General features: G+C 71.5%; 105 protein-coding genes and 2 pseudogenes (1 of these 107 only partly in view). 50 read left to right on the forward strand and 57 right to left on the reverse strand.

The genetic code is table 11. The features are described 5' to 3' along the window. Window positions 1-131: 131 nt before the first annotated feature. Window positions 132-938 carry a serine protease gene (locus tag AB0H62_RS37500; protein ID WP_360591414.1) on the reverse strand — a complete coding sequence of 269 codons (807 nt, stop codon included), beginning with the start codon at window positions 936-938 and terminating at the stop codon, window positions 132-134. A 141-nt stretch (window positions 939-1,079) separates the two neighbouring features. Continuing rightward, window positions 1,080-2,303 carry an amino acid permease gene (locus tag AB0H62_RS37505; RefSeq protein ID WP_220238300.1) on the reverse strand — a complete coding sequence of 408 codons (1,224 nt, stop codon included), beginning with the start codon at window positions 2,301-2,303 and terminating at the stop codon, window positions 1,080-1,082. 136 nt (window positions 2,304-2,439) lie between these two features. Between AB0H62_RS37505 and AB0H62_RS37510 the strand changes: the two genes are divergently transcribed. The 8 genes from AB0H62_RS37510 (at window position 2,440) to AB0H62_RS37545 (ending at window position 8,420) form a co-directional block, all read left to right on the forward strand. Further along, window positions 2,440-2,820, forward strand: coding sequence for a DoxX family protein (locus tag AB0H62_RS37510; RefSeq protein WP_220238301.1), 381 nt, complete (start codon window positions 2,440-2,442; stop codon window positions 2,818-2,820). Between the two features lie 94 nt (window positions 2,821-2,914). Next, on the forward strand, window positions 2,915-4,033 hold the full coding sequence (locus AB0H62_RS37515) for a TIGR03364 family FAD-dependent oxidoreductase (RefSeq protein ID WP_360591416.1): 1,119 nt from the start codon (window positions 2,915-2,917) through the stop codon (window positions 4,031-4,033). After that, the gene (locus tag AB0H62_RS37520) at window positions 4,030-4,698 is read left to right on the forward strand and encodes a phosphonatase-like hydrolase (protein ID WP_220238303.1); all 669 of its coding nucleotides are present in this window, start codon (window positions 4,030-4,032) and stop codon (window positions 4,696-4,698) included. The genes AB0H62_RS37515 and AB0H62_RS37520 overlap by 4 nt, the downstream gene beginning before the upstream one ends. Window positions 4,699-4,786: 88 nt before the next feature. Further along, a complete protein-coding gene (locus AB0H62_RS37525) occupies window positions 4,787-5,287 on the forward strand; it encodes a hypothetical protein (RefSeq protein ID WP_255637687.1) in 501 nt (166 codons plus the stop codon). Window positions 5,288-5,328: 41 nt separating this feature from the next. Next, window positions 5,329-5,835 carry a hypothetical protein gene (locus AB0H62_RS37530; RefSeq protein WP_255637688.1) on the forward strand — a complete coding sequence of 169 codons (507 nt, stop codon included), beginning with the start codon at window positions 5,329-5,331 and terminating at the stop codon, window positions 5,833-5,835. 178 nt (window positions 5,836-6,013) lie between these two features. Continuing rightward, on the forward strand, window positions 6,014-6,451 hold the full coding sequence (locus tag AB0H62_RS37535) for an SRPBCC family protein (RefSeq protein WP_220238305.1): 438 nt from the start codon (window positions 6,014-6,016) through the stop codon (window positions 6,449-6,451). Window positions 6,452-6,559: 108 nt separating this feature from the next. Further along, window positions 6,560-7,996, forward strand: coding sequence for an MFS transporter (locus AB0H62_RS37540; RefSeq protein ID WP_354873504.1), 1,437 nt, complete (start codon window positions 6,560-6,562; stop codon window positions 7,994-7,996). Window position 7,997: 1 nt separating this feature from the next. Further along, complete coding sequence (locus tag AB0H62_RS37545) at window positions 7,998-8,420, forward strand: MarR family transcriptional regulator (RefSeq protein ID WP_220238307.1); 423 nt, start codon at window positions 7,998-8,000, stop codon at window positions 8,418-8,420. A gap of 53 nt (window positions 8,421-8,473) precedes the next feature. Here AB0H62_RS37545 and AB0H62_RS37550 read toward each other — a convergent pair whose 3' ends face one another. The 4 genes from AB0H62_RS37550 to AB0H62_RS37565 all read right to left on the reverse strand — a co-directional run bounded on the left by AB0H62_RS37550 (window position 8,474) and on the right by AB0H62_RS37565 (window position 14,018). Next, complete coding sequence (locus tag AB0H62_RS37550; protein ID WP_360591420.1) at window positions 8,474-10,144, reverse strand: fumarate hydratase; 1,671 nt, start codon at window positions 10,142-10,144, stop codon at window positions 8,474-8,476. A 577-nt stretch (window positions 10,145-10,721) separates the two neighbouring features. Then, entirely contained in the window at window positions 10,722-11,753 is a 1,032-nt protein-coding gene (locus AB0H62_RS37555) for a sigma-70 family RNA polymerase sigma factor (RefSeq protein WP_354873500.1), read from the reverse strand. Between the two features lie 322 nt (window positions 11,754-12,075). Then, window positions 12,076-12,501, reverse strand: a complete 426-nt coding sequence (dtd, locus tag AB0H62_RS37560) for a D-aminoacyl-tRNA deacylase (protein ID WP_220238309.1) — start codon at window positions 12,499-12,501, stop codon at window positions 12,076-12,078. Beyond that, on the reverse strand, window positions 12,498-14,018 hold the full coding sequence (locus AB0H62_RS37565) for a class I SAM-dependent methyltransferase (RefSeq protein ID WP_360591422.1): 1,521 nt from the start codon (window positions 14,016-14,018) through the stop codon (window positions 12,498-12,500). The genes dtd and AB0H62_RS37565 overlap by 4 nt, the downstream gene beginning before the upstream one ends. Before the next feature lie 19 nt (window positions 14,019-14,037). Between AB0H62_RS37565 and AB0H62_RS37570 the strand changes: the two genes are divergently transcribed. Beyond that, complete coding sequence (locus AB0H62_RS37570; RefSeq protein WP_360591424.1) at window positions 14,038-15,321, forward strand: amidohydrolase; 1,284 nt, start codon at window positions 14,038-14,040, stop codon at window positions 15,319-15,321. A gap of 17 nt (window positions 15,322-15,338) precedes the next feature. Then, window positions 15,339-15,686 carry a DUF3099 domain-containing protein gene (locus AB0H62_RS37575; protein WP_220238312.1) on the forward strand — a complete coding sequence of 116 codons (348 nt, stop codon included), beginning with the start codon at window positions 15,339-15,341 and terminating at the stop codon, window positions 15,684-15,686. 52 nt (window positions 15,687-15,738) lie between these two features. Here AB0H62_RS37575 and AB0H62_RS37580 read toward each other — a convergent pair whose 3' ends face one another. Genes AB0H62_RS37580 through AB0H62_RS37595 form a run of 4 tightly spaced genes read right to left on the reverse strand, consistent with a single transcriptional unit; the run spans window position 15,739 to window position 18,673 of the window. Beyond that, complete coding sequence (locus AB0H62_RS37580; protein ID WP_360591426.1) at window positions 15,739-16,614, reverse strand: carbohydrate kinase family protein; 876 nt, start codon at window positions 16,612-16,614, stop codon at window positions 15,739-15,741. Continuing rightward, on the reverse strand, window positions 16,611-17,525 hold the full coding sequence (locus tag AB0H62_RS37585) for a pseudouridine-5'-phosphate glycosidase (protein WP_360591428.1): 915 nt from the start codon (window positions 17,523-17,525) through the stop codon (window positions 16,611-16,613). The genes AB0H62_RS37580 and AB0H62_RS37585 overlap by 4 nt, the downstream gene beginning before the upstream one ends. 9 nt (window positions 17,526-17,534) lie before the next feature. Continuing rightward, a complete protein-coding gene (locus AB0H62_RS37590) occupies window positions 17,535-18,182 on the reverse strand; it encodes a hypothetical protein (protein ID WP_220238315.1) in 648 nt (215 codons plus the stop codon). After that, complete coding sequence (locus tag AB0H62_RS37595; RefSeq protein ID WP_220238316.1) at window positions 18,179-18,673, reverse strand: pyridoxamine 5'-phosphate oxidase family protein; 495 nt, start codon at window positions 18,671-18,673, stop codon at window positions 18,179-18,181. Before AB0H62_RS37595 ends, AB0H62_RS37590 begins: the two co-directional genes overlap by 4 nt. A 103-nt stretch (window positions 18,674-18,776) precedes the next feature. Between AB0H62_RS37595 and AB0H62_RS37600 the strand changes: the two genes are divergently transcribed. Both AB0H62_RS37600 and AB0H62_RS37605 read left to right on the forward strand, forming a co-directional pair. Further along, complete coding sequence (locus tag AB0H62_RS37600; RefSeq protein WP_220238317.1) at window positions 18,777-19,019, forward strand: DUF3039 domain-containing protein; 243 nt, start codon at window positions 18,777-18,779, stop codon at window positions 19,017-19,019. Between the two features lie 159 nt (window positions 19,020-19,178). After that, window positions 19,179-20,018 (forward strand): hypothetical protein, encoded by an 840-nt coding sequence (locus AB0H62_RS37605; protein ID WP_360591431.1) that lies wholly within the window; start codon window positions 19,179-19,181, stop codon window positions 20,016-20,018. Window positions 20,019-20,060: 42 nt separating this feature from the next. On the opposite strand, the gene AB0H62_RS37610 is transcribed toward AB0H62_RS37605, so the two are convergent. Further along, window positions 20,061-21,194 carry a YihY/virulence factor BrkB family protein gene (locus tag AB0H62_RS37610; protein ID WP_255637690.1) on the reverse strand — a complete coding sequence of 378 codons (1,134 nt, stop codon included), beginning with the start codon at window positions 21,192-21,194 and terminating at the stop codon, window positions 20,061-20,063. 225 nt (window positions 21,195-21,419) lie between these two features. On the opposite strand from AB0H62_RS37610, the gene AB0H62_RS37615 reads away from it, so the two are divergent. From AB0H62_RS37615 to AB0H62_RS37635, 5 genes are all read left to right on the forward strand, one after another. Then, window positions 21,420-23,168, forward strand: coding sequence for a DEAD/DEAH box helicase (locus AB0H62_RS37615; protein WP_220238319.1), 1,749 nt, complete (start codon window positions 21,420-21,422; stop codon window positions 23,166-23,168). 440 nt (window positions 23,169-23,608) lie between these two features. Next, the gene (locus AB0H62_RS37620; protein ID WP_354873477.1) at window positions 23,609-24,748 is read left to right on the forward strand and encodes a substrate-binding domain-containing protein; all 1,140 of its coding nucleotides are present in this window, start codon (window positions 23,609-23,611) and stop codon (window positions 24,746-24,748) included. 96 nt (window positions 24,749-24,844) lie between these two features. Continuing rightward, window positions 24,845-25,618, forward strand: coding sequence for an ATP-binding cassette domain-containing protein (locus AB0H62_RS37625; RefSeq protein WP_220238321.1), 774 nt, complete (start codon window positions 24,845-24,847; stop codon window positions 25,616-25,618). A gap of 20 nt (window positions 25,619-25,638) precedes the next feature. Then, window positions 25,639-27,069 (forward strand): ABC transporter permease, encoded by a 1,431-nt coding sequence (locus tag AB0H62_RS37630; protein WP_220238322.1) that lies wholly within the window; start codon window positions 25,639-25,641, stop codon window positions 27,067-27,069. A 56-nt stretch (window positions 27,070-27,125) separates the two neighbouring features. After that, a complete protein-coding gene (locus tag AB0H62_RS37635) occupies window positions 27,126-28,262 on the forward strand; it encodes an ROK family transcriptional regulator (protein WP_220247504.1) in 1,137 nt (378 codons plus the stop codon). 318 nt (window positions 28,263-28,580) lie between these two features. Here the strand turns inward: AB0H62_RS37635 and AB0H62_RS37640 are convergent, their stop codons facing one another. Further along, window positions 28,581-28,760 carry a hypothetical protein gene (locus AB0H62_RS37640; RefSeq protein WP_220238323.1) on the reverse strand — a complete coding sequence of 60 codons (180 nt, stop codon included), beginning with the start codon at window positions 28,758-28,760 and terminating at the stop codon, window positions 28,581-28,583. A 340-nt stretch (window positions 28,761-29,100) separates the two neighbouring features. Between AB0H62_RS37640 and AB0H62_RS37645 the strand changes: the two genes are divergently transcribed. Genes AB0H62_RS37645 through AB0H62_RS37655 form a run of 3 tightly spaced genes read left to right on the forward strand, consistent with a single transcriptional unit; the run spans window position 29,101 to window position 32,056 of the window. Continuing rightward, window positions 29,101-29,910 (forward strand): EamA family transporter, encoded by an 810-nt coding sequence (locus AB0H62_RS37645; protein WP_220238324.1) that lies wholly within the window; start codon window positions 29,101-29,103, stop codon window positions 29,908-29,910. A gap of 21 nt (window positions 29,911-29,931) precedes the next feature. Continuing rightward, window positions 29,932-31,293, forward strand: coding sequence for a glutamine synthetase family protein (locus tag AB0H62_RS37650; RefSeq protein ID WP_220238325.1), 1,362 nt, complete (start codon window positions 29,932-29,934; stop codon window positions 31,291-31,293). A 4-nt stretch (window positions 31,294-31,297) separates the two neighbouring features. Next, window positions 31,298-32,056, forward strand: a complete 759-nt coding sequence (locus AB0H62_RS37655; protein ID WP_360591435.1) for a hypothetical protein — start codon at window positions 31,298-31,300, stop codon at window positions 32,054-32,056. Here AB0H62_RS37655 and AB0H62_RS37660 read toward each other — a convergent pair. The 3 genes and pseudogenes from AB0H62_RS37660 to AB0H62_RS37670 all read right to left on the reverse strand — a co-directional run. Continuing rightward, window positions 32,053-33,510 carry an amino acid permease gene (locus AB0H62_RS37660; RefSeq protein ID WP_220238327.1) on the reverse strand — a complete coding sequence of 486 codons (1,458 nt, stop codon included), beginning with the start codon at window positions 33,508-33,510 and terminating at the stop codon, window positions 32,053-32,055. The genes AB0H62_RS37655 and AB0H62_RS37660 overlap by 4 nt on opposite strands. Before the next feature lie 56 nt (window positions 33,511-33,566). Then, window positions 33,567-34,216, reverse strand: a pseudogene (locus AB0H62_RS37665) (response regulator transcription factor). 483 nt (window positions 34,217-34,699) lie between these two features. Then, window positions 34,700-35,080: pseudogene (locus tag AB0H62_RS37670) on the reverse strand (histidine kinase); the annotation flags it as partial. Between the two features lie 331 nt (window positions 35,081-35,411). Between AB0H62_RS37670 and AB0H62_RS37675 the strand changes: the two are divergent. Both AB0H62_RS37675 and AB0H62_RS37680 read left to right on the forward strand, forming a co-directional pair. After that, window positions 35,412-35,810: a hypothetical protein gene (locus AB0H62_RS37675; RefSeq protein WP_360591437.1), complete on the forward strand. Its 399-nt coding sequence runs from the start codon at window positions 35,412-35,414 to the stop codon at window positions 35,808-35,810. Window positions 35,811-35,867: 57 nt separating this feature from the next. After that, window positions 35,868-36,848, forward strand: a complete 981-nt coding sequence (locus AB0H62_RS37680; protein ID WP_220238329.1) for an aminoglycoside phosphotransferase family protein — start codon at window positions 35,868-35,870, stop codon at window positions 36,846-36,848. Here the strand turns inward: AB0H62_RS37680 and AB0H62_RS37685 are convergent. The 7 genes from AB0H62_RS37685 to ppgK form a co-directional block, all read right to left on the reverse strand. Next, the gene (locus tag AB0H62_RS37685) at window positions 36,840-37,778 is read right to left on the reverse strand and encodes a DUF3592 domain-containing protein (RefSeq protein WP_360591440.1); all 939 of its coding nucleotides are present in this window, start codon (window positions 37,776-37,778) and stop codon (window positions 36,840-36,842) included. The two genes, AB0H62_RS37680 and AB0H62_RS37685, sit on opposite strands and share 9 nt — an antisense overlap. A 78-nt stretch (window positions 37,779-37,856) precedes the next feature. Next, the gene (locus tag AB0H62_RS37690) at window positions 37,857-39,539 is read right to left on the reverse strand and encodes an ABC transporter family substrate-binding protein (RefSeq protein ID WP_360591442.1); all 1,683 of its coding nucleotides are present in this window, start codon (window positions 39,537-39,539) and stop codon (window positions 37,857-37,859) included. Window positions 39,540-39,592: 53 nt separating this feature from the next. Then, window positions 39,593-41,725 carry an ABC transporter ATP-binding protein gene (locus AB0H62_RS37695; RefSeq protein ID WP_360591444.1) on the reverse strand — a complete coding sequence of 711 codons (2,133 nt, stop codon included), beginning with the start codon at window positions 41,723-41,725 and terminating at the stop codon, window positions 39,593-39,595. Beyond that, a complete protein-coding gene (locus AB0H62_RS37700) occupies window positions 41,722-42,717 on the reverse strand; it encodes an ABC transporter permease (protein WP_220238332.1) in 996 nt (331 codons plus the stop codon). Before AB0H62_RS37700 ends, AB0H62_RS37695 begins: the two co-directional genes overlap by 4 nt. Then, a complete protein-coding gene (locus tag AB0H62_RS37705) occupies window positions 42,717-43,694 on the reverse strand; it encodes an ABC transporter permease (protein ID WP_220238333.1) in 978 nt (325 codons plus the stop codon). Before AB0H62_RS37705 ends, AB0H62_RS37700 begins: the two co-directional genes overlap by 1 nt. A gap of 630 nt (window positions 43,695-44,324) precedes the next feature. After that, window positions 44,325-45,719, reverse strand: coding sequence for an RNA polymerase sigma factor (locus tag AB0H62_RS37710; protein WP_220238334.1), 1,395 nt, complete (start codon window positions 45,717-45,719; stop codon window positions 44,325-44,327). A gap of 244 nt (window positions 45,720-45,963) precedes the next feature. After that, complete coding sequence (ppgK, locus tag AB0H62_RS37715) at window positions 45,964-46,725, reverse strand: polyphosphate--glucose phosphotransferase (RefSeq protein WP_220238335.1); 762 nt, start codon at window positions 46,723-46,725, stop codon at window positions 45,964-45,966. Window positions 46,726-46,789: 64 nt separating this feature from the next. Between ppgK and AB0H62_RS37720 the strand changes: the two genes are divergently transcribed. Then, window positions 46,790-47,611 carry an inositol monophosphatase family protein gene (locus AB0H62_RS37720; RefSeq protein ID WP_360591448.1) on the forward strand — a complete coding sequence of 274 codons (822 nt, stop codon included), beginning with the start codon at window positions 46,790-46,792 and terminating at the stop codon, window positions 47,609-47,611. 34 nt (window positions 47,612-47,645) lie between these two features. Here AB0H62_RS37720 and cei read toward each other — a convergent pair whose 3' ends face one another. Next, on the reverse strand, window positions 47,646-48,329 hold the full coding sequence (gene cei, locus AB0H62_RS37725; protein ID WP_220238337.1) for an envelope integrity protein Cei: 684 nt from the start codon (window positions 48,327-48,329) through the stop codon (window positions 47,646-47,648). 590 nt (window positions 48,330-48,919) lie between these two features. Between cei and AB0H62_RS37730 the strand changes: the two genes are divergently transcribed. Then, a complete protein-coding gene (locus tag AB0H62_RS37730; protein WP_204090248.1) occupies window positions 48,920-49,228 on the forward strand; it encodes a DUF4193 domain-containing protein in 309 nt (102 codons plus the stop codon). Between the two features lie 190 nt (window positions 49,229-49,418). On the opposite strand, the gene AB0H62_RS37735 is transcribed toward AB0H62_RS37730, so the two are convergent. After that, window positions 49,419-49,904 (reverse strand): DUF3093 domain-containing protein, encoded by a 486-nt coding sequence (locus AB0H62_RS37735; protein WP_360591451.1) that lies wholly within the window; start codon window positions 49,902-49,904, stop codon window positions 49,419-49,421. A 24-nt stretch (window positions 49,905-49,928) separates the two neighbouring features. Here AB0H62_RS37735 and dut point away from each other — a divergent pair, with 24 nt between their 5' ends. Together dut and AB0H62_RS37745 are read left to right on the forward strand one after the other, a co-directional pair. Next, complete coding sequence (dut, locus tag AB0H62_RS37740) at window positions 49,929-50,432, forward strand: dUTP diphosphatase (protein ID WP_220238339.1); 504 nt, start codon at window positions 49,929-49,931, stop codon at window positions 50,430-50,432. Next, window positions 50,432-51,103 (forward strand): DUF3710 domain-containing protein, encoded by a 672-nt coding sequence (locus tag AB0H62_RS37745; RefSeq protein ID WP_220238340.1) that lies wholly within the window; start codon window positions 50,432-50,434, stop codon window positions 51,101-51,103. The genes dut and AB0H62_RS37745 overlap by 1 nt, the downstream gene beginning before the upstream one ends. A gap of 76 nt (window positions 51,104-51,179) precedes the next feature. Here the strand turns inward: AB0H62_RS37745 and AB0H62_RS37750 are convergent, their stop codons facing one another. Next, the gene (locus tag AB0H62_RS37750; RefSeq protein ID WP_360591454.1) at window positions 51,180-51,911 is read right to left on the reverse strand and encodes an alpha/beta hydrolase; all 732 of its coding nucleotides are present in this window, start codon (window positions 51,909-51,911) and stop codon (window positions 51,180-51,182) included. A 102-nt stretch (window positions 51,912-52,013) separates the two neighbouring features. On the opposite strand from AB0H62_RS37750, the gene AB0H62_RS37755 reads away from it, so the two are divergent. After that, the gene (locus AB0H62_RS37755) at window positions 52,014-52,394 is read left to right on the forward strand and encodes an OB-fold nucleic acid binding domain-containing protein (RefSeq protein ID WP_220238342.1); all 381 of its coding nucleotides are present in this window, start codon (window positions 52,014-52,016) and stop codon (window positions 52,392-52,394) included. Window positions 52,395-52,511: 117 nt separating this feature from the next. After that, entirely contained in the window at window positions 52,512-53,171 is a 660-nt protein-coding gene (locus AB0H62_RS37760; RefSeq protein WP_360591604.1) for a DUF3159 domain-containing protein, read from the forward strand. A gap of 63 nt (window positions 53,172-53,234) precedes the next feature. Here AB0H62_RS37760 and AB0H62_RS37765 read toward each other — a convergent pair whose 3' ends face one another. Continuing rightward, entirely contained in the window at window positions 53,235-53,891 is a 657-nt protein-coding gene (locus AB0H62_RS37765; RefSeq protein ID WP_220238343.1) for a TrkA family potassium uptake protein, read from the reverse strand. After that, the gene (locus AB0H62_RS37770) at window positions 53,891-54,556 is read right to left on the reverse strand and encodes a TrkA family potassium uptake protein (RefSeq protein ID WP_360591456.1); all 666 of its coding nucleotides are present in this window, start codon (window positions 54,554-54,556) and stop codon (window positions 53,891-53,893) included. The genes AB0H62_RS37765 and AB0H62_RS37770 overlap by 1 nt, the downstream gene beginning before the upstream one ends. 96 nt (window positions 54,557-54,652) lie before the next feature. On the opposite strand from AB0H62_RS37770, the gene AB0H62_RS37775 reads away from it, so the two are divergent. From AB0H62_RS37775 to AB0H62_RS37785, 3 genes are all read left to right on the forward strand, one after another. Then, window positions 54,653-56,704, forward strand: coding sequence for an APC family permease (locus tag AB0H62_RS37775; RefSeq protein WP_360591458.1), 2,052 nt, complete (start codon window positions 54,653-54,655; stop codon window positions 56,702-56,704). Further along, entirely contained in the window at window positions 56,701-57,891 is a 1,191-nt protein-coding gene (locus tag AB0H62_RS37780; protein WP_360591460.1) for a class I SAM-dependent RNA methyltransferase, read from the forward strand. The genes AB0H62_RS37775 and AB0H62_RS37780 overlap by 4 nt, the downstream gene beginning before the upstream one ends. Before the next feature lie 153 nt (window positions 57,892-58,044). Next, a complete protein-coding gene (locus AB0H62_RS37785) occupies window positions 58,045-58,575 on the forward strand; it encodes a hypothetical protein (RefSeq protein WP_360591462.1) in 531 nt (176 codons plus the stop codon). A gap of 96 nt (window positions 58,576-58,671) precedes the next feature. Here the strand turns inward: AB0H62_RS37785 and AB0H62_RS37790 are convergent, their stop codons facing one another. The 5 genes from AB0H62_RS37790 to AB0H62_RS37810 all read right to left on the reverse strand — a co-directional run bounded on the left by AB0H62_RS37790 (window position 58,672) and on the right by AB0H62_RS37810 (window position 64,907). Continuing rightward, entirely contained in the window at window positions 58,672-59,676 is a 1,005-nt protein-coding gene (locus AB0H62_RS37790) for an iron-siderophore ABC transporter substrate-binding protein (RefSeq protein WP_360591464.1), read from the reverse strand. A 40-nt stretch (window positions 59,677-59,716) separates the two neighbouring features. Continuing rightward, window positions 59,717-60,142 carry a hypothetical protein gene (locus AB0H62_RS37795; protein ID WP_360591466.1) on the reverse strand — a complete coding sequence of 142 codons (426 nt, stop codon included), beginning with the start codon at window positions 60,140-60,142 and terminating at the stop codon, window positions 59,717-59,719. 132 nt (window positions 60,143-60,274) lie between these two features. After that, the gene (locus tag AB0H62_RS37800) at window positions 60,275-61,819 is read right to left on the reverse strand and encodes a GMC family oxidoreductase N-terminal domain-containing protein (protein ID WP_360591468.1); all 1,545 of its coding nucleotides are present in this window, start codon (window positions 61,817-61,819) and stop codon (window positions 60,275-60,277) included. Continuing rightward, window positions 61,816-63,369 (reverse strand): amino acid permease, encoded by a 1,554-nt coding sequence (locus AB0H62_RS37805; protein ID WP_220238349.1) that lies wholly within the window; start codon window positions 63,367-63,369, stop codon window positions 61,816-61,818. The genes AB0H62_RS37800 and AB0H62_RS37805 overlap by 4 nt, the downstream gene beginning before the upstream one ends. 68 nt (window positions 63,370-63,437) lie before the next feature. Beyond that, window positions 63,438-64,907, reverse strand: coding sequence for an aldehyde dehydrogenase family protein (locus AB0H62_RS37810; RefSeq protein ID WP_220238350.1), 1,470 nt, complete (start codon window positions 64,905-64,907; stop codon window positions 63,438-63,440). 209 nt (window positions 64,908-65,116) lie between these two features. Between AB0H62_RS37810 and dxs the strand changes: the two genes are divergently transcribed. Then, the gene (gene dxs, locus AB0H62_RS37815; protein ID WP_220238351.1) at window positions 65,117-67,036 is read left to right on the forward strand and encodes a 1-deoxy-D-xylulose-5-phosphate synthase; all 1,920 of its coding nucleotides are present in this window, start codon (window positions 65,117-65,119) and stop codon (window positions 67,034-67,036) included. Window positions 67,037-67,176: 140 nt separating this feature from the next. Here dxs and AB0H62_RS37820 read toward each other — a convergent pair whose 3' ends face one another. Genes AB0H62_RS37820 through AB0H62_RS37830 form a run of 3 tightly spaced genes read right to left on the reverse strand, consistent with a single transcriptional unit; the run spans window position 67,177 to window position 71,245 of the window. Further along, complete coding sequence (locus tag AB0H62_RS37820) at window positions 67,177-68,814, reverse strand: thiamine pyrophosphate-binding protein (protein ID WP_360591470.1); 1,638 nt, start codon at window positions 68,812-68,814, stop codon at window positions 67,177-67,179. Then, on the reverse strand, window positions 68,811-69,755 hold the full coding sequence (speB, locus tag AB0H62_RS37825; RefSeq protein WP_360591606.1) for an agmatinase: 945 nt from the start codon (window positions 69,753-69,755) through the stop codon (window positions 68,811-68,813). Before speB ends, AB0H62_RS37820 begins: the two co-directional genes overlap by 4 nt. Window positions 69,756-69,793: 38 nt before the next feature. After that, a complete protein-coding gene (locus AB0H62_RS37830) occupies window positions 69,794-71,245 on the reverse strand; it encodes a sodium:solute symporter (RefSeq protein WP_360591472.1) in 1,452 nt (483 codons plus the stop codon). 107 nt (window positions 71,246-71,352) lie between these two features. Here AB0H62_RS37830 and AB0H62_RS37835 point away from each other — a divergent pair, with 107 nt between their 5' ends. From AB0H62_RS37835 to AB0H62_RS37860, 6 genes are all read left to right on the forward strand, one after another. Further along, window positions 71,353-72,834 carry a PucR family transcriptional regulator gene (locus AB0H62_RS37835; protein WP_360591474.1) on the forward strand — a complete coding sequence of 494 codons (1,482 nt, stop codon included), beginning with the start codon at window positions 71,353-71,355 and terminating at the stop codon, window positions 72,832-72,834. A 97-nt stretch (window positions 72,835-72,931) separates the two neighbouring features. Next, window positions 72,932-73,606 (forward strand): response regulator transcription factor, encoded by a 675-nt coding sequence (locus AB0H62_RS37840; protein ID WP_220238356.1) that lies wholly within the window; start codon window positions 72,932-72,934, stop codon window positions 73,604-73,606. Then, window positions 73,606-74,751 (forward strand): HAMP domain-containing sensor histidine kinase, encoded by a 1,146-nt coding sequence (locus AB0H62_RS37845; RefSeq protein WP_220238357.1) that lies wholly within the window; start codon window positions 73,606-73,608, stop codon window positions 74,749-74,751. The genes AB0H62_RS37840 and AB0H62_RS37845 overlap by 1 nt, the downstream gene beginning before the upstream one ends. Window positions 74,752-74,781: 30 nt before the next feature. Beyond that, window positions 74,782-75,294, forward strand: coding sequence for a hypothetical protein (locus AB0H62_RS37850; protein WP_220238358.1), 513 nt, complete (start codon window positions 74,782-74,784; stop codon window positions 75,292-75,294). Window positions 75,295-75,332: 38 nt separating this feature from the next. Continuing rightward, window positions 75,333-75,863, forward strand: coding sequence for a permease-like cell division protein FtsX (locus tag AB0H62_RS37855; RefSeq protein ID WP_220238359.1), 531 nt, complete (start codon window positions 75,333-75,335; stop codon window positions 75,861-75,863). 21 nt (window positions 75,864-75,884) lie between these two features. After that, the gene (locus AB0H62_RS37860; RefSeq protein ID WP_360591477.1) at window positions 75,885-76,379 is read left to right on the forward strand and encodes a hypothetical protein; all 495 of its coding nucleotides are present in this window, start codon (window positions 75,885-75,887) and stop codon (window positions 76,377-76,379) included. 48 nt (window positions 76,380-76,427) lie between these two features. Here AB0H62_RS37860 and AB0H62_RS37865 read toward each other — a convergent pair whose 3' ends face one another. The 7 genes from AB0H62_RS37865 to AB0H62_RS37895 form a co-directional block, all read right to left on the reverse strand. Continuing rightward, entirely contained in the window at window positions 76,428-78,539 is a 2,112-nt protein-coding gene (locus AB0H62_RS37865; RefSeq protein WP_220238361.1) for a 3-hydroxyacyl-CoA dehydrogenase NAD-binding domain-containing protein, read from the reverse strand. Then, a complete protein-coding gene (locus AB0H62_RS37870; RefSeq protein WP_360591480.1) occupies window positions 78,540-79,775 on the reverse strand; it encodes a thiolase family protein in 1,236 nt (411 codons plus the stop codon). Between the two features lie 117 nt (window positions 79,776-79,892). Continuing rightward, the gene (locus AB0H62_RS37875) at window positions 79,893-81,482 is read right to left on the reverse strand and encodes an allophanate hydrolase (RefSeq protein WP_360591482.1); all 1,590 of its coding nucleotides are present in this window, start codon (window positions 81,480-81,482) and stop codon (window positions 79,893-79,895) included. Continuing rightward, window positions 81,479-85,042 carry an urea carboxylase gene (gene uca, locus AB0H62_RS37880; RefSeq protein WP_220238364.1) on the reverse strand — a complete coding sequence of 1,188 codons (3,564 nt, stop codon included), beginning with the start codon at window positions 85,040-85,042 and terminating at the stop codon, window positions 81,479-81,481. Before uca ends, AB0H62_RS37875 begins: the two co-directional genes overlap by 4 nt. Then, window positions 85,039-85,659, reverse strand: a complete 621-nt coding sequence (locus tag AB0H62_RS37885) for an urea amidolyase associated protein UAAP2 (RefSeq protein ID WP_220238365.1) — start codon at window positions 85,657-85,659, stop codon at window positions 85,039-85,041. The genes uca and AB0H62_RS37885 overlap by 4 nt, the downstream gene beginning before the upstream one ends. Continuing rightward, a complete protein-coding gene (locus tag AB0H62_RS37890) occupies window positions 85,656-86,486 on the reverse strand; it encodes an urea amidolyase associated protein UAAP1 (RefSeq protein ID WP_360591485.1) in 831 nt (276 codons plus the stop codon). Before AB0H62_RS37890 ends, AB0H62_RS37885 begins: the two co-directional genes overlap by 4 nt. Before the next feature lie 10 nt (window positions 86,487-86,496). After that, window positions 86,497-87,996, reverse strand: coding sequence for an amino acid permease (locus AB0H62_RS37895; protein ID WP_220238367.1), 1,500 nt, complete (start codon window positions 87,994-87,996; stop codon window positions 86,497-86,499). A gap of 159 nt (window positions 87,997-88,155) precedes the next feature. On the opposite strand from AB0H62_RS37895, the gene AB0H62_RS37900 reads away from it, so the two are divergent. Then, complete coding sequence (locus AB0H62_RS37900; protein WP_360591487.1) at window positions 88,156-88,821, forward strand: helix-turn-helix domain-containing protein; 666 nt, start codon at window positions 88,156-88,158, stop codon at window positions 88,819-88,821. 19 nt (window positions 88,822-88,840) lie between these two features. Further along, a complete protein-coding gene (locus AB0H62_RS37905) occupies window positions 88,841-89,797 on the forward strand; it encodes a hypothetical protein (protein ID WP_360591489.1) in 957 nt (318 codons plus the stop codon). A gap of 2 nt (window positions 89,798-89,799) precedes the next feature. Here AB0H62_RS37905 and AB0H62_RS37910 read toward each other — a convergent pair whose 3' ends face one another. The 4 genes from AB0H62_RS37910 to AB0H62_RS37925 form a co-directional block, all read right to left on the reverse strand. After that, entirely contained in the window at window positions 89,800-91,008 is a 1,209-nt protein-coding gene (locus tag AB0H62_RS37910) for a hypothetical protein (protein ID WP_360591491.1), read from the reverse strand. A 44-nt stretch (window positions 91,009-91,052) separates the two neighbouring features. Beyond that, complete coding sequence (locus AB0H62_RS37915; protein ID WP_220238371.1) at window positions 91,053-92,318, reverse strand: ribonuclease D; 1,266 nt, start codon at window positions 92,316-92,318, stop codon at window positions 91,053-91,055. Between the two features lie 71 nt (window positions 92,319-92,389). Continuing rightward, window positions 92,390-93,106, reverse strand: coding sequence for a response regulator transcription factor (locus tag AB0H62_RS37920; RefSeq protein ID WP_033261886.1), 717 nt, complete (start codon window positions 93,104-93,106; stop codon window positions 92,390-92,392). Between the two features lie 677 nt (window positions 93,107-93,783). Then, window positions 93,784-94,347: a DUF3000 domain-containing protein gene (locus AB0H62_RS37925; protein WP_220238372.1), complete on the reverse strand. Its 564-nt coding sequence runs from the start codon at window positions 94,345-94,347 to the stop codon at window positions 93,784-93,786. Window positions 94,348-95,186: 839 nt separating this feature from the next. On the opposite strand from AB0H62_RS37925, the gene hemE reads away from it, so the two are divergent. From hemE to AB0H62_RS37945, 4 genes are read left to right on the forward strand one after another with little or no spacing between them, the layout of a single operon-like run. Continuing rightward, window positions 95,187-96,284, forward strand: coding sequence for a uroporphyrinogen decarboxylase (gene hemE / locus AB0H62_RS37930; protein WP_360591493.1), 1,098 nt, complete (start codon window positions 95,187-95,189; stop codon window positions 96,282-96,284). Further along, the gene (gene hemG, locus AB0H62_RS37935) at window positions 96,281-97,690 is read left to right on the forward strand and encodes a protoporphyrinogen oxidase (protein WP_220238374.1); all 1,410 of its coding nucleotides are present in this window, start codon (window positions 96,281-96,283) and stop codon (window positions 97,688-97,690) included. Before hemE ends, hemG begins: the two co-directional genes overlap by 4 nt. Window positions 97,691-97,741: 51 nt before the next feature. After that, a complete protein-coding gene (gene hemQ / locus AB0H62_RS37940) occupies window positions 97,742-98,434 on the forward strand; it encodes a hydrogen peroxide-dependent heme synthase (protein ID WP_220238375.1) in 693 nt (230 codons plus the stop codon). Between the two features lie 5 nt (window positions 98,435-98,439). Next, on the forward strand, window positions 98,440-99,816 hold the full coding sequence (locus AB0H62_RS37945; RefSeq protein ID WP_220238376.1) for a CoA transferase: 1,377 nt from the start codon (window positions 98,440-98,442) through the stop codon (window positions 99,814-99,816). Here the strand turns inward: AB0H62_RS37945 and AB0H62_RS37950 are convergent. The 8 genes from AB0H62_RS37950 to AB0H62_RS37985 all read right to left on the reverse strand — a co-directional run bounded on the left by AB0H62_RS37950 (window position 99,806) and on the right by AB0H62_RS37985 (window position 106,122). Next, a complete protein-coding gene (locus AB0H62_RS37950) occupies window positions 99,806-100,126 on the reverse strand; it encodes a hypothetical protein (RefSeq protein ID WP_360591496.1) in 321 nt (106 codons plus the stop codon). The two genes, AB0H62_RS37945 and AB0H62_RS37950, sit on opposite strands and share 11 nt — an antisense overlap. Next, window positions 100,123-100,926 (reverse strand): DUF692 domain-containing protein, encoded by an 804-nt coding sequence (locus AB0H62_RS37955; RefSeq protein ID WP_360591498.1) that lies wholly within the window; start codon window positions 100,924-100,926, stop codon window positions 100,123-100,125. The genes AB0H62_RS37950 and AB0H62_RS37955 overlap by 4 nt, the downstream gene beginning before the upstream one ends. Beyond that, window positions 100,919-101,836: a TIGR04222 domain-containing membrane protein gene (locus AB0H62_RS37960; protein WP_360591500.1), complete on the reverse strand. Its 918-nt coding sequence runs from the start codon at window positions 101,834-101,836 to the stop codon at window positions 100,919-100,921. The genes AB0H62_RS37955 and AB0H62_RS37960 overlap by 8 nt, the downstream gene beginning before the upstream one ends. A gap of 452 nt (window positions 101,837-102,288) precedes the next feature. Then, window positions 102,289-102,714 (reverse strand): peptide-methionine (R)-S-oxide reductase MsrB, encoded by a 426-nt coding sequence (gene msrB, locus AB0H62_RS37965; RefSeq protein WP_220247509.1) that lies wholly within the window; start codon window positions 102,712-102,714, stop codon window positions 102,289-102,291. A 19-nt stretch (window positions 102,715-102,733) separates the two neighbouring features. Next, window positions 102,734-103,039 carry a hypothetical protein gene (locus tag AB0H62_RS37970; protein WP_220238380.1) on the reverse strand — a complete coding sequence of 102 codons (306 nt, stop codon included), beginning with the start codon at window positions 103,037-103,039 and terminating at the stop codon, window positions 102,734-102,736. Between the two features lie 122 nt (window positions 103,040-103,161). Beyond that, the gene (locus tag AB0H62_RS37975) at window positions 103,162-103,551 is read right to left on the reverse strand and encodes a hypothetical protein (RefSeq protein WP_360591502.1); all 390 of its coding nucleotides are present in this window, start codon (window positions 103,549-103,551) and stop codon (window positions 103,162-103,164) included. Between the two features lie 105 nt (window positions 103,552-103,656). Further along, window positions 103,657-105,330 (reverse strand): serine/threonine-protein kinase, encoded by a 1,674-nt coding sequence (locus AB0H62_RS37980; protein ID WP_220247510.1) that lies wholly within the window; start codon window positions 105,328-105,330, stop codon window positions 103,657-103,659. Window positions 105,331-105,447: 117 nt separating this feature from the next. Then, window positions 105,448-106,122: a TVP38/TMEM64 family protein gene (locus AB0H62_RS37985; RefSeq protein ID WP_220238382.1), complete on the reverse strand. Its 675-nt coding sequence runs from the start codon at window positions 106,120-106,122 to the stop codon at window positions 105,448-105,450. A gap of 65 nt (window positions 106,123-106,187) precedes the next feature. Between AB0H62_RS37985 and AB0H62_RS37990 the strand changes: the two genes are divergently transcribed. The 4 genes from AB0H62_RS37990 to AB0H62_RS38005 all read left to right on the forward strand — a co-directional run bounded on the left by AB0H62_RS37990 (window position 106,188) and on the right by AB0H62_RS38005 (window position 109,302). After that, complete coding sequence (locus AB0H62_RS37990) at window positions 106,188-107,210, forward strand: DNA polymerase domain-containing protein (protein WP_360591504.1); 1,023 nt, start codon at window positions 106,188-106,190, stop codon at window positions 107,208-107,210. A 223-nt stretch (window positions 107,211-107,433) separates the two neighbouring features. Then, the gene (locus AB0H62_RS37995; protein WP_220238384.1) at window positions 107,434-107,826 is read left to right on the forward strand and encodes a DUF6221 family protein; all 393 of its coding nucleotides are present in this window, start codon (window positions 107,434-107,436) and stop codon (window positions 107,824-107,826) included. A 48-nt stretch (window positions 107,827-107,874) separates the two neighbouring features. Beyond that, window positions 107,875-108,870 carry an LLM class flavin-dependent oxidoreductase gene (locus AB0H62_RS38000; RefSeq protein ID WP_360591506.1) on the forward strand — a complete coding sequence of 332 codons (996 nt, stop codon included), beginning with the start codon at window positions 107,875-107,877 and terminating at the stop codon, window positions 108,868-108,870. Window positions 108,871-109,050: 180 nt separating this feature from the next. Beyond that, window positions 109,051-109,302 (forward strand): S1 RNA-binding domain-containing protein, encoded by a 252-nt coding sequence (locus AB0H62_RS38005; protein ID WP_220238385.1) that lies wholly within the window; start codon window positions 109,051-109,053, stop codon window positions 109,300-109,302. A 52-nt stretch (window positions 109,303-109,354) separates the two neighbouring features. Here the strand turns inward: AB0H62_RS38005 and AB0H62_RS38010 are convergent, their stop codons facing one another. The 3 genes from AB0H62_RS38010 to AB0H62_RS38020 are packed head-to-tail and all read right to left on the reverse strand — an operon-like array spanning window position 109,355 to window position 112,113. Further along, window positions 109,355-109,858, reverse strand: coding sequence for an AAA family ATPase (locus AB0H62_RS38010; RefSeq protein WP_360591509.1), 504 nt, complete (start codon window positions 109,856-109,858; stop codon window positions 109,355-109,357). Next, the gene (locus AB0H62_RS38015) at window positions 109,855-110,475 is read right to left on the reverse strand and encodes a maleylpyruvate isomerase N-terminal domain-containing protein (RefSeq protein WP_360591511.1); all 621 of its coding nucleotides are present in this window, start codon (window positions 110,473-110,475) and stop codon (window positions 109,855-109,857) included. The genes AB0H62_RS38010 and AB0H62_RS38015 overlap by 4 nt, the downstream gene beginning before the upstream one ends. A 42-nt stretch (window positions 110,476-110,517) precedes the next feature. Beyond that, window positions 110,518-112,113, reverse strand: coding sequence for a helix-turn-helix domain-containing protein (locus tag AB0H62_RS38020; RefSeq protein WP_360591513.1), 1,596 nt, complete (start codon window positions 112,111-112,113; stop codon window positions 110,518-110,520). 156 nt (window positions 112,114-112,269) lie between these two features. Here AB0H62_RS38020 and pruA point away from each other — a divergent pair, with 156 nt between their 5' ends. Together pruA and AB0H62_RS38030 are read left to right on the forward strand one after the other, a co-directional pair. Next, on the forward strand, window positions 112,270-113,898 hold the full coding sequence (gene pruA, locus AB0H62_RS38025; RefSeq protein ID WP_220238388.1) for an L-glutamate gamma-semialdehyde dehydrogenase: 1,629 nt from the start codon (window positions 112,270-112,272) through the stop codon (window positions 113,896-113,898). Between the two features lie 13 nt (window positions 113,899-113,911). Continuing rightward, a protein-coding gene (locus AB0H62_RS38030) for a proline dehydrogenase family protein (protein WP_220238389.1) crosses the window boundary here: on the forward strand, window positions 113,912-114,381 show its 5' portion. 460 nt of this gene lie beyond the right edge of the window; 470 of the gene's 930 nt are visible here — the first part of the coding sequence; its start codon is at window positions 113,912-113,914; its stop codon lies off the right edge, out of view.

Here is a 114,381-nt window from a genome sequence, read left to right on the forward strand (position 1 = left end):
CCTCCGGGGTGGGCCCCCCGCCCCCCCCCCCCCGGGGGTCCCGCCCATTCCGGCCTGGGGGTTTAAGCGGCGCCCCCGGCCCGGGCGCGGGCCGCCCCCCCGGGCCCCCCCCGCTTCCGGTCCGCAGGAGGTCAGATCTTCGAAGCCGCCGAAGCGATCGCGCTCGCGAAGCTCGTCACCTCGGTGTACACGCCGGGCGCGTGGGCGCGGGCGCAGCCGGTGCCCCAGCTCGTGATGCCGACCTGCACCCACTCGCCGGCGGTGTCGCGGCGGAACATGGGGCCGCCGGAGTCGCCCTGGCATGTGTCGACGCCGCCGGCCGAGACGTTGCCCGCGCAGATCTCCGCGTTCGCGATGAGGCCGGAGTAGTCGCCGCCCTGCGCCTTGCACGTCGAGTCGCTGACGAACGGCACCTGCGCCTTCAACAGGTAACGCTGCTGCGCGCCGCCCTCGGTCGCGGCACCCCAGCCCGCGACGGTGAACGTGCCGGTGTTCAGGGAAGCGCTGGAGGCGAGCGGAAGCGTCGGGACGCCGCTGACGGGGCTCGCGAGCTTGATCAGCGCCCAGTCACCGCCGGTCGTGTCATACGTGGTGGACCGGTAGACGTAGCTGGAGCGCACCTTCTTCGCGCTGGCGCTCTGCAAATCGACCACGCCGAGCGTCGCCGTGATCGACGTGTTCGAGCCGGTGCGCGTGACGCAGTGGGCGGCGGTGAGCACGATCTGCGGCGTGTACAGCGCACCGCCGCAGCCCATGGAAAGCCTTACCATCCAAGGAAACTCACCTTGCGCTGCCCGGCTGCCGCCCACCACCTGGGTGCCGTTCGTCGACGGCGGCGGGCCGGCCACGGCGGGGGTCGCGAGCCCGACCGCGGCGGCCAGCGCCGTGACGCCGACGAGAGCTTTTCCGAGCAGGGTGAACCGTCTCTTGAAGGTCATGGGGGTTCCGTCCTTCCGGTGTCCACATGGGAACGGGGATACGGGGAGTGATGACTCGACTACATCAGACCCCGAGCAACCGGACAACCAACTTTCTTCGGATCTTTCGGGCGAACGGTCCTCTCGCGTCACAGAACCGGTTCAGTGCCGGCCGGTGGCCCGCCGCACGGCGTAGGCCAGCGCCCCGAGCGCCAGCGCCGCGCACCCCGCCACCACCGACGGCCACGGCAGGCTGAACGCCAGCACCGCACACCCGACGAGCCCCAGAATCGCGACGACCCGCGGCGCCGGGTTCTCGTCCGCCCGCAACCGCAACGCCGCCGCGTTGGCGATCGCGTAGTACGCCAGCACCGCGAACGACGAAAACCCGATCGCCCCACGGAGATCCACTGTCGTCGCGAGCACCGCCACCACCACGCCCACCGCCAGCTCCGCGCGCTGCGGCACCTCGAACCGCGGGTGCACCACGGCGAGTCCGCGCGGCAGGTGCCCGTCACGGGCCATCGCCAACGTCGTGCGCGAGACGCCGAGCACCAGCGCCAGCAACGAACCCAGCGACGCCAGCGTCGCGCCGGCCCGCACGACCGGCGAGAGCCACGGCGCCGCCGCTTCCGCGATCGGGTCCGCGCTCGCCGCCAGCCGCTGCGGCCCGAGCGTGAGCAGCAGGGCGACGGCGACCACGGCGTAGACCACCAGCGTCAGCCCGAGGGCCAGCGGGATCGCTCGCGGAATGGTCCGCGCGGGGTCTCGCACTTCCTCCCCGAGCGTCGCCAGCCGCGCGTACCCGGCGAACGCGAAGAACAGCAACCCCGCCGCCGTCAGAACGCCGCCGCCGTCAAACGGTGCGAACGGCTCGGCCACGAACCCACCTGAGGTCGCACTCACGACCGCCACCGCCAGCACCACCAGCGTGACCACCACGATCACCCGCGTCGCCAGCGCCGACCGATGCACCCCGAGGCAGTTGACCCCCGTCACGGCCGCCACGACACCGACGGCGATCACCGCGCGCCACGGCTGCCCCACGCCGGGCGCCGCGTAGGCCACGACCGTCAGTGTCATCGCCGCGCAGCTCGCCGTCTTGCCGGTGACGAACCCCCAGCCCGCGAGGTACCCCCAGAACTCGCCGAGCCGCGCCCGCCCGTACACGTAGGTGCCGCCCGATTCAGGGTGCCGCGCCGCCAGCCGCGCCGACGACGTCGCGTTGCAGAACGCCACCACCGCCGCGATCCCCAGCGCGGGCAACAGGCCGGCCCCCGCGGCGCCGGCCGCGGGCGCGAACGCCGCGAACACTCCCGCGCCGACCATCGACCCGAGTCCGAGGAACACGGCGTCGGTCAGCCCCAACCGGCGTGCGAGCGGCATCGTGGGTTCCTCTCACCGGTGACGGGCAGCGACAGCCAACCACAGCGGACGGCCGACAGAGGTCGACAAATCACCTCTGTCACACCTCGCGGCTCTCCCTCGTTCCCTCCGCGACCGCCCTTCGAAGGGAGACCCCATGAACGCCGCACTCTGGGCTGGGCAGATCGTCCTGGCCCTGCTCTTCGCCCTGTCCGGCTCGCTCAAGTCCACGATGTCGCGCGAGCGGATGCTCGAAACGGGCCAGACCGGCGCCGCCGCCTACCCGCTGCCAGTGGTCCGGTTCACCGCGATCTGCGAGCTCATCGCCGTGGCCGGCCTCATCCTGCCCCAGCTCACGGGTGTCGCGCCGAGTCTCACGGGCTGGGCCGCCGCCGGCCTCGTCGTGGTGATGATCGGCGCCATGGCCATGCACGCGCGCCTCGCGATCGTCCAGCACAAGGCCGCGGAGTGGCGCAACGTCACGGTCAACGCCCTGATCCTCGCCGTCGCGGTGTTCGTCGCCACCGGCCGCCTCTGACGGATACAACCCCGAGTCACTCCACCGCACGTCTTCACTCTCCGTTCCCCACCGCGAAACTCCCCATTCCCACCGCTGAACGACTGTGGCCCTCGTGCGAATCCTCATCGTCGGTGGCGGCGTCCTCGGCACGATGCACGCGTGGCAGGCGATCCACCGCGGCCACGACGTCGTCCACCTCGAACGCGAGCCCGAAGCCCGCGGCGCCTCCGTGCGCAACTTCGGCCTCGTCTGGGTCAGCGGCCGCGCGGCCGGTCCGGAGCTCGCCACGGCGTTGCGCGCTCGCGAGCTCTGGCAGACGATCGCCGAGCAGACGCCGGCGCTGGGGTTCCGGGCCAACGGCTCGCTCACGGTCCTGCGCACCGAAGCCGAGCGTGCCGTCGCCGAAGCCGCGACCACGAACGCCGACGCGGCCGAGCGCGGCTTCAAGCTCCTCACCCCGGCCGAGACCCGCCGGCTGAACCCGGCACTGCGCGGTGACTTCACGGCCGCCCTGTGGTGCGAGCGCGACGCGGCCGTCGAACCCCGCACCGCCCAGCCCGCCCTGCGCGCGGCGCTGCGAAAGACCGGCCGCTACACCTGGCTGCCCAGCCGCGAAGTCCGCACGCTGACCAACTCCGGCGTCACCGACGACCACGGCGACCACCACGAAGGCGACGTCACGATCTTCTGCACCGGCGCCTGGCTCGGCGGTCTCGTGCGCGAGCTCGCCGGCGAGGTCCCCGTCCGCCGTGTGCGGCTGCAGATGGCACAGACCGAACCCCTCGGCGAGACGCTGACCACGAGCGTCGCCGACGCCGACAGCTTCCGCTACTACCCGGCCTTCCGCGGCGACGCGCTCGCCGAGCTCGGCCGCACCCAGCCCCAGGGCGACGTCGCCGCCGCCCACAAGATGCAGCTGCTGATGGTCCAGCGCCTCGACGGTTCTCTCACCATCGGCGACACGCACGAGTACGACCAGCCCTTCGGCTTCGACGTGACCGAAGACCCGTACGAGCACCTCGCCGAAGTCGCCAGCGCTCTGCTGGGCCGGCCGTTGCCGCGCATCCGCCGCCGCTGGGCCGGCGTGTACGCCCAGGCCCTCGACCCGGCCGCGATCGTGCACCGGGAACGCTTGGCGGACAACGCTTTCCTCGTCACCGGGCCTGGCGGGCGCGGCATGACGTGCTCGCCGGCGATCGCCGACGACACCGCGCGGGAGCTGGGCCTGTGACGACCGAGCTCGTGGTGCTGGACCTCGCCGGCACCACCGTCGTCGACGACGGTCTCGTGGTACGCGCCTTCACGGCCGCGATCGCGAGCGCCGGAGTGTCCGAAGTAGACGAACGCTTCCCGGCGATGCTCGCCCACGTGAACGCCACCATGGGCCAGTCGAAGATCACCGTCTTCCGCGCCCTGCTGCCGACCGAGGACCTCGCGCAGCGCGCCAACGCCGAGTTCGAACGCGCCTACGCCAACCTCGTCGCGGCGGGGGAGTGCGAGCCCGTGCCCGGCGCGGAGGACGTGATCCGCGGGCTGCGCCACGGCGGCGTGAAGGTCGCGCTGACCACCGGCTTCGCGGCCGTTACGCAGCAAGCCATCCTCGAGGCGCTGGGCTGGCGCGACCTCGCGGACCTCGCGCTCGCCCCGGGCGAGGGCTTGCGTGGCCGCCCGTACCCCGACCTCGTGCTCACGGCCGTGCTGCGCCTGGGCGTCACAGACGTGCGTTGCGTCGCCGTCGCCGGGGACACGCCGTCGGACGTGCGCACCGGCTTGTCCGCGGGCGCGCGCGTGGTGGCCGGGGTGCTGACCGGCGCCGGAACGCGCGCCGAGCTCACCGGGGCCGGGGCGACGCACGTGCTGGACTCCGTGCGCGACCTGCCGGACGTGCTCGACTGAAGTTTCCGAAGTTTCCGGCCGGCCCGTGCAACCACCCCGGCCCGGATTCCGTCCGCACGGTATGCGGACAACGGTGAAAGTCCTGGGTGTGAGCGTTCTGCTGCTTTCGGCCGCGGCGTGCGGCGGCGGAGGGGCCGCGCCGGCGGGACCGGGCGCGGCGAGCTCGTCGCCTTCTCCGGCGACGTCGTCGGTGCCGTCGGTGCCGCCGTCAACCACGCTGCCCCCGCCGATGCCGCTGCCGTCCCCGTCCGGCCCGCCGCAGACCCATCCGACGCAGGGCCCGCCGCCCGGCGACACGGCACCGGCCGCCGGCCAGATCGACGCGTCGGCGCTGCCCGCCGGCTACCCCCACGACGTGACACTCGCGCAAGGCGGCAAGGTCGTCGTGATCCACGCCGACGAAGCCGGCTGCGACCACATCATGGCCGCCGCCGGCGGGGAGACCGCGCAGCAGGCCGTCGTGGTCGTCACCGTCACCAAGGCGCCTCACGGCCAGATGTGCCCCATGCACGTGCGCGAGGTGTCGCTGCCCGTGCCGCTGGCCGAGCCGCTCGGCGGCCGCCAGCTGGTGCTGCGCCCCGGTCCGTGAGCGGATGCAACCGGATACGGCCCCCGTTCCGTCCTTGGCTCATGAGGTACTTGACGAAGCTGGTCGGCACAGGCTTGATCCTCGCCACGGTGACAGCCTGCGGCGCCCAGGGGACCATGGCCACGAACCCCGCGTCCGGAGGCGACTCCGTGGCGCCGAGCGGCAGCATCTCGACCTCGCCGTCGCCGGTGCCGAAGCCCCTCCCCAACCCGCCCGGCAAACCGCGGCTCGAGGTGCCGGCCGGCAGCACGCCGGTGCCTGCGGACAAGGTCGATGCGAAGGCCCTGCCGCCGGGCTTCCCGCACGAGGTCTACACGGCCAACGGCGGCACGATCATCAACGTCCGCGCCGAAGAGGGCGGCTGCGGCCACGCCCTCGGCGAGGCGATCGAGCAGACCGCGCAACACGTGGTGCTGGATCTGAGCGAGACCAAGGCGCAGACCGGCCAGATGTGCACGATGGACCTGCGTTACCCCTACATCTCCGTCGCGCTCGCCGCGCCGCTCGGCGAGCGGACGGTGGTCCTGAAGCAGTCACCGCCTCGGTGACGGCTTCACGAAGGCCGGCGCTGCGCGGCTCGCTCGGGGGGTTACCGGCCCGAGCCGCCGGGCACCGGCCGGGCGATCACCCGGGTGCCACCTCCCACCGTGGCACCTGGGTGATCTCCCTCGCGGCGCCCGCCGGCCGAATCGTGGGCGCACCGGCGGAGCCCTAGTCTCACCGGGCATGGGTACCCGCCAGATCTCGCGCACCGCCGTTGTCGCCGCCTCTCCGAAGCAGCTCTTCGACCTGCTCGCCGATCCCGCCAACCACCCGCTGATCGACGGGTCCGGCACCGTTCGCGCCGGCCGTGACGGCGCTCCCTCGCGGCTTTCGCTCGGCGCGACGTTCGGGATGGACATGAAGATGGGCGCGCCGTACCGGATCAGCAACACCGTGGTGGAGTTCGAGGAGAACCGGCTCATCGCGTGGCGCCACTTCGGGGGCCACCGCTGGCGCTGGCTGCTGGAGCCCGCGGGCGACGGCCGGACCACCGTGACCGAGACGTTCGACTACTCCACCGCCCGGTCACCGCTGGCACTGAAGCTGATGGGCTACCCCAAGCGCAACGCCGACGGCATCGAGAAAACCCTCGCCCGGCTTACGAAGATGTTCCCCGGCTGACCGCAATGCGGAGTGAGCTGTACCGCGTTCGGCGGTAGGCGCGGACAGTTAGTTGTAGTGTGCTAAATGTTAGGATTCTACAACTACCTTCCGACTTTGAGGGGTGCCGTGCCGGAGCTCAGCCGTCGGCGGCGGCAGATCGTGCTGGCGGTCTGCTGCATGAGCCTGTTCATCGTCGGGCTCGACAACACGATCGTGAACCTGGCGCTGCCCTCCATCCAGCACGACCTGGGCGCGTCGGTGTCGAGCCTGCAGTGGACGATCGACGCCTACACGCTCGTGCTCGCGAGCCTGCTGATGCTGTCGGGGTCGACGGCCGACCGGCTCGGGCGGCGGCGGACGTTCCAGACGGGCCTCGTGCTGTTCGGCGTCGGCTCGCTGCTCTGCGGTGTCGCCCCCAGCGTGGGACTGCTCATCGCGTTCCGCGCGTTGCAGGCCATCGGCGGCTCGATGCTCAACCCGGTGGCGATGTCGATCGTCACCAACACCTTCACGGACCCGAAGGAGCGCGGGCGCGCGATCGGCATGTGGGGCGCCACGATGGGGCTGTCCATGGCCGTGGGCCCGGTGCTGGGCGGTGTCCTCGTGGGCGCGGCCGGCTGGCGGTCGATCTTCTGGATCAACGTGCCGGTGGTCATCGCGGCGGTCGTGCTCACTGCGGTGTTCGTGCCGGAGTCGCGCGCGCCGCGGCCGCGCCGGATCGACCCGGTGGGCCAGCTGCTGGTGATCGTGTTCCTCGCCGGGCTCACCTACGGCATCATCGAAGGCCGCGACCTCGGGTACGGCTCGCCGCGGATCCTCGTCGCGTTCGTGCTCGCGCTGGTCTCGCTGGCCGTGTTCGTGCCGTACGAACGAAGGCGGCGGGACCCGTTGCTGGAGCCCCGGTTCTTCCGCAGCGCGCCGTTCTCGGGCGCGACACTCACGGCGGTGTCCGGCATCGCGGCGATGGCCGGGTTCCTCTTCCTCAACTCCCTGTACCTGCAGGACACCCGCGGCTACAGCGCGCTGCACGCGGGCCTGTTGACCCTGCCGATGGCCATCATGTGCGCGATCTGCGCGCCCATCTCCGGCCGGCTCGTGGGCACCCGCGGCGCGCGGCTGCCGCTGGTGGGCGCGGGCATCGGCACCGTGATCGGCGCGCTGCTGATGCTCGACCTGTCTTCGACCACGCCGCTGTGGCGGTTGGTCATCGCCTACGTCGTGTTCGGCATCGGGTTCGGACTGGTCAACGCCCCGATCACCTACGCGGCGGTGTCCGGGATGCCGCGGGCGCAGGCCGGTGTGGCCGCGGCGATCGCGTCTACAAGCCGGCAGGTCGGCACGTCACTCGGTGTGGCGGTGATCGGCGCGGTCGTCACCGCCCGCGTCCACGGCTCGTTCGCCGAGGGCCTCGCGGCCGCCAGCCACGCCGGCTGGTGGATCATCGGCGGCTGCGGGCTGCTGGTGATCGTGCTCGGACTCGTCACCACCACGCCCTGGGCGTACGCCACGGCGCGGCGTGTGGGCGTCGAAGAGGAAGCCGACACGGGACTGGTGAAGGCCTGACATGAGCGCCGACGACCACGAGATCGCGACCCGTGTATGGGCCCGGCTGCGGGCGCTCGTCCTCGACCGGCACGAGCGCAAACGCGAGGTGTGCGAGGCGCTAGGCATGAGCTTCATCAAGATCAAGGCGCTGCGCCGGGTCGCGGCGCGTCCGCTCACCATGAGCGAGCTCACCGAGCAGCTGAACACCGACCGGCCCTACACCACGCACGTGGTCGACGAACTCGTCCGCCGCGGCCTCGTGCTGCGCGAGCCGCACCCGGAGGACCGGCGCAGCCGGGTCGTCACCGTCACGGCCCCGGGCGCCGTGGCCGCGGAACGGGCCGAGCGCATCCTGGGGGAGCCGCCGAAGTCGATGCTCGCGCTGTCGTCGGCGGAGCTGGCCGAGCTCGACCGCCTCACGGCGCAGATCACCGACGACTGACACAGCCGCGCCCCGCTCACCGGGCTCGGTGGGCGGGGCGCGGCTGTGTTCGGCTAGCGGAAGCTGATCTGCAGCACCGGTTCGCTGGTGGCGGCGAAGAAGTCGTTGCCCTTGTCGTCGATGACGATGAAGGCGGGGAAGTCCTCGACCTCGATCTTCCACACGGCTTCCATGCCGAGCTCGGGGTACTCGAGCACGTCGACCTTCTTGATGCAGTCCTTGGCCAGCCGCGCGGCCGGGCCGCCGATCGAGCCGAGGTAGAAGCCGCCGTGGTTCTGGCACGCGGCCGTGACCTGCTTGGAGCGGTTGCCCTTCGCGAGCATCACCATCGAGCCGCCCGCGGCCTGGAACTGCTCGACGTAGGAGTCCATGCGCCCGGCCGTGGTGGGGCCGAACGAACCGGACGCGTAACCGTCGGGCGTCTTCGCCGGGCCGGCGTAGTACACCGGGTGGTCCTTGAGGTACTGCGGCATCTCCTCGCCGGCTTCGAGCCGTTCGGCGATCTTCGCGTGCGCGATGTCGCGCGCGACGACCAGCGGCCCCGACAGCGACAGCCGCGTCTTCACCGGCAGCTGCGAGAGCTGCGCGCGGATCTCGTCCATGGGGCGGTTGAGGTCCACGCTCACGACCTCGTCGGACAGGTCGTCCTCGGTCACGTCCGGCAGGAAACGCGCGGGGTCGCGTTCGAGCTGCTCGATGAACACGCCGTCGGCGGTGATCTTGGCCTTGGCCTGGCGGTCGGCCGAGCACGAGACGGCGATACCGACCGGGCAGCTCGCGCCGTGGCGGGGCAGGCGGATCACGCGCACGTCGTGGCAGAAGTACTTGCCGCCGAACTGCGCGCCGATGCCGAACTGGCGCGTCATCTCCAGCACCTGCTGCTCGAGGTTCGGGTCGCGGAACGCGTGCCCCAGCTCGGAACCCTCGGTCGGCAGCGTGTCGAGGTAGCGCGCCGAAGCGAGCTTCGCGACCTTCAGGTTGAACTCCGCCGACATGCCGCCGACGACGATCGCCAGGTGGTACGGCGGGCAAGCCGCGGTGCCGAGGCTGCGCAGCTTCTCGTCCAGGAACCGCGCGAGCCGCTTGGGGTTCAGCACGGCCTTGGTCTCCTGGTACAGGAACGTCTTGTTCGCGCTCCCGCCGCCCTTGGCCATGAACAGGAAGTCGTAAGAAGGATCTGACGATTCCCCGGCTGTGTTGTCCTTGTGGTAGAGCTCGACCTGCGCCGGCAGGTTCGTTCCCGTGTTGCGCTCGTCCCAGAAGCTGGTCGGCGCCATCTGCGAGTAGCGCAGGTTCAGCTGCTGGTAGGCGTCGAAGATGCCCTTCGACAGGGCCCGCTCGTCGTCACCGCCGGTCAGCACGCCCTCCGAGCGCTTGCCGATGACGATGGCCGTGCCGGTGTCCTGGCACATCGGCAGCACGCCGCCGGCCGAGATGGCCGCGTTGCGCAGCAGGTCCATCGCGACGAAGCGGTCGTTGCCGCTCGCCTCGGGGTCGTCGACGATCGCCCGCAGCTGCTGCAGGTGTGACGTACGCAACAGGTGCTGGATGTCCGTGATGGCCGTGCGAGCGAGCGTGCTCAGCGCCGCGGGGTCGACCTTGAGGAACTTCCGGCCGGCCGCTTCGACGGTTTCGACGCCGTCGGCAGTGACCAGCCGGTACTCGGTGGTGGTGTCCTTGCCGAGCGGCAGGACTTCGGTGTGCTGAAACGTGGTGGACGGCACAGCCAGGCTCCTTTGCCCTGATCGGGATCCGACCACGGTACTCAGCGGCCCCCGGTTCCCCGCACACCCGCGCGGCGACTGTGTTGCAGGGCACTCGGCCCGGGTCGTTCGCGGCGGTTTCCCGGCCGTCCGCGCGGCCCCCGGAGTTTGGTTCGGGAGGCCGGGTCCACCCCGACGGACCCGACCTCCCGGGGAAAGCGGACGGATGCGTACACCCGTTCCGCGTGGCTCACCTGGCGTTCCGTTCGCCTAGCACGACAGTCTCGTGACGTAGGTCATAAGTCAACGCGGCCGAACGGGTGCTGCCCACACCTTGCTACCCAGTCACCAACCACCTCAAACGCCGGTGATCGTTTCCCGGTCCGCGTGGGGAACCGGGAAAACGCCGAAGGCCCCGCGGACCGGTGGTCCGCAGGGCCTTCACTTCGACACGTTCGCTTTACTCACCAAGGTGACCACCTTGGGGGTCCAGGGGGCTTGCCCCCTGGCGGGGGTCTGGGGGTTCGACCCCAGGGGACACACTGAAGCGGGTCTGGGCGAGCGTTCTCCGCGAGCACGGCTCGCCCTAACCCCCGCTTCAGCTGGCGTACGCGCGGAGCCGGTCGGCCCGCTCGCCCTGGCGGAGCTTCGCCATGACCTCACGCTCGATCTGACGCACGCGCTCGCGTGAGAGACCGAAGTGCTTGCCGATCTGGTCCAGCGTGCGGGGCTGGCCGTCGTCCAGGCCGTAGCGCAGGCGGATGACGTGCTGCTCGCGGTCGTCGAGCGTCGCGAGGACGCGGCGCAGGTCGTCCTGCAGGAGACCGGAGATGACGGCGCTCTCGGCGTCGGTCGCTTCGGAATCCTCGATGAAGTCGCCCAGCGGGGCGTCTTCCTCGGCGCCCACGGGCATGTCGAGGCTCACCGGGTCGCGGGACTGGTCGAGCAGGTTCGCGATCTTGTGGACCGGGATGCCCGACTCGGCGGCCAGCTCGTCGTGCGTCGCGTCACGGCCGAGCTGCTGGTGCAGGTCGCGGCGGATGCGGGCGAGCTTGTTGACCTGCTCCACGAGATGGACCGGCAGCCGGATGGTGCGACCCTGGTCGGCCATCCCCCTGGTGATGGCCTGGCGGATCCACCAGGTGGCGTAGGTCGAGAACTTGAACCCCTTGGAGTAGTCGAACTTCTCCACCGCGCGGATCAGACCCAGGTTCCCCTCCTGGATCAGGTCGAGCAGCGGCATCCCCCGGCCGGTGTAGCGCTTCGCGAGCGAGACCACGAGGCGGAGGTTGGCCTCCAGCAGGTGGTTCTTCGCCACGTGCCCGTCGCGCACCAGTGCGGTGAGCTCGGTGCGGCGTTTGGTCGTGAGGTCTTCGGCGGAGTCGAGCATGTGCTGCGCGAACACTCCCGCCTCGATGCGCTTGGCCAGCTCGACCTCGTCGGCCGCGGTAAGCAGCGCCGTCTTGCCGATGCCGTTCAGGTACACACGCACCAGATCGGCCGCCGGGCTTTGGGCATCGAGGTCGGCGTCCGTGAGCGTCCCCACACTCACGGGCTCCTCGTTCTGCTGTGCTGGAATCCCACGCTCGCGAATCCCGCGCGCTTCGCGTTCGAGAGTCTGGACTGACATTCTCTGCCTCCCCGGTCACGGGCTGAACGTGTCTCGCCGGTGCTGTGCCTTCGGTGTCGGGCCCTGTGGAAACCCTGGCCTCCGGCCCAGCCGGCTTAGCTGGACACTTGTGGTAACGCGCCGGGTTTCCAAAACGTTCCCGGCTTCTGAAGAAAGGACGGGCACACCCGTCGCCCGGTTGCTCCAGCAACACTGAGCTTTTGCTGAGAAGCGCGCCACAGCGGGAATAATCATGAGAATTCCATGAGAATCCGCGCACGGGGTGAACCATTCGGTGCCCGGTTACGTTCCCGGGCACCGAGAGTGGCAGCGTGACAGTGGTCTAGACCTCAATGAGAACGGTGAACGGACCGTCGTTCACGCTCTCCACGGCCATCATCGCGCCGAAGCGCCCGGTGGCCACGGATGCCCCACGGTCACGCAACTCCTGCACCACGGCGTCCACCAGGGGCTCGGCCACTTCCGGGCGCGCGGCGGCGACAAAGGACGGCCGGCGGCCCTTGCGTGTGTCGCCGTAGAGCGTGAACTGGGACACCACCAGCAACGGCGCGCCCGCACTCGCGCAGGACTGCTCGTCGCGCAGGATCCGCAGTTCGTGGAGCTTGCGGGCCATCGTCGCCGCTTTCACCCGATCGTCGTCGGCGTGAATTCCCAGCAGCACCAACAGTCCCGGTTCTTCGAGGGCGCCCGTCACCGCTCCGTCGACCGTCACACTCGCCCGGGTGACGCGCGCCGCGACGGCCCTCACTGTGACGTCAAAGTCGAAGCAGAAGCCGGCACCAGCATCCCGTGCCGAACGAGTTCGCGCACCACGGGCAGAGCGGCGGCGGCCAGCTCGGCCGGGTCGAGGCCCTGCGCGGCCGCCAGCAGCTCGACGAGGTCCTCCAGCGCCAGCACGCCCCGGCAGCCCGCCAGCAGCCGCGTGGCGAGCTCGTCGACCTCGTGCTGCCACCCGGGCCCGTCGGTGCGGTGCAGGCGCCGCACGGTGGTCTCCCAGCCCTCGTCGCCGGGGGAGTCGACGCGTTCCAGCAGCACGCTGTCGGGCACGCGGAAGGCGGTGCCCATGAGCTCGTCGCCGTGCGTGCGCAGCCAGTCGACGCGGTCGAGCCAGTTCGCCGCCTCCGGGCCCAGCGGGTCGTCGTAGGCCTGGCGCAGGTCTTCGCACACCACGGTCGGCGTCTTCCCGGCCGCGCGGCGCAGCGTGACGAAGCCGAAGCCGATGCCGTGCACGCGGTTCTCGGTGAACCAGTCGAGCCACGCGGCGGCCTTCACCCGGCCTTCGGGCGAGCGCGGGTCGATGCCCTCGTCGCGCAGCCAGGTGCCCACGTACAGCGCGGGGTCGGCGACATCGCGCTGCACGAACCACGCGTCCGTTTCCGCCGGCAGCCAGCGCGCCACCCGATCGGCCCAGTCCTCGCCACCCGTGTGGAGCCAGGAAGCCAGCAGCTGCCCGGTGCCGCCGTCGTTGAGGAACCCCGGCAGCTGGCGCACGACGAGCGCGCTGGCGTCGTCGCCGGCCAGGCCCGAATCGCGATAGGTGTAGTCCACGCGCGGTGGTCCGACCACGAACGGCGGGTTGCACACGATCTGGTCGAACCGGCGCCGCGCGACCGGCGCGAACCACTCGCCGCGCACCAGTTCCACGTCGAGCTCGTTGAGCCGGAACGTGCCGGCGGCCAGCGCGAGCGCCCGCGCGGAGACGTCCGTGGCCGTCACGCGCTGGGCGTGGCGCGTGGCGTGGAGGGCCTGCACGCCGTTGCCGGTGCCGACGTCGAGCAGCGTGCCGACCGGGCGCCGGCTGGTGGCGCGGATGAGGCTGAGTGACGCGTGGCCGACGCCGAGCACGTGGTCCTCGGGCACGACGTGGCCGAGCAGGTCGGCGTCGAGGTCGGCCACGACCCACCAGGAGCCCTCCTCGTCGCCGTGCGGGCGGATGTCGAGGGCGGCTTTGTACCCGTCGCCGTCGGCCGCGAGGATCCCCGCCGCGACGGCGGCTTCCGGTGTCAGCGGCGAAAAAGCGGACTCAACGGACTTTTCGGACTCGGTGAGCCCGAGCAGGAACAGCCGCACGAGCGTGCCGAGGTCGCCCGCGTCGAGGCTCGCGCGCCGGGCGGGCTCGGGCTCACCGCGGCCGAGTGCCGCGTGGGCCGCGCCGCCGAGGGCGTCGACCACCCCGTCGGCGTCGTAGTCGGCGCGCCGGAAGGCCTCGCGCAACCGCGCGCAGACGTCGTCGGACAGGTCGGGCAGAGGCGTGTTCGTGCTCACGGTGGGTAAGCCTGCCACGATGGGTTCTGTGACCTCCCATGCAGTCGAACGTGTCCTCGCCCCGCTCGCCACGGCCCTGCCCGGCCTGGAGGCGCTCTACGTCGACTTCCACCGCCACCCCGAGCTGGCGTTCGCCGAGACCCGCACCGCGGCCGAGCTGGCGCGCCGGCTCGAGGCCGACGGGTTCGAGGTCCACCCCGGCGTCGGCCGCACCGGCGTGGTCGGCGTGCTGCGCAACGGCGAAGGCCCCACGGTGATGCTGCGCGCCGACATCGACGCGCTGCCGGTCGAGGAGAAGACCGGCCTCGAGTACGCGAGCACCGCGCGCGGCGTCGACGAGTCGGGCAACGACGTGCCCGTGATGCACGCCTGCGGGCACGACATGCACGCCACCTGGCTGTCGGGCGCCGCGAGCCTGCTCGCCGCCGCGCGCGAGGACTGGTCGGGGACGTTGCTGGTCGTGTTCCAGCCCGCGGAAGAGGGAAACGGCGGCGCCTCCGAAATGATCGCCGACGGGCTGTTCGACCTCGCCGGTCGCCCCGACGTGGTCTTCGGCCAGCACCTCGTGCCCGGTCCGGCCGGCTGGGTCCTCACCAGGCCGGGTGTGCTCATGGCGGCCTCCGACACGCTGCGCATCACGCTGCACGGGCGCGGCGGCCACGGCTCGCGGCCCGAGACCACCGTCGACCCGGCCGTGATGGCGGCGTCGGTGGTGCTGAAGCTGCAGACGGTGGTCTCCCGTGAGGTCGCGGCCACCGAACCGGCGGTGGTCACCGTCGGCTCGCTGCACGTCGGCTCGGTCGGCAACGTCATCGCCGACGACGCCGTGCTCGAAGTCAACACCCGCGCGTTCGGCGACGGGGTGCTGCTGCGGCTGCGCGCGGCCATCGAGCGCATCGTGAACGCCGAGGCCGTGGGCGCGAACGCGCCGAAGCCGCCGACGATCGAGCTGCTCAACTCCTACCCGGCGACCTCGAACGACGAGACCGCTTCCGACGAGCTCACCGAGGTGTTCCGCGGGCACTTCGACGACGGCACCGTGCTGCCGGCGCCGCTCGTGACCGGTAGCGAGGACTTCGGCGAATTCGGCGCGGCGGCCGGGGTGCCGTCGGTGTTCTGGCTGGTCGGGGGCCTCGAACCACAGGAAGTGATCACGGCGATGACCGAGGGGCGGTTCGAGAGCGACATCCCGTCGAACCACTCGCCGCGCTTCGCGCCGATCCTGCACCCGACGCTGCGCGCGGGCGTCGAAACGCTCGTCGTGGCCGCGTTGTCACGGATGTCCCACCCGGGTGTCGGATGACGGCCCGGAGTGGGAGCATGAGCGGTGGAGGTGGTGCTGTGAACGAGCCCGCCCGAGGTTCCGATCCCCGCCCGGCTCCGGTGCTGATCACCGAGGCAGAACCGTCCTACGACGATCAGCTGGCCGCACGGAAGAAGAAGTACATCATCATGATGGTGTGCCGCATCCCGTGCCTGATCCTGGCCGGGCTGACCTACCACACGTGGTGGCTGGCGCTCACGTTCCTCGTGATCTCAGTGCCGCTGCCGTGGATCGCGGTGCTGATCGCCAACGACCGGCCGCCGCGCAAGACGCAGAACGTCAACCGCTACGAGCGGGAGGCGAAGCAGATCGAGAACCGCGAACACCGGGTGATCGACGGCTGAAGGCCGCTCGTGGGTGCTGCCGCCGGTTCTCGCCGGCAGCACCCACGGGTTTTCAGGCTGAGGGCTGGGGGCCGAGGCGGCTCACGGCCAGCGCGCCCAGCCGCGTCCCCGCGCGCAGGACGTCCACAGTGGACTGCCCGGCGAGCCAGGTGGTGAGCACACCCGCGTCGAACGCGTCGCCCGCGCCCGTGGAGTCCACGCACACGGCTTCGACCGCGGGCACGGTGGTCACGCCGTGGGCGTCGACCCAGGCGGCGCCGCCGAGGCCGGCCGTCACGACGACCGCGCCGACCGTGCCGAGCAGTTCCTTGGCCGACAGTGGATCGGTCGAACCCGTGAGCGCCACCAGTTCCTCGGTGTTGGGCATCAGCAGGTCGGTGCCGCGCACGTCGTCGAGGAACGCCGCCGGGTCGTGGATGTGCGCCGCCGCCTGCGGGTCGACCGACGTGGTGAGCCCGGCTTCCTTCGCCGCCGCCAGCGCCGCGAGGCCCGCGGGCCGCGACGACGGGTCGAGCAGCACGTAGCCCGACAGGTGCAGGTGACTCGCGCCGGCCAGCGCCTCGGGCGTCACGTCCTCGGGCCGGAACCGCTTGTTCGCGCCGCGGTCGGCGAGCATGCTGCGCTGTCCTTCGGCGTCCACCATCACGACGACGCAGCACGTGGCCGCCTCGGGGTCGACCGCGAACGCGCAGCGCACGCCCGTCGCCTCCAGTTCGGCCTTGATCAGCCGGCCGCCCGAGTCGTCGCCGATGCGGGCCACCAGCGTGGTGTCGGCGCCCAGGGAACGCAGCCACAGCGCGGTGTTCGCGCCCGCGCCGCCGCCGGTGAAGCGGATCTGCGCGCGGGCGTCGCCGCCGTGGGGGAGCGGTTCGTCGTGGCGGGCGACCACGTCGAGGCCGGCGTCGCCGACCACCACGATGCCGGTCACGCGCGCACCGCCAATGCGACGGCGACCTCGGTGGCGAGCTTGGCGTTGTTGAGCACCAGGGCTTCGTTGGCGTCGATGCTCACGCCGCCGCTTGCGGTGTGGAAGTGCTCCAGCAGCACGGGTGTCACGTCGGAGCCGTGCACGCCGCCTTCGCGCAGCTTCGCGAGCCCGTCGGCCAGCAGCCGGTCGTGCACCTCGCGGTCCATTTCGGACTCTCCCGGGATCGGGTTCGTCAGCAGCACACCGGAATTCGCGTACGCGCGGTGCGCGGCGATCACGGCGGCGGCTTCCTTCGCGTCGTCCACGCGCCAGCCGACCGGGTGGCCCGACGAGCGCAGGTAGAACGCGGGGAACTCGTCGGTGCGGTAGCCGAGCACCGGTACGGAGTTGGTCTCCAGCACTTCCAGCGTCGCCGCGATGTCGAGCACCGACTTCACGCCGGAGCACACCACGACCGTCGGCACCTTCGCGAGCACACCGAGGTCCGCCGACACGTCCCAGCTCTGCGCCGCGCCGAGGTGCACCCCGCCGAGGCCGCCGGTGGCGAAGACGCCGATCCCGGCCGCGGCGGCCAGCGCCGACGTGCCGGCCACGGTGGTCGCGCCCGAGCGGCCGAGGCCGACGGCCGGGCCGAGGTCGCGCAGCGAGAGCTTGTCCAGCCCGGCGCCGGGCGCGCACACGCGCTCCAGCTCGGCGGGCGACAGTCCGATCACCGGACGCCCGTCGAGCACGGCGATCGTGGCCGGCACGGCGCCGCCGTCGCGCACGACCTGCTCGAGGCGGTGGGCGACGTCGAGGTTGCGGGGGTGGGGCAGCCCGTGGGAAAGGATGGTGCTCTCGAGGGCGACGACGGGGTGGCCGTCACGCAACGCCGAGGCGACCTTCTCGTGGAGGAAGAGTTGTGTGGTCACGGACGGACATCATCGGTGATCGCCGGCGTGCTCCCGCCGGCGGGTCAGCTCGGCCGCCAGGTTGCGCCGCGCGGCCGTCTCCCAGCGTGCCCGCGCGGTTTCGCTGCGGTACAGCAGGGGCCGGGCCAGCAGGTTCGCCAGCACCGCGGCGCGCCCGGCGGCCCAGGCCGGGTCGTCGTACTTCGCGTACTCGCGGCGGACGGCGGCGGCGTACCCGGCGTAGACCGCGGGCGTGGCGCCGAGGATGGCGAGGTCGGCGTCGAGCACGGCGGTGGCCGCTTGGTCGTCTTCCGGTGCTTCGTGGGCCGCGGTGGCGAGCACGAGGGCCTCGGCGCGCGCGACGTGCTGCGCGCCGGCGCCCGCCCGGGTGAGCCAGTGGCACAGCCAGGCGGCGCTCGCGCGTTCGTCCTCGCCCGGCACGGCGTCGTAGACCACGTCGTGCGCCCACGCGGCCAGCGCGACGGCGGCGCACTCGTCGGGGCCGAGTCCGGCTTCGGCGGCCAGCTGCGCACCGTCGCGCGCGACGGCCGTGGCGTGGGCGAGGTCGTGGTAGTGGCGGTGTGGTTCGCCGTAGCGCGCTTCAAGCTCGCGCCAGGCTTCGCGGGCCACGTCCTCGTCGCCGCCCACGTGCGCGACCGCGGCGCCCCAGGCCGTCACGACGTGAACTCCCAGCGCGTCGGGGAAGTCGTGAAGTCCTTCTCCCGCAAGGCGAACACCGTCTCGGGCCGCACCCGCACAGACGCGTTCACGGCCGGGTCGAGGAAGTCGATCCCGTACGCCGTCTCGTACTTGGCGTTCATCGCGTCGAGGAATTCGCGGATCTCCTTCGCGTCGGCGACGAGCTCGGCCGGGCCACTGACCACCACCGGCTCTTCGGGGTCCTCCGTCGCGACGGACACGGCCGAGCCGGCCGCGACGTTGCGCGCCTTCACCGAGCGCAGCGACGAGGAGAACCACAGCACCTCGCCGGTCCACACGGCCCACACCGGCATGAGGTGGGGGAGGCCCGCGGGCGTGACGGTGGCGAGCCAGTAGTCGTGGGAGGTGCACAGCCGCTCGTCGGCCCAGCGCCACGGCAGCAGCCCGGCCGAAGCGGGTGCGATGCCGTAGCCCGGCATGTGCGGCCTGGTCGCGATCGGTCCGTCCATGACGCGGCTCCCGCCGTCCGGTGCCCTCGGCGCTCCTGGGGCACTGACGATAGTCCCGCGGCCGGTGATTCCGGCACCCGCGCGACTGAGGCATGATGGACGCGTGAGCACCGAGACGCTGACGAAGCCGGAGACCGACAGCACCGAGTCGACCGACGACGACTCCCCGAAGATGTTCCACTACGTGCGCAAGAACAAGATCGCCGAGAGCGCGGTCATGGGCACGCACGTGGTGGCGCTCTGCGGCGAGGTCTTCCCGGTCACGAAGTCGCCCAAGCCGGGTTCCCCGGTCTGCCCGGCCTGCAAGGAGATCTACGACGGCCTTCGCCCCGGCAAGGACAAGTAGGCACCACGAGCAGGTCCCGACGACCCGCCCCGGGCGTGGCCCCTCAGGCACGCCCGGGCGAACAAACGTGAAAATCATTCACCCGGTGGCTGTGGAGCCGGGAAAGAACTGGTAGATCTGCGATCCCGCCAGTTCCTTCCCGCAGCAGGAGACCTCCACATGCGCAGAACCGGGATCGTCCTCGCCCTCGTTGTGGTGCTCGCGGCCGCCGTGCCGTGCCTCGCCCAGGCCGTCACCGGGTGGACCGCCGTCGGGTCCGACCGCGCCCGCCCGCTCGACGAGAGCCAGGGCCTCGCCACGATCGTCCGCCCGTCGGGCACCACCATCCGCTACACCGGCGTCGCCACGGTCGACGTCGGGCTGGCCGTGCAGGGCTGGAACCACGTCGGCGACCCGGGTTCGGCGCAGGGCTGGTACGTGGAGCCCTACCAGCGCGACGACCGCGGCGCGAAGCTCTTCCGCGTGCAGGCGCCCGACGGCACGCAGACCGACTACAAGCACGCGCTGGAGCCGTGGGAGGGGAGCAACAACTCCTTCGCCGCCGTCTCGCCCGACGCGCGCTGGCTGGTGGCCGGCGAGTGGGGCACGATGGACCGCCTCCTCGTGCACCCCATGCCCGGCGTCGCCTTCACCGACCCGTCGCAGAACCTGCCCTACGCCTCCGCGATCCGCCTCGACCACCAGGTCCGCGACGTGCAGGGCTGCGACTTCGTCACGGCCACGCGCCTGATGTGCGCCTCCGACGACCCCGAGGGCAGCCTCTTCGGCACCACGAAACCGCTCCTGCAGGTCGACCTCGACGCGCCGCTGTCCAGCTCTGACGTGACCGGCCACGTGACGTCGCTGGGCCAACTGCCGCTGCAGAGCGGGTGCGGCGGCACCTTCGAGGTCGAGGGCATCGACTTCGACGAGCGCGACAGCACCCTGCGCGTGATCGTGATGTCGCCGAGCGTCTGCATCGCCGTGGACAGCAAGACCTGGCGGTTCCAGCGGCGGTGACCGAAGTCCGTGAGGGGCACCGCTACGGAGCCGGGGTGCCCTTCACGGCAGCTTGCGCACGGCGTCGTGACCGGACTGGTCGGGCAGCTCGCCCGCCGCGTCCTCGTCCGGAACCGCTTCCTCGTGCGGCTCTTCGGGTTCGGCGTCCGCGGCACGTTTGGGGCGCCGCAACGGGATCGTGGTGCGGTCCCAGAGCGTGCGCCCCTCCTCGGCCCGCATCCGCTCGTTGGCCCGCTCCATCTCGAGCCGGCGCCACTTGCGGCGCTGGCGCCGGGTCGCCTTGGCGGGCCACAGTTCCTGGATCGCGCTGTTGAAGTACGCGCCGCCGACCACGGCCAGGCCGATGAAGAACATCAGCAGCAGGAACGCGATCGGCGCGGCGAGCGCGCCGTAGGTGTAGCCGGTCTTGGTGATCCAGTTGAGGTAGATGCGCAACCCGATGCTGGAGACCAGGAACACGAGCATCGCGAGCACCGCGCCCGGCAGCCCGCGGTGCCAGGGCAGCCGCCGCGGCAGCGCCAGCTTGTACAGCGTGGTCAGCGCCAGCACGATCATCACGCCCAGCACGGGGTAGTAGAGCGTGCCGACCCACGCCGACACCGTGTCGCGCCAGGCGAGGGGGAAGAACTCCGGCAGCAGGTCCGGCCCGATCGCCAGCAGCGGCAGCCCGACGACGAGGATCACGAGCCCGCACAGGTACAGCAGCAGCGCGAAGATCCGTTGCCACACCTCGTTGCGCACGCCGTACTGGTCGTGGGCCACGGTGATGGCGTCGACGAACGACGACATCGCCGACGAGCCCGCCCACAGCGAGATGACGAAGCCCACCGACACGATCTCGCCCTTGCCGACCGTGAGGATGCTGTTCACCGTCGGCTCGATGATCTCCTGCACCGCGTTGGTGCTGAAGATGGTGCGGCTGAAGGTGATGATGCGGTCGTGCACGGCCGCGACCACGCCTTGGCCGAACCACTCGCCGACGAAGCCGAGGCTGCCCAGCAGCCCGAGCAGCAGGGGTGGGAGCGAGAGCGTCTGCCAGAACGCGGCTTCGGCGGCCTCGGAGAAGATGTTGCCGTCCCAGGCCTTGGCGAAGGTGCGCGTGATGAGGCGCCACGGCCCTTTGCGTGCCGTCTTCGTCGCCGTCGCCGCCTCGGCGTCCGGTCTCACCTCACCCATGGTGGGTCCCAGCATGGTCCATTCGCGGGAATTTGGCTCGTCGCGGGTCCCCTCCCCGGGCGTGTCGGGGGACATCACCCGTGGCGGTGCCGGGCGCCGCGGGGCCCGGAAGGTAAGCTGCCCGAAGTGCCCTCACCGCAGTCGCCGGCGTCGAAGCCGGTACCACAGTGGGGGTTTTCGCACGTCACGGCCGCGACTCGCGGCCTGGGGAGGGGGTGAGCGAGGTTGTCCGAGACGACGACGCAGGGGGTCCTCGGGGCACCACCCGCCGAGCAGGACACCACCGCGCGGCCGCTGCGCGCGTGGCAGCGCCGGGCGCTCACGAAGTACCTCTCGAGCAAGCCGAAGGACTTCCTCGCGGTCGCGACGCCCGGTGCCGGCAAGACCGTGTTCGGTCTCCGCATCGCCGCCGAGCTGCTGTCGGACCGCACCATCGAGGCCGTCACGATCGTCACGCCGACCGAGCACCTCAAGCACCAGTGGGCGGGTGCGGCCGCGGCGGCGGGCATCGACATCGACTCGAACTTCCGCAACACCACCGGCGTCACGTCGTCGGACTATCGCGGCGTCGCCGTGACCTACGCGCAGGTGGCCGCGCACCCGACGCTGCACCGCGTGCGCACGGAGAACCGCAAGACCCTGGTGATCCTCGACGAGGTGCACCACGCCGGCGACGCGAAGTCGTGGGGCGACGCGACGCGTGAGGCGTTCATGCCCGCCGTGCGGCGCCTCGCGCTCACCGGGACCCCGTTTCGTAGCGACGACTCGGCCATCCCGTTCGTCACCTACGAGCCCGACGAGGGCGGCTTCCAGCGCAGCAAGTCCGACCACAGCTACGGCTACGCCGACGCGCTCGCCGACGGCGTGGTCCGGCCCGTGGTCTTCCTCGCCTACTCCGGCGAGGCCTCCTGGCGCACGAGCGCGGGGGAGGAGTTCACGGCGCGCCTGGGCGAGCCGCTGACCGCGGAGCAGAACGCGCGGGCCTGGCGCACGGCGCTCGACCCGTCGGGCGAGTGGATCCCCTCGGTGCTGCAGGCCGCCGACACGCGGCTGTCGCAGGTGCGCCAGAGCGTGCCCGACGCGGGCGGGCTGGTCATCGCCACCGACCAGGAGTCGGCGCGCGCGTACGCGAAGATCCTGGAGCGCCTTTCGGGCCAGACGCCCACGCTCGTGCTCTCGGACGACCCGAAGGCCTCGGGCCGCATCAAGGAGTTCTCCGACTCCACCGACCGCTGGATCGTCGCGGTCCGCATGGTCTCCGAAGGCGTCGACGTGCCGCGCCTGGCGGTCGGCGTGTACGCCACCAGCGCCTCGACCCCGCTGTTCTTCGCCCAGGCCATCGGCCGCTACGTGCGGGCCCGCAAGAAGGGCGAAACGGCGAGCGTCTTCCTGCCCAGCGTGCCCGTGCTGCTGGAGCTCGCCAGCGAGCTGGAGGCGCAGCGCGACCACGTGCTCGGCAAGCCCCACCGCGAGAAGGACGGCTGGGACGACGAGCTGCTCGCCCAGGCCAACCGCACGGAGGACGAACCGGGCGAAGAGGAGAAGGCGTTCACCTCGCTCGGCGCGTCGGCCGAGCTCGATCAGGTGATTTACGACGGTAACTCGTTCGGGACCGCCGTCTTCTCCGGCTCGGACGAGGAGCAGGAGTACCTCGGCCTGCCCGGGCTGCTCGAACCGGACCAGGTCCGCGCCCTGCTGCGCAAGCGGCAGGAGGAGCAGCTCTCCGACGAGAAGCGCCGCAAGCCCGAGGCCGAGAAGGCCGCTCCGGCACCCGCGCGGCCCCAGTCGGTGAGCGAGCGCCTCGGCTCGCTGCGCAAGGAGCTCAACGCGCTGGTCGGCGTCTACCACCACCGCACGAAGAAGGCCCACGGCGCGATCCACAACGAGCTACGCAGGGTGTGCGGCGGCCCGCCGACCGCCATGGCGACCGTGGAGCAGCTCGAAGAGCGGATCGTCACGCTCCGTTCCTGGTGAGGCTTGCTCCGTTCGAGGGCGCCCGGGCGACCGTCCGGGGACCGGGAGCCGGGCCGACCCGCGGGATGGCTCGGCCGGTGCCCGAATCCTGCCCGCCTGACCGTGGCGCGTAGATCGGCAGCGTGTAACGGGATTTGCGCACCTAACGTGTCCGGGGGACTCCGCTGCGGCGCCGAGGGGCGCTCGGCTCACGAAGAGTCAGCGAAGTCGATCTCATCACGCTCGGTGCGCACTGGCGATCACTCCGTCAGTGGATTTACCCTTTCCGGGCTGTGGTCGGGCCGTGTTGCGAAACCGTGTCCAATTGGTGTCATTTAATCGATCCAGCTATCTTCCGCGAAGCTGCTCAGCGGCATATGTTGTCGGCCACAACATATGCGCGTCGGTGCGCCGGGTCTTCCGGATCACCGCCCCGCGAGCATGATCCGGAAGGAACGAGGATGCGCAGCAGAACCCTTACCCTCCTTGCCGCCACGGTGAGCGCCGGCCTGGTGCTGACCGCGTGCGGTGCCAACTCGAACTCCGGGGGCACGGGGGACAGCTCCGCCTCCGGCTCGGCCTCCGCCCCCGCCGGCGGCGGCGCGAACGGCAAGGTCGGCGTGATCCTGCCCGAGACCGCCACCTCCGCCCGGTGGGAGGCGTTCGACAAGCCGATGCTCCAGGCCGCTCTCCAGGCCCAGGGCTTCACGGCCGACATCCAGAACGCCCAGGGTGACAACCAGAAGTTCTCGACCCTGGCCGACGGCTTCATCAGCCAAGGCGTGAAGGTCCTGGTCATCGCCCCGTCCGACCCGGCCGTCGGTGCCGCGATCGAGGCCAAGGCGAAGACCGCGGGCATCCCGGTCATCGACTACGACCGCCCGAGCCTCGGCGGTTCGGCCGACTACTACGTCTCGTTCGACAACGAGAAGGTCGGCGAGATCCAGGCCCAGGGCATGGTCGACGCGCTGAAGAACAAGCCGGGTGCCTCGGTCGTCCAGATCGAGGGCGCTCCGACGGACAACAACGCCACGCTGTTCGGCGACGGCCACGACAAGGTCCTCAAGCCGCTGTACGCCTCGGGCGCGCTGAAGCTCGTCCGCAAGCAGGCCATCAACGACTGGGACCCGCAGCTCGGCGGCACGACCTTCGAGCAGATCTTCACCTCGGCCGGCGGCAAGGTCGACGGCGTCGTGGCGGCGAACGACGAGCTCGCCGGCGCGGTCATCACCGTGCTGCAGAAGAACGGCCTCAACGGCAAGGTCCCGGTCACCGGCCAGGACTCGACCGCGGCCGGCCTGCAGGCCATCCTGCGCGGCGACCAGACGCTGACGATCTTCAAGCCGATCAAGCAGGAGGCCGAGAACACCGCGAAGCTGGCCGCCGCTCTGGCCAAGAATGACAAGGCCGCCGCCGACGCGATCGCGACCGGCACGCTGCACGACCCGCAGAACAACCGCGACCTCAAGTCCGTTCTGCTCACGCCGGAGCTGATCACCGTCAACGACATCAAGACCGTGGTCCAGCAGGGCTACGTCAAGGCGTCGGACATCTGCACCGGCGACCTCGCCGCCAAGTGCACCCAGTACGGCATCTCCTGAGCTGACTGAGTAGCACACCCCAAAACAGCCGGGCCGGGATGCGTTCCCCGACAACGCATCCCGGCCCGGTACCCACGCGAGAGATATGCGAACCCCATGAGCGAGCCCATTCTCGACATCAAAGGTCTGAACAAGAGCTTCGGCCCGGTCCACGTCCTCCACGACGTGGACTTCGCTGTGCGAGCGGGTGAAGTGACCGCGCTCGTCGGCGACAACGGCGCCGGCAAGTCGACGATGGTCAAGTGCATCGCCGGCATCCACCCGTACGACACGGGAACCGTGCGGTTCAACGGCCAGGAAGTCCACATCCACAGCCCGAAGGACGCGGCCGATCTCGGCATCGAGGTCGTGTACCAGGACCTCGCGCTGGCCGACAACCTCGACATCGTCCAGAACATGTTCCTCGGCCGCGAGCGCGGCAGCCAGTGGCTGCTCGACGAGGCCAGCATGGAGAAGGCCGCGCGCGAAACGCTGGCCTCCCTGTCGGTGCGCACGGTGAAGTCCGTGCGCACGCCCGTCTCCGCGCTCTCCGGTGGTCAGCGCCAGACGGTCGCGATCGCCAAGTCGGTGCTGTGGAACAGCAAGGTCGTGATCCTCGACGAGCCGACCGCCGCCCTCGGTGTCGCACAGACCCGGCAGGTGCTGGACCTGGTCCGCCGGCTCGCGGAGCAGGGCCTCGGCGTGGTGCTGATCAGCCACAACATGGCCGACGTCTTCGAGGTCGCCGACCGCATCGACGTGCTGTACCTGGGCCGGCTCGTCGCCGAGGTCCAGACCAAGGATGTGACCACGAGCCAGGTGGTCGAACTCATCACCGCCGGCCGGTCGGGCGATCTCGGCTTGGCCCGCCCCGAAGCCGTCGTGCTGTGAGCAACGAGAAAGAATCGCAGATGACTGAGACCCCAGCCAAGGCCCCGCAGCCGGACCAGGCGAACGCGATCGCCGACTTCGGTATCGACACCACGTCGATGTCGACGGGCGAGGCGATCAAGGACTACTTCGCGCGGATGAAGGACGGCCAGCTCGGCTCGGTCCCGGCCGTGCTCGGCGTGATCGTCCTGGCGATCCTCTTCAGCGCCCTCTCGAGTGACTTCTTCACGCTTCGCAACATCGCGAACCTGCTCGCGCAGGGCGCGGGCCAGACCATCATCGCGATGGGCATCGTGTTCGTGCTGCTGCTCGGTGAGATCGACCTGTCGGCCGGTACGGCCTCCGGTGTGTGCGCCTCGCTGATGGCGCTGCACTACGTGCACAACGGGAACCTGCTGGGCACCATGGGCGGCGGCGTGTTCATCACGTTCATCGCCGTGCTCGCGCTCGCCGTGATCCTGGCCGTGCTGCAGCGGATCTGGGCCGGGGCGGTGGTGGCGGGGATCGGCATCGTGGTGATCCTCATCGGTGTCCCGGTGAACGCGTGGCTCGAGATGCTGATCGCGATCTGCACCGGCACGGCCATCGGCTGCATCACCGGTTTCCTCGTCTCGAAGATCGGCATGCCGTCGTTCGTCGTGACCCTGGCGCTGTTCATCGTGTGGCAGGGCGTGATCCTGCAGTTCATCGGTGAGGGCGGCACGCTGCCGATCAGCACGAGCCAGACGCTGAACGCGGTGGCCAACGGAAACCTGTCGGTGCTGGGCAGCTGGATCCTCTTCATCGTCGCGGCGGGTGGTTACGCGCTCGTGGCTCTGGGGCAGCACTTCTCGCGGCTCAAGCGCGGTCTCGTGGTGCAGCCGACGCCGATCGTGCTGTTCAAGGTCGGCCTGGTCGCGGTGATCGCGGGAGTCGCGACGTACCTGCTCACCGTCAACCGCTCGTCCAACAACCTCGTGGTGATCGAGGGCGTGCCCTACGTCGTCCCGATCGTGCTGGCGCTGCTCGTCGCGGGCACCTACGTGCTCAACCGGACGCGCTACGGCCGGCACCTCTACGCCGTCGGTGGCAACCAGGAAGCGGCCCGCCGCGCCGGTATCAACGTGCCGAAGCTGCGCACCAGCGTGTTCGTGATCAGCTCGACGTTCGCGGCGATCGGCGCGATCGTGTACTCGTCGAAGATCGGCTCGGTCAACCCGCAGTCCGGTGGCCTCAACACGCTGTTGTTCGCGGTAGGCGCGGCGGTCATCGGTGGTACGTCGCTGTTCGGCGGCAAGGGCCGGGTCATCGACGCGGTGATCGGTGGTGCCGTGCTGGCGATCGTGAACAACGGCCTGGGCCTGCTCCAGCAGACCGCCGCCGTGGTGAACATCGTCACCGGTCTCGTTCTGCTGCTCGCGGCCACGGTCGACGCGCTGTCGCGGCGCCGAGCGGCTGCGTCGGCACGCTGACGCCCGATGCCACGTTCAAGCCGGTGACGAGCTCGTCCGTCGCACGACCCGACGAGGTGCGCCGGCACAACCGCACGACCTTGCTCCGCTTGCTGCACGTCGGCGGGCCGAGCACCCGGGCGACCCTGGCCGCGGAGCTGGGGCTCAACCGGAGCACGATCAAGACCCTCGTCGACGGGCTCGCGGAAGCGGGCGTCGTCGAGGAGAAGGTGCCGAGGCCGGGACGAGGGGCGGGCCGCCCCTCGCTCCTGGTCCTGCCCCAGCCGCACGCGGCGGTCGTGCTCGCGGTCGACCTGCAGGTCGAGCACGTGGCGATCGCGCTCGTGGGGCTGGGCGGCCAGATCCTCGGCCGCAACAGCTGGAACCTGCGCGGCCGGATGCGCGAGGCCGACGAGGTGATCACGCACGTGATCGAGTCGGCCGCCGTGCTGGCCGGCGACCTCGGGGTAACGCCCGTGGCCGTCGGGGTGTCGGTGCCCGGGGTCGTGCGGCGCGCCGACGGCCACGTGCACGAGGCGCCGAACCTGCGCTGGACCGACGTCGCCCTCGGCGAGCGCCTGACCAGCGTGCTGCGCATCCCCGTGCTGGTCGGCAACGACGCCGAGCTCGGCGCGGTCGCCGAGCACCTGCGCGGCGCGGCCCGCGGGTCGTCCGACGCCGTGTTCGTGTCCGCCGACGTCGGAGTCGGCGGCGGCGTCATCGCCCAAGGTTCGTCGCTGCGGGGCGGTGCGGGCTACGTCGGGGAGATCGGCCACATGGTCGTCCGCCCGGGTGGACGCCCCTGCTACTGCGGCAGCAGCGGCTGCTGGGAGACCGAGATCGGCGAGGCGGCCCTGTGCCGGGCCCTGGGCCTGCCGGAGGACACCGCACGGGGCGCGATCCTGTTCGAGCTGCGTGAGCTGGCCCGCGACCCCGAGGCGGCGCTCTCCCGGCTCGAGGAGTTCTCGGAGTGGCTCACTCTCGGGCTCGTCAACGTGGTCAACCTGCTGGGCCCGCAGCTCGTCGTGCTGGGCGACCTGCTCACGGTGCTGCCGGACTCGGTGATCCGCGCGGTGGCCGCCGAGGTCCGCCGGCGCAGCCTGGTGAGCCGGGCCGTCGGCGGGACGCGGATCGTGAGCTCGGCGCTGGGCGCGGACGTGAAGCTGCTGGGCGCCGCCGAGGTGGCGTTCGAGGTCGTCCTCGACACGGTCTAGGCAGGTTCGTGAAGGGCACCTTGCCGGACTCCGAGTCCCGCAAGGTGCCCTTCCCGGACTTCCCGGCGATTGCCACGGGGAATTGCCGGGTGTGGCGTTTGCCACTGAAGTGCCTGGTATTCGGTTTCGGTGCGGTTTCGAACCGGACAGGAATTGTCAATTCAGCACCCGGTGCAAAACGTGAAGTTGCAAGTGGTGAAGTCGCCGGGGTCTCGGTTTCACCGCGAATGGGTCTCGATACGCCGAAGGCGGCAGGTGCATCGGGCACCCGCCGCCTTCGGGCCGAGTCGTTCGTCTCGGCGTGGTCTCTCGAGACCCCTACTTCTGGATCTCCGCGGCCAGTTCCTTGAGCTTGGCCTCGTGCTCACGGGCGTGGTGCCCGCAGAAGAGCAGCTCACCTCCGGAGCTGAGGACGGCGCGTACCTGAGCCGCAGCCCCGCACCGGTCGCATCGGTCGACGGCGGTCAATTCGGGGCGGGTGAGCGTGGGTGATGTCATGGGGGTCTCCCTCCGTCCCGGTACTGGTTGCCCAGTACCTAGATCCAGCTACGCCCACTTCGGAACTGACGCCCTCGGCGGGATCGCCTCCGGCTCCGCGGTGTTCGTGCTTCCACTGTTCCAGACGTTTCGCGGCCCGCAAGTGTTCCCGCGCCGGTGGGACCTGTGTCACGCCGATTTACCCCAGTTGTCGTAGTCCCATCCCGCTCCTTAGGACAAGGGTGCCTGTGCGTAGTCGTTTTCCGAGGTCAGGCACCATGCGCGAGTGGGTTCTGTGCTATCCGGAAAACGTGCGACGGCCATTCCGGCCCCGGTCTTGTTCGTTCTCAGCGGAATTTCGATGTATGCCGGGGCGGCCATCGCGGTCGGGCTTTTCGGGCACGCCTCCCCCTCGGGGGTGGCCTGGCTGCGCTGCCTGGGCGCCGCTGTGGTGCTGCTCGCGTGGCGCCGGCCCGCCCGCGCTGCGTGGCGGGGCCGGCGGTTCCTGCTCGCCGCCGCGTTCGGCGTGGTCACCGCCGTCATGAACGTGGCCTTCTACGAGGCCATCGCCCGCCTCCCGCTCGGCACGGTCGTGGCGCTGGAGTTCGCCGGGCCCGTGGTCGTGGCGGCCGTGGGGTCGCGCACGCGCCGCGACCTCGGTGCACTGGCGCTGGTGGCCGTCGGCGTCGTCGCGATCGCCGACGTGCGGCTGGAGGGCAGCGCGCTGGGCGTCGTGTTCGCCCTGGCCGCGGCGGCCGCGTGGGCCGGGTACATCGTGCTCGGCAAGCGCGTCGCGGTGGCCGGCGACGGCGTGGACAGCCTCGCGGTGGGCTTCGCCGTGGCCACGGTCGTGCTCTCGCCCCTGGCGCTCGGCACGGGTGAGGTGTGGTCTTCGCCACGTATGCTGCTGCTCGGCATCGGCGTGGGCGTGCTGTCGACGGTGGTGCCCTACGTGCTCGACCAGTTCGTGCTGCGGCGCGTGGGCCGGGCCGGCTTCGCGGTGCTGCTGGCGCTGCTCCCGGTCACGGCCGGAGTCACGGGGTACGCGCTGCTCGCGCAGGTGCCGAGCCTGCCGGAGGCGCTGGGCACCCTCGCGGTGGTCGCCGGGGTCGCGCTGCGCCGCAGGGACGAGCCCACGTTCGACGATGTCTCGCCTGAGCCGCGATACTGACCCGAACCCCCGGAGGTGGCGATGACCAAGGCGGCGTCGGCGGTCGCGAAGGACCTGGCCTTGTCCGGGGTGGGCGGAGTGCACCTGTCCTGGGCCGACAACAACGGCATCCCGCGCTCGCGCATCGTGCCCATCCACGGCCTCGCGGGCGCCGCCGCCCGCGGCGTGGGCGCGACCTCGCTGTTCGCCGTGTTCGACAGCCACGACGCCATCACCTACGGCCACGCGGGCCTGGCGACGCCGTCCGGCGACATCCGGCTGGTGCCGGTGCTGGAACGCCTGCGGCGTCTCGCCGGCCAGCGCGCGCTCGCCTGGGCGCCCGCGCGGCAGGTCGCCGCCGACGGCTCGCCCTGGCCCTACTGCCAGCGCTCGGTGCTGGAACGCCAGGTAGCCGAGGCCGGCCGCCGGGGGCTGGAGTTCCTGGCCGGCTACGAGCTCGAGTTCGCCGTGACGCCCGCCGGCAGCACCGACGTCGTCGCGGCACCCGGGCACCCCGGCCCCGCCTACAGCCCGCACGCGCTCGTCCGCCTCGACGGGTTCGTCGCCGCGCTGCTGCACGACTTCGCCGCCAACGGCCTGGAGATCGGCCAGCTGCACGCCGAATACGGCCCGGCCCAGCTGGAGCTGTCGCTGGCGGCCACCGACCCCGTGTCGGCCGCGGACGACCAGCTCCTGGCCCGCCAGACCATCCACGCCGCCGCGCACGCCCACGGCCTCGCCGTGAGCTTCGCGCCGCTGGTCAGCCTCGCGGCCGCCGGCAACGGCTGGCACCTGCACACGTCCGTGCGGCGCCGCGGCCGCAACCTGCTCGCGGGGGAGGGCCGGCCCGGCGATCTCGCGGGCGAGGGTGCCGCCTACCTCGGCGGCCTGCTGCGCGACCTGCCCGCCCTGACGGCCGTCACGGCCCCGAGCGTGCCCTCCACGCTGCGGCTGCGCCCGGGCTACTTCGCCGGCGCGTACGCGTTCTGGGGCGTGGAGAACCGCGAAGCGCCCCTGCGGTACGTGCCGGACTCGGCCCTGCTCGGCCCGGACCACGCGAACGTCGAGCTCAAGGCTTCCGACGCGTCGGCCAACCCGTACCTCGCGCTGGCGGTCGTGCTGGCCGCCGGGATGGCCGGCATCGAGGACGGCGCCCCGCTGCCCGAACCGATCGCCGAGGACCCGGGCGGCTGGACGGCGGGCGAACGCGAGACCCGCGGCGTCCTGCCGCTGCCCGCGAACCCCGCCGACCAGGCCGCGGCGCTGCTCGCGTCGCCCCGCGTCTCGGGCGCCCTCGGCGACGAGCTGCTGGGCGCGTTCCGCGCGGTCCGCGCGTCGGACGCGGCGTGGGCCGCGGACCGCACGCCGGAGGAGATCGTCGCGGCCCACGCTTGGCGGTACTGACCGCGTGGCCGCGGCCGAGCTCTCCGCCGTGCACTGGCTGCCCGGCGCCGCGCGGCTCATCGCCGAAGCGCGCGCCGAGCTGCCGCAGAAGGACGGGCTCTCGGCCGCCTTCGCGGCGCTGGCCGTGCTGCGGGCGGCCGGCTGCGCCGTGGCGGACCAAGACGAGGTCGCCGTGGCGGCCGGCACCGTGCGCGCGCCGGGCGAACCGCCGGCCGGGGCGAAGAACCGGGACGACTTCCGGCTGCCCGTCCCGTGCGACGCCGCGACGGCGGGTACTGAGCCACAAGCGCTGGCCGCCGCCGTGGAAGCGTTGTCGGGCAGGCGGTTGCGGGTCGTTCCGGCGACGGGGGAGTGGTCCCCGCAAGCCTTGGTCGACCTGCTCGTGGCGCTGTGGGACCTGCCGCGCGTGGCGGTGCTCGCGCGGCTGGACCCGGCCGAGCTGGGCTCGCCCGACACCCCGGAACGCGCGCTGCTCGACTACCTCCACACGGGCGTCCCTCCCTTGTGGACGAACCGGTGGCGCCCGCCGGGCCACCACCACGTCCTGGTGGCCGGCGTGCGGATCGGCGCCGAAGGCACGCTGCTGTCCGTTGTGGACACCTATGCCGTGCTGGGGGACAACGGGATCCACGACCAGCCGGCGGAATGGGTCACGGCCGCGCTGGCCGCCTCGGGAGTGCTGCTGCTCGTCGCGGACGCGGCCCACGCCGGCGAGCTCGCCGAAGCGGTCGCCGGCGCGGGCCTGCGGCCCGGCTTCGCCTAGGTGGGCGACCCGGCCCGGTTGCCCGGCGCGAGGCGGGAGTGCTTGCGGCCGTAGAAGAAGTAGATCAGCAGGCCCAGCACGAGCCACGCGGCGAAGCGGATCCAGGTGAGCACGTCGAGGTTCAGCATGAGGTAGAAGCACGCCACCGCGGCGATGATCGGCACCACGGGGGAGAACGGCACGCTGAACGGCCGCTTCAGGTCAGGGCGGCGCTTGCGCAGCACCGGCACGGCCAGCGCGACGATGATCATCGCCGAGAGGGCGCCGATGCTGACCATGTCCGACAGCGCGGAGATCGGCACGAACGCCGCGAGCGCCGCGATCAGGATGGCGCCCAGGATGGTCATGCGGTGCGGGGTGCCCCAGCGCGGATGGGTGGTGCCGATGGCCTTGGGCAGCAGGCCGTCGCGGCCCATCGCGAAGCCGATGCGGCCGATGGTCACCAGCTCGACCATCATCACCGACGTCAGGCCGGTCACCGCGCCGAGCGAGATCAACGCGCCGACCCAGTGCTGGCCGACGCTGTCGAACGCGGCCGCGAGCGGGGCGCCGGTGTCGATGTCGGTGAACGGGATCATGCCCGTGAGCACGATCGAGACGGCGATGTAGAGCACGGCGCACACGGCCAGCGCGCCGAGGATGCCCACGCGCAGGTCCTTGCGCGGGTTGATGGTCTCCTCCCCGAGGTTCGCCAGCGCCTCGAAACCGGTGTAGGCGAAGAACACCACGGCCGCGGCGGTCACGACACCCGCGATGCCGTACACGGACTGCTCGAGGCCGAGCGCGGCCTGCACCACCGGCTGTTCCAGCACGCCCGAGCCACCCGAGGGCGGCTGCGCCGGCGGGATGAACGGCGTGAGGTTGGCGCCCTTGATGAAGAACACCCCGACCACGATGATCAGGATGCACACGGCGACCTTCACGCACACCAGCACGTTGGTGAGCCACGCGGATTCCTTGATCCCCAGCACTGCCACCACCGTCAGCACGGCGATGATGATCACCGCGCCGATGTTGACCTTCGCGTCCTCGCCGAACCACGTGGGCGAGAGGCCCAGCAGGTTCGCGAGGTACCCGGACCACCCGCGCGACACCACGGCTGCGCCGAGCGCGAACTCCAGCAGCAGGTCCCAGCCGATGATCCACGCGAACACCTCGCCGAGCGTGGCGAACGCGTAGGTGTAGGCGCTGCCGGCCGTCGGCACGCTGGAGGCCAGTTCGGCGTAGCAGAGCGCCGCGAGTCCCGCGACGACCGCGCCGATCACGAACGACAGCGTGACCGCCGGGCCCGCGTGGGTCTTGGCCTCGACGCCGGCGAGCGTGAAGATCCCGGTCCCGATGATGATCCCGACGCCGAACCCCACCAGGTCGCGTCCCCTGAGCCGCCGCTTCAGCTCGCCCGAGTCCTGGCGCTTCAGGACCTCGTCCACGTCCAACGTTCTCCGCACACCCATGGAAGAACGTTAGAAGCTCACGGGCCGGCCTGCAGATCGGCTGCTCGACGCGGACTTCAGTTCAGCGCGAGCCCGGCTTCCTGCGCGAGGATCGCGACCTGCACCCGCGAGCGGAGGTCGAGTTTCGTGAGCACGCGCGACACGTGCGTCTTCACCGTGGTCTCGCCGATGTGCAGGCGGGTGCCGATCTCGGCGTTGGACAGGCCGGCGCCCAGGCAGCCCAGCACCTCGCGTTCGCGGTCGGTGAGGTCGTCCAGACCAGAGGGCGCGGTGACGGGTTTCCCGGCCGACTGCGCGAAGGCCGTGATGAGCTTGCGCGTCACCTGCGGCGCCAGCACCCCCTCGCCCGCGGCGACGAGCTTCACGGCCTCGATCAGCCGCGGCGCTTCGACGGACTTGAGCAGGAAACCCGCGGCACCGGCGCGCAGGGCGGCGTGCACGTACTCGTCGAGGTCGAACGTCGTGAGCACGAGGGCCTGCGCCAGCCCTTCGGCGACGAGCTCGCGGGTGGCGGTGATGCCGTCGGTGCCGGGCATGCGCACGTCCATCAGCACGACGTCGGGCCGCAGCGCCCGCGCCTGCCGGACCGCGGCGGCCCCGTCGGCGGCCTCGCCGACCACCTCGATGCCTTCGGCGTTGCCGAGGATCAGCACGAGGCCCGCCCGGATCGCCCGTGGTCGTCGGCCACCAGCACCTTGACCGTCACGCGTGTCCGACCACCAGTGGCAGCTCGGCGCGGACCACCCAGTCCGAGCCCGACGGGCCCGCGCTCAGCGTTCCGCCCACGGCACTCGCGCGTTCGCGCATGCTCAGCAGCCCGTGGCCCGTGCCACCGGTGCGCGCGGCCGCCGAACGCAGCTCGTTGCCGATCTCGACGGTGAGTATGCCGCCGTCGCAGCGCAGGTCCACCACCACCCGCCCGCCCGGCGCGCGCTTCACCGCGTGGTGAGCGCTTCCTGCGCGATCCGGTACGCGGTGAGGTCGACCGCGGCGGGCAGGCCGGCAGAGGAGTCCACTGTGGATTCGACGACGACCTCCATCCCCGTGGCGCGCGCGGATTCCACGAGCCGCGACAGCTCGGCGAGCCGCGCGGGGCGGTGGTCTCGTATTCGTCGTCGCCCGTCTCCGACGCGGCGCGCAGCAGGCCGATCATCGTGCGCATCTCGTCGAGCGCGCTCACGCTGTTCTCCCGCACGGCCTCGAGCACCGCGCGGGACATCTTCGGGTCTTCGGCCATCGACAGCGCCGCCTCCGACTGGATCGCGATGGCCGAGAGGTGGCCCGCGATCACGTCGTGCAGGTCGCGCGCCATCCGCGCCCGCTCGGCGGCCACGGCGGCGCGCTGGTCGAGCTCGGCGATCTTCGCCAGCTGGTCGGCGTTGGCGCGTTCGGTGGTGGCGATGTCGCGCTGCTGGCGCACGTTCGCCGCCCACCACACCGGCACCAGTAGGAACGGCAGGATCCCCAGCGCGCCGATCACGGCCACGCGCCACTGCGCGGACACGGCCAGCGCGGCGACCAGCACGCCCAGCGCGGCTGTGGCCGCCACGCCGATCATCACCCGGCTCATGCGGCGCGACCCGTAGAGCGTCGCTGCGTAGAGGAAGTCGGTGTACACGGCCACGACCGGCAGCGACGGGCCCAGCACCAGGTCGACCGCGAGCACACCCGTGACCAGCAGCAGGCCGCCCGGCACCCAGCGGCGCAGGAACGACAGGCCGCACAGCACCGCGAGCTCCACGAGCCGCACCCACAGCCCGAAGTGGTCGGGGCCGGGGATCAGGCGGTGCTGCACATCGCGGAGAGCGCCGTGCTGCTCGCGGTGGGCGCGGCCGTGCTGTTCGCCGGACAGGCTCGCAAACGCCGGCGCGATCACCTGTGACGCGGCTTACACTGGACGCGTGGCCGACGCGACCGGCAGCGTGGCCGGGCCTCTCGTCCTCTTCGCCGTGGTCAGCTTCGCTCCCTCGGCCCTTTTCTGGTGCGCGCTGCGCGTGCCCACCCTCTACCGCTGGCTGCGCGACCGCCGCCGCGAGCAGCTCCAGCCGGCGGGCCCGCCCGTCGAACGTCTCTCCGCGGACCTTCGACGCGTGCACCGCGTGCTCGCGTCGTACCCGCCCGGCACTCCGGCGGCCCGGCGCATCGGCACCCGCCAGGCTTACGACGAGCTGCTGCAGACGGCCTGCCGCGCGGTCGGCGTCGAGCACCGGCTCGAGTCGCTGCCCGAGGGCATCGACCGCGATCTCGAACGGCTGCGCATCGAGGAGTCGTTGAGGCGCGAGGGTCTGGCGGTGCCCTGAGCGGCCGGGGTGCGGAGTGTGATCGAGTGCCGCTGACGGGCCTGCCAGGATGAGCCCATGGACTTTCGCCCCCTCGACCGCCCGATCGGGGCGTTCCAGCAGCAGCTCGGACCCGAACAGATCCAAGCGGTGTGCGAGCGCGTGTTCGGGCCCGCCACCGTGGTCCGCGCCGCGATCGAGCTGGGCTGGGGCGGCTACAACACGACCTACCGCGTGGAGCTCGCCGACGGGCCGGTGATCCTGCGCGTGGCCCCGGCGCCCGCGCGCCAGGCGCGGACCGAGTGGCAGTTCATGCGCAACGAGTACGTCGCGGCGCCCTACTTCGCGCCCATCGCGCACCTGCTGCCGCGCACGATCGCGGCCGACTTCACCCACGAGGTGCTCCCGCGCGACTACGTGGTGCAGGCCGTGCTCACCGGCCGCGCCGGGCCCGACGTCCTCCCGACGTACCCGCCGGCCGAGCGCGGGCCGTTCTACCGCGAGCTGGGCCGCCTGACGCGCCTGGTGCACGACGTGCGCGGGCCCGGCTTCGGCCCGGTCGCGGGGCCGCACTTCGCCACGTGGAGCGAAGCGCTGGTCGCCTTCTTCGCCGACAACGCGCTCGACCTGGAGGACCGCGGCCTCGACGCCGCCGACGTGCGGGAGATCGGCAAGCTCGCCGCCCGCGACTCGGCGCTGCTCGACGAGGTCACCGAACCGCGCCTGCTGCACGGCGATCTGTGGACGATCAACGTGATGCTCGCCGACGATCTCCGCGTCACCGGCGTCTACGACCACGACCGCAGCTGGTGGGGTGACCCGGCGGCCGACTGGCCGATCCGCATGGCGCTGGCCAAACCCGGTACGGAGCGGGACACGTTCTGGGAGGCCTACGGCCCGCTCGACACCTCGCCCGGGGCCCGGCGGCGCATGCTCTACTACCGCGCCCGGCACCTCGGCGCGCTGCGGCTGGAGCGCCACCGCCTCGACCAGGCGGAGAAGCTCGCGGACTCCTACGACGAGCTGGCCGCCGTCCTCGGGGAGCTGGGCTCAGACTGACGGGTCGGAGCCGCGCAGCGCGGCCCACCAGAACCCGAACGCGGCGACGAGCACGGTGACCACGAGCCACCCGCTGAAGCCGCTGCCGTCGACGAAGGCCCAGAACACGCCGACCACGGGGGCGACGGCCAGCACCGGCAGGTCGGCGCGGAACTGGCGCGCCAGCGCCACCGGGCGCGCCGCGGCGAGCGCGCGTTCCTCGTCCGGCTCGGCGGGGTTGTCGGTACGGCGGCCGCGCGGCTCGGTGGCCCGCACCGAACCGGCCGAATACAGCAGTTCGTCGCCCACCTCGACGGCGACGAACCGGTCGCGGCGCACGTCGCCGCGGACCACGACCTTCGTCGGCGCGGGCAGGCCGATCAGCGTGGGGGAGAAGTACACGGGGATCCACCGTGGCGACGCCGTCTCGGTTTCGAGCCAGGACCGCGTGAGCAGACCGCGTTGCACCTTCACCCGCCGCACCGGGATCGGTGACGTCGACGCCGCGGCTCGCGCGGGCCGGACGAAGCGCGTGAAGAACAGGAAGAGGTCGACGGCCAGCACCGCCGCGGCCGCGACCACGGTCACCGTGGCGTAGGTCGTCGCGCGGTCGGCGGTCACGATCGGGGTGGCATCGCGGATCAGCGCGCGGGACGGCTGCGCGGGGTCGTACAGCACGGGCACGCTCGTGCCGGTCTTCGGCGCCGAGCTGTCGAGCGCGACATCCGCCGTCGCGACAGACCCGCCGGCCACCGGGAAGCGCACGGTCGCCGAGCCTTCGCCGCCGCGCACCACCGTGCCCGTGGCCTGCGCCGTGATGCCCCGGACGTCGGCCTGCGCGTGGGAGAACTCCAGCAGCTGCAACACGAACACGGCCGCGCACGCGAGCAGCACCACGCCGCTCGTCACAAGGATGTGGCGCACCGGGCGCAACCGCAGGAAACTCCGCATGAGTGCCACCTTAGGTGTCTACAAAGGAAAGAGCGGCGCGGGCCGGGGCCCGCGCCGCTCTCCCCGGGGGGTACAGCGTTACTTCACGAAGCCGATCTTGGTGTAGTCGTACGGGGTGTTCGCGTAGCCGGGCGAACCGAAGTTGCCCAGGGTCTTGCGCACGGCGAAGGCACCCGGCGACTGGAAGATCGGGAGCTGGTGGCCCAGGGCCCAGATCTCCTTGTCGGCGGCGTTGATGTCCGCGGCCCGCTTGGTGTCGTCCAGTTCCTGGGCGGCGGTGTCGAGCAGCTGGTTCAGCTTGTCGTCACCGATGCGACCGTAGTTCTGGTTGATGTTCTTCGGGTCGAGGTAGTAGATGCCCTTGCTGCCGCCGATCGGGAACGAGTTCGACAGCCAGCGGAACAGCGTCAGGTCGAAGTTGCCGACGTTGACGTAGTTCTTGAAGAACTCGGTGCTCGGCACGGCCTGGATGTCCAGCCCGACACCGATCGCCTTCAGCTCCGACTGCATGATCTGGCCGGTCTGCTGGCTGATCGGCGTCGCCGAGGGGATCACCAGGCGCAGCTTGAGCTGCTTGCCGTCCTTGGCGCGCAGGTCACCGGACTGCTTCCAGCCCAGCTTGTCGAGCTCGGCCTTCGCGGCGGTCGCGTCGAACTTGTACGGCGCCGAGTTGTCCTCGTAGGTCTTGGAGCCCTTGAGGTACAGGTGGTTGCCGATCGGCGTGGTGTCCTTCTGCATCTGGCCGAGGATCGCCTTGCTGATCGAGACCGTGTCGATGCCCTTCATGATCGCCACGCGCAGATCCTTGTCGGCCAGGATCGAGCCCGCCGCGCCGTTGAAGGTCACGTGCGTGTAGTCCGGGTTGTTGGACTGGCGGACGACCGCGTTGGGGTCGGCCTGTGCGCGCTTGAAGGCGTTGATGTCGTTGTTCAGGTTGTAGAAGTCGATCTGGCCGTTGGCGAAGGCGTCCGGCAGCGCGGCGCGCTCCACGACCTTGTAGGTCACGGTGTCCAGCTTCGGCTTCGGGCCCCACCAGTTCGGGTCCTTCTCGAAGACCACGGTCTTGCCGGTCGCGTCGATGCTCTTGACCTTGAACGGCCCGGCGGTGATCAGCGGCTTGGCGGCCCAGGCCTTGTTGAACGTGTCCGGGTCGGCGTTCAGCTCCTTGGGGTAGAGCGGGCTGAACAGCGACTTCCACTCCGCGAACTTCTTCGCGAAGGTGATCTTCACGTCCTGGTCGTCAGTGCCCTTTTCGACCTTGGCGATGTCCTCGTAACCCGTGGTGCCCGACACCTGGTAGGCCGGGTCCTTACCGTTGAGGACCTTGGCCTGCGCGGCGTAGTCCTCCCACGAGAACTGCCGGCCGTTGCTCCACTTGGCCTTCGGGTTGATCTTCAGCTCGACGACCTGAGGGTCGGTGCTGATGACCTCGGCCGAGGTGAGGTAGCTCGGGTCGACGCCCACCGACGCGTCCGCGTTCTGCGGGAACGGGTAGGGGATGATGGCGCCGTCCATGTAGGCGCCGTCGGCGACCGTGCCGTCGACCTCGTTGTAGTTCCAGTTGTCCGGCAGCTGGTCGACCGGCCACTTGAAGTCGCCGCCGTCTTTGATCTTGTCGAGCGGCATCGCGTTGATGTCCGCGGTCTTGACCTGCTGGGTGCCGGCGTCCTGTAGTCCGCTGTTACCACTGCTGGAGGAGCCGCCGCCGCAAGCGGCGAGCAGGAGCCCCAGAGCGGCAACGGGAGCCACGAGTGCGGCCATTCTCCGTCGCATCATATTTGCCTTTCTTTCCCTGTGTGCCAACGGATGCGTGGCTACACGACTTCGCGGGTCTTGGCGTAGTGGCAGGCGACGTCGTGGTCGTCCGCGCGGGACTCGCGCGGCGGCTCGACGTCGATGCACTTCTGCTTGTCCTGTTCGGACAGTTGCGAGAACACGAAACAGCGCGTGCGGAACCGGCAGCCCGACGGCGGGTTCGCCGGGCTGGGCAGGTCGCCGGTGAGGATGATCCGGGTCCGCTCGCGTTCCTTGATCGGGTCCGGGATCGGGATCGCGGACAGCAGCGCCTGCGTGTACGGGTGCTGCGGCGCGTCGAAGACCGTCTCCACGTCGCCGATCTCGACGATCTTGCCGAGGTACATCACGGCCACGCGGTCGGCGATGTGCCGGATCACCGAGAGGTCGTGGGCCACGAACAGGTACGACAGGCCGAGCTTCGCCTTCAGCTCGTCGAGCAGGTTGATCACGCCGGCCTGGATCGACACGTCCAGCGCGGACACCGGTTCGTCGAGCACGATCAGCTTCGGCTCGAGCGCGAGCGCCCGGGCGATGCCGATGCGCTGGCGCTGCCCGCCGGAGAACTCCGCCGGGTACCGGTCGGCGTGCTCCGCGCGCAGCCCCACGAGCCCGAGCAGCTCAGGCACGCGTTTGGCGATGTGCGCCTTGCCGTAGCCGTGGGTCACCATCGGCTCGGCGATGATGTCGCCGATCGGCAGCCGCGGGTCGAGCGCGGCCATCGGGTCCTGGAACACCACCTGCAGGTCGCGCCGGATCTCCTTGCGCCCCTTGCCGTTCAGCTTCGCGACGTCCCGGCCGAGCACCGCCACCGACCCGTTCTGTGGGGCGGCCAGCTCGAGGATCTCCATCAGCGTGGTCGACTTGCCACAGCCGGACTCGCCGACCAGGCCCAGTGTCTCGCCCTCGACGATGTCGAAGCTGACGCCGTCGACCGCCTTGACCACACCGGCCTTGCGCTTGAGCACCGCGCCCTTGGTGATCTGGTAGTGCTTCCGCAGGTCCTGCACGTCGAGCACGGTGGTGCGCTGCGCGCGCGGCAGCTTCGCGACCGCCGCCTCCTCGATCACCTCGGCGCCGTAGACCTCGGCCGCGTCGGCCTTGGGGCCGGCCAGCTCCTCGGTGCGGATGCAGGCGGCTCGGTGCGTGGTGTCGACCGGAGCGTTCGGGTTGCCCGGCGTGATCGTGAACAGCTCGGGCTCGGCCTGGTGGCACGCGTCGATCGCCAGCGGGCAGCGCGGCGCGAACGGGCAGCCCGAGGGCAGGTTCACCAGCGAGGGCGGCTGGCCCTCGATCGGCACCAGCGGCTGCTTCTCGTGCGCGTCGACGCGGGGGATCGAGCCCAGCAGGCCCAGCGTGTACGGCATCCGCGGCTGGGCGTAGATGGTCTCGACCGGGCCCTGCTCCACGGCGCGCCCGGCGTACATGACCATCAAGCGGTCGGCGAACCCGGCGACCACGCCGAGGTCGTGGGTGATGATCACGATGCCGGCGCCGGTCACCTCCTGCGCGGTCTTCAGCACTTCCAGCACCTGGGCCTGCACGGTCACGTCGAGCGCGGTGGTCGGCTCGTCGGCGATGATCAGGTCCGGGTCGTTGGCGATCGCGATGGCGATCACCGCGCGCTGGCGCATGCCGCCGGAGAACTCGTGCGGGAACGCCTTGGCGCGCGCGGCGGCGTTCGGGATGCCGACGAGGTCGAGCAGCTCCACGGCCCGGTTGTTCGCCTGCTGCTTGGTCATCGAGCCCTTGGCGTGCACCAGCAGCGCCTCGGCGATCTGCGCGCCCACGGTGTACACGGGCGTCAGCGCCGAGAGCGGGTCCTGGAAGACCATCGAGATCTTCTTGCCGCGCAGCTTGGACAGCTCGGTGTCGGACTTGCCGATGAGCTCGCTGCCCTGGAACCGGATGGAGCCGGAGATGCGCGCCTGCGGCGGGAGCAGGCCCATGACCGCGAGCGACGACACCGACTTGCCGGAACCGGACTCGCCGACGATGCCCAGCACCTCGCCGGCCGCGACCTGGTAGGAGAGCCCGCGGACCGCGTGCACGCGGCCGGACTCGGACGGGAACGAAACGTCGAGGTCGGAGACTTCCAGGACCGTGCCGGTGGGCTTCTCGGTCTCCGCGCCCAGGGTGAGTGCGGCGGTCATGCTGTGACTCCTGTGGTGCTGGGGGACTTCGTCTTCTCTTCGATGCGCTTGCGTTCCTTGCGCCGCGAACGCGACGACGACGGGTCGAGCGCGTCGCGCAGGCCGTCACCCGCGTAGTTCACCGCGAGCACGGTGACCACGAGGAAGCCCGCCGGGATGTAGAACAGCCAGGGGAAGGTGCGCACCGCGTCGGTGCCGCTCGCGATCAGCGTGCCGAGCGAGACGTCGGGCGACTGCACGCCGAACCCGAAGAACGACAGCGAGGTCTCGGTGATGATCGCGACGCCGACGTTGATCGTCGCGTCGATGATCAGCAGCGAGGCCATGTTCGGCACGATGTGCTTGGCGATGATCCGCCACGACGGCTGGCCCATGAACTTCGCGGCCTTCACGAACTCGCGTTCGCGCAACGTCAGCGTCATGCCGCGCACGATGCGGGCGGTGATCATCCACTGGAACAGTGCGATCAGGCCGACCAGGATCAGCCACGTCTTGCCGCGGAAGGCGGGCGAGAGGATCGAGATGATCAGGAACGGCGGCAGGATCAGCAGCAGGTCCACGACCCACATGGCGATGCGGTCGGTCCAGCCGCCGAAGTAGCCGGCGGCCGCACCGACGATCGAGGCGACGCCGGTGGAGAACAGCGCGGCCAGCAGGCCGATCGTGAGCGACTTCTGCAGCCCGCGCATGGTCTGCGCGAACATGTCGCCGCCGATCTGGTTCGTGCCGAACCAGTGGTTCCCGTCCGGCGGCAGCAGGTTCGACAGCGGGTCGAGCTCGTCATACGACCACGGCGAGTACCAGGTGTAGGTGAAGGCCAGCACGTAGAACAGCACGATCACGGCCAGCGAGATGACCGCGAGCTTGTTGCGCAGGAAGCGGCGCAGCACGAGCTTTCCGCGGCTGGAGGACTTGCTTTCGGCCTCACTGCGCGGGTCGACCGCCAGCACGGCGGAATCGGCGATGTCGGCCTCGTTCACGGGAGCGGCCATCAGATCCTCACCCTCGGGTCGAGCGCGGCGTAGAGCACGTCGGCCAGCCACCCGGCCAGCAGCACGCAGATCGCGATGAACAGCGTCACGGTCGCGACGATGTTGGTGTCCTGCTTCTGGATCCCGGTCACCAGCCAGTCGCCCATGCCGTACCAGCCGAAGATCCGCTCGGTGAAGATGCCGCCCGTGATGAGCAGGCCGAAGCCGAACGCGAACAGCGTCGCCATCGGGATCAGCGCCGTGCGCAGGCCGTGCTTGAACAGCGCGCGCCGGCGGGTGAGGCCCTTCGCCTGAGCGGTGCGCAGGAAGTCGGAGCCGAGCACGTCGAGCATCGCCGAACGCTGGTAGCGGCTGTAGTACGCGACCTGCGTCAGCACGATCGCCAGTGTCGGCACGATGATGTGCTGCAACCGGTCGAGCAGCACGTCGCCGAAACTGCCGTCGATCCCGCTCGTCTCGCCCTGCACGATGAAGAACTGATACCCGCCGAGCAGGTTGTCGTTCACCGACTGGGCGCCCGCCTTGAGGATCGTGGCGATCACGAAGACCGGGGTGGACAGCACGACGAACGAGAACGTGGTGGCCACGTAGTCGCTCACCTTGTACTGCCGGATCGCGCTCACCACACCGACGAGCACGCCGATGATGATGCCGATCGTGATGCCCAGCAAGAACAGCCGAAGGCTCACGCCGGCACGGCGGAAGAGCTCGTCGGTGATCGGCTGGTCGGCGACCGTGCGGCCGAAGTTCCCCTGCAGCACTCCGCCGAGCCAAGTGAAGAAGCGCTCGGGGATGGGCTGGTTCAGGTAGAGCTCGGCCGCCTTGGCGTCGATAGTGGACTGCGGAGCCGGTGGGTTCCGCAGCTTCAGAGCGTCGAGCGGGCTGAAAGCCAGCGACGCCAAGGAAAAGGCCGCGAAGGTGGCGACCAGGCACAATGCCACGTAGTTGACGAGGCGGCGGAGGAGGAAGCCGATCACGGTTTCCTCGATTCACCGGGAACGGAGGTTCCACTCCGTGCCGACGGCCACGCCTGACTCTCGCCCCATTGAGTTTTCGTCGAAAACACTAGCCGGTGCTGCCTTCCGAATGCTGCTGACGCTCGTTGTCGGCGCAGCATAATCCGGAGAAGGCCCTCCGATCTTCGTTCCCAGGCAACCAAATAATCACGATTTCCGCCGCAGGCACGTGAAGGACCGACTTTCGGCTGTTGCGGTGGACGGGGGCCGCGAGGTATTCACTACGTGCGGTTCGTCGCGGTGGGTGTGTGGGCGAATACCGCGGATCACGTTCCGGAAATGTTTCCGGGGGCGGACGGAAATGTTGAAGACGGCCGCGGAACACTGGAAACGGACATACCGGTCATGGTTTGGACCTTTGCGCCTGCCGGTGACCCGCAGGCAGAGGTCCAGTCCTGTGCGCCGGCCCCTCTTCGTCCACAGTGGCCGGTCGAGCCGGTGCTTGATCGAAGCGTGCCGAGCGGAGCGTGCCCGATCGATCAGTGCCGATCGATCAGCGCCCGATCGATCAGTGCCCAGTGGATCTTCGCGCACAGCAAAGAACCCCGTCACCGGATTCCGGTGACGGGGTTCCTCGTCGAGACCGAGCGATCAGTCCAGGTAGTCCCGGAGGACCTGGGATCGCGACGGGTGCCGCAGCTTCGACATCGTCTTCGACTCGATCTGGCGGATGCGCTCACGCGTGACGCCGTAGACCTGGCCGATCTCGTCGAGCGTGCGGGGCTGTCCGTCGGTGAGGCCGAAGCGCAGCCGGACCACGCCCGCCTCGCGCTCGGACAGCGTCTGCAGCACCGACTGGAGCTGGTCCTGCAGCAGCGTGAACGACACCGCGTCGACCGCGACGACCGCTTCGGAGTCTTCGATGAAGTCACCGAGCTGCGAGTCGCCCTCGTCGCCGATGGTCTGGTCCAGCGAGATCGGCTCACGCGCGTACTGCTGGATCTCCAGGACCTTCTCCGGCGAGATGTCCATCTCCTTGGCGAGCTCCTCGGGCGTCGGCTCGCGGCCGAGGTCCTGAAGGAGTTCGCGCTGTATACGGCCGAGCTTGTTGATGACCTCCACCATGTGCACCGGGATGCGGATGGTGCGGGCCTGGTCGGCCATCGCGCGCGTGATCGCCTGGCGGATCCACCACGTGGCGTACGTCGAGAACTTGTAGCCCTTGGTGTAGTCGAACTTCTCCACCGCGCGGATCAGGCCGAGGTTGCCCTCCTGGATGAGGTCCAGGAACGCCATGCCGCGGCCGGTGTAGCGCTTCGCCAGCGACACCACGAGCCGGAGGTTCGCCTCCAGCAGGTGGTTCTTGGCGCGCTCGCCGTCGCGCACGATCCACTTGAGATCGCGGCGCATCTGGGTGACGAGCTTCTCGCCCTCATCCTCGGCGGTGCGCACGCGCTCGGCGGAGTAGAGACCCGCCTCGATGCGCTTGGCGAGCTCCACCTCCTCCTCGGCGTTGAGCAGCGCGACCTTGCCGATCTGCTTGAGGTAGGCGCGCACCGAGTCGGCCGAAGCGGTGAGCTCGGCGTCCTTGCGCGCCTGGCGCAGCGCCTCGGACTCCTCCTCGTCCCAGACGAAGTCGGGGTTGTCCGAGGCGGACTTCGGCCCCTTCTCGGCGGCTGCGTTGCTACGGCGGCGCGCGGCGGGCGTCTCCGTCCCCTCGGCTTCTTCTTCCGAGTCGTCGGAGTCTTCTTCGGCGGCCTCGTCGTTGACCGTCTCGTCGACGACGTCGACCTCGACCTCTTCCAGGTCGGACAGGTCCGGGCTGTCGAGTTCGGCCTCGTCGAGGTCGACCGGGCCGTCCGGGTCGCCGTCTTCGGTCTTGGACGCCTTGGTGGTGGCCTTCTTGGCCGGCGCCTTTTTGGCCGGAGCCTTCTTCGCGCCGGCGGTCTTGGGTTTCGCCGCGCCGGTGGCTGCCTCGTCGGCCGGCTCGCCGGCTGCGGTCGCTGTCTTCGTCCCGCTTCGGGTTGCGGTTCTTGCGGCTGCCACTTACGCCCTTTCGCAGCGGTCGATCATGACGAGCCGAGGTATCGCCACCTCGGCTGCCTCACATTCGGGGAACACGCCTCGGCCTGCGGTTTTCACTCCCGCAGCCGTGGGCCGCGTTCCATTGTAACGACGGCCGGGCAGTGCGTCGCGAAGCGATCACCCTCCGGCCTGCCGCACGGTACCTGCACGTGACCTTCCCGTGACCCGCGCGTAGGTTTCGCGGCCGTTCACGGGCGGGTCCGGGTCAGTGCGCGATGCCCTCGACCGCCGCCGCGGCGGCGCCGACGATGCCCGCGTTGTTCTGCAACGAAGCCACGATCACCGGGGTCCGGACGTCCAGCAGCGGCACCCACTTCTCCGCCTTCTTGCTCACGCCACCGCCGACGATGAACAGATCCGGCCAGATCAGGTTCTCCAGCACGGTCAGATAACGGTGTACCCGCTTGGCCCACTGGTGGTAGCTCAGGCCCTCGTTGTCCTTCACCGACGCCGCGGCGCGCTTCTCCGCGTCGTGGCCGTCGACCTCGAGGTGGCCGAACTCGGTGTTGGGCACGAGCTTGCCGTCGTGGAACACGGCGCTGCCGATACCGGTGCCGAAGGTCAGCAGCGCGGTGACGCCGGTGCGCGCGGCCTCGTCGCCGAAGCGGATCTCGGCGATGCCGGCCGCGTCGGCGTCGTTGAGCATCGCCACGTCCGCGACGCTCTTGCCGAGCCGCTTGGCGAACAGCGCGTCGGCGTCCGTGCCGATCCAGGCATGGTCGATGTTGGCCGCGGTGTGCGCGACCCCCTTCTTGACCACCGACGGCAACGTCACGCCGACCGGTCCGTCCCACTCCGCGATGTGCACGATCTCGGCCACCACGTCCGCGACGGCTTCGGGCGTCGACGGCTGCGGCGTCTCGATCCGGTGTCGCTCGCCGATGAGCTGTCCCGTTTCCAAATCGACCAGCGCGCCCTTGATCCCGCTGCCGCCGATGTCGATTCCGAAACCTCGGGTCGCCGTCACTGACGTGGTCCCTTCTCGCACGATTCAGATGTCTGCTCCGGAGACTTTAACCGGATGTGGTGACATGTCCGACGTGGGAGCTGACGAGTCGTTGCTGAAAAGCGTTGCGGAGCAGGTGGCGGTCGAGGCGGCCGGGCTGGTGCGGGCGGCCTGGACCGCCATGCAGGCGGGCGGCGTGGTCCGCGTGGACACCAAGTCGGCGGACACCGACGTGGTCACCGCGATCGACAAGGAGTCCGAGGAGCTGGTGCGCGAGCGGCTGGCCGAGCTGCGCCCGGGCGAACCGGTGCTGGGAGAGGAGGGCGGCGGCGCCGCGGCCGGGTCCGGCGTGACGTGGGTGGTGGACCCGATCGACGGGACCGTGAACTTCCTCTACGGGCTGCCGGCGTTCGCGGTGTCGCTGGCCGCGCAGGTCGACGGGGTGTCGGTGGCCGGCGCGGTCGTGGAACCCGTCAGCGGCCGCCGCTGGACGGCCGCGCGGGGCCAGGGTGCCTGGCTCGACGGCCGGCGTCTCTCGGCGTCCTCGCCGACGCGCCTGGACCTGTCACTGGTGGGCACCGGGTTCGCCTACGCGCGCGATCGTCGCGTGCGCCAGGGCTCGCTCGCGGGCGAGCTGCTCGGGCACGTGCGGGACATCCGCCGCGGCGGAGCGGCGTCGCTGGAGCTGTGCGCGGTCGGCGCGGGCTGGCTCGACGCGTACTTCGAGCACGGCCTGCACCGCTGGGACTGGGCCGCCGGGGCGCTCGTCGCGGCCGAGGCCGGCGCGACGATCCTCCTGCCGGGCTCGGCACCCGATCTGGGCGAGGACGTGACCTTCGCGGCGGCGCCCGGCATCGCGGAGCCGCTGCGGCAGGTGCTGGCCTCGCTGGACGCCAAGAGCGTCTGACGCCCGCCCTGGACCCCCGCCCGGGGGTCCAGGGTCAGCAGGCGACGTCGCGGGCCGCGGCGAGCAGCGTCTGGTCGATCACGGGCGCGCCGGGGCCCGAGGACTGCTCGTTGCCGCCCCCGCCCTGGTGGGACTTGGACCAGTCGGCGAGCTTCTGGAGGATCTGGCGCGCCTCCGGGCGCGGGCGGACGTCGTCGAAGAGCGTGCCGGTGACGAGGTCGACGCTGGCGTCCTTGCGGTTGTCGCGCACGAGTTCGGCGCACGGCACCACGAGGCTCACCGTGCGGGCGGCCGCGGCGCCGTTCTCGCCGTAGCGGATCTGGCCGCGGCACCTGGCGTCGCCCTTGGGGTAGGCCGGGTCGTTGGCCGGGTCGCCGATGGCGGTGAAGCCGAGCTCGCGCAGGGCCGTGGTCGTGATGCCGCCCTGGCCGCGCGTGGTGCTGGCGTTGAGGACCTTCAGCGCCACCTTGTCGGGCGGCACGGGGGAGCGGTCGTCGAGGCCGTTGTGCGCCACGGTCGTGTAAGTGGTGCCCGGAGGCGGAGTGGGGGCCGGCGTGCAGAGCACGGCCTCGTCGACGTCTCCTCGATCGACCACGGCGTTCACCCACACGAACACCGCGCCGAGGGCGAGCACCCCGATCACGATGAGCGCGGGCAGCGGCCGGTGCTTGCGATAAGGCCGCGCACCACGGTCCCCCGAGCCGTTCCCCGACGCCACCTGCCCCGTCCCTTCCCGAACGCGGAAACCCCGTCCGCGGACCCCGCCCGCGGGACCCCACAACCCCGTGGCGCCGCGCGCCCGGTCGATGTCGTCCCCCGGTGTCGTCCCCGGTGTACCAGGCGACGCTGTGAGGGCCGCCGTGGCCGCCCAGCCTAGGCGTTCCGCGCCGCACCCGGTGGCGCGGGTCACCCTGTGCCCGCCCCGTCCCCGCCGAGGCCGGGCCGCGAATCGCCGGTCCGCCGATCGCACCACGGAGACCTCCGCGGGAGCAAGCGGACAACGCTGCCGGGTGATCTTCGCGACCCGTGGGCAACCTCAACGGACGCCAGCCGTCTCACCTGCGGATTCCCCCTGTCGGGTGACGAAATTCAAGCAATGCGCGACTCGGTGCGGAGCTCGGCGAACGGTGAGCTACCCTTCCCGGGCTCCGGCCGCAGGAAGAGGGGCACCTGGCTGAGACCTCGGTCACTGCGGGCGCCGGGCACAAACAGGGGCCCTGGAACGTTGACCAGCGGCACGACCGGCTCACGGGTACGTCCGGGGGACCGGAAGAACAAGACAAGCTGATTCGCAGGGGTGAGGGACACATGGCTACCGACTACGACGCTCCGCGCCGCAGCGAAGCCGACGAGCTGGCCGAAGACTCGTTGGAGGAGCTGAAGGCCCGGCGGAACGAGAACCAGTCCGGCGTCGTCGACGTCGACGAGGACGCGAACGCCGAGAACTTCGAGCTTCCTGGTGCCGACCTTTCCGGGCTTTCCGGTGAGGACATGACCGTGAAGGTCGTGCCGAAACAGGCTGACGAGTTCACCTGCTCGGTCTGCTTCCTGGTGCACCACCGCAGCAGGCTCGCCGAAGACAACGGCGGCCGGCTGATCTGTCGCGACTGCGCCTGAGCACAGCCTGCGCCTGACGGCGTACGGGGATCTCGTACAGGACTTCAGGGAAACACAGGTTTTTCAGGGGAAACACAGTCGCGGCGGTCCGGGGAAGCTCGCTCGCGAGCTGGGTAAAGGGGGTCGGCCCACCAGGCCGGCCCCCTTCCGCGTCCGCGGGACCGGTTCCGCGAACGAGAGGCGCGCTCGCTCAGGAACGGGCGCGCAGCAGTTCGGCGACGCGCTTCGGCTTGCGCGTGCTGAACAGCCAGTACGGCGTGGGGTCGGCCGGATCCGTGAGCTGCACGCGGACCGCCGGGCCCACCCAGCCGCGGTGCAGGACGAACGCGGCCGGGTCGCCGTCGCGCCCGAGGGCGCGGCGCTTGTCGTCCTTCTCGAGGATCTCGACCACGCCGGCGAAGCGCAGCGGCAGGTGCGCGTCGCCGACCCACAGCTCCGGCTCGTCACCGCCCGTCACGCGCACGCGGGAGCGGCCGAGCGACAGCACCAGCGCGGCCATCACCACGATGGCGATGGGCAGCGGGATCCACACCGGGATCGAGGGATAGCCGAGGTGGATCTCCACGCCGAGCAGGATCGCGCCGAGCATCGGCAGCGGCCAGCCCCACCACGGCACGTACAGCCGTTCGGAGTGCGCCAGTCCGCGCTTCACGGCGGTGTTCACGGTGTCAGCCACGCGACAAGGGTAGTCTCGCCGCCCGTGTCCAGCGTTCAGGTACTCCTCACCCGGCTCGACCCCGGCGTCCCGTTGCCCGCGTACGCGCGGCCCGGCGACGCGGGCGCCGACCTCGTCACCACCTCGGATATCGTGCTCGGGCCCGGCGAACGCGGGGTGGTGGGAACCGGTGTCGCGATCGCGCTGCCGCCGGGGTTCGCGGGGTTCGTCCACCCGCGCTCGGGACTCGCGGCCCGCGTGGGGCTTTCGGTGGTGAACACCCCCGGCACGATCGACACGGGGTACCGCGGTGAGATCCGGATCTGCCTCATCAACCATGATCTCCAAGAGCCGGTGGTGCTCGCGCGCGGCGACCGGATCGCGCAGCTGGTGATCCAGCGGGTCGAGCAGGCCGTGTTCGTGGAGGTCGCCGAGCTCGGCGACACCGAACGTGGCGCCGGTGGTTACGGCTCGACGGGCGGGCACGCCACACTGGTCCCGGACGTGCCCGGCGCGGACGCGGGCACTGGGGAAGGAACGGAGAAGTAGTGGGGATCTTCGGACGCAAGCGCAAGTCCGACAGCGGGGTCGACGGGGCGACCGAGTCCGCCGACGGCGCCGCGGGCGACACCGGGGCGGACGCCGACGACGCGATCGAACCCGAGAACCAGCTGTCGGAGACCGAGCAGGGGCCCTTCGACGTCGCCGACGCCGAAGAGGACGGCATCCCGCGCATCGACCTCGGTTCGGTGCGGGTCCCGGTCCCGGACGGCTCGCAGGTGCAGGTCGAGATGGACCCGGAGGCCGGCGGTGTCCGCGCGGTCCACGTGGTGACCGAGCAGGGCCAGATCACGGTCAGCGCCTACGCGGCGCCGCGTTCCGGCGGTCTGTGGCGCGAGGTCGGCACCGAGCTGGCCGACCAGCTGCGGGCCGACGGCGCGAAGGTGACGGTCGGTCGCGGCGAGTGGGGCCTGGAGCTGTCCGCCATCGTCGGCGACGTCGCGCTGCGCTTCGTCGGCGTGGACGGCCCGCGCTGGATGCTGCGCGGCGTGATCGCCGGCCCGCAGTCGCAGTCCGCGCAGGCTCCCGATGTGCTGCGCATGATCGTGCGCCACACCATCGTCGACCGTGGCGACTCCCCGATGCCGGTGCGCACCCCGCTCCCGATCACGCTCCCGGAAGCCGTCGCGCAGCACATCGCCGAGCAGCAAGAAGGCTGACAGCCAAGCGAAGGACGGCCCCGGCACTCACCCGTGCCGGGGCCTTCCTTCATTCATTTCTTTTCACCACCTGGTTTCATCGCAGGTCTCCGGCGGACCCGAACCAGCCCTTCAGGAACCCGATCAGGCTCGCGCGCCCCAGCACCTCGCGGTCCCGCCCGAAGGCGGCCAGCTCGACCACGCCCAGCTCGCCCCTCGGCAGCACCCCGGCCCACTCGCGGGCCACCGTCACGGGGTGCACCAGGTCCCCGGCGCACCCGCCGATCCCGGCCGGCACGGCGACCGTCGCGAGCTCCGTCAACGACGGCGCCCGCCGTCCCACCGCGACCCGCAGCCCCGCCACCAGCTCGTCGCCGTGCCGTCGCCAGGCCCGCGACAGCTCGTCGACCAGCCACCCCGGACTCCCGGCGGCCACCGCGGCCAGCGCGCCGTCCACCCCCTGGGAGGCCACCAGATCCGCTGAGGCCCGCGCGGCGACGGCCGCGGCCGCTGATCCGGGTTCGCCGTTCCAGGCCGGGAGCGCGCACACCAGCCCCTCGCAACGGCCCGGGTTCGCCGCCGCCCACTCCGCGGCCAGGTGCGCGCCGAACGAGACGCCCCCGACGACCAGCGATCCGTGGACGCGCGCGAGCCGGTCGAGCTCTTCGAGGTACCCGTCGGCGAGCGCGGCGCCGGGTGGCGGGGGCGGCGCGATCAGCCGGGCGCCCACCAAGGCCAACGGGCCGGTGAACACCGACTGAATGAACACCTCGTCGGACCCCGTACCGGGCAGCAGGACCACGGGGAGGTTCCGGATTGCGGACGTCACGTTGCGATCTTGGCGCAAACCCGTTTCGCTGATGTGAACCACAGCTACGCTGGATTACGCACGGGCCGCGAAGTCGGAGGCCCCGGAGCACAGGAGCACACCATGTCCGCCAAGGACGGCGGCTACTTCAGCCGGTTGGTTCGCAAGCTGACCAGCGACGTCGAGGACCTCGACGCCGACGAGATGTCCGAGAGGTCCGGGGCCGAGGGTGCTCGCCGCGCCTGTGACTGCCGGTCCGGCGAAGAGGCGACAGTGCTCGGCAGGCTTCGCAGCGTCGAGCTGTGCCCGAGCGAGGGAACTCCGACGCTCCAGGCCGAGCTGTTCGACGGGACACAGGGCGTGACGCTAATCTGGCTGGGCCGACGCCGGATCCCCGGTATCGAGCCGGGTCGGACCATCAAGGTCCGCGGCCGGATGGCAGAGCGTGACGGCCAGAAGGTGCTGTACAACCCGTACTACGAACTCCAGAGCCCGGTAGGTTGATCGACTCCCGTGACTGAACCCGCTCCCCGCGACGAGACGCACGTGCCCGAAGGCGGGGACGAAAAGCACGACACGGACAACGACACCGAGAAGCCCGAACCCACGTTGCTGGAACAGATGGGCGGCGTGTCGGGCCTGTTCTACTCGTCGGTACCGGTGATCGTCTTCGTGCTGGTGAACGCCTTCTTCGGGCTCACCGCGGCCATCTGGGGCTCGGTCGGCAGCGCCGTGGCGATCACGGTGCTGCGGGTCGTGCGCAAGGAGCCGCTGCAGCCGGCGATCTCGGGCTTCTTCGGGGTCGCGATCGCGGCGTTCATCGCGTTCCGCACGGGTTCGGCCAAGGGTTTCTTCCTCTTCGGCATCTGGGCGAGCCTCGCCTACTGCGGCGTGTTCGTGCTGTCGATCCTCGTGCGCTGGCCGATCGCCGGCGTGGTGTGGAGCGCGCTCAACGGCGCCGGCCAGGCCTGGCGCAAGGACAAGCCCTCGCGCTACGGCTACGACGTCGCCACGCTCGCGCTGGCCGTGATCTTCGCCGCCCGGTTCGTGGTGCAGCGCTGGCTCTACAACAGCGACTACACCGGCTGGCTCGCGTTCGCGAAGATCGCCATGGGTTACCCGCTCTACGCGCTGGGCCTGCTCGTGGTCGTCTGGGCGGTCCGCCGCTCCGACAAGCGGCTCAAGGCGCTGGCCGAGACGGAACCGAAGCCGGAGACCGACGCGGAGGTCGAGGCCCGGCTGCGCGAGAAGTACGCGCAGACGCCGACTCCGGAGGCTTAACGGCCTGCCCCAAGACACAGGAAAGGCCCCTCACTCGCTCGTGAGGGGCCTTTCCTGTGTGCCTCAGTATCCCAGGGCCGTGCGGATCTCCGGCTCGACGTCCGACGTCGCCACGAACAGCAGCTCGTCACCGGCTTCCAGCGGGTCCTCCGGCTGCGGCACGATCACGCGGTCGCCGCGCAGGATCGTGACGAGCGCGGAGTCGCGGGGCAGCGCGATGTCGCTCACGGGCTTGCCGGCCAACGGGGTCTCCTCGGGCAGCGTGAGCTCCACGAGGTTCGCCTGGCTCTGGCGGAAGGTCATCAGCCGAACGAGGTCGCCGACGCTCACGGCCTCCTCGACCATCGCGGCGAGCATGCGCGGGGTCGACACGGCCACGTCGACGCCCCAGGCGTCGGTGAAGAGCCATTCGTTGGCGGGGTTGTTCACGCGGGCCACTACGCGGCGCACAGCGAACTCCGTCTTCGCGAGCAGCGACACCACGAGGTTGGACTTGTCGTCGCCGGTCGCGGCGATCACCACGTCGCAGCGCTCGATGCCGGACTCCTCGAGGTTCGAGAGCTCGCACGCGTCGCCGAGCACCCAGTCGGCCTGCGGCACGCTGTCGGGCTCGAACTGGTCCGCCTCACGCTCGATCAGCATCACTTGGTGCCGCCCGTCGATCAGCTCGACGGCGATGGAGCGCCCGACGGCGCCGGCACCCGCGATCGCGACCCGCATCAGTTCTCCTCCTCCGGAGCGCGAGCGGCCACGCTCGTCACGTCGCTGACGGTGCCGGAGCGGGCCGCGGCGTACACGACGTCGTCGGCCTGCACCATGGTCTTGTTGTCCGGCAGCACGCCGTTGCCGAACCGCATGATGAACGCGACGCGCGCGCCCGTGGCGTCCTGGAGCTCGCGCACGCTGCGCCCGACCCAGCCCTCGTTCAGCGGCAGCTGCAGCAGCGCGACGTTGCCCGACGGATCGCGCCACACCGACGCGACGCCGTCCGGCAGCAGGGTCCGCAGGAAGCGGTCGGTGGTCCACGGCACCGTCGCGACGGTGGGGATGCCCAGCCGCTCGTACACCGCGGCGCGCTTGTGGTCGTAGATCCGCGCGACCACGTGCTCGATGCCGAAGTTCTCGCGCGCGACCCGCGCGGAGATGATGTTGGAGTTGTCCCCGCTGGACACGGCCGCGAACGCGCCGGCCTCTTCGATGCCGGCTTCGATCAGCACCTGCCGGTCGAAACCGACGCCGACGATCTGCTGGCCGTGGAAGTCGTGTCCCAGCCGGCGGAACGCCTGGGGGTTCTTGTCGATGACGGCCACCTCGTGGCCGAGACGCTCCAGCGCCGCGGCCAGAGATGCGCCGACCCGGCCGCACCCCATGATCACCACGTGCACGCCTTGCCTCCTCGTAGGTGGGGGTAAACCCGTCCGTAGGTACCCTCGCGCACCAGCGCCGAACCTACCCTGCGGGGTGGCAGTTACGCTTCCGTGGTGTCGAAGTTCCCGACCGTGTTGAAGCGCCTGGTTCTCGGACGTCCGTTCCGCAGTGACAGGCTCGGCCACACGCTCTTGCCCAAGCGCATCGCGCTGCCGATCTTCGCCTCGGACGCGCTTTCCAGCGTCGCGTACGCGCCGGAGGAGATCTTCCTGACCCTGAGCTTCGCCGGGCTGTCGGCGTACGCGTTCGCGCCGTGGATCGGGGTGGCCGTGGCGCTGGTCATGCTGACGGTCGTGGCGTCGTACCGGCAGAACGTGCACGCCTATCCGAGCGGTGGCGGTGACTACGAGGTCGCCGGCACCAACCTGGGGAGCAAGTTCGGCCTCACGGTGGCGAGCGCCCTGCTCGTGGACTACGTGATGACCGTCGCGGTGTCCACTTCGTCCGGTGTCGCCAACATCGGCTCGGCGATCCCGTGGGTCGCCGAGCACAAGGTGATCACCTCCGTGGTGATCGTCGCGGTGCTGACCGCGCTGAACCTGCGCGGAGTGCGCGAATCGGGCAAAGCCTTCGCAATCCCCGTCTACGGGTTCATCATCGGCATCCTGGTCATGGTCGTATGGGGGCTGATCGAGGCCGCGACGGGCACGACGATGCGGGCGGAGAGCGCCGGGTTCACGCTGCACTCCGAGGGCACGTGGACCGGGTTCGCGTTCGTCTTCCTGATCCTGCGGTCGTTCTCCTCGGGCGCGGCGGCGCTGACCGGGGTCGAGGCGATCAGCAACGGCGTGCCGGCGTTCAGGAAGCCGAAGTCGAAGAACGCGGCCACCACGCTGCTGCTCATGGGCGTGCTCGCGGTGACGATGCTCATTGGCATCATCACGCTCGCCGTGATCACCAAGGTGAACTTCGCCGACAATCCGGCCGAGCAGCTGCAGGGCGCGCCGCAGGGGTACCAGCAGAAGACGATCGTGACGCAGATCGCCCAGGCCGTGTTCGCCGGCTTCCCGCCGGCGTTCTACTACATCTCCTTCGCCACCGGCATCATCCTGCTGCTGGCGGCCAACACGGCGTTCAACGGTTTCCCGGTGCTCGGCTCGATCCTGGCGCAGGACCGCTACCTGCCGCGGCAGCTGCACACGCGCGGCGACCGGCTGGCGTTCTCCAACGGCATCCTGTTCCTCTCGGTCTTCGCGCTGGTGCTGATCATCGCGTTCGACGCGGAGGTCACGCGGCTCATCCAGCTCTACATCGTGGGTGTGTTCGTGTCGTTCACGATCAGCCAGACCGGCATGGTTCGGCACTGGAACCGCTTGCTGGCCAAGGAAACCGACGGCGCGGTGCGGCGGCGGATGCGGCGCTCGCAGACGGTCAACGCGATCGGTCTCACGATGACCGGCACCGTGCTGATCATCGTGCTGATCACCAAGTTCCTGCTCGGCGCGTGGATCGCGATCGCGGCGATGGTGGCGATCTACGCCTTGATGACGGCGATCCGGAAGCACTACGACCGTGTTTCCGAAGAGCTGAAGGAGCTCGGCGACACCCCGACCGTGCTGCCTTCGCGCAACCACGCGATCGTGCTGGTGTCCAAATTGCACCGCCCGACGCTGCGTGCACTCGCCTACGCCAAGGCGATGCGGCCCGACGTGCTCGAGGCCGTGACCGTGAACGTCGACGACGCCGACACCCGCCGGCTCACCGCCGAGTGGGAGGCGCACAAGTTCAAGGTGCCGCTGAAGGTCGTCGAGTCGCCCTACCGCGAAATCACGAAGCCGGTGCTGGACTATGTGAAGCGCGTGCGCGGCGACAATCCGCGCAACGTGGTCACCGTGTTCATCCCGGAGTACGTGGTGGGCCACTGGTGGGAGCAGGTGCTGCACAACCAGAGTGCGTTGCGGCTCAAGGGAAGGCTGCTGTTCCAGCCGGGCGTCATCGTCGCGAGCGTGCCGTGGCAGCTCGAGTCGTCGGCGAAGGCGGCCGAGCGCGGTCGCCGGGCCCGGCCCGCGGCCGGTGACGTGCGGCGCGGGTTCGCGGCGAGCGGCGGCGCAGCGGCCGCGAAGCGTGTGGAAACCCCGAAACAAGCCAAGGAACCTGCTGAATGACGGAAAACTGGCTCGGCCGCGTGCTCGAGCTCGAGATCGGCCCGGTCGCCCACGGCGGCCACTGCGTGTCGCGTGTGGACGGACGGGTGGTGTTCGTGCGCCACGGGTTGCCGGGCGAGCGCGTGCGCGCCGAGGTGACCGAGGACAAGGGCGGTTCGTTCTGCCGGGCGGACGCGGTGGAGGTGCTCGACGCTTCGGAGCACCGCGTCACGCCGCCCTGCCCGCTGGCCGCGCCGGGTGGCTGCGGTGGCTGCGACTGGCAGCACGCCGACCCGGAGTACCAGCGCGCCCTGAAGGCGGCCGTGGTCGCCGAGCAGCTGGAACGCCTGGCGGGCATCACGCGCGACGTCGTGGTCGAGCCGCTCGAGGGCGGCCCGCTCGGCTGGCGCAGCCGCGTGCGGCTCGTGGTCGGCCGCGACGGACGCGCCGGGCTGCGCGCGCACCACAGCCACCGCGTCGTCGCGCTCGACGACTGCCCGATCGCGGTGCCGGGCACGCTCGAAGTGGCGCTGGCCAAGCGCTGGCGCCCGGGCACCGAGCTCGAGACGACCACCGACGGCGACGGGCACACGCACCTGCGCGAGCTCTCCACCGTCCACGGCCGCAACAAGTCGCGCCAGCTGTCCGGCGGTCTCGCCGTGCAGCACGCGGCAGACCGCGACTGGCGTCTCGACGCCCACGGCTTCTGGCAGGTGCACCCCTTCGCGGCGGACACGTTCGCGCAGCTCGTGCGCGAGTGGGCCGAGGCCCCGCGCGGCGGGGTCGCGTGGGACCTCTACGCCGGCATCGGGTTGTTCGCCTCGGTGCTGGCCGAGCAGGTCGGGCCGGACGGCCACGTGCTCGCCGTGGAGTCCGGCCGCCAGGCGGTGACGGACGGCGAGCGCAACCTCGCGGACCTGCCGCAGGTGTCGTGGCGCGAGGGCCGGGTCGAACACGCCCTGGCGGATGCGCCGAAGCCCGTCGACGTGGTCGTGCTCGACCCGCCGCGCAAGGGCGCCGGGCGCGCGGTGGTGGACGCGATCGCGGCGGGTTCGCCCGACCGGATCGTGTACGTCGCCTGCGATCCCGCGGCGCTCGCCCGGGACCTGGCGACCTTCGCCGACCACGGGTACTCGCTCACGGACCTGAGGGCGTTCGACGCGTTCCCGATGACCCATCACGTGGAGTGCGTGGCGCTTCTCCAGTAACCCCCTTCCGCACCCACGGCGCGAGATCGCGCCGGCTTGTGGATCGAGTGGTGCGATCGGCCGCCAGGCCGATCCGACCGCTCGATCCACAAGCCGGCTCAAAGGCGATCTCGCACGCCCCGCCGGAGGCGGGGCCAAATCACAGTGCGCGCGGTGGTCAACCACCTCGCGCACGGCAACGCGCGCGTCGCGGAATGGGCCGGCGCGGGCCCGGCCGCGCCACCCGGCGACTACCTCGGCGCCGACCCACCCGGCGCGTTCACGGCCTCCGTGGCGCGGGCGCGCGAGGTGCTCGCCGAGCCCGGCCTGGCCACGCGCCTGGTGACGACGCCGCTCGGCGACGTGCCGGGCTCACTGCTGGTCCACATGCGGCTCAACGAGTACCTCGCGCACGGCTGGGACGTCGCCGACGCCACGGGCCAGCCCACGGACTTCGTGCCCGACCTCGCGGAGCAGGCACTCGAGTCCTGGCGGACGCGGTTCGGCGACCAGGCCGGCCCCTGGGCGGTCCGTTCGCGCCGGAGCAGCCGGCGCCCCCGGACGCGGCGGCGGCCGACCGGCTGGCGGCGTTCCTCGGGAGGACGCCGGTGCGCGCGTGAGCACTCAGGTCTTGATCGCACCCGGCGATCTTCGGCACGGCCTCCTGCGGCCTGTGCGGCAGGGGAACGCCGAGGGGAACGCTAATGCGTGGCGCTACTGCAGCAACTCTGTTCCGTAACCACGGAGCGAGATCGCGGGCTCAAAGGCGATCTCGCGCACCCCGCCGGAGGCGGGGCCAAATCACAGCGCACCGGCGATCTTCGGCACGACCTCCTTCAGGCCGTAAGGCACCGATAGCGCCGACGGGAATGCCAGCGCGATCGCCGTGGTCAGGTCGAGTGCGACGTACGAGCCGCGGCGCACGGCGGGGAGCTGCTGGAACAGCGGCAGTGCCTCGGTCTGCGCGCGGCTGCCCGGTGTGGTGTAGGTGAGCACGAGGACGTCGGCGTCGATGAGGTCCAGGCGTTCCGGGCTGATCTGCGAGCGGCCCGGGATCGAGGTCTGGGGCAGCGACGTCACCTTCGGCGAGAGCACCAGGCCCAGCTGCGCGAAGAACAGGGCGGACGCGTCCTGGGCGCTGCTGATCGTGGTGATCGTGCCGTCGCCGGTGACCGGGCCGATGGTGAACGTGCGCCCGGCGAAGCTCGGGTTGGCGTCCTTGGCGGCCTTGATCTGGGCCTCGACGTCGGTCACGAGCTTCTCGGCCGCGTCAACCCGGCCCAGCGCCGTGGCGACGCGGCGCGTGGTGACCTGCCAGGTGTCCTTGTTGTACCCGGAGACGGACGACAGCGTCGGGGCGATCGCGCTGAGGGTCTTGTAGTCCTGGGCCAGCGTGGACCGGTCGGTGCCGAGGATCAGGTCGGGCTTGAGCGCGGCGATGCGCTCGAAGGGCAGCTGCGTGTCGGCGAACAGCTCCGGCGGGTGGGCGCCCGCCTTTGCCTTCAGCCACGGAGACATGCCGCCCGGCAGGAACTTGCCCAGGTCAGGGGTGATGAGCGGCACGACACCCAGCGCCACGGCCGCGTCGGAGTCGCGGTACTGGCCCACCGACACCACGCGCTGCGGCGGCCCCGGGATCGTGGTGGTGCCCTCGACGCCCTTCACGTCGACCGGGAAACCCGGCGCGGACGGGCCGCTCGGCGAAGCCGCCTCTCCGGTGCTCGAACAGGCCGCCAGTGCCAGTCCCGCCGACACCCCCACTGCGGCTTTGAGCACCCCACGCCGCCCCACCAGGCCAGAAGTCATGCGGGGATATTAGGTAAGCATTGCCTACTCTTGCAATGCGTCAGCGGCGCTTCGCGGCGAATCCGGCTGCGAGCCCCATCACGGTCAGCAGCACGCCCACGCCGAGCAGCAGCCACGCGCCCAGCGCCGGCCGGACTTCGGCGGAGGGGAACACCTCGGCCGCCGCCGGCAGCGTCCGCACGAGGTAGCGCACGGCGATGCCGCACACGATGAGCCCCGGCAGCGTCGCGAACGCCAGCGGCTCGTCGCTGTGCCGCCGCAGCGTGACCCACGCCAGCGCGAACGCCGCGGCCATCGCCACCGCGCACACGAGCCGCAGCGCCAGGTCGAGCTCCGGGCCGGGGGCGATGTCGGTCAGCCGGTCGGACAGGGCGTGGGCTGTCGGCATCACGAGGGCCACCACGCCCGCCACCGCGGTGGCGGCCACGACGACCACCCGCGTCCTGCGCAGCGACCCACCGCTCACGACACCTCCACCAGGCCCGGGGACCCGAGTCTACGGGCGTCGGCACCGGTTCCACTGCCTCCGGACGGACGCTTGTGGACGGTGCCGCTCACCGGAAACCCGGCCCGGCCCGTCCGGTCAGGTCAGGTCAGGTCAGCGGCCGGCCTTCACGAGGTCCGCGCACTTCTCGCCGATGGCCATCGTGGTGATGCATGGGTTCACCGCCACCAGGAACGGCATCACCGAAGCATCCGCCACCCGCAGGCCCTCGACGCCGCGCACGCGCAGGCGGGCGTCCAGCACGGCCCCGGGGTCGCCGTCCGGGCCCATCCGCGCGGTGCAGGCGGGGTGGTAGACGGTGTTGTGGGTCTTGCGCAGGTAGTCGGCGATCTCGTCGTCGCTCACGCAGTCGCGGCCCGGTGAGAGCTCGATGCCGGCCCACTCGTCCAGCGCCGGCTGCGCGGCGATCTCACGGGCCAGCTTCACACCGCGGGTCATCACGCGCATGTCGTGCTCGTCGGTGAAGTAGCGCGGGTCCACGCGGGGCTTGTCGCGGAAGTCGCGCGTGCGCAGGCGGACGGTGCCGCGCGAACGGCTGCGCGTGACGTTCGGCGTCAGGCAGAAGCCGTTCTCCGTGGTCGGGTAGCCGTGGCGCAGCGTGTTCATGTCGAAGGGCACCGAGCCGTAGTGGAACATCAGGTCCGGCCGGTCCAGACCTTCCTCGGTGCACGTGAAGATGCCGATCTCCCACCACTGCGTGGATTCGGTGACCATCGGCTGCAGCGCGTCCCACTGGACCAGGCCCTCGGGGTGGTCCTCCAGGTTCGAGCCGACGCCGGGGGAGTCCACGAGCACGTCCACGCCCACCTCGCGCAGGTGCCCGGCGGGCCCGATGCCCGAGAGCATCAGCAGCTTCGGCGTGTCGATCGCGCCGGAGCTCACGATCACCTCGCGCCGCGCCGTCACGGTCGTGCGGTGGATCAGGTCGGGGTGCTGCAGCTCGACGCCGGTGCAGCGGCGGCCGTCGAACAGCAGCCGCTTGGCCCGCGCGCCGGTGCGCACCTCGAGGTTCTCGCGGGTGCCCAGGATCGGGTGCAGGTATGACACCGAAGCCGAAGATCGCACGCCGTCCTCGCGCGCGTTGATCTGGAACCAGTTCGCGCCGTGGGTCACCGTCTTGCCGGAGTTGAACTCCGTGGTCGGGATGCCTGCCTGCGCGCACGCGGCGAGCATCGCGACACCCGCCGGGTCATGCGGCGGCACGGACCGGATCGTGACGGGTCCGGTGCGGCCGTGGTGCTCGCCGGGGCCGTCGTTGGTCTCGAGTCGTTGGTACAGCGGGAAGATGTCGGCGGCCGACCAGCCCGGCAGGCCCAGCGCGGCCCACTCGTCGAGGTCCTCGGCCGGCGCCCAGAACGCGATGCACGAGTTGTGCGAAGAGCACCCGCCGAGCACCCGGGCGCGGGCCTGGCGGAGGTAGGAGTTGCCGGCTTCCTGCGGCTCCACCAGGTAGTCCCAGTCGTAGCCGGATTCCAGCAGCGCCATCCAGTTCGTCAGCTCGAGCACGGCGGCGTCGTCCACATCGGACGGTCCGGCTTCCAGCAGGCAGACGGTGACGTCCGGGTCCTCCGAAAGTCTCGCCGCCACCACCGAACCCGCCGTGCCGCCGCCGACCACCACGTAGTCGAACTCGTTCACCGGGACTCCTCCTTCTGAGACGACGGCACCGAGGCGTGGCCGGCCAGCACCCCGATGCGGTGGCGCTGCACGAACCAGTAGTAGGCGAACCCGCCGGCCGCGAACACGCCGACGAAGAGCACCGAGCTCCAGCGCAGGTACCAGTGGAACGGCGGGGCCGCGTTGTAGATCTCCGTGCGCGGCCACGCGAGGTTCACGGTCATCCCGATGCCCCACAGCACCGCGAGCACGTTCACCGGCAGGCCCCAGCGCCCGAGCGAGAACCGCCCCGGCGGGCAGTCCTTGCGCGGCCAGCCGCCGCGCAGGCGCTTGATCAGCATCGGGACCGTCACCAGCAGGTAGGCCAGGTAGATCAGGATGATCGCGAGGCTCGTGACCGCCGAGAAGATCTGCGACGAGTTGATGTTCACCAGCAGCAGCGCGATCGCGATCACGCCGATCACGATCGCGGGCAGCACCGGCGTGCCGGTCTTCTTGCTCACCCGCGCGAGCCGCGAGCCGCCGGGCAGCGCGTTGTCGCGCGCCATCGCGAACGCGATGCGGATCGCCGCCGTGTGCACGGCCAGCACGCACACGGTGATCGCGATGAACACCACGAACAGGAAAATCCGCCCGATCGCCGGACCGAGCGCGTCGGTGAGCACGAACTGCAGGCCGACCGTGCCGAGCTCCGGCGCGTGGATGTTGCCGACGGCCATGAGCGCGAACAGGATGATCAGCCCGCCGAGCAGAAAGGACGCCACGAGCGCCCGCATGATCGCCTTCGGCGCGTTGCGGTGCGGGTCCACCGACTCTTCACCGAGCGAGGCCGCCGTGTCGAACCCGTACATCACGTAGGACGACGCGATGGCCGCGATGAGGAACGCGCCGAGGTAGCCGCCCGCGTGCCCGGCGCCGGTGCCGTTCGTCTCCGTGACCACACCGGGGCCGCGCACGAAGTGGAACGCCAGGAACACCACCAGCAGCACCGCGAACAGCAGCTCGATGAACACGCCCGCACTGTTGATCCGCGCCATCAGCTTCACGCCGAACGCGTTGACCAGCGTGGTGAACACGATCAGGAAGGTGGCCAGCAGCACGCCGTTGGCCGCGTCGCTGGAGCCCGAGCCGTCGCCGATGAACTGGAAGAACGAGGTGATCTGCGGCAGCGTGCGCTGGTACGCCAGCGCCGTTGCGGAGATGGACACGATCGAGGCCAGCAGCATCATCCAGCCCGCCAGCCACGCCACGTGCCCGTTGCCGAGCTTCTTCGCCCAGTTGTAGACCGACCCGGCCACCGGGTACTGCGCGGCCAGCTCCGCGAAGCTCAGCGCCACCATGAGCTGGCCGGCGAACACCATCGGCCACGACCACCAGTACGCCGGGCCGCCTTGCGAGATGCCCAGGTAGGAGAGCTGGAAGACGCCCGTGAGCACCGAGATGTAGCTGATGCCGGCGGCGAAGGTGTGGAAGCTGCCCAGCGTTCTCTTGAGCTGGTTGGTGTAGCCGAACTCGCCGAGTTCCTGATCGCTGGTGTCCGCGTTGCCACGGCCGCCGGTGTCGGTACTCACGGGCACTGGTCCTTTCGGTGGTTCTCGATCGGACTAGGGCTTGAAAGCGCTTCTTCAGCGCGCGGGTGTCAGCCGGCGAACCACTTCTGCGGGCCGGGACGGAGGTTCTGGTAGATGTGCTTGGCCTCCGTGTACTCGGCCAGGCCGGTCGGGCCCAGCTCGCGGCCGAAGCCGGACTGCTTGTAGCCGCCCCACTCGGCCTGCGGCAGGTACGGGTGGTAGTCGTTGATCCAGACCGTGCCGTGGCGCAAGCGGTTCGCCACGCGCTGTGCCTTGGCCGCGTCGTTGGTGAACACGCCGCCGGCCAGCCCGTAGTGGGTGTCGTTGGCGATGCGCACGGCGTCGTCCTCGTCGGTGAAGGTCTCGACCGTGAGCACCGGTCCGAACGACTCCTCGACCACGGCGTGGCTGCCCTGTGCGACGTTGTCGAGGATCGTCGGCAGGTAGTAGAAACCGTTCTGCAGCTCGGGGTCGTCGGGCCGCTTGCCGCCGGTCCGCAGCACCGCGCCCTCTGCCAGGGCCGTGGCGACGTAGCGCTCGACCTTTTCACGGTGGGCGGCCGAGATCAGCGGTCCGGTCTCGGCGTGGTCGTCGAACGGCCCGCCGAGGCGGATCCGCTCGGCGCGGCGCACCAGCTCGTCGACGAACTCGTCGTGCCACTCGCGCTGCACGATCAGGCGCGCGCCCGCGGAGCAGACCTGGCCGGAGTGCAGGAACACGGCGGTGAGGGCGTAGTCCACGGCGGTCTCGAAGTCGGCGTCGGCGAACACCACGTTGGGGTTCTTGCCGCCGAGCTCCAGGGCCACCTTTTTCACCGTCGCGGCGGCGTTGGCGGCGATCACGCGGCCGGTGGCCAGGCCACCGGTGAACGAGACCAGGTCCACGTCCGGATGCTCCGAAAGCGGCGCGCCGGCTTCCGGGCCCGCGCCGAGCACCAGGTTGGCGACTCCGCCGGGCAGGCCTGCCTCGGTGAGCAGCTTCATGAGCAGGATCGACGTGTGCGGCGTCAGCTCGCTCGGCTTGAGCACGAACGTGTTGCCCGCGGCCAGCGCGGGCGCGACCTTCCAGGTGGTCTGGAGCAGCGGGTAGTTCCACGGCGTGATGAGCCCGCACACACCCACCGGTTCGTGCACGATCCGGCTGAACGCGTCGGCGCTGCCGGTGTCGACCACGCGGCCCGCGTCGTTGGCCGCGAGCTTGCCGAAGTACCGCAGGCAGGCGGCGATGTCGGCCATGTCGTAGCGGCTCTCCACCAGGCGTTTGCCGGTGTCGAGCGATTCGGCGCGGGCGAAGGTCTCGGCGTCGCGGTCGAGCAGGTCGGCTGTGCGCAGCAGCAGGTCACCGCGCTGAGCGGCGGGCGTCGAGGGCCACGGGCCGGTGTCGAACGCGCGCCGGGCGGCGGCGATCGCGGCCTCGGTGTCCTCGCGCGTGGCCTCGGCCACCTCGGCGACCGGCGACCCGTCGGCCGGGCACCGGATTTCGCGCCGGCCACCTGCCTTCGCGTTCACCCATTCGCCGCCGATGTACAGGTCCGCCATGAGGTCCTCTCGATCTTGGTCCGGTTCGGATTATCGGGGCCACTCGCGGTAGCCGCGACTTGGCCGAAGACTCCATGTTCACACCCGACCGTGGAGTTGCGCGGGGCCTCGGCGTGTGATCCGGGACGCGGGCGGCGCGGCGGTGGTGGCGCGGATCCGTAGACTGGCCCGAACTGGCGGGAGCGAAGGGAACCAGGCGAGGTGGAGCTGTGACGATGCTGGACTCCGTGCACGGACCGGCGGACCTGAAGCGCATGAGCGTCGAGGACCTCGACGAGCTGGCCGCCGAGATCAGGGATTTCCTCGTCGAGAAGGTGCGGCGGTCCGGGGGTCACCTGGGCCCGAACCTGGGTGTCGTGGAGCTCACGCTCGCGCTGCACCGGGTGTTCGACTCGCCACGCGACGCGATCGTGTGGGACGTCGGTCACCAGGCGTACGTGCACAAGATCGTGACGGGCCGGCACACCGAGTTCGACAAGCTGCGCCAGCTCGGCGGGCCGACCGGGTACCCGTCGCGCGCCGAGAGCGAGCACGACCTGGTGGAGAACAGCCACGCGTCCACCGCGCTGTCCTATGTGGACGGCCTGGCGAAGGCGTTCGAGCTGTCCGGCGGTGCCCCGCGCCACGCCGTGGCGGTCGTCGGCGACGGCGCGCTGACCGGCGGCATGTGCTGGGAGGCCCTGAACAACATCGCGGCGAACCGGGACCGCCCGGTCGTGATCGTGATCAACGACAACGGCCGCTCCTACTCGCCGACCATCGGCGGGCTCGCCGACCACCTCGCGGCGCTGCGCCTGCAGCCCGGCTACGAGCGCCTGCTCGACGGCGGGCGCGAGATCCTGCGCAACACCCCCGTGGTGGGCAAGCCGATCTACGCCGCGCTGCACGCCGCGAAGGCCGGCATCAAAGACGCGCTGAGCCCGCAGGTGATGTTCTCCGACCTGGGCCTGAAGTACCTCGGCCCGGTCGACGGCCACGACCTGGTGGCGCTGGAGAAGGCGTTGCAGAGCGCCCGCGCGTTCGGCGGCGCCGTGATCGTGCACGTGGTCACCGAGAAGGGCCACGGCTACGCGCCCGCGGTGAACCACCAGGCCGACCAGATGCACCAGACCGACCCGATCGACCCGGAGACCGGCCTGCCGCCGGTGAAGGGCCCCAGCTGGACCGGCGTGTTCGGCGACGAGCTGGCGAAGATCGGCGCCGAGCGCGAGGACGTGGTGGCGATCACCGCCGCGATGCTGCGCTCCACCGGCCTGGAGAAGTTCTCCGAGAAGTTCCCGGACCGCTGGTTCGACGTCGGCATCGCCGAGCAGCACGCCGTGACGTCGGCGGCGGGCCTCGCGATGGGCGGCTACCACCCGGTGGTGGCGGTCTACTCCACGTTCCTCAACCGCGCGTTCGACCAGGTCCTGATGGACGTGGCGCTGCACCGCCAGCCGGTGACGTTCGTGCTCGACCGCGCCGGCATCACCGGTCCCGACGGCCCCAGCCACCACGGCATGTGGGACCTCTCGCTGCTCGGCATGGTGCCCGGCATGCGCGTGGCCGCGCCGCGCGACCCGGGCACGCTGCGCGAGGAGCTGCGCGAGGCCGTCGCCGTACAGGACGGCCCGACCGCGTTGCGCTTCTCCAAGGGCACCGTCGGCGCCGACCTGCCCGCCGTGGAACGCCTCGGCACGGTCGACGTGCTGCGCCGCCCGCGCGAGTCCTGCACCCCCGACGTGCTGCTCGTCGCCGTCGGCTCGTTCGGCAAACTGGGCCTCGCGGCCGCCGACCGCCTGGCCGACCAGGGCATCGGCGTCACGGTGGTCGACCCGCGCTGGGTCGTCCCGGTGCCGGCCGAACTGGTCGCCCTCGCGGAACAGCACAAGCTCGTGGTGACGGTCGAGGACAGCGGCCGCCACGGCGGCTTCGGCTCCGCCCTGGCCGCCGTCCTGCGCGACGCCGACTGCGACGTCCCGCTGCGCGACCTGGCCGTGCCGCAGAGCTTCCACGACCACGGTTCGCGGGACGAGGTGCTGGACCGGGTCGGATTGACCGCCCAGGACGTGGCTCGCCGGATCACGGAGTGGGCGTCGGGTCGGTTGGGCGTGGCGCAGGATGTACCGGCGGAGAATCCGCGGGGCTGAGTTTTTTCGCTTTCGGCGGCGGGTCCTTTCTTGAAGGGGCCCGCCGTTCGGCGTTCAGACCACCGCGGGCGTCCGGCGGTCATCGCCTTGTCGACTTCGGACTGTCCGGAGAGGTCGACCGTGCCGAATGCCCCCCGGGGTCACCGCCGCTCCAGGTGGGTCGGGGCGAACATCTTCAGCACGGCGGGCAGCACGACCACCGACGGTCCGGGCGTGCGCAGGGCCTTCGCCAGGTCGGCGCCGACGGAGTCCGGTGTGGACAGCACGGCCGGAACCCCGAACGACTTCGCCAGCGCCACGAAGTCGGGCCGCGCCAGCTCGGTCGCGGACGTCTCGCCGAACGCGCCGGTGAGGTACTCGCGCAGGATGCCGTAACCGCCGTCGTCGATCACGAGCCACGTGACGTCGAGGCCGTGCTGCTTCGCGGTGGCGAGTTCGGCCAGGCCGTACATCGCGCCGCCGTCGCCGGAGACGGCCAGTGTGGGGATCCCCGTGGCGGCCGCGCCGAGCGCGCCGGGCAGGCCGTAGCCGAGGCCGCCCGCACCCTGCGCGGTGTGGATCGGTGCGCCGTCCGGCTGCCACGCCGACCACGCCCAGTAGGCGGCGATCGTCATGTCCCAGAACGTCTGCGTGCCGTCCGGTACCGCCGCGCGGAGGTCGTCGACGAGCTTGCGTTCCGCCGCCAGGTTCTGACTGTCCAATCGCGACTCGACGCGGGCCAGCAGGTCCTCGACGGCGGCTTCGGCGCGTCCGTCCGCGGTCCTCGGGGGAACTTCCAGCGCCCGCAGGAACAGCCGCACGTCGGCGTGGATGCCCAGCGCGGGGTAGTTCGACTCCAGCTTCCCGAGGTCGGCCTCCACCTGGATCACCCGCCCGCGTGGCGCGAACTCGCGGTAGTTGCTCGACAGCTCGCCGAGCCCGGAACCGAGCACCAGCAGCACGTCCGCGCCGGCCAGGAACTCCGTGGTGTGCCAGTCCTCCAGCCACGAGCGCGCCGAAAGCTCGTGGTTCCACGGGAACACGCCCTTCCCGCCGAACGTCGACACCACCGGCGCCCGCAACGCCTCGGCGAGCGCCTGCAATTCCGCACGCACACCGGACCGCAGGGCGCCACCGCCGGCGAGGATCACGGGGTTCTCGGCCGCGGCCAGCAGCCGGGAAGCTTCCGCCACCAGCTCCGGCAACGGTTCCAGCGGCACCGGCGTCGCCGTCACGTCGTGCAGCGGTGGCAAGGAAGCCGGCGCCAGCAGCACGTCCTGCGGGATCTCCACCCACACCGGCCCGTACGGCGCGGTTGCCGCCGCCGTCCACGCTTCGCGCAACGCCGTCGGGATCTGGCCGGCGGTCCGGACCACGTGCACCGACTTCACGACGTCGCGGAAGCTCGCCTGCTGGTCCGGCAGTTCGTGCAGGTAACCGTGCCGCCCGCCGCCGAGCCCGGCGACGGGGATCTGGCTGGAGATCCCCAGCACCGGCACCGACGCGGCGCGCGACTCCTGTAGTGAGGCCAGCGTCAGCAGCGCACCCGGGCCGGTCGACACGATCATCGGCGTCACCGGCACCGGGCCGCGGGGGTCCGCGGCCAGCCGCGCGCGGGCGAACCCGTCGGCGGCGAACGCGAGGTTGTTCTCCACCCGCGAGCTCACCACGCGCACGTCGTCCGCGCGCCGTAGCGCCTCGAACAACCCCAGCGCGTGCTGGCCCGGCAGGCCGAACACCGTGTCCGCACCGAGCGCTCGCAGCGTCTCGACGACGACGTCGCCCCCGATGCGCGTCATTCGCTCTCCTCCAGCGCCAGCAGGCTCACGAGGTCGTAGGCCACGTGCGAGGCCGCGATGGCGGTGATCTCGGCGTGGTCGTAGGCCGGGGCCAGCTCGACGACGTCGGCGCCCACCAGGTGCAGGTCGCGCAGCCCGCGCAGGATCTCCAGCAGCTCGCGGCTCGTCATCCCGCCCGCCTCGGGCGTGCCGGTGCCGGGTGCGTGCGCGGGGTCGAGCACGTCGATGTCCACCGAGACGTACAGCGGCCGGTCGCCGATGCGCTGCCGCAGCGCGTCGACGGTCTCGTCGATGCCGCGGCGCAGCACGTCGCCGGAGGTGACGATGCCGAAGCCGAGCCGGCGGTCCTCCTCGAGGTCGCGCTTGCCGTACAGCGGCCCGCGCGTGCCGACGTGCGAAAGCGCTGCCGTGTCGAGGATTCCTTCCTCGACGGCGCGGCGGAACGGCGTGCCGTGCGTGTAGGGCTCGCCGAAGTAGGTGTCCCACGTGTCGAGGTGCGCGTCGAAGTGCAGCAGCGCGACGGGACCGTGCTGCTTCGCCGTCGCCCGCAGCAGCGGCAACGCGATGGTGTGGTCGCCGCCGACCGTCACGAGCCGCGTGCCGCCGGCCATGAGCGCCTCGGCGTCCTGCTGCACCTTCTCGATCGCTTCGCCGATGTGGAACGGGTTCGCCGCGATGTCACCCGCGTCCACGACCTGCCGTTCGGCGAACGGCGACACGTCCAGCGCCGGGTGGTACGGCCGCAGCAGCCGGCTCGCCTCGCGCACGGCGGCGGGACCGAAGCGCGCGCCCGGCCGGTACGACACGCCGGAGTCGAACGGGACGCCGACCACGGCGACGTCGGCGCGCTCCACCTCGTCGATCCGCGGCAGCCGCGCGAAGGTCGCGAAGCCGGCGAAGCGCGGGACGCGCGACGAGTCGAGCGGGCCGATCGGGGGCAAGTCACTCACTGCGGTGTGCTCCTCGTGGTTGGGGGTGTTCAGGCCTTCGCGGCGGCCGGGGTCTCCGCTGCCGCTTTCTCTTCGTCTGCCGCGGAACCGTTCAGGCGCCGCGTCCAGACCGACAGGATGGCTTCGGGGGTGCGCGGCGTCGCGAGGCTCACCGCGACGTACACGATCAGGCTCGCGCCGAGGCCCCAGTAGATCGGGCTGTTGGCCGCGACCCCGTCGATGATCATGAACGCGACCACGAACCCGGTGCCGGCCACCATCGACGCGTACGCGCCCTGGCGGGTGCCGCGCTTCCAGAACAGCGCGCCGAGGATCGTGACCAGAAGGCCGCCGACGAGGATGTCGTAGGCGATGGTCAGCGCGTTGACGACGTCGTCCACGACCATCGCGATGCCGATGGCGACGATGCCCAGGACCAGCGTGGTGACGCGGTTGCGCAGCACCTCGCCGCCCTTGAGGCCGATCTTGCGCAGCAGGTCCGACGTCGTCGTGGTGGCGCACGCGATCAGCGCGCCGCTGGAGGTCGACATGAGCGCCGACAGCGCGGCGGCCAGCACCAGCCCGCGCACGCCGGTCGGCAGCAGGCGTTCGGCGATGGTGGCGAACGCGTCCTGCGCGCTGCCGAGGTCGGGGTAGAGCACCTTCGCGGCGGTGCCGATGAGCGCGCCGGCCACGCCGTAGACGAGGCAGTAGACGCCGGAGATGATGCCGCCGCCGGTCGCGATGCGCGGGGTGCGGGCGGTGAACACCCGCTGCCAGATGTCCTGCCCGATGAGCAGGCCGAAGGTGTAGATCAGGAAGTAGGTGAGGATGGTTTCGCCGCCGATCGAGGTGAACTCGAAGTAGGTGGCGTCGAGCTTCTCGGCCATCCCGCCGAAGCCGCCGGCGGAGACGAGGGCGATCGGCAGCAGCACGAACAGGATGCCGATCGTCTTGATCACGAACTGCGCGATGTCGGTGAGCGTGATCGACCACATGCCGCCCAGCACCGAGTAGAGCACCACGATCGAGCCGCCGATCGCGATGCCGGCCCAGCTCGGGATGGCGAACAGGACCTTGAAGATCGACGCGAACGCCAGCGTCGAGGTCACGGTGAGCATGAGCGTGTAGCCCCACATGACGACCCCGGACACGGCGCTGGTGCGGCCGCCGTAGCGCAGGTCGAGCATCTCGCCGACGGTGTACACGCGCAGCTTCACCAGCCGCCGCGCGAACACCGCGTGAAGCACGAGGATGCCGACGCCGATGGTGACCACGAGCCAAGCGCCTGAGACGCCGTAGGTGTAACCGAGCTTCACGCCGCCGACCGTGGACGCGCCGCCGAGCACGACGGCCGACATCGTGCCGGAGTACATGAACCAGCCCAGCCGCCGGCCCGCCACGAGGTAGTCGGACTTCGTCTTCGCCAGGCGCAGGCCGATCCAGCCCACTCCGATCATGCCCGCGATGTACAGCGCGATCACCGCGTAGTCGCCGCCCACGGGGTCCTCCTCGGTTCTCTGCGGGGTTGTTCGGGCCACCGTAGGTTCGTGCGCCACCGCTGCGGCATGGGACGATCCGGCCAAGAACCTTCGAAAGCCGGGATGGAATGACCCAGAATCTCGCGCACGAGTCCGCGGAAGTGAATGTTCCGTTACGGACGGTTGTCGGCAACCCGGAGCTCGCGCTCGACCTCGTGCGGGAGACGCTGCGGCCGGGTGCGCTCGACGCGCCCGTGCGCTGGGCCCACGTGAGCGAGCTCGACGATCCCGCGCCCTACCTGCTCGGCGCCGAGCTGGTGCTCACCGCCGGGGTGAACCTGCCGCGCGAGCCCGGGCACTACGTCCGCCGCCTGCGCGACGCCGGCGTGACCGCGCTGGGCTTCGGCCTCACGCCGACGGTGTCGGAGACCCTGCCGGAGCCGCTGCGCGACGCGTGCGTGCGCCACGGCCTGCCGCTGGTCGTCGTGCCGCCGCGTACGCCGTTCCTCGCGATCAGCCGGGCCGTGGCCGTCGAGCTCGGCGAGGCGGGGCAACGCGAACAGCGCCGGACGGCCGTCGCGCGTGAGGCCCTCACGCGCGCTGCGGGCGACGGCATGGGGGCGCTCGTGACGACGCTGGCCGAGCGGCTGCGGGGCTGGGTGGCGCTCGTCGGGCGCGCGGACGCGCTCGTGGCGGGGCACGACGCGCCGCAGCCGTTGCCGCGCGAAGTCACGGACCTGCTCACGACGTTGCGCGCGGGCACCGGCATCCGCATCGCGACCACCGAGCTGCCCGACAGCACGTACGTGGTGGCGCAGCCGGTGTACCCGCAGGCGACGGCGGCGCACCTGCTCGTGCTCGGGCGTCGCCGCCGGTTCGACGGTGGTGACCGCGCGATCCTCGCTGTCGGCGCGGCTTTGCTCGGGCTCGTCGGCCGCGCCGGGTCCGACACCGCGCAACTCGGCGCGGCGGCCACCGGGTTGTTGCTGGGGCAGGGCGGCGCGGACGTGCTGGCGACATTGCTGGGCACGGGGGAGTGCCGGCTCGTGGCCGGGGTCGCGCACCGCCGGGGTCCGGACGAGGTCGCCGTGCGCCACGACTGGCTGCGCGCGCGGCTCGACACCCCGCTCGTGCAGGTGCTGGCCGGGCCGCGGTTCCTGGCGGTGGTGGGTGCGTCGCCGGAGCTCGACGGGTTGCGCGAGCACGGCTGGCTCGCGGTGGCAGGCTCGCCCGTGACCGCGGACGGGCTGCCGGGCGCGCTCGCGGAGGCGGAGCTGCTGCTGGCCCGGGCGCAGGCCCTCGGGCGCCCGGTGGTGGCCGCGGATCCGCTGGGTTTCGACGCGCTCGTCGCGCCCGGTGCCGCGGCGGGGTTCGCCGAGCGGGTGCTGGCGCCGTTGCGGGAGCTGGACCGCGCGCACGACCGGGAGCTGGTGCCGACGCTGCGCACCTGGCTCGCGCACCACGGCGGCTGGGACCGCACGGCCGCCGAGCTCGGGGTGCACCGCAACAGCGTCCGGCACCGGATCGGGCAGGCCGAACGGGCGCTCGGCGTGGATCTTTCGGACCCGGAGACGAGGATGCGGCTCTGGTTCGCGTTGCGCTGGTCGTGACGCCGGCTCGACGTTCGCCGTGAGCTGCGCGTGAGGTGACCGGAGTGTCCATTCAGGTCTCTCAGGTGCTCTCAGGAAACTGTGGGATTGTGGTCTCGTGCGTGTTCTGGTAGTCGAAGACGAAGAGCCCTTGGCCGACGCGATCGCCCGCGGCCTGCGCCGTGAGGGCATGGCGGTGGACGTCGCGTTGACCGGTGACGACGGGCATGAGAAGTCGTCCGTCACCCGGTACGACGTGGTGCTGCTCGACCGCGACCTGCCCGGGATGTCGGGCGACGAGCTGTGCCGCGAGATCGTCGCTTCGGGCGAGCTGACGCGGGTGCTCATGCTCACCGCGAGCAGTTCCGTCTCCGACCGGGTCGACGGGCTGTCCCTCGGTGCGGACGACTACCTCGCGAAGCCCTTCGCGTTCCCCGAGCTGGTCGCCCGCGTGCGCGCGCTCGGCCGCCGCGCGACGCCGGCCGCGCCACCGCTGCTCACGGCGGGCGACGTGGAGCTGGACCCGGCGAAGCGCATCGTGCGCCGCGCGAGCGGGCCGATCGACCTGACGCGCAAGGAGTTCGGCGTGCTCGAGGTCCTGCTGTCGGCTTCGGGTTCGGTGGTCAGCAGCGAGGAGCTGCTGGAACGGGTGTGGGACGAGAACGCCGACCCGTTCACCACGACGGTGCGGGTGACCGTGATGACCTTGCGCAAGAAGCTGGGTGAGCCGGGGATCATCGAGACCGTCGTGGGCTCGGGCTACCGCGTGCCGGTCGCGGAGGCCGGCGCGTAGTGAACCTGCCCGGCACACGCAGCCTGCGGGCCCGGGTCACGATCCTCGCGACCGTGCTGGTGGCCGCGGCCGGGCTGCTCCTGCTGTGGCTGGCGTGGTCGCTCGTGGGCGACGCGGTGGACGCCGTGCCGCACATGCCGCCCGGCACGATCGTGCGTGTGGACGGAGTCGACGTCGACGCGTCCACGCTCGCGCAGCACCTGCGCACGCACGCCGTGAACCGGGTGCTGATCTTCGGCTCGCTGGCGTTCTGCTTCGTCGTGGCCGCGGCGGCGATCCTCGCGTGGACCTTCACTTCGCGCGTGCTGCTGCCGCTGCGCGAGATCACCGGCACCGCGCGGCGGCTGTCGGTGGAGTCGATGGGCGAGCGCATCGGCGAGATCCGCTCGCGCGACGAGCTGGCCGAGCTGGCCCAGACCTTCGACGACATGCTCGACCGCCTGCAGGCCGCGTTCGACGCGCAGCGCCACTTCGTCGCCAACGCGAGCCACGAGCTGCGCACGCCGCTTTCGGTCATCCGCACCGAGCTCGACGTCACGCTGTCTGACGAGGAAGCCGACGAGGCGGAACTCCGGCGGATGGGCGGCGTGGTCCGCGACGCCACGGAACGCGCGGGCCAGCTCGTGAACTCCCTGCTGCTCCTGGCCCGCACCGACGGCGCCGGCTTGGTGCTGCGGGAGCCGGTGGACTTGGCGGTGCTCGTCGGACGCGCGTGGGCGGCTGTGCGCGCGGAGGCTTCGGCGCGTGGCCTGCGGGCCGAGTTCGCCACCGTCGCCGCGCCCGCGTTCGGCGACCCCGCGCTCCTCGAACGCATCGCCGGCAACCTCGTCGAGAACGCTGTGCGCCACAACGTCGACAACGGCTGGCTCGAGGTCACCACGACACCGGGCCCCCAGTGGTCCACGCTGCGCGTGCGCTCGTCGGGCGGCCTGTTGGACCCGGCGGCTGTGCCGGAGCTGTTCGAACCCTTCCGCCGCGCCGGCGTCGCCCGCACCGCCCGCTCCGGCGCGGGCCTGGGCCTCTCGATCGTCCGCGCCGCCGTCCAGGCCCACGGCGGCGCGATCTCCGCGGAACCTGTGGTGGGCGGCGGGTTGACGGTGACAGTGCACCTTCCGGCGGGTCCGCAAGGAGTTCCCGCCCGGTAACGTTCCCGCGCGCCGCGCTGATGATCGTGCGTGGGGATTCGCTTGTGGCGCTGGTTGGCGCCTGTTCTCGTGGCCGCGCTCGGCGCGGGTGTCGGCTTGGCCTTCGTGGTCGGCATGGCCGTGCGGCCGGATCCGCTGCCGATCGACCGCACGCCGGTGCCGCTCGCCGCACACCAGCTGTGCCGGGATGTGCAGGCGTACTTCGACACCGACGAGCAGATGCGGCGCGCGGCCGGCTCGTTCCACGACGATCCCGACGCGCGGCTGGTCTTCGTCGAGACCAAACATGAGTCCTTCCTCTCTCTGCGCGACGGCTTCAAGGACCATCCGGAGATCCTGAACGGCCTGGGCGGCGAGGAGAGCTCGCCCGCGGTGGTCACCGTCGTGCCGCCGCCCGCCACCGACCTCGTCGCCTACACCGCCCGCCTGAAGACCCGCTTCCCGGACGCGCAGGAGGTCTACTCCCTCGACGTCAACGCCTTCAACGAGAAGTTCGGCAAACCTCGCGACGCCCCGACCTGCCCACGTGCGGGCGAGTACTGACGGGGACCGGTCCCGGCCGCGTGGGTGATGATCGAATGATGGGGATTCGTATCTGGCGCTGGCTCGCCCCGGTGCTGGTGCTCGCACTGGGCGCGGGCGTCGGGCTGGCGTTCGTCGTCGGGGCGGCCGTGCGGCCGGCTCCGCTGCCGGTGGATCGCACACCGGTGCCGCTGGCAGGGCATCGGCCGTGCGCGGCCGTTCAGGTGTTCTTCGACGCCGGTGCGCCCGGGCGGGATCTCGACCAGGAGATGCGGAGGGCCGCCGCCGCGCTCGCCGACGACCCGAAGGCGCGGCGCGTGTACACCGAGACCCAGGCCGAGGCGTGGGTGCGCTTCCAGGAGCTGTTCAAGGACCACCCCGATCTGCTGGCCGAGGCAGGCCCGGAGAACATGCCGGCCTCGGTGACCGTGATCCCCGTGCCGGGCACCGACCTCACCGCCTACGCGACAGAGCTCGGCAAGCGGTTCCCGACCGCGAAGAACGCCCAGCCCTTCGACATCAATGCCGTCAGGGACAAGCTGGAGCCGGACAAAAGGGGCCCGGCCTGCCCGCGCGCGGGAGAGTTCTGACGGGTCAGGAAGAATCGGCGCATGGGGATTCGTTTGTGGCGCTGGCTCGCGCCCGTCATGGTGGTTGCGCTCGGGGTGGGCGCCGGTGCCGCGTTCCTCGTCGTCGGGGCGGTGCGGCCCGTGGTGTTGGCGGCGAACCGGACATTACCGCCGACAACCGGACATCAGTCTTGCATGGCCGTGCAGGTCTACTTCCGCGACGACGATGCGATGCGGAGCGCCGCCGCCGTGCTCCGGAACGACCCGAAGGCCCGCCGGGTCTACCTCGACACCCAGGCCCTGACCTGGATGGAGTTCAAGAAGATCTACCAGCAGGATCCGGCGAAAATCGCCGCGACGAGTGAGAGCGCCATGCCGGCGACGGTGGCCGTGCTTCCGGTGCCGGGCACCGACCTCAATGCTTACGCCGCGGAGTTGAAGCAGCGGTTCCCGGACGCGCAGAAGACAAAGACGTTCGACCTCGAGGCCGCGCAGGAAAAGTACGCCCCGGAGGCACAGGGCGACGTCTGCGCGTAAGCGCCGAACCGGGGCGGCCGTCCACACAGGACAGCCGCCCCGAGAACATCAAGCCACCGGCACCGAAGCCACACCCGGAGCCAGGAACGGCTTACCGTTCACCCGCTCCGAAACCCCCGCGCGGTCCAGGTACGGCGTGATGCCGCCGTTCCAGAACGGCCAGCCCGCGCCCAGCAGCAGGCACAGGTCGATGTCCTGCGCTTCCGCGACCACGCCCTCGTCGAGCATGATGCGGATCTCCTCGGCGATCGCGTTCAGCGCGCGGTCACGCACCTGCTCGGCCGTGGAGGGCGACCCGCCGCGCGTCCAGAGGGCGTCGACCTCCGGGTCGACGGACGCGGTGCCCGAGGAGTCCCAGGTCCACACGCCCTTCTTGCCCGCCTGCACGAACTTGGCGAGGTTCTCGCTCACCGTGAAGCGGTCGGGGAACGAGCCGTGCAGCGTCTCGCCCACGTGCAGCGCGATGGCGGGGCCCACGAGCTGCATCAGGTTCAGCGGCGACATCGGCAGGCCGAGCGGCTCCAGCGCCGAGTCCGCGACCTCGAACGGCGTGCCCTCGTCGACGGACACCAGCACCTCGCCGAGGAAGCGCAGCAGGAGCCGGTTGACGACGAACGCCGTGGCGTCCTTTACCAGCACGCTCGACTTCTTCAGCTGCTTGCCGACCGAGAACGCCGTGGCGAGCGTGGCGTCATCGGTCTGCTCGCCGCGCACGATCTCCAGCAGCGGCAGCACGGCGACCGGGTTGAAGAAGTGGAAACCCACCACGCGCTCGGGGTGCTGCAGCTTCGAGGCCATCGCCGTGATCGACAGTGACGACGTGTTGGTCGCCAGGATCGCCTCGGGCGACACGTGCTGCTCCAGCTCCGCGAACACCGCCTGCTTCACGCCCAGCTCTTCGAACACGGCCTCGATCACGAAGTCGGCGTCGGCGAACGCGGCCTTGTCGAGCGACCCGGTCACCAGCGCCTTGAGCCGGTTGGCGCCGTCCGGCGACACGCGCTTGCGGGCGAGCAGCTTGTCGATCTCGTCGTGGACGTAACCCACGCCCTTGTCGACGCGTGCCTGGTCGACGTCGGTGAGCACCACCGGCACCTTGAGACGGCGCACGAACAGCAGCGCGAGCTGGCTCGCCATCAGGCCCGCGCCCACGATGCCGACCTTGTTCACCTTGCGCGCCAACGACTTGTCCGGCGCACCGGCCGGCCGCTTAGCGCGCTTGTTCACGAGGTTGAACGAGTACAGCCCGGCGCGCAGCACGTCGGACATCAGCAGCTCGGCCAGCCCGTCCGTCTCGGCGGCGTACCCGCGGTCGAGATCGTTCTCCCGCGCCAGCTCCAGCAGCTCCACGGCCTTCGTCGCGCCCGGCGACGCGCCGTGCGTGCGACCGTCCACGATGGACTTCGCCCGCGCGACGGCCGCGTCCCAGCCGGCGCCGCGGTCGATGTCGCGCCGGGCCGGGGTGACTTCGCCGTTCACGACCTTGGCGAGCCACAGCAGCGACTGCTCGAGGTAGTCGGCCGAGCCGAACACCTCGTCCACGATGCCGAGCTCGGCCGCCTGCTTGACGTTGAGCATCTTGTTCTGCGCCAGCGCGTTCTCGATGATCACGGTCACGGCGGCGTCGGCCCCGATGAGGTTCGGCAGCAGCTGCGTGCCGCCCCAGCCCGGGAACAGGCCGAGGAACACCTCGGGGAACGCGATCGCGGCGGTGTTCTCCGACAGCGTGCGGTAGTGGCACGACAGCGCGAGCTCGAGCCCGCCGCCCATCACCGCGCCGTTGACGAAGCCGAACGTCGGGATCGTCGACTCGGTGAGCCGGCGGAACACGTCGTGGCCGGTCTGCGCGATCTTGCGGGCCAGCGCCGGGTCCGACACGGCCTCCACACCGGACAGATCCGCGCCGACGGCAAAGATGAACGGCTTGCCGGTGACCGCGATCGCCGCGGGTTCGGCCTCGAATGCCACGTCGAGCGCGGCGTTGAGCGACACGAGGCCCTGCGGGCCGAACGTGCTCGGCCGGGTGTGGTCGTGGCCGTTGTCGAGCGTGATCAGCGCGACCGGCTTCGCGAGCCCGGGCACCTTCACCAGGCGCGTGACGGCGGTGGTCACGACCTCGTCGGGGAACGCGGCCTTGGCCTCTTCAGCGGTGAAAGTCATTTACTTCGCCCCCTCGAACGCCGGGTTCTCCCAGATCACAGTGCCGCCCATGCCGATGCCGATGCACATGGTGGTCATGCCGTAGCGCACGTCGGGGCGCTCGGCGAACTGGCGCGCCAGCTGCGTCATCAGCCGCACGCCGGACGAGGCCAGCGGGTGCCCGCACGCGATCGCGCCGCCCCACTGGTTCACGCGCGGGTCGTCCTGGTCGATGCCGAAGTGGTCGAGGAAGGCGAGCACCTGCACGGCGAACGCCTCGTTGATCTCGAACAGGCCGATGTCGTCGATCGACAACCCGGTGCGCTTGAACAGCTTCTCCGTCGCCGGGATCGGGCCGATGCCCATGACCTCGGGCTCGACGCCGGCGAACGAGTAGCCGACCAGCCGCATCGCGACGGGCAGGGCCAGCTCGCGCGCGGTTTCCTCGTCGGCGAGGAGCGACGCGGTGGCGCCGTCGTTGAGGCCCGCGGCGTTGCCCGCGGTGATGCGGCCGTGCGGCCGGAACGGCGTCTTCAGCTTCGCCAGCTGCTCCACGGTCGTGCCCGGGCGCGGCGGCTCGTCCTCGGTCGCGAGGCCCCAGCCCAGTTCCTTCGACCGGATCGCGACCGGCACGAGCTCCGGGCCGATCTTGCCGGTCTTCACGGCCTCGGCGTAGCGCTCCTGGCTGCGCGCGGCGTAGGCGTCGGTGCGCTCCTTGGTGATCTCGGGGAACCGGTCGTGCAGGTTCTCCGCGGTCTGGCCCATGACGAGCGCGGTCGGGTCCACGAGCTTGTCGGCGATGATGCGCGGGTTCGGGTCCACGCCCTCGCCCATCGGGTGGCGGCCCATGTGCTCGACGCCGCCGGCGATGGCGATGTCGTAGGCGCCGAAGCCGATGCCGCTCGCGACCGTGGTCACGGCCGTCATCGCGCCGGCGCACATGCGGTCGATCGCGAAACCCGGCACGGACTTCGGCAGGCCGGCCAGCAGGGCGGCCGTGCGCCCGATGGTCAGGCCCTGGTCGCCGATCTGGGTCGTCGCGGCGATGGCGACGTCGTCCACGCGCTCGGGCGGCAGCTCGGGGTGCCGCCGCAGCAGCTCACGGATGGCGTTGACGACCAGGTCGTCCGCGCGGGTCCCGGCGTAGATGCCCTTGTCACCCGCCTTGCCGAAGGGGGTGCGTACCCCTTCGACGAACACGACGTTGCGTACCCCACGCGCGGTCGGCGCAAGAGGCGGCGTTGCTGGTGCGGCCACGAATGCTCCTGAAGTAGACAGAAATCCTGTCCGCACGATAGCCCTTGTTACCCACGGGTAACCAGGGGAGTGGCCCGGACGAGTGGGCGACGGCACACTCCCGGGCGGCCCCGGCCCTCAGGAACGCAGGTGGGCGAGCCAGCCACCTTTCGCCGAGATGTCCTCCGCGGCGGCGAGCGCCGCGGGCTCGCACAGGAACCCCGAGACCTCCGAACCGTCGTGCAGGCGCACCCGTCCGATTGCCAGCGGTGCCGGGACCGCCGCCACGAACGCGCCGAAGCCGGCCACCGGGAGGTCCCACACTTCGGCCGCGATCGCGACACCGTCTTCGGCCACGCGCACGAGCCCCGGTTTCGGCGGGGTCGTGGCCAGCGCGTGCAGCCGGTACTCGGGCGCGGTCTCGGTTTCGGCGACGAAGCGGCCGCCGCGCGAGGTCAGCTCGTGGTTGAGCGGCTGCCCCCGCAGGTGCGCCCCGACGACGGCCAAGCGCACACGATTCTCGACGCCGCGGGCCAGCGCCGCCAGCTTCGAGTCCGCGTTGGCCGGGCCGACGAGCATCACCCCGAACGGTCGCCCGCCGACCGTCCCCGCGGGCACGGCGAGCGCGGACAAGCCGAGCAGGTTGGCGAAGTTCGTGAAGCGGCCGAGGGCGGCGTTCGTGCCGACCGGGTCCGCGGCCACCTCGGCGAGCGTCGGGTGCCCGGTGGTGGTCGGCAGCAACAGGGCGTCCACAGTGGAGAGCACGGCATCGGCCTCGCGCTTGAGCCCGGCGAGCGTGGCCCGGTCGGCGAACACCCGGTGCGCGGGGAGGTCGCGGGCGGCGGTGATGATGCCCGCGACGGTCGGGTCGACGTCGTCGCGGTGCTTCTCGACGAACTCGCCGACGGCGGTGTAACGCTCGGCGACGAACGAACCCTCGTACAGCAGCCGCGCCGCGGCGAGAAAAGGCGACAAGTCCACAGTGGTCACCACCGCGCCGGCCGCGGCGTAGTCCGCCACCGCGGCGGCGTACGCCTCGGCCCAGCCGTCCTGCAGTGGGCCCAGGGAAGCCGGGACACCGATCCGGACCGCGCCCTCTTTCGACAGGCACCGCAGCGCGAGCTCCGCCTCGCCCACCGTGCGCGCGAAGATCGACACGCAGTCGATGCTCGCGCAGGCCGGCACAACGCCGTCCGTCGGCAGCAGCCCCGGCGTCGACTTCAGCCCGACGATCCCGTTGAACGCCGCCGGGACGCGGCCCGAGCCCGCCGTGTCCGTCCCGAGCGCGAGATCCGCGATCCCCAGCGCGACGGCGACCGCGGACCCCGAGCTCGACCCGCCCGACACGTACGCCGGATCGATCGCGTTGCGCACCGCGCCGTACGGGCTGCGCGTGCCGACCAGCCCGGTGGCGAACTGGTCGAGGTTCGTCGTGCCGAGCACCAGCGCACCCGCCGCCTTCAGCCGGGCGACGACGGGTGCGTCCGTTTCGGGCTCGTAGGCATACGCCGGGCACCCGGCGGTGGTCGGCAACCCGGCGACGTCGATGTTGCCCTTGACCGCGGCGAGCCGCCCGTAGAGCGGGAGCGGATCCCCGGCGGTGTACCGAACCTCGAGTGCTTCGGCTTCGGCCAGCAGTTCGGCCTCCGGGCGCAGGTCGACCCAGATTTCGGGCCGGTCGACCTGCTCGATCCGCCGGTAAGCGGCGTGCACGCGTTCGCGGATCATCCGAGCACCACCAGCGGGGTACCGGGCGCGACCTGGTCACCGGGGGACACGAGCACCTCGAGCACCTTTCCGTCGGCGGGCGCGGGGATGCGCGCCTCGGTTTTCATGGCTTCCAGCGTGACCAGCGACTGCCTGTGGTCCACCCGCGTGCCGGGCTCGACGTCCACCCGCCAGACCGTGGCGGCGAACGGGGCCTCGACGACGTGGCCGCCCGGCGGTGCCTGCACGCGGGCCGGCGGCCTCGTGACGGGTTCCGGCTTCGGGTCGAACTCGCCCGCGGCGGCCCACGCGCGGCGTTCCGCCTCGAACGCCGCCGACTGCGTGGCACGGAACCCGGCGATGCTCTCGGCGTTGTCGGCGAGGAACCGCTGGTAGTCGGCGAGGCGGAACTCCCCGTCGGTGATGTCGAGCTCCAGCTGCCCGGCGGAGCCGCGCGCCCGCAGGTCCAGCAGTTCGTCGGCCGACACCGGGTACCACGAGATCCGGTCGAAGAACCGCAGCAGCCACGGCGACCCCGGCTCGAACGCACCGCGCTGGTGCCAGCCGCTCCACACCTGCACGGTGCGGCCGACGAACTGGTACCCGCCCGGCCCTTCCATTCCATAGATGCACAGGTAGGCGCCGCCGATGCCGACGGAGTTCTCGGCCGTCCACGTCCGGGCCGGGTTGTACTTCGTGGTCACCAGCCGATGCCGCGGGTCCAGCGGGGTGGCGACGGGCGCGCCGAGGTAGACGTCGCCGAGGCCGAGCACGAGGTACTCGGCGTCGAACACCGTGCGGTAGACCTCGTCCACAGTAGACAGACCGTTGACGCGGCGGATGAACTCGATGTTCCACGGGCACCAAGGGGCGTCGTCGCGCACGCCCGTCATGTACCGCTCGATCGCCTCGCGCGTCGCCGGGTCGTCCCACGACAGCGGCAGCCGCACCCCGCGGCTGGGCACCACCAGGTCCGCGGTGCCCGGCAGGTCGCCTTCCAGCTCGCGCACCAGGCCGAGGGCCTTGCCGACCGGGAGCGCGTCCGGGTCGACGTGCACCTGCAGCGACCGGATGCCCGGCGTGAGGTCGACGATCCCCGGCACACCTTCGGCGGCCAGCCGCTCGGCCAGCGCGTGGACGCGCATCCGCAGCGCGAGGTCGAGGGTCATGTCGCCGTATTCGACGAGCAGGTTGTCGTCGCCGCTGCGCCGGTAGGTCACCGACGGCTCGCCGTCCTGGGCGGTCCGCCGGGCGAGCACGCCGCCGTCGTCGAGGGCGTCGCGGCTGGCGAGCAGCGGCACCGCCGGTCGGCGGCGCAGGGCCGCGGCGTGGTCGGTGTCGATCGGGACGAAGCGCACGGTGTCACCGGGGCGCAGCTGGCCGAGTTTCCAGCGCTCGCCGGTGGCGACCGTCGCCGGGCACACGAACCCGCCGAGGCTCGGGCCGTCCGGGCCGAGCAGGATCGGCAGGTCGCCGGTGTAGTCGACGGCGCCGATCGCGTAGGGCGTGTCGTGGATGTTGGACGGGTGCAGCCCGGCTTCACCACCGTCCTCCCGCGCCCACTGCGGGCGCGGCCCGACGAGCCGGACGCCGGTGCGCGCGGAGTTGAAGTGCACCTGCCAGTCGGTGCGGTAAAAGGTCTCGATGTCGGCCGGCGTGAAGAACTCCGGTGCGGCGTGCGGTCCTTCCAATGCGCCGATCGTCCACTGTGTACCCAGCCGCGGCCGGTCGCCGGCGGGGACGGCGCCGGCGACCGGGTCCGCGGGCTCGGCGCCGGGCGTGAGCACGTCGCCCGCCGCGAGCGCCCGGCCGCCGTGGCCGCCGAACCGGCCGAGCGTGAACGTCGCCGCGCTGCCGAGGAACTCGGGCACGGCGAGCCCGCCCCGCACGAGCACGTAGCTGCGCAGCCCGGCCGTGCCCGCGCCGACATCGAGCGTGCCGCCGGCCGGAACCACGATCGGCGTCCACCCGGGAGCCGGGGCGCCGTCGAGCAGCACGGGTGCGGTGGCGCCGGTGACGCAGACGGTGGTGTCGGTGGAGAACCGCAGCGTGACACCGTCCACAGTGCACTCCAGGCCGGCCGCGCCCTCGGGGTTGCCGAGCGCCAGGTTGCCCAGCCGCAGCGACAGGTCGTCCATCGGGCCGGACGGTGGCACCCCGACGTGCCAGAACCCGGTGCGGCCCGGCCACTCCTGCACGGTGGTCATCGTGCCGCCGCGCACGACGTCGATCCGCGGCTCGTCGTCGGTGACGCCGTCGAGCGTGGCGGTGTCGTGAGTGGCGCTCGTGAACGCAGGATCGACGGCCGCGGCGCGGAGCTGGCCGAGGTTGGTGCGCAGCCCGCCGACAGCGGTGGCCGCGAGGGCCGCACGCAGGTTCGCCAGCGCGTCCGCGCGATCGGTTCCGGTGCAGATCACCTTGGCCAGCAGGGGATCGTAGTGCGTGGTGACGGTGGTGCCGGCCTCGATCCACGTGTCCACGCGGACGCCCGGCGGCAGCGAGACGCCGGTGACCAGTCCGGCGCTCGGCCGGTGGTTCGCGCTCGGGTCCTCGGCGTACACGCGGGCCTCGAACGCGTGCCCGCGCGGCTCGGGTGCGGTGGTTCCGGGTGCGGTGGCGAACATCCCTCGGTCGCCCTGGGCGAGCCGCAGCATCCAGCCGACCAGGTCGATGCCGTACACCGCCTCGGTCACCGGGTGCTCGACCTGCAGCCGCGTGTTGACCTCGAGGAACGCGGCCTCCTCGCGGACGGGGTCGTAGACGAACTCGACCGTGCCGGCCGAGCGGTAGCGCACCGACGAGCACAGCGCCACGGCCGCGTCGGCGAGCTGCCGCCGCACCGCGTCCGGCAGATCCGGCGCCGGGCACTCCTCCACGACCTTCTGGTTGCGCCGCTGCAGCGAACAGTCGCGCGTGCCCAGCGCGAGGATCTCGCCGGCGCCGTCGCCGAAGACCTGCACCTCGACGTGCCGGGCGCTCGTCACCAGCCGCTCCAGGAACACGCCGGAGCTGGCAAAGCTCTTGGCTGCGACGCTGCGCACGGTGTCCCACGCGGCGGACAGCTCCTCGGCCGACGCGCACGCGCGCATCCCGATCCCGCCGCCGCCCCCGGTCGCCTTGAGCATCACCGGGTAGCCGATCCCGGCCGCTTCCGCCAGGGCTTCGTCGAGGTCGCCGAGCAGCCCGGTGCCGGGCAGCAACGGCACCCCGGCCGCGATCGCGGCCTCGCGCGCGGTGTGCTTGCTGCCGAACACCTCCAGGTGCTCCGGCGCCGGGCCGACGAACGCGATCCCGGCGCTCTCGCAGGCACGGGCGAACGCGGTGTCCTCGCTGAGGAAGCCGTACCCCGGGTGGATCGCGTCCGCCCCGGTGTCGAGCGCGGCCCGGATGATCGCGTCGGCCCGCAGGTAGCTTTCGGCCGCGGGTGCCGGGCCGAGCCGCACGGCCTCGTCGGCCAGGCGGACGTGGGGTGCGGTGCGGTCGGCGTCGGAGTACACGGCGACGGTGGGGATGCCCAGCTCGCGGGCTCCGCGCAGCAGGCGCACGGCGATCTCGCCGCGGTTGGCGACCAGCAGCTTCACGCCGCACGCTCCGGTTCGGTCACGACCATCCGCACCGGCGTCGGGTCGAACCCGTTGCAGGGGTTGTTGATCTGCGGGCAGTTGGACACGAGCACGAGCACGTCGGTCTCGGCGCGCAGCCGGACTTCCAGGCCCGGCGCGGAGAGGCCGTCGACGATGCCGAGCGTGCCGTCGGCCTCGACGGGCACGTTCATGTACCAGTTGACGTTGCTCACGAGGTCGCGTTTGCCGAGGCCCCACTTGCTGCCCTCGATGAGGAAGTTGTCGGCGCAGGCGTGCTGGAACCGGGTGTGCTGGCCGTAGCGGAGGCTGTTGGACTCCTTGCTGCACGCGCCGCCGAGCGTGTCGTGGCGGCCGCAGGTGTCGGCGACGACGGTGACCAGCGGCGCGCCCTCGCCGGTGCGCAGCACGCTGCCCGTGGTGAGGAAGATGTTCCGCTGCGCGGCGATCGTCACCGCGGCGCTGTAGCGGCGGGAGGTGTCGTTCGCGTCGTAGCAGAGGAAGTCGACGGCCTGGTTGCCGCCGAGGTCGATGATCGTGAGCTCCTGGCCGCGGCGCAGCACGGTGGAGAACGGCGCCCGCGCGGGCACTTCGACGTCGAGCACGGTCGTGGTCATGCGAGCCCCCGGGCGGTGAGGTAGTCGGCGGTGTTCTCGAAGGCCCGCCGAGCTTCCGGAGTGTGGGTCCACTCCGGACTGTCCGGAGTGCTGGGCCGGTCCCGCCAGGCGAGGACGCGCAGCGGCGTCACGGTGTAGTCCTCGCGCGGGTCGAGCGGATGCGCGGTGTTGGCCAGGAGCACGACCACCGGCAGTTCGACGCGCAGGTCGACCGAGGCCCCGGCGCCCGCGGAGCCGGTGAACTCGAGCCCGCCCTCCGCGTCGACCCGCACGCCCTGGAAGAACGACAGGCTGGGCGGCAGATCCCGTGGCCCCAGGCCGTTTTTCGCCGCCGCCAGCGTGAACAGCGGTACCCCGGCCGGCGAGGGTCCTTCAGGTGCGCCGTCGCCGTAGCGCTCGGTGTTGCCGTCCACAGTGGACGTGCCGCACAACGCGTCGTGCCGGCCGCCGGTGTCGGCCACGACGGTCGCGAGCACCCGGGCCTGGTCCGAGAGCAGTGCGACGGATTCCCCGAGGTAGGCGTTCCACTGCACCTTCACGGTGTCGGCGACGTTGAGCCGTTCCCAGGGCCCGTCGGCGTTGAACAGCAGGAGGTGCGCGCAGGCGTCGCCCTCGAGGTCGGTGAGCCGCAGCCGGGTGCCGCGGGCGAGGACCTTGTGCGTGTAGCCGCCGCCCGCCACGGTCTCGGCCCAGGTCAGCGTGGCGGGCTCGACTCCGGGCGGCGCGGGCCACCCGGTCGCCGGGATCGTCGGCATCGTGTCGACGACCGTGCCGGCTTGGGCGCGGGCGTGGTCGCGCGCACCGTGCGTGGTTGCTGTGGTGCTCATGGACGTCCTCTCAGACCGCGGGTTCGAGGGCGGGGGCGGTGGTCCGGCGCAGCCGCAGCCAGCAGAACCAGCCGATCAGCAGGGCGGCGCCGACGAACTCGACGGGGAACAGCAGCAGCCAGGGCGAACCCGAACCGGCGAGGTCGTAGATCTCCGCGCGGGGCCAGGCGATGTTCACGATCATCACCACGCCGTAGGCGACCGCGGCGACGTTCACCGGGACCGCCCAGCGTCCCAGCGAGAACAGACCCGGCTCGGCGGGGAAGCGCCCGCGCAGCCGGCGCACCAGCAACGGGCCGGTGACCAGCAGGTACGCGAGGTAGACCACGACCACCGAGGTGCCGGTGATCGTGCTGAACAGCGTCGGGTTGCCGACGTTCACGCCGAGCAGCGCGATCGCCAGCGCGCCGGAGATGACGGCGGGCCACAGCGGGGTGCCGGTGCGCGGGTTGACGCCGGACAGGCGTGCGGAGAACGGCAACGCGTTGTCGCGGGCCATCGCGTAGATCAGCCGGATAGTGCCGGTCTGGATGGTGAGCGTGCAGACGATCACGGCGATCGCGACGTCGGCGAGGAAGACCCGGCCGAAGGTGTCGCCGAAGACGGCCGTGATCACGTACGGCAGGCCGTGTCCGGCGAGCTCGCCGTCGGTGAGGCTCGGTGCGGCCATGAGCGCGGTGAGCACCACGGCGAGGCCGCCGAGGCCGGACACCAGCACCGCGCGCAGCACGGCTCGCGGTGCGGCCCGGCGGGCGTCGCGCGTCTCCTCCGCGACCGAGGCCGCGGTGTCGAACCCGTACAGCACGTACGCGGCCATCAGCGCCGAAGCGAGCACGCCGCCGATCCCGGCCGCGGAGGCGCCGTCGCTCACCGGGACGCTGTGCACCACGACCTGCGGCCCGCGCACGGCGAACAGCGCCAGGCCGCCGATGAGCACGACGACGCCGATCAGCTCCGCGGCGACCCCGACGTCGTTGATCCGGGCCATCACGCGGACTCCGGCGGCGTTGACCACCGTGGTGAAGACGATTAGCAGCGTGCCGAGCAGCACGGCGTTCGTGGCACCGGTCGGCGACGTCACCGACGGGTCGCCGCCGACGAGCTGGAACCCGCTCCACACCGAGGGGAGCACGATCTGCAGCGCGATCGCCGCGGCGGCGAGCGCGACGACGCAGCCGAGCAGCATCATCCAGCCGGCGAGCCAGCCGGCGAAACCGCGCGCGAGCTGCTTGGCCCACTGGTAGACGGATCCGGCGAGCGGGTAGCGGGCGGCCAGCTCCGCGAAGACGAGCGCGACGAGGATCTGCCCGGCGAGCACGAACGGCCACGACCAGAAGAACAGCGGGCCGCCGAAGGTGTAGCCGAAGCCGAAGAGCTGGAAGACGGTGGTGAGGATCGAGACGAAGGAGAAGCCGGCCGCGAAGGCGGAAAAGCCGCCCAAGCTGCGGCGGAGCTCCTGGCGATAGCCGAACTGCGTGAGATCGTCGGAGGGGACCGAGGGCGCGGGCATGCGAGGCTCCCGTCTGCTGGCGGGTATTTCGATCGGTTGACCGAAATTAAGCCGCCGGTGGGTCGCTGCCGTCTCGCCCGCGTAAGGCGAGTGTTAACGCGTGTTTCCGGAAGGGGCTGTCGCGCGTAACACGGCGGGGCGCCTGGCAGGATCGGTCGGGTGGACGGGAAGGCGACGGGAGTGGGGCGGCCCCGCGCGAGCGGCGCGGCGGCGAGCCGCCAGGACGCGCGCGAGGCGGTGCTCGACGCGGCGGGGGAGCTGTTCACCGGCGCCGGGTACGCGGCGACCACCACCCGCGCGATCGCCGAGCGCGCGGGCCTGCGGCAGGCGTCGCTGTACTACCACTTCCCGGCCAAGGAGGACATCCTGGCCGAGCTGCTGGCGGCCACGGTCCGGCCTTCCCTGGCGGTCGCGGTCGGGCTGGTCTCCTCGCCCTCGGCTGAGCCGGCGAGCGTGCGGCTGTGGGCGCTGGCCTACGCGGACGTGCGGCTGCTCGGCGGGGCGCGGCACAACATCGGCGCGCTGTACCTGCTGCCCGAGGTGTCGTCGCCGAACCTCGCGGGGTTCCGCGCGGAGCGGGCCGAGCTCAAGGCCGCGTACGGCACGCTCGTGCGGATCGCCGGTGCGCCCGCGATCCGCACTGACCTGGTGTTCGGCCTGGTGGAGAGCACCGCGATCACGCGCCGCGACGACCCGGCGCTCGACGTCGAGGCCCACGCCCGCGAAGCGGCCGACGCCGTCGTCCGGCTGGCCGGCCTCGGCGAACCGGACGACACGCTGCGAGCGGCGGCCCGCGCGCTGCTCAATCCGCCTGGTCGGACATAATGCGCATTGTGGACACGTCGTGGGGGTGGCGCTCGTGAAGTTCTTCCGCTCGCGGCCGGTGGACGAGGCGTCCGCGCTGCGTGGATCGGTCGCGTGGTCGCGCGGCCGGGAAGGCGCGCGTGACCTGCTGGAGCGCTTCGGGGGCGCCGTCCGGCTGGGCGAACTGGGCGAATGGCGCGACGCGGAGCCGGTCTTCCGCGAGCTGGTCCCGCCCCTAACCCGCGAGTTCGGCCCGCGCAGCAAGGAGACGCTGGGCCTCTGGGTGCAGCTCGCGATGTCGTGGTCCGGGCAGGGCCGCCCCGACGAGGCCGTGCCGCTGCTGGCCGAGACCGAGGACGTCTACGAGCAGACCTGGGGCGCCGAGGCTGCCACGATCTGGTGCCGCCGCATGCTCGTCGAGGCCCTCGGCGTGGCCAACCGCATGGACGAACGCGTCGCCGCGTCGGCGTCGGTGGTTCGCTACTGCGCCGCCGAACTCGGCGACGCCGACCCGCTCACCCGCGAAGCCCGCTTCGGCGACCTCATCGCCCTGTGTGACGTCGACCGCCAGGACGAGGCGCTGCGCGAGCTGGCCGAGAAGATCGTGCCGTTCTTGAAGAAGCCCTTCGACCTCGACTGGGCGGAGGCCGCGCGCCTGGAGATCACCGCCGAGCAGGGCGACCCTGCCCTTGCGGTACCGCCATTGCGCGAACTCGCCGCCCGGCACCCGCGCCACGGCTTCTTCCGCCAATGCCTCGCCGACGTGCTGGTTCTGACCGACGACCACCCCGAAGCGGCCTCCCTGCTGACGTCCCTGGTCGCCGAGTCCTGGAGTGGCTGGCGCCAGACGCTGCGCAACCGGGGGACCCTGGCCCAGATTCACCCGGACCCGGAAGTGGCGGCGTTCCACGCCCGCGCGGTCCTCGCGGCGGTGGCGTGGCCGGTGGGCCATCCGGAAGTCGTTGCGGCGCAGGAGGTTCTGGACCGCCTGGGCTGAGGTCAGCGGGTCCACACGCGAAGGGCCCCGTCGCGCAGCTCGGCGAACCGGCCGGTGCGGGGATCGGCCGCGGTGGGCCGAAACCCGGGGACGAACGCGATCCGGGCGCCGTCAGCGGGGTCCCAGACTTCGAAGCCGCCGGCTGCGGTCACGTAAAGCAGGTTCTCGACCGCCCACATCGGACCGTTCGGCCCCGCGAACAGCCCGCGGCTTTCCTGCGTGACCGGGTCGAACAGCTCGACTCCGTCGATCGTCTCGCCCTCGTCCGGGCCGGGTTTCTGCAGGGCGAGCAGGTCGTCGGAGATCCAGGCCATCGGCGTGTCCCACACGTATCCACGGTCGGTGAGCACGGGCAGGTCGCGGGGTGCCCGTGCATCGCCGCCGAGCCAGGCCGAAAGGTCGATCACGGCCGGGACGCCGGCCGGGTGCCATACCCAACCGTCGTCCACGAGCCCGCGGCCCGACGGACTCGCGGTGAGACGGCCGTGGAAGTAGTCCGGGTCTTCGTCGTCCAGCGGCAGCCGGTCTCCGGTGGCGGCGTCGTACAGGTCGAGCCGGTTCCACGCGCTCGCGGCGACGAAATACCCCGGGAGAAAGGTGAACGGGAAGGGCACCTGCTCGCTGTTGTAGTCCCCGATGTCGAGCCACCGGATTACCTCGCCGGTGCGCGTCGCGAGAACCACTCCGTGGCTGCCGTAGTCGGTCACCACCGCGGTGCGTTCGCCGTCGGCCGACGTGGACAGCGCTGGACGCGGTTCGCGCATCCGCAGCGCCTTGTGCTTCTCGGCGGGCAACTGGATCGGACCGGTCAGTGGTTCGGGATCGCCGTCGTCCGGCAGAGCCACGAGGCCCTCGGCGGTCAGCGCGAGCCAGCCGTCGGGCAGGGGCGCGAGGCACTCGTCACCCCACAGCACGACCGCGCACGGGCGGGTGCACCAGGTGCCGCCGAGAGGTGAATCGCGATGGATCGGCTGCGGGGTGCCGACGAGGCGTTCGACGTGGATGGGCTGGTGCGTGGCCGCGACACAGCGCGGGCAGATGGTTCGGAGCTCGGCGGCAGGCCCGTCGGCGCAGGGCTCACAGAGCAGGTCGAATTCACTGGCGACTCCAGTGAAGACCAGACAATGGCGCGGGGAATCAGGAAAACCCAGGTGCGGGCACCGGCGGGTGGCCGAAGCCGGACCCGGGTGCCCGCAGGAAAGCACGTTCACAGCCGTGAGCCTGACAGCTCACGAGCCGCAGGCGCACGTGAATTTCAGGCCGCAGCCGTCGTGTGCAACGCCTTGCTCAGCGCCCCCACCGTCAGCTCCACCTGCCACGGCCGGGCCCCACCGGCCTGCAGCACCGCGGCCACCCCGTCTTCCGACAGGTCGGCCGGCGGGCGCCAGCAGGTGCGGCGCACGAGGTCGGGCAGCATGAGGTTCTCCACCGGCAGCCGGCGGTCCTCGGCGATGGCGGCAAGGGCCGCGCGCGCTGCGGAGAGGCGGGCGGCCGCGTCGGGATCCTTGTCGGCCCAGCGGTTGACCGGGGGTGGGCCGTCGGACGGCTGGGTGGGGCTGGGGAGCTCGCTCGCGGGCAGCGTCTTGGCCGCCTGCAGGTGCCGCAGCCAGCTGGCGGTGTACTTGCGCTGCACGCGGCCGCTGAACACCGGCAGGGCCTGCAGCTCCTCGACGGTCTTCGGGTCGGAAGTCACGGCGTTGACGATGGCGCTGTCGGGCAGGATGCGGCTGGGCGCGCGGTCGCGTTTGCGGGCCAGCTCGTCGCGGGCCTGCCACAGCTCGCGCACGGCGGCGAGGCCGCGCGGGCTGCGGATCTTGTGCACGCCCGACGTGCGGCGCCAGGGTTCGGCGCGCGGGGCGGGCGGCGGCGCGGTGCGCACGGCCTCGAACTCCTGCCGTGCCCACTCGAGCTTGCCCTGGGACTCCAGCTCGACCTCGAGGCGTTCGCGCAGCTCGTTGAGGAGCTCGACGTCGAGGGCGGCGTAGTTGAGCCAGTCGACGGGCAGCGGCCGCTTCGACCAGTCGGCGGCGCTGTGGCCCTTCTCGAGCGTGTAGCCGAGCAGCAGTTCGACGAGCGTGCCCAGCGCCACGCGTTCGTAGCCCGCCAGCCGGCCGGCCAGCTCGGTGTCGAAGAGGCTCTTGGGGTGCAGGTCCAGCTCGGCCAGGCACGGCAGGTCCTGGGACGCGGCGTGGAGCACCCACTCGGTGTCGTTGAGGACTTCGCGCAGGGGCGCGAGGTCGTCGGCCAGCGCGATCGGGTCGAGCAGCACCGTGCCGGAGCCTTCGCGGCGCAGCTGCACGAGGTAGGCCTTGGGGAAGTAGCGGTAGCCGGACGCCCGTTCGGTGTCCACGGCCACGGCACCGGTTCCGGCGGTGAGCCGCGCGCACGCCTCGGCGAGCGCCGCCGGATCGGTCACCACGGGGGGTGTGCCTTCGGCGGGCTCGCGTAGCAGCACGGGCGATCCGGCGTCCTCGGTGGTGGTCTCTCCGGTCCGGGCGCCGTCCGCCTGTGCACTTCCCATAGCTGACGACCCTACGGGACGGGCGTACCGCGCCTGGTCCGCCCGCCCCGCAGGGCCTCTGTCTGCCTTCGTCAGCGGATCACACCGGCGCGCATAGCCAATGCGACCATCTGTGCCCGGTCACCCGTGCCGAGCTTGCGCCCGATGCGGGAGAGGTGCGACTTCACGGTGAGCGCGGAGAGGGAAAGCTCCTCCCCGATCTCCTTGTTCGACTGCCCGTCGGCGACGAGCTGGAGCACCTCGACCTCACGGGCGGAGAGCTCACGCGGGGTGTTGTCGGTACCCGCGACCCGCGTGCCGGTCGCCAAAACCGGGGCCACGCTCGGGTCGGCGTATACGCCGCCTTCCAGGACCCTGCGCACGCCGTCGGTGACAACCACCGGCGACGCGGACTTCAGCAGGTACGCCTGGGCACCGGCCTGGAACGCCGACCGAACCGCGTACGGGTCGTCGGACGATGCGAGCACCACCACGCGCGGCCATCCGTGGCTACGGAGTTCCGTAACCAGCTCGATGCCGCTGCCGTCCGGCAGTCCGAGATCGAGGATCGCCAGGTCGCACGGGCCGGTGGCCTGTGCTCGCGCCCTCGCCTCGGCCACCGTGGCGGCTTCGTGGACCGTGCCCGCACCCATCTGTGCGAGTCGTGCTGCGATTGCCTCCCTCAACAGCGGGTGGTCATCGACCACCAACACGGAAAAAAGCTCTTCCCGCGGGTGCGGAACCATGCTCGCCGGCAATGCACCGGCTGGCGTGGATCGAACGGCCTGAGAAATGCCGACGGTAGCCACGTCACTACCTCCCTGGAGTCGGTCGTGCCCCCCGACCGGCACCGGGACCTTCGGCCGTTCAGCCGCGCCAGCTTTAGACCGAAAGTGGTGTCGTCGAAGGCACTGTAGCCGCCCCAGGGCCGTTACGGGGGGATCGAATGGGTATCTATCTGAAACGACTCGTCACTCAGGGCGTTCACCGTCACACGATCGGGCTAGTGCTGAGCCCGTTGCTAACGGAACGGCTTCCGGAGGCGATGCAACAGAGTTACCGAACCCGAAACGCCCGTGCAGGTGGGCCGTGCACCTGCGGGTGCTTCCGCTCGGACGTCTCGTGAGCAGTCCACCAGACACCGGAAATCGCCCTCCTCCGGGGCAAGATCAACTTTCTTCACGTTTGCACAGAGGGTCTTCGAGGGGCTCCGGGCGAGGCTGTGTCGGGGGCTCCGGGGGTCTCGGGTGGCTTTGTGGGCGTGACCAGGGCATGACAGCCCGTGATCATGGGGTCTTCACGAACGTGGGCGTCCGCGCGTGCTAGCGCGTGCGGTCCCAGGTGGACGGATGTGAACGGCTCTCAGAATCGCGTTCGGTCCGCCGCCGGTGCCGTCGGTTGTCCAGACCACTTCGGGCGCTTCTGAACGTTCTGAGGGCGCGAGAAGGCGCCGGACGGGCGGCCCGTCCGGGTGAACTTCGGTGGATCAGGAGCTCTGGCGCTGTTCGAACAGCGTTACGCCGACCGGCGGCAGCCCCACGACGCTCGCCATCACCTGGCAGAACGCGTAGCCGTGGGCGCGCAGCGCGGCGTCGGTGGGCGTCCAGGACGCCCGCAGCTCGAGGTCGTCGGTGCGCGAGGGTCCGGAGATTTCGCCGAACCGCGCCGACGAGGTTTCCGTGACCGTGCCGCCCAGTGCCGTCCACGAGGCGCCCGAAGATTCCAGCGCATCGGTCAGCCACGACCAGCCGACGGCCGGCAGGAACGGATCGGTCGCCAGCTCGCGGTCGAGCTCCGCCCGCACGTACATGACCAGCCGCAGGACGCCGTCCCAGCCTTCTTGGCCGTCGGGGTCGTGCAGCAGCACCAACCGCCCCGACGCCAGCACGTCCGCCGGCCCCTCCACCTCACAGCTCACGGCGAACGACCACGGCGCCAGCCGCTGCGGCGCACGCATGGTCTCCAGCCGCACCTCGGGACGCGGCCGCACGGACTTCAGCGCCGCGACGGCTTCGCGGAAGAGTTCGGGCACTGGCGTCATCGCGGTCACGCAACGACTGTAGGGCGGCGACGCCCCGTTGCGGACGCAGGCGCGCCGAGGGACGACCCGACCGGCCCAGTGGTCCGCCGGGGCGTCGCCAGGGCGGACGAATCGGGTGCGGAGGCTTGATCAGGACGGCTTTCGCGGCAGTGCTGGTCGGAGCTTCGTCGTGGCGGGAACCGCGTCTGTGTGCTGACCGAACTCCTGCGATCGGATCCGATGCGCCCGGACTGCGTCGTCCGCCGGCCGCTTGTCCGGCGGGGTGATTCGGGCGCGGCGGCTTGAACCGGCCGGAAGGCTGGTCGGACTTCGCGGGGGCGGGCAGGCGGAGCGCGAGGACCGCTGGTGTGGGCAGGCGTGGCTTGACCGGAGGTCGGCAGCCGGTTGCGGCCGGAGCGCCGGTTGGGTTCGTGCGACCGGTCCGGTGGCGTGATCGGTGCAGGCCGGCCGAACCTTCCGGCCGCTCGGTTGGCCCGACCACCACTCCGGCCGCCGCGGCTTGTATCCGGCCGGAGTGGTGGTCGGGCGGCCGGTCCGACAGCACGACCCCGGAGGCCACCGAGTGGCCCGCCGGCGCGTCGCCGGGGCGGACGAATCGGGCGCGGAGGCTTGAGCAGGCCGGCAGTGCTGGTCGCGGCTTCGGCGGTCGGGCCGAGGGGGTCGGGGAACAGTGGGAGCCGACCCGGCGAGGGCGGAACGCAGCTCGGCGACCGGATCCGAAGGGGCTGGGCGTGCAGGCCGCCGAGCGGCCCGCCGGCTGCTCGCCGCCCGCGAGCAACGGAGGACGAATGCGCCCGAACCCGGCGCTGGGGCCGCCCCGCCCAGGCGGGAGCACCAGGCGTGGGACGATGGGCTTCGTGCCTGAGCTTTCGTCTGTGTCTGAGTCCTTCGCGTCCGAAACCGCCCCGGCTGTCGCCGCGCGGCGTGTGCTGGCGGAGTCGCCGTTCCTTGCCGCGGCGCGCGGGGAGAAGCCCGTGCGCACGCCCGTGTGGTTCATGCGCCAGGCCGGGCGGTCGCTGCCGGAGTACCGGAAGCTGCGCGAGGGCGTCGCGATGCTCGACGCGTGTTTCGACCCCGAGATGCTCGCCGAGATCACGCTGCAGCCGGTGCGCCGGCATGGCGTGGACGCGGCGATCCTGTTCAGCGACATCGTCGTACCGCTGAAGGCCGCGGGCCTGGACATCGACATCGTGCCCGGCACGGGGCCCGTGGTGGCCGAGCCGGTGCGCGACCGCAAAGCCGTGCGGGCGATTCCGCTGCTGGAGACCGAGCAGGTCGAGCGCGTGGCCGAGGGCGTGGGCCTGCTGGTGGAACGCCTGGGCGACACGCCGTTGATCGGCTTCGCCGGCGCGCCGTTCACGCTGGCCAGCTACCTCATCGAGGGCGGCCCGAGCCGCAACCACGAGCACACCAAGGCGCTCATGCACGCCGAACCCGAGCTCTGGCACGAGCTCGCCGGCCGCCTCGCCGACATCGCGCTCACGTTTCTCCGTGCGCAGCTCGACGCGGGCGCCGACGCCATCCAGTTGTTCGACTCGTGGGCCGGCGCGCTGTCTGAACGCGACTACCGCGAGTTCGTCCAGCCGCACTCGGCGAAGGTGCTGGCCGGCGTCGCGGGCTACGGCGTGCCGCGGATCCACTTCGGCGTCGGCACGGGCGAGCTGCTCGTGGCGATGCGCGACGCGGGCGCCGACGTCGTCGGGGTCGACTGGCGCGTGCCGCTCGACGAGGCCGTGCGCCGGCTCGGCGGCACGGCCGTGGTGCAGGGCAACCTCGACCCGGCGCTGCTCTACGCGGGCTGGCCGGTGATCGAGGCCGAGGTCCGCCGGATCGTCGACGAGGGCCGCGCGGCCGACGGGCACATCTTCAACCTCGGCCACGGCGTGCTGCCGAGCGTCGAGCCCGAGGTCCTCACCCGCGTCGCCGAGCTGGTGCACTCGCTGTGAAGCACGTCGCCGTCGTCGGCGGCGGCATTTCCGGCCTGACCGCGGCCTACCGCCTGCGGACGCTGCTCGGCGACGCCGTCGCGATCACCGTCTTCGAAGCCGCCCCCGCAGTCGGCGGCAAGCTCCGCACGGCCGAGGTCGGCGGCGTGCCCTACGACGTCGGCGCCGAAGCCTTCCTCGCCCGCCGGCCCGAGGTCACGGCGCTGGTCGCCGAGGTCGGGCTGGGCGAGCACCTGGTCCACCCGACGAAGGCGCGCGCCAAGATCCACGCCGGCGGCACCGTCACGGGCCTCCCGCCCGGCACGGTCATGGGCGTGCCCGCCTCCGCCGACGCCGTGGCCGGCGTGCTCTCGGAAGACGGCCGCCTCGCCGTCGAGAAGGAACGCTCCCTCGGCCCCGTCGAGCTCACCGCCGCCGACGTGGCCCTCGGCCCGCTGCTGCGCACCCGCTTCGGCGACGAGCTCGTCGACCGGCTCGTCGACCCGCTGCTCGGCGGTGTCTACGCGGGCGGCGCCGACGGCCTCGGCCTGCGCGCGACCATGCCCGGCCTGGCCAAGGCCGTCGCCGAGGGCGCCGGGTCGCTCACCGACGCCGCGGCCGCCCTGCTGCCGAAGACCCCCGGCATCGCGCCCGTGTTCGGCACGCTGACCGGCGGCCTGACCACACTCCTGGACCGCCTGCGCGAGCTGTCCCGCGCGACCGTGCGCACTTCCGCCACCGTCCGCGCCCTGACCCGCACCGCGAACGGCTGGCGCCTCGACGTGGGCGCCGCCGCCCCGGCCCACGCTCCCGAGGACACCCCGGTGGACGTCGACGCCGTCGTGCTCGCCGTGCCCGCCCCCGCCGCGCGCAAGCTGCTCGCCGACCTCGTCCCGGCCGCGTCCCAGGCGTTCGGCGAGGTCGAGCTGGCGTCGATGGCCGTGGTCGCCCTCGCGCTGCCGCCCGGCACCGACCTGCCCGACGCGTCGGGGATCCTCATCGGCGCAGGCGAGAAGGACGCCGAGGGCGTGCCCTACGCGTCGAAGGCCTTCACTTTCTCCGCCAACAAGTGGGCCCACTACGGCGCCGCCGGCCCGGTGCTCGTCCGCGGCTCCGTCGGCCGTTTCCGCGAGCCGGGCGCGCTGAACGGCGACGACGAAGCCCTGGTGCACGCCGTCCGCGACGACCTCGCCCGCCTCACCGGCGTCACCGCCGCGCCGCTCGACACGCTGGTCACCCGCTGGGGCGGCGGCCTGCCGCAGTACGGCGCCGGGCACCTCGAGCGCGTGACGCGCATCGAAACCGCCGTCAACGAGCTCCCAGGCCTGGCCGTCGCGGGCGCGACGCTGCACGGCGTCGGGCTGCCGGCGTGCGTCGCCACCGCCGACGCCGCCGCGAAGCGGATCGCGGCGAGCTTCACAGTGTGACGTGACGGAGGCGCTTGGCGCCCGAATGCCGCGCGGTGCGAGGATGGAGCCATGGCGCGGCTGAACTACAACGAGCTCAACGACAGCATCCGCTACACCGCCTGGTCGGTCTTCCGGGTCGAGCCCGGCCGCCTCGGCGAGGACCGCGGGACCGCGGGGCAGGAGACGGCGGAGTTCCTCGACGGGCTCGCCGACAAGGGCGTGGTGGTGCGCGGCGTCTACGACCTGTCCGTGCTCCGGGCCGACGCCGACTACATGGTCTGGTGGCACGCCGAGGAGATCGAGCAGGTCCAGGCCGCCTACAACGGCTTCCGGCGCACGCCGCTGGGCCGCGCGTCGACCCCGGTGTGGAGCCAGGTCGCGCTGCACCGCCCGGCGGAGTTCAACAAGAGCCACATCCCGGCGTTCCTCGCCGGCGAGGAAGCGCGCAAGTACATCTGCGTGTACCCGTTCGTCCGCTCCTACGAGTGGTACCTGCTGCCGGACGAGGAGCGGCGCAAGATGCTCGCCGACCACGGCAAGGAAGCCCGTGACTACCCGGACGTGCGCGCCAACACCGTGGCGTCGTTCGCGCTCGGTGACTACGAGTGGATCCTCGCGTTCGAGGCCGACGAGCTGCACCGCATCGTCGACCTGATGCGCCACCTGCGCGCGACGGAGGCCCGTCGCCACGTGCGCGAGGAGATCCCGTTCTACACCGGCACGCGCGTGGCGCCCGCCGAGCTCGTCGCGGCACTGCCGTAACCGCCGTGCAGGACGTGCTGGCCGGGGTGTGGCAGACGCTCACCGGCGAATCCCTCCCGGCCGTGTCCTTGACCGGCGACGAATCCTTGCTGCCCGGCACTTTCCGGGTCGAGGCCGCCGCGACGGCGGGCATCGCGGCCGCCACGCTCGCGGCCGGTGAGCTGCTGCGCCTGCGTGGCATCGACCCCGGCACGGTGGGCGCCGACACGCGCCACGCCGCGGCCGCCGTGCGCAGCGAAGCCTTCGTGCGCGTGAACGGCGAGCTGCCTCCGAGCCCGTGGGGTCCGATCGCCGGCGACTACCTCGCGTCCGACGGCTGGGTCAAGCTCCACGCGAACTACCCGCGCCACGAGGCCGCCGTGTGCTGGTCGCTCGGCGTGCCCGCGCAGCGCGAGTCCGTCGCGAAGACCGTGGCCGCCAAGACGGCCGCCGAGGTCGAGTCCGCCGTGGTGACAGCGGGCGGCGCGGCCGCGCTCATGCGTTCGCGCGACGAGTGGCTCGCGCACCCGCAGGGCCAGGCCGTCGCAGGCCTGCCGCTCGCCGAGATCCGGCAGATCGGCGACGCGCCGAAGAACACGCTGTTCGACTCCGACCGGCCGCTGGGCGGGGTCCGGGTGCTGGAGCTGACGCACGTGCTCGCCGGGCCCGTCGCCGGTCGCGTGCTCGCGGCCCACGGCGCGAACGTGCTGCACGTCGGCGCCGCGCACCTGCCGCGCATCCCCGCGCTCACGATGGACACCGGCCACGGCAAGCGTTCGGGGTTCGTCGCGCTCGACACCGAGGGCGGCCGCGCGCGCCTGAAGAAGCTCATCGCGCGCGCCGACGTGGTGCTGCAGTCGTTCCGCCCCGGCGCGCTGGAGCGAATCGGATTCGGTCCGGAGGTGTTGGCCGAGCTGAGGCCGGGTCTCGTCACGGTCGACCTGTCGGCCTACGGCTGGGCCGGCCCGTGGGCCCGCCGTCGCGGGTTCGACAGCCTGGTGCAGATGGCGTCGGGCATCGCCGAGGAAGGCGCTCGCGTCGCCGGCACAGACCGGCCGACGCCGCTGCCCGCGCAGGCGCTCGACCACACCACGGGCTGGCTCGCGGCCGCGGCGATCATGACGGCGGTGCGCCGCACGGTCGTCGAGGGTGGCAGCTGGAACGTGCGGTTGTCGCTCGCGGGAACGGGCCGGTGGCTGGATTCGCTGGGGCGCAAGGAGTCGGCTGTGTCCAGTGTGGACTCAGCGGATTACGGCGACCTCGTCGAAGAAGTCGACAGCGACTTCGGCAAGCTCACCCGCGTGAAGATGGCGGGCGACCTGCCGGGCGCCCAGCCGCACTGGGACCACGCGTCACACCTGCCCGGAGCCGACAGCGCGGTGTGGCACCCGGTCAGCTCCTGAACCAGCGCCGCCGCTTCGCGGGTTCTCGGGCGGCGACCCAGGCCGCGAACGCGTCGGCGTACTCGCGCGCCCGGATCGCGTCGGTTTTCGGGTGCGCGCCGGCGTAGGCGTCGAAGAGCGGGCCGAAGCGCTCGCCCAGGCTTTCGGCCAGGTCGGGGTGCAGGTACGCCATGAGCCGGCGGCGTTTGGTGAGCAGGACGTCGGCTTCGACGCGCAGCCGGTCCGGCGCGAAACCCGGCGGGGGCGGGGCGCCGGTGAGCAACGCGTCGAGCAGCGCGGCCTGCCGAGCGGCGAGCTCCTCGCGGCTCACGCCGTCACCGTCGCGCGCAATGCGGCGAGCTCCGCGGCCAGCTCGGTGTCGGTGGGGTAGTCGTCGTCGCGTTCCAGCAGCACGCCCGGCGGGTCGGTGCGGCGGCGCAGCTCGGCGAGCAGGTCGAGCACCTCGGGCAGCACCGGGTGCGCGTGCGTGTCGTGGTAGACGCCGTCGCGCTCGACGCCGCCCGCCATGTGCACGTAGGCCAGGCGTTCCCAGGGAATCCCGTCGAGGAACGCCACCGGGTCGGTGCCGACGTTGCGCGCGTTGGCATACAGGTTCGCCACGTCGATGATCAGCAGGCACCCCGTGCGCTCGGTCAGCTCGGCGAGGAACTGCTCCTCCGACAACGTGTTCTCCGGCCACTGGAGCACGGCCGCGATGTTCTCCAGTGCCAAGGGGACGTCCACAATGGACTGGGCGAGGCGGACGTTGGCCACGAGCACGTCGAGCGCTTCGCGCGTGCGGGGTAGCGGCATGAGGTGCCCGGAGTCGAGCCCGCCCGCGCGGACGAAGCACACGTGGTCGCTCGCGAGCGGCGCGTCGAGCGCCCGGGCCAGCTCGGCGAGGTGCTCGACGCGCTTCGTATCCAGCGGCTCCGCCCCGCCGAGCGAGAGCGACACGGCGTGCGGCAGCACGGGCAGGCCGCGTTCCCGCAACGCCAGCAGGCTCTCGGGCAGGTGCGGCGCGCGAAGGTTCTCGGCGACGACCTCGACCCAGTCGACGCCCGGCAGCCGCGCGATCGACAGGTCCAGCTCGGCCCGCCAGCCGATGCCGACGCCCAGCCGGTCAACCACCGCAACCCCCGCCACCACATGAGGAACCACTGCTGCACGACGAGCTGCTGCTGCACGAAGACCCGCTGCTGCAGGAGGACGAGGTGCTGCACGAGGAACCACCGCTCGACGAGCCACCGCCGGACCCGGCGAACGGCTGGAACGGCGGGATCAGCGCCGCACTCAGCTCGTCGTCCGGATACATCGCGAGCCCGCCCAGCGCCACGGCGCCGGCCGCTCCGGCGAGCAGCAAGGCCGGCCGCACCGCACCCTGCGTGCGGCTCGAGAACCGGGCGTGCGTCAGAGCCCCCTGGCCCCTCGGCGTGATCCCCACGCGCTTGCGGCCGCGCACGACGGAGGCGACCACCGTCAGCACGAGGGCCACCACGAGCAGCAGGAAGAGCCAGCCGACAGGCCGGCCGTGCGACGCACCCGTCACGAACCGCACGGCGCCGATCGCCAGGAGAACCAGGAAGGCCAGCAAGATCGTGGTGTGGAACGGACGCGCTTCGCTGCCGGAGGTGAGCAGGCCGGCGCGCTGCATCTCGGCCTCGAGGTCGCTCATCGCCTTCGACCGGGCGGCCTTGGCCCGCAGGCTGCGCGTGGTACCGCCCTTGGCGCCCTTGGCGCCTTCGTGCACCGAGCGTTCGATCTTGTGCCACGGGTGTTTCCCCGCGGCCGTCACGACCCCTTCGCTGTTCACGCGCAGCAGGCCGCGGTCCACCAGCGCCGCGATCGCCGTGTCGGCCACGCGCTCGGGCCCGCCGGCGAGGTACGCGAGGTGGTAGACGTCCGGCAGTTCACCGGTGTGCTCGACCGCCCGCGTGCGCGCGACGCGCGGCCACACCACCTGCACCGCGAGCACGAGAGCCAGCGCTATTCCGTACCACGCCAGGAACTGCGGTCCTGAAATCCCCCAGGTTTCGTCCACGGTGTGCCTCCCTCACCCTCGCAATCGCCGGACCCTACCGACCCGGTTCACCGGGTGGGTCGGCACAACTGATGCCGTCCGCGGCGCCACGGTTCCGTCAACAGCTGCCGGAACCGCCGCCGCACCCCGAGCCGCCACCGCAGCTTGAGCCGAGGTAAAGCCTGCCACCGCCGAGACGGGCGGGCCGGTAACCGATCTGAAGGGGCTTGGGTTTCCGGCCGGGCGGAGGAGACGTTCCGTGGCGCGGCCTGCCGCCGGCTCGCGGCTCGAGAACAACGGAGGCCGCGCACCTGGGCACGCCGATCACAGTCCCGGCGATGGTGGCGATGAGTGTCATAGCGCCTCCCCGGTGCGTCGTGCCTGATGCACGCGGGAGAAAGCGCTGTGGTTGCCCGAAGACAGAAAAAAGCGCCCTCCCGGTGGGGGAGGGCGCTCTTCGGTGATCGTCGGTGTTACTCGGTCTCGGGAACGAGCTTCAGCGAGATCGAGTTGATGCAGTAGCGCTGGTCGGTCGGCGTGTCGTAGCCCTCGCCCTCGAAGACGTGGCCGAGGTGGCTGTGGCACGAGGCGCAGAGCACCTCGATGCGTTTCATGCCGAGTGTGCGATCTTCGCGCAGCAGCACGGCGTCGGAGTCCGCCGGGTCGAAGAACGACGGCCAGCCGCAGTGGCTTTCGAACTTCGTGTCGCTGCGGAACAGCTCGGCACCACAGGCGCGGCACTCGTACGCGCCGGTGGTCTTGGTGTCGGTGTACTCGCCGACGAACGGCCGCTCGGTGCCGGCCTGGCGAAGCACCGCGTACTCCTCGGGGTTGAGCTGCTCGCGCCACTCCTGCTCGGACTTCACCACACGGGGCGTGGTGCCGACCACGGGTTTCATACCTTTCACGTCGCCCACGTTACCCCGCCAGGAAAGCGATCGCGTGGGTCACGATCTGCCATGCGGTCACGATCACCCCGAGCACGATCAACGCCGCGATGAGCGCCGAAACCCAGTAGCGCAGCCCGCCCGCGCGGCTGCTGGAATCGGCGAAGTCGGAGACCTGGTCGAGGCACGCTTCGACGGTGAACGTCGGGCCCGTGCGCTCCATCCGGTCGAGGTGCGCGGCGAACGCGCGCGCCTCCGGGTCGTACGGATCCAGCCCGACGAGATCCTCGTGGAACCGAGGATTCCAGCCCGGCTGTACAGCTCCGCTCTCGGCCATGGCTCCACGGTAGGCCATCACCCCTGTTCACCACACTCCCCGCGCGGCGAGTCTCACTGGTTCGCCACCGTGGCGTAGCTCCTGGTGACGGCGGTGCCCGGCGCGTCAAGGGCACTGAGCGCCTACGGGCATTCCGCCCAGAGAATCGCCTTTGAGGTAAACGGCACTGATGAAAAGGAATGCACGCCGTTCTCGACGCCGGTGGAAACCCAGATGTCATTTCTCACGACACCATTGTCCGAAATGGGTTCCCCGTGTGCCCAGCAGATGCCGAACACCGTGTAGTTGGCGGGGTAACTGCCTTGTTTCTTGCTGGTCGACCACGGAGTTTGCCGGATGTTGACGGCCTCGTAGGTGGTCACCATCGTGCCCGGAGCTCCGCTGGTCACGGCGTGGGGCGAGGCGTCGGCCTGGCTGCTGAGGCCGACCGTCAGCGCGGCGGCCGAAAGTGCGACAGCCAATGCCCGCTTTGCGAGGGATCTACGGTTTCGGGAATTCGTCCGATTGATCACCAAATGCAGCTATTGCATCGAGCTGTAGCGGCGTAAGTCGCCGGACGCGTGACAATTCCGATTTGTGTCGCGGTCAGCGGAATCCCGTGTCGGCGCGGGCGCGAATCAGCCCTGGGTGGCGTCCTTCTGACTCTTCGTGTTCGAGTCGATCAGGATCTGCCCGCCGGAGTTGACGACGCGGAACACGCGGGGCTCCGAGTGGTCGGGGAACACCACGGTGACCGAGATGGTCACCGAGTTGTCGGCGTTGTAACTGCCACGGGCGACCCTGCTGTTCACGTTGCCGAACTGCTGCCAGTACTGGCCGAACGCCGCCTGGTTGCCGTAGACCTGCTGGGCGGCCGGGGTGAGCATCGCCCACGCCGCCGCCGTGTCCTGCGGGAAGCTGTAGAAGTCGATCACCCGCTGGCCGGCGGGTGAGAGCGCGAGCTTGCCGCCGTCGTTCGGCGTCTGGCCGAGCCCGGCGACCGGCGGCGATGCGGACGGGCCGGCGCTGGGGGTGTTCGGCGCGCCGGTCGAGTTCGTCTGCTGCGGCTGGTTCGCGGTGTTCGAACCACCCGGGTCATCGCTGCCCGAGCTCAGCACCAGGAACACCACCACCGCGATCACGACCACGGCCGCGGCACCGCCCGCGAGCAGGGCGAACTTGCGCTTGTTGTCCGACGGCGGAGGCGGCGGCGTGCTCGACGCGTTGCGGTAGTTCGGCGCGGCGGCCGTGGGGGCCGGGCGGGGCTGCTGCTGCGTCGGCCGGACCGGGGGAGCCGGCTGGGGCCGCGGCGGCGTGTTGGGCGGCGCGGCGGGCGAGCGCATCGGCATGAACGCCGCCGTCGGGGTGCGCGGCGGGTTCGACGGGGCCTTCTGCGCGGGGATCGGGGCGCCGGGCTTCGGGCCGTCGACGCGCTGCCAGGGCGGACGTGAGCCGCCGCGGTCGAGGCGTTCGGTGGGGCCCGACGACAGCAGCTCGGGGCCGGCCGGCTCGCCCGACGCGAGCTTCGCCAGGCCTTCGCGGGCTTCGGCCATGCTCGGGCGCTCGCCGGGCTCGCTGCGCAGCAGGCTCATCAGCAGCGCGGTGGCCGGGCCGGCCTGGGTCGGCGGGTTGATCTGGCCGTTGGCGGCCGCGTAGAGCAGCGCGAGCTGGTTGGTGGTGTTGCCGTAGGGCGTCTGGCCCTCGATGGCCTGGTAGAGCGTGGCGCCGAGCGCGAACACGTCGGAGCTGGGCACCGGGTCGGCGCCGCGCGCCAGCTCGGGCGCGAGGTATGCCGGGGTGCCGCCGATGAGGCCGGTCTGCGTGAGCGTCATGTCGCCGGCCGCGCGCGAGATGCCGAAGTCGGTGATCTTCGCGGTGCCGGTCTCGTCGATGAGGATGTTGCCGGGCTTCACGTCGCGGTGCACGATCCCGGAGCGGTGTGCGGCGACGAGCGCGGCGGCCACCTGCTCCCCGATGCGCGCGACCTGGCCGACGGGCAGCGTGCCCTGCTCGGCCAGCACGGCCGAGAGGCTCGGGCCGTCGAGGAACTCCATCACGAGGCAGGGGTCGCCGCCGTGTTCGGCGATGTCGAAGACCACGATCGCGTTGGGGTGCTGGAAGCGGGCCGCGTTCTTGGCCTCGCGCATGGCGCGCTGGCGCATGTTGTCGCGTTCGGCCTCGGAGACGCCCGGCTGGGGGAGGATCTGCTTGATCGCCACCGACCGTTCCAGGCGCACGTCGACGGCGCGCCACACCACACCCATGGCACCGCTACCAATGTGCTCGACGAGGCGGTAGTGCCCCGCGATCAGCTGACCGGTGTCGATGGCGACCGCTCCTGACGAAATCCCGGTGATCGTGGCCTTACTCAGCGCGGATACCCCTCGCGCACCCGAACGAGTGTAGCGGTCGAGTGGATGTTGCCGCCGTCAGCCAGCCGGTGCGGAGACGGCGGGCTCTTCCTCGCCGACGGCGGGAGTGCGCTTCTTCAGCACCCTGACCAGGCCGACGGCTCCGGCCGCGGCGAAAACGGCGTAGCAAGCCAGGAGCACGGGCGGCGTGTCGCCGGTCAGCGCGTCGGCCAGCACCACCACGGCGACCGTGCCCGGCACGCTCCCCAGCAGCGTGCCGACGAGGTACGGCACCAGCTTCACCGTCGACACTCCGCACAGGTAGCTCAGCGGCGCGAAGGGGACGACGGGGATCAGCCGCAGCGAGGTGATCGCCAGCACACCGCCGCCGGAGAGCCGTTCGTTCACGATGCGCACGGGCGCCCGGTGCAGGTGGCGCAGCACGAGGTCCCGGCCCAGCAGCCGCGCGAGCGCGAACGACAGGCCCGCCGCGATCGTCGTCGCCACCAGGCCGATCGCGATCCCCGCGACGCTGCCGACGAGCAGCCCGGCCGCGAGGTTGAACACGGTGCGCGGAATGGGTGCAACGGTGAGCAACGAGTACGCGACCAGCAGCACCAGCGGCGTCGCCGGACCGGTCGCCTGGGCCCAGCGGCGCAGGTCCGACGGGCCGGGGATCGGCAGGAACACCGCGGCCGCCGCGAGGAGGGCGAGCACGGTGAGCGCGAGGATCAGCTTGGTTCTGCCGGACACCCGGTCCACGGTAGAGGAAAGCGTGATCGGCAGGCGCGCAGCGTGGATCCGGCTACGGTGGGCCCATGCCCAAGAACGGCGATCCGGTCGAGTACCAGGTGGGGGAGCGCACCGTCAGGGTCACGAGCCCGGACAAGGTGTACTTCCCGGAGCGCGGCATCACGAAGCGGCAGGTGGTGGAGCACTACCTCGCGGTGGGCGAGCCGTTGCTGCGCGCGATCGGCGAGCGGCCCACCACGCTCAAGCGCTACGTCGACGGCGTGGCGGGCGAGTGGTTCTACGCCAAGCGCGTGCCCAAGGGCGCGCCGGACTGGGTCCAGACCGCGCGGATCACGTTCCCGTCCGGACGGACCGCTGACGAGGTCTGCCCGACCGAACCCGCCGTGTTCGCGTGGGCGGCGAACCTCGGCACGTTCGACTTCCACCCGTGGCCCGTTCGGCGGTCCGATGTGGACCATCCGGACGAGCTGCGCATCGACGTCGACCCGCCGGACTCGGCCGGCTTCGACGACGCCGTCGCGGTGGCGCGCGTGGTCCGCGAGGTGCTGGCCGCCGTGGGGCTCACCGGCTACCCCAAGACGTCCGGCGGACGCGGGGTCCACGTGCTCGTGCGCATCCGGCCGGAGTGGGACTTCATCGCCGTGCGCCACGCGGTGATCGCGCTCGGGCGCGAGGTCGAACGCCGCATCCCGGACAAGGCCACCGTTTCCTGGTGGAAGGAGGAACGCGGCGGCCGCGTGTTCCTCGACTACAACCAGGCGGCGCGCGACCGCACCGTCGCCTCCACGTGGTCGGTCCGCGGGACGCAGCGCGCGACCGTGTCCACGCCCCTGACCTGGGCAATGCTCGACGACGTGCACCCGGACGACTTCGACGTGCTCACCGTGCCGGCCTTCCTGGCCGAGCACGGCGACCTCCATGCGCCGATGGACGAAACGGCGTTCGGCCTCGAAACCCTGCTGGAGTGGTACGAACGCGACGACCGCGACCTCGGCGGCGCGGAACTGCCGTACCCGCCGGACTACCCGAAGATGCCGGGTGAGCCCAAGCGCGTGCAGCCGAGCAAGGCGCGGCCCGACACCGAGTGATCGTCTCGTCGCCGCGGGTGCTCACCGTCCGTGATCAACTTCGGCGAACGCGAAGAATTCCCACCTTTACGGCTGCGTAACGTTCCCGCAGGTCAGGCTGGGAGTGGAGTAGCGTCCGGCGGGCTCGGGTTGTCCCCTGCGGCACATCCGGCGCGTAACGCCCCGGCGCCGCGCGGCGACTATCCCGCGCCGGAGGAGTCCGGCTCGAGGAGGGAGGCCTTTCGTGGACGACCTGATCGCGTTCCTCGCCGCGCGGGTGGGTCAGCGGCAGGCGCTGATCATGCAGGCGGTGCAGAAGGCGAAGACCGGCGAGGCGCTCAACCGCGGCGAGACGAAGGTCGCGGTCGAACAACGCGTGCGCGCGCTCGGCGACACCGACCTCGACGTCGTCAACCAGATGATCAACGAGGTCGAGGTCACGCGCCGCATCATGCTCGCCCACCGCACTACGGTGTCGGAAAAGGTCCCCGGTTTTCCTTTGTACGGCAGCGAATACTGGTGCGAGACCTGTCACGTCCCGGCCGACGAGGCGGGTTCGAACTGGTGTCTGACGCTGCGGCTGCTCGCCCTGCCGCACGCCGAGCACCCGGACTACAGCGAACGCTGGCGGCCGTAGCTCGTCACGCCGGGGAATCCGCGGCCACGCGGCCGTGTTGATCCAAGCGTGACGTTCCGGATCTCCGTGCTCGACCGTTCGCCCGCCAGGCGCGGGCGGGGTAGCGCGCAGGCGCTGCGGGACACCGTCGCGTTCGCGCGGGACATCGAGGGGCTCGGGTACCACCGCTTCTGGGTGTCGGAGCACCACAGCGTGCCCGGGGTGGCCGGGTCGGCGCCGACGGTGCTGGTCGCGGCGGTCGCTTCGGTGACGTCGCGGATCCGCGTCGGCACGGGCGGCGTGATGTTGCCGAACCACCGGCCGCTGGTGGTCGCGGAGCAGTTCGGGGTGTTGGAATCGCTGTTCCCGGGTCGGATCGATCTGGGGCTGGGCCGGTCCGTGGGCTTCACCGACGGCGTGCGGCAAGCGCTCGGGCAGGGGCGCGAGGCGGCCGAGGACTTCGGCGGCCAGGTGCGCGAGCTGCTCGCGTTCTTCAGCGGCGACCAGACGGCCTACCCCGGCGTGCACGCGATCCCGGCCGAAGGGCTGAGCCTGCCGACGTTTCTGCTGGCCACCGGCTCCGGCGCGGACCTCGCCGCCGAGCTGGGCCTGCCGCTGGTGATCGCGCCGGCGCGCGGGGAGTGTGCGATGGTCGAGGCCATCCGTCGGTACCGGGACACATTCGCAGGAGCGGGAACCGAGCCGTATGTCGTCGTGTCGACATCGGTCGCCGTCGCCGATACCCACGAACAGGCGCGCCGGCTGCTGGTGCCCGAGGCGTGGTCGACGGTGTACTCGCGCAGCCACGGCGTCTTCCCGCCGCTCTCGCCCGTCGACGAGATCCTGGCGCTGCCCAAGACCGACCGCGAACGCACGCGCCTCGACGACATCGTCGCGAGCCAGATCGGCGGCACCCCCGCCGAGGTGACCGGCCGGCTCGGCGAGCTGGTCGAGGCCACCGGGGCCGACGAGCTCCTGGTCAGCACGAGCACCTACGACCAGGTTGCCCGCGTCGAATCGTTCGCCGCGCTCGCGGAGCTGGCCGGGCTTTCGGTCTCAGCCTAAAAACGCTTACCCGCGGCGGAACACACTGCTACGGTGAACGCATGACTGCCGGGTCGGCCGAGAGCCGTGAGCAGACGGGGTACCCGGCCTTGCCGTGACCCCCCGGTGGGCCCGTGGCCCACCCTCCTGAAGCGAACTTCCGAGGACATTCCTGCGGTTCGCGAAGGGAGGTGAAATCGCTTGTCCACATCGGAAACCAGCGCCGCGGAAACCACTTGGCGCTCCTGGCTGTCCGAGCACGCCACGGGCGGAGTGCTCGACGGCGTGGTCGTGCAGCAGCTGCCGTTCGGCGCGTTCGTCGAGGTGGCGCCCGGCATCCAGGGCCTGCTCGTGACCGACCGCGGCGCCGCTCCTGAAGTCGGTGCGAGCCTGTCGGTGCGCATCGAGCAGATCGACGTCGAACGCCGCCGGTTCAGCCTCGTCACGGCGTGACGCGCGGGGCTGGGGCAGAAGCGCTGCTGCCCCAGCCCTCAGCTCACCTTCTTCAGTTCACCGCGGCCGAAATCGTGCGCGCCACCTCGGCCGGCGGCGTGCCCGCCGTGTCGACCACTGTGGCCGATTTCTCAAGCCACGGCAGGGCTTTCTCGTACGCGTCGAGGTGATCGAGCCGCCACTGCCGAATACCCGGCTCGTCGGCCTCGATGCGCCGGCGCAGCTCGTCGCGGTCGGCGTGCAGCACGAAGTGGTGCACCGTTATGCCGCTTGCGGCCAGCCCGTCGAAGATCTCCCGCGCGTACCGCTCGACGAGGATCGTCTGCGGCGCCACGAGCGGTCCGCCGGTGTGCGCGTGAACGCGCGCCATGGTCTCGACCACCAGCGGGCGCCACAGCTCGAGGTCCTGGAAATCGCCTTCGGGCTCGGGAAACGGCACGCGCAGCAGGTACCCGACGTACTCCGGGTCGAACACACGCGCGCCCAGCAGCCCGGTGAGTTCGCGCGCGGTCGTGGTCTTGCCGGCGCCGAACGTCCCGTTGAGCCAGACGATCATCCCAGTGCCACCGGAGTGAACCCCGCAGGAGCGGGCAGCCGGCCCGTCGCATACAGCAGCGCTTCCCGGTCGTCTTCCGACGGCAATGGCTGACCGGCGACGCCCTCCACGATCGCCCGCGTCGCAGCCAGTGTCGACGCCGGCGGACCGTCCACACCGGACAGGTGCAGCGTCAGGTCGAGGTGGTGCAGCGTCGCTTCGACCACGTACGTCGTGAGGAAGTCCGCGACCGTCAGCACTTCGTCGCGGGTTTGCACGCGAGTGGCGGGATCCGCGGCCGCCGCGGCTTTCCCCGCGGCGACGGCCAGGTCGTCGAAGTGGTGCGTGAGCGAGGCCGGCCCGGAGTACGCGACGGCGCCGCGGCGGACGAACGCCGACTCCGCGTCCGTGCCGGCACCCGGTTCACCGGGCTCCCAGTAGGTCACGGCGTCGCGTGTCGCGGGCGCGTCGGTGGTCGTCACGAGCGTGACGAGGATGTCCTGCGCACCGATGACCAGGTGGAACACGAGGTCCTGCACCAGCCACCCGGCGCAGCCGGACGGCGCGACCCACTGCGCGTCGTCGAGGGAGTGGACGGCTTCCTGCAGGGCGCCCCAGGCCCGGGGGAAAAGATCCATGCCGCACCCTAGCGAGGCCGCACTCCGCCCCGCACAAGGTTTCTACAGCCGCAGCTGCAGCTGCGTGAGCAGCCGCTGAGCCGGATCCCCGAGGTCGACACCGGATACCTCCGCCGCCCGCCGCACGCGGTACCGCACGGTGTTCGGGTGGATGTTCAACGCCTTCGCGGCCGCCCGCGCATCCCCGAACGCATCGAGGTATGCGAGCACCGCCGGCACGAGGATGCCGCCGTGGTCGGCGTCGTGCGCCAGCAGTTCGGTCAGCCGCGGGTCGCGGATGCGCGGCTGGTCCGCGAGGTACGCCAGCACCTCCGACAGCAGCACGTCGGCGCGCACATCCGCCAGCGACGCGACGGCTTCGGGCCAGCGCCCGCGCGCCATCGCGAGCAGCACGCGGTCCGCGTCACCGCGAGACGCGACCGCCTCGGACAGCCGGGGGACCACGCCGCCGAGCGCGGCACGCACCGGCACGTCGAGGTGCCGCTCCGCCGCCGTCACGATCTCCTTGGCCAGAGCCAGAACCGCCGCGTCCGAATGCTCCGGCAGGTCGGGCAGCAACGCGTAGACGCGCGCGCCCAGCACGCTCACCAGGGCACTGCGCCGGTACGCGGCGGTGTGCACCGCGATCAGGTGCACCAGCTCCGCGCGCCGCAGCAGCCGGTCCGACGCGGCGGGACCGGTCGACGACAACGCGAACGTCAGCACCTGCGCGGGCCGCGCGGGATCGGCGCCGATGTCGTCGGCCACCGACTCGGCGTCGACGCGGCCTTCAAGCAGCCCGGCCAGCAGGTCTTCGCGCAGCCGCAGCTGGGGGCTCGGCAGCGTGCGGGCCCGGATGAGCTGCGGCGCCAGCGTGCGGCTCGCGCCGAGCAGCGCCACCTCCGCCTGTTCGGTGAGCGGCGTGGCGCCCTCCTGCACCCAGATCGTGCCCAGGGGCTGCGACCCCGCGTGGATGCCGGCCGCGATGCGCCGGCGGATGCCCAGCTCGGGCCGTTCGTCGATCCGCACGATCCCCTCGCCCGCGCGCAGCCGCTGGTAGACGCCCCATTCCCGCAGCATCGCCAGGTACCGCTCGGGTCCCTCGCGCCCGAGGATCGACAGCCGGCGCAGCTCGTCGACCTCGTCCGACGATCGCGAGTACGCCAGCACGCGGCTCGCGGTGTCCTCGATGCTGACCAGGCCGCCGGTGAGCGTCGCGACTGTCTGGGCCAGGGCGAACAGGTCGCCCAGCACCTCGCCGGTCTCGGCCTCGCCGCCGGCGCGGGCCGCGTCGACGACCCCGCGCGCCAGCGCCTCCACCTGCTCCCACCGCGCCTCGGGCCCCACCGTGAGCAGTGCGACGCCCGCGTCGGCCGCCACGTCCGTGCCGCCTTCGCCCTTCACAGCCACCGCGGCCGCGCCGCCGCGCCCGGCCGCGCGGATGGCCGCGGCCGCCGCCCGGCCGCGCGCGCCGATCACCAGCACGAGGTCACCCGGGTGGGCTTCCGGCGGGTCTTCGGGGTCGAGTATCACCACGTCGTCGACCCGCACGCCCAGCCCCTGAGGCGCCACGAGCACCCGTACGAGCGGCTCGCCCAGCGTCGCCAGCACGTGGCGCAGCGAGGTGGCGGGCAGGCCATCGGAAGCTTCGGCTGTCACCGGGCCACCTTCATCCGATCGGACAAGTTCACCACCCTGATTCTAGCCGGTCGGACAAACCTGCCGGCGCGTTCCGGAGTTACCGTTCGGGCATCCCAGCAGTACAGAGCACCAGTACCTAGAAGCACCGCAGAAGAAAGACCCGAGGGAGCCGCCGTGGACGCCGTGACCCAGACACCCACCCCGAAGAACGAGCCGGTGTACACCTACGCACCGGGCAGCGCCGAGCGCGCCGAGCTGGAAGGGGCGCTGAAGAAACTGGGTCAGGCCGGTCCGGTCGACCTGACCGTGACCGTCGGCGGCGAGCAGCGCGCCGGGGGCGGCGAGAAGATCGACGTCGTCGAGCCGCACAACCACAGCCACGTGCTCGGCACCATCACCAGCGCGTCGAAGGAAGACACGCAAGACGCCATCGCCGCCGCCGGCAAGGCCGCCCCGGAGTGGCGCGCGCTGTCGTTCGACGACCGCGCCGCCGTGCTGCTGCGCGCCGCCGACCTGCTCACCGGCCCGTGGCGCGCCACGCTCAACGCCGCCACCATGCTCGGCCAGTCGAAGACCGCCACACAGGCCGAGATCGACGCCGCGTGCGAGCTCGCCGACTTCTGGCGCTTCAACGTCGAGTTCGGCCGACGCATCCTCGCCGAGCAGCCCTCCAGCTCGCCCGGCGTGTGGAACCGCATGGAGCACCGCCCGCTCGAGGGCTTCGTCTACGCGATCACGCCGTTCAACTTCACCGCGATCGCCGGCAACCTGCCCACCGCGCCCGCGCTCATGGGCAACACCGTGCTGTGGAAGCCCTCGCCGACGCAGAGCTTCGCCGCGCACTTGACCATGCGGGTGCTCGAAGAAGCCGGCATGCCGCCGGGCGTGATCAACCTGCTCCCCGGCGACGGCAAGGCCGTGTCCGAGGTGGCGCTGACGCACCGTGACCTGGCAGGCATCCACTTCACCGGTTCCACGCCGACGTTCCAGCACCTGTGGAGCACGGTCGGCGCGAACATCGCCGGCTACCGCGGCTACCCGCGTCTGGTCGGCGAGACCGGCGGCAAGGACTTCGTGCTCGCGCACCCGTCGGCCGACCTCGACGTGCTGCGCACGGCGCTGGTCCGCGGCGCCTTCGAGTACCAGGGCCAGAAGTGCTCCGCGGCTTCGCGTGCGTACGTGCCGCGCAGCCTGTGGGAGCAGCTGAAGGACGGCCTGGTCAGCGAGACCGAAGCCATCACCTACGGCGACGTCAGCGACCTGTCGCACTTCGGTGGCGCTGTGATCGACCGTCGCGCGTTCGACAAGCACGCGTCGCTGTTCGAGCGGGTGAAGGGCGACGCCGAGGTCGAGATCCTCACCGGCGGTACCGCCGACGACAGCGTGGGCTACTTCGTGCAGCCGACCATCCTCGTGTCGGGCAACCCGAAGCACGAGATCTTCAGCACCGAGTACTTCGGCCCGATCCTGTCGGTCCACGTGTACGAAGACGCGCAGTTCGACGACCTGCTCAAGGTCATCGACGAGACGGCCTCGTACGCGCTCACCGGTTCCGTGATCGCCAACGACCGCACCGCCGTCGCCAAGGCCTCGCAGGCGCTGCGCTACACGGCGGGCAACTTCTACGTCAACGACAAGCCGACCGGTGCCGTCGTCGGGCAGCAGCCGTTCGGCGGGGCCCGCGCTTCGGGCACCAACGACAAGGCCGGCTCGATCTTCAACCTGCTCCGCTGGACGAGCCCGCGCTCGATCAAGGAGACGTTCGTGCCGCCGACCACCGTGCGCTACCCGCACCAGGGCTGAGGGAGAGACCGCCATGCTGCGTGCCCCGCTGCTCGCCGCCGCCCGATCCCGGCGGATGCGCGCGTTGATCGAAGCAGTGCCCGCGACGCGATCCGTCGTGCGCCGCTTCGTCTCCGGGTCCACGACCGCCGACGCCGTGCGCGCCGCGCGCGAGCTGGCCGCCGACGGCCGGTCGATCACCATCGACCATCTCGGTGAGGACACGACCGACGCCACCCAGGCGGCCACCACGGTCCGGGCCTACGAGGACCTGCTCTCGGCGCTCGCCGACCAGGGCCTCGCCGCCGGTGCCGACGTCTCGGTGAAGCTCTCGGCCGTCGGGCAGTTCCTGCCCGGTGACGGCGAGGGCGTGGCGCTGGAGAACGCGCGCAAGATCTGCGCGGCGGCCGAGGCGGTCGGCGCGACGGTGACGCTCGACATGGAGGACCACACCACCACGGACTCGACGCTCGCGATCCTGCGGGAGCTGCGCGGCGAGTACCC

Source organism: Amycolatopsis sp. NPDC050768, assembly GCF_040654155.1.
Classification (GTDB): domain Bacteria; phylum Actinomycetota; class Actinomycetes; order Mycobacteriales; family Pseudonocardiaceae; genus Amycolatopsis.

What these genes read in the sequence shown, in the direction of transcription:
- AB0H62_RS37500 (WP_360591414.1), bottom strand. Translation starts at nt 938, where the DNA reads ATGACCTTCAAGAGACGGTTCACCCTGCTCGGAAAAGCTCTCGTCGGC.
- AB0H62_RS37505 (WP_220238300.1), bottom strand. Translation starts at nt 2,303, where the DNA reads ATGCCGCTCGCACGCCGGTTGGGGCTGACCGACGCCGTGTTCCTCGGA.
- AB0H62_RS37510 (WP_220238301.1), top strand. Translation starts at nt 2,440, where the DNA reads ATGAACGCCGCACTCTGGGCTGGGCAGATCGTCCTGGCCCTGCTCTTC.
- AB0H62_RS37530 (WP_255637688.1), top strand. Translation starts at nt 5,329, where the DNA reads ATGAGGTACTTGACGAAGCTGGTCGGCACAGGCTTGATCCTCGCCACG.
- AB0H62_RS37535 (WP_220238305.1), top strand. Translation starts at nt 6,014, where the DNA reads ATGGGTACCCGCCAGATCTCGCGCACCGCCGTTGTCGCCGCCTCTCCG.
- AB0H62_RS37545 (WP_220238307.1), top strand. Translation starts at nt 7,998, where the DNA reads ATGAGCGCCGACGACCACGAGATCGCGACCCGTGTATGGGCCCGGCTG.
- AB0H62_RS37555 (WP_354873500.1), bottom strand. Translation starts at nt 11,753, where the DNA reads ATGTCAGTCCAGACTCTCGAACGCGAAGCGCGCGGGATTCGCGAGCGT.
- AB0H62_RS37570 (WP_360591424.1), top strand. Translation starts at nt 14,038, where the DNA reads ATGGGTTCTGTGACCTCCCATGCAGTCGAACGTGTCCTCGCCCCGCTC.
- AB0H62_RS37575 (WP_220238312.1), top strand. Translation starts at nt 15,339, where the DNA reads ATGAGCGGTGGAGGTGGTGCTGTGAACGAGCCCGCCCGAGGTTCCGAT.
- AB0H62_RS37595 (WP_220238316.1), bottom strand. Translation starts at nt 18,673, where the DNA reads ATGGACGGACCGATCGCGACCAGGCCGCACATGCCGGGCTACGGCATC.
- AB0H62_RS37605 (WP_360591431.1), top strand. Translation starts at nt 19,179, where the DNA reads ATGCGCAGAACCGGGATCGTCCTCGCCCTCGTTGTGGTGCTCGCGGCC.
- AB0H62_RS37610 (WP_255637690.1), bottom strand. Translation starts at nt 21,194, where the DNA reads ATGGGTGAGGTGAGACCGGACGCCGAGGCGGCGACGGCGACGAAGACG.
- AB0H62_RS37620 (WP_354873477.1), top strand. Translation starts at nt 23,609, where the DNA reads ATGCGCAGCAGAACCCTTACCCTCCTTGCCGCCACGGTGAGCGCCGGC.
- AB0H62_RS37625 (WP_220238321.1), top strand. Translation starts at nt 24,845, where the DNA reads ATGAGCGAGCCCATTCTCGACATCAAAGGTCTGAACAAGAGCTTCGGC.
- AB0H62_RS37630 (WP_220238322.1), top strand. Translation starts at nt 25,639, where the DNA reads ATGACTGAGACCCCAGCCAAGGCCCCGCAGCCGGACCAGGCGAACGCG.
- AB0H62_RS37640 (WP_220238323.1), bottom strand. Translation starts at nt 28,760, where the DNA reads ATGACATCACCCACGCTCACCCGCCCCGAATTGACCGCCGTCGACCGA.
- AB0H62_RS37645 (WP_220238324.1), top strand. Translation starts at nt 29,101, where the DNA reads ATGTATGCCGGGGCGGCCATCGCGGTCGGGCTTTTCGGGCACGCCTCC.
- AB0H62_RS37650 (WP_220238325.1), top strand. Translation starts at nt 29,932, where the DNA reads ATGACCAAGGCGGCGTCGGCGGTCGCGAAGGACCTGGCCTTGTCCGGG.
- AB0H62_RS37660 (WP_220238327.1), bottom strand. Translation starts at nt 33,510, where the DNA reads ATGGGTGTGCGGAGAACGTTGGACGTGGACGAGGTCCTGAAGCGCCAG.
- AB0H62_RS37680 (WP_220238329.1), top strand. Translation starts at nt 35,868, where the DNA reads ATGGACTTTCGCCCCCTCGACCGCCCGATCGGGGCGTTCCAGCAGCAG.
- AB0H62_RS37685 (WP_360591440.1), bottom strand. Translation starts at nt 37,778, where the DNA reads ATGCGGAGTTTCCTGCGGTTGCGCCCGGTGCGCCACATCCTTGTGACG.
- AB0H62_RS37690 (WP_360591442.1), bottom strand. Translation starts at nt 39,539, where the DNA reads ATGGCCGCACTCGTGGCTCCCGTTGCCGCTCTGGGGCTCCTGCTCGCC.
- AB0H62_RS37695 (WP_360591444.1), bottom strand. Translation starts at nt 41,725, where the DNA reads ATGACCGCCGCACTCACCCTGGGCGCGGAGACCGAGAAGCCCACCGGC.
- AB0H62_RS37700 (WP_220238332.1), bottom strand. Translation starts at nt 42,717, where the DNA reads ATGGCCGCTCCCGTGAACGAGGCCGACATCGCCGATTCCGCCGTGCTG.
- AB0H62_RS37720 (WP_360591448.1), top strand. Translation starts at nt 46,790, where the DNA reads ATGTCCGACGTGGGAGCTGACGAGTCGTTGCTGAAAAGCGTTGCGGAG.
- AB0H62_RS37730 (WP_204090248.1), top strand. Translation starts at nt 48,920, where the DNA reads ATGGCTACCGACTACGACGCTCCGCGCCGCAGCGAAGCCGACGAGCTG.
- AB0H62_RS37755 (WP_220238342.1), top strand. Translation starts at nt 52,014, where the DNA reads ATGTCCGCCAAGGACGGCGGCTACTTCAGCCGGTTGGTTCGCAAGCTG.
- AB0H62_RS37760 (WP_360591604.1), top strand. Translation starts at nt 52,512, where the DNA reads ATGGGCGGCGTGTCGGGCCTGTTCTACTCGTCGGTACCGGTGATCGTC.
- AB0H62_RS37765 (WP_220238343.1), bottom strand. Translation starts at nt 53,891, where the DNA reads ATGCGGGTCGCGATCGCGGGTGCCGGCGCCGTCGGGCGCTCCATCGCC.
- AB0H62_RS37780 (WP_360591460.1), top strand. Translation starts at nt 56,701, where the DNA reads ATGACGGAAAACTGGCTCGGCCGCGTGCTCGAGCTCGAGATCGGCCCG.
- AB0H62_RS37790 (WP_360591464.1), bottom strand. Translation starts at nt 59,676, where the DNA reads ATGACTTCTGGCCTGGTGGGGCGGCGTGGGGTGCTCAAAGCCGCAGTG.
- AB0H62_RS37810 (WP_220238350.1), bottom strand. Translation starts at nt 64,907, where the DNA reads ATGGCGGACCTGTACATCGGCGGCGAATGGGTGAACGCGAAGGCAGGT.
- AB0H62_RS37820 (WP_360591470.1), bottom strand. Translation starts at nt 68,814, where the DNA reads ATGACGCGCATCGGGGGCGACGTCGTCGTCGAGACGCTGCGAGCGCTC.
- AB0H62_RS37835 (WP_360591474.1), top strand. Translation starts at nt 71,353, where the DNA reads ATGACCCAGAATCTCGCGCACGAGTCCGCGGAAGTGAATGTTCCGTTA.
- AB0H62_RS37855 (WP_220238359.1), top strand. Translation starts at nt 75,333, where the DNA reads ATGGGGATTCGTATCTGGCGCTGGCTCGCCCCGGTGCTGGTGCTCGCA.
- AB0H62_RS37860 (WP_360591477.1), top strand. Translation starts at nt 75,885, where the DNA reads ATGGGGATTCGTTTGTGGCGCTGGCTCGCGCCCGTCATGGTGGTTGCG.
- AB0H62_RS37865 (WP_220238361.1), bottom strand. Translation starts at nt 78,539, where the DNA reads ATGACTTTCACCGCTGAAGAGGCCAAGGCCGCGTTCCCCGACGAGGTC.
- AB0H62_RS37875 (WP_360591482.1), bottom strand. Translation starts at nt 81,482, where the DNA reads ATGATCCGCGAACGCGTGCACGCCGCTTACCGGCGGATCGAGCAGGTC.
- AB0H62_RS37885 (WP_220238365.1), bottom strand. Translation starts at nt 85,659, where the DNA reads ATGACCACGACCGTGCTCGACGTCGAAGTGCCCGCGCGGGCGCCGTTC.
- AB0H62_RS37890 (WP_360591485.1), bottom strand. Translation starts at nt 86,486, where the DNA reads ATGAGCACCACAGCAACCACGCACGGTGCGCGCGACCACGCCCGCGCC.
- AB0H62_RS37895 (WP_220238367.1), bottom strand. Translation starts at nt 87,996, where the DNA reads ATGCCCGCGCCCTCGGTCCCCTCCGACGATCTCACGCAGTTCGGCTAT.
- AB0H62_RS37915 (WP_220238371.1), bottom strand. Translation starts at nt 92,318, where the DNA reads ATGGGAAGTGCACAGGCGGACGGCGCCCGGACCGGAGAGACCACCACC.
- hemE (WP_360591493.1), top strand. Translation starts at nt 95,187, where the DNA reads ATGGGCTTCGTGCCTGAGCTTTCGTCTGTGTCTGAGTCCTTCGCGTCC.
- hemQ (WP_220238375.1), top strand. Translation starts at nt 97,742, where the DNA reads ATGGCGCGGCTGAACTACAACGAGCTCAACGACAGCATCCGCTACACC.
- msrB (WP_220247509.1), bottom strand. Translation starts at nt 102,714, where the DNA reads ATGAAACCCGTGGTCGGCACCACGCCCCGTGTGGTGAAGTCCGAGCAG.
- AB0H62_RS37970 (WP_220238380.1), bottom strand. Translation starts at nt 103,039, where the DNA reads ATGGCCGAGAGCGGAGCTGTACAGCCGGGCTGGAATCCTCGGTTCCAC.
- AB0H62_RS37990 (WP_360591504.1), top strand. Translation starts at nt 106,188, where the DNA reads ATGCCCAAGAACGGCGATCCGGTCGAGTACCAGGTGGGGGAGCGCACC.
- AB0H62_RS38010 (WP_360591509.1), bottom strand. Translation starts at nt 109,858, where the DNA reads ATGATCGTCTGGCTCAACGGGACGTTCGGCGCCGGCAAGACCACGACC.
- AB0H62_RS38015 (WP_360591511.1), bottom strand. Translation starts at nt 110,475, where the DNA reads ATGGATCTTTTCCCCCGGGCCTGGGGCGCCCTGCAGGAAGCCGTCCAC.